98 protein-coding genes and 1 pseudogene (1 of these 99 only partly in view) are annotated in these 115,343 nt (G+C 44.8%); 50 read left to right on the forward strand and 49 right to left on the reverse strand.

Annotation, left to right across the window (positions count from 1 at the left end; translation table 11 throughout):
* Window positions 1-69: 69 nt before the first annotated feature.
* A complete protein-coding gene (locus tag L0659_RS23475) occupies window positions 70-1,788 on the forward strand; it encodes an IlvD/Edd family dehydratase (protein ID WP_235129014.1) in 1,719 nt (572 codons plus the stop codon).
* 42 nt (window positions 1,789-1,830) lie between these two features.
* Window positions 1,831-2,628, forward strand: coding sequence for an SDR family NAD(P)-dependent oxidoreductase (locus L0659_RS23480; RefSeq protein ID WP_235129015.1), 798 nt, complete (start codon window positions 1,831-1,833; stop codon window positions 2,626-2,628).
* Here the strand turns inward: L0659_RS23480 and L0659_RS23485 are convergent.
* The 4 genes from L0659_RS23485 to L0659_RS23500 form a co-directional block, all read right to left on the reverse strand.
* The gene (locus L0659_RS23485) at window positions 2,625-3,341 is read right to left on the reverse strand and encodes a hypothetical protein (protein ID WP_235129016.1); all 717 of its coding nucleotides are present in this window, start codon (window positions 3,339-3,341) and stop codon (window positions 2,625-2,627) included. The two genes, L0659_RS23480 and L0659_RS23485, sit on opposite strands and share 4 nt — an antisense overlap.
* A gap of 72 nt (window positions 3,342-3,413) precedes the next feature.
* Window positions 3,414-3,998 carry a gliding motility lipoprotein GldD gene (gldD, locus tag L0659_RS23490; protein WP_235129017.1) on the reverse strand — a complete coding sequence of 195 codons (585 nt, stop codon included), beginning with the start codon at window positions 3,996-3,998 and terminating at the stop codon, window positions 3,414-3,416.
* Window positions 3,999-4,138: 140 nt separating this feature from the next.
* Window positions 4,139-5,977 carry a glutamine--fructose-6-phosphate transaminase (isomerizing) gene (glmS, locus tag L0659_RS23495; RefSeq protein ID WP_235129018.1) on the reverse strand — a complete coding sequence of 613 codons (1,839 nt, stop codon included), beginning with the start codon at window positions 5,975-5,977 and terminating at the stop codon, window positions 4,139-4,141.
* A gap of 220 nt (window positions 5,978-6,197) precedes the next feature.
* Entirely contained in the window at window positions 6,198-7,004 is an 807-nt protein-coding gene (locus L0659_RS23500) for a glycogen/starch synthase (protein ID WP_026630556.1), read from the reverse strand.
* Window positions 7,005-7,210: 206 nt separating this feature from the next.
* Between L0659_RS23500 and panC the strand changes: the two genes are divergently transcribed.
* Window positions 7,211-8,053, forward strand: a complete 843-nt coding sequence (gene panC / locus L0659_RS23505; protein ID WP_235129019.1) for a pantoate--beta-alanine ligase — start codon at window positions 7,211-7,213, stop codon at window positions 8,051-8,053.
* A 224-nt stretch (window positions 8,054-8,277) separates the two neighbouring features.
* On the opposite strand, the gene L0659_RS23510 is transcribed toward panC, so the two are convergent.
* Window positions 8,278-9,750, reverse strand: a complete 1,473-nt coding sequence (locus L0659_RS23510) for a Gfo/Idh/MocA family protein (RefSeq protein WP_235129020.1) — start codon at window positions 9,748-9,750, stop codon at window positions 8,278-8,280.
* Window positions 9,751-9,938: 188 nt separating this feature from the next.
* Between L0659_RS23510 and panD the strand changes: the two genes are divergently transcribed.
* From panD to L0659_RS23530, 4 genes are all read left to right on the forward strand, one after another.
* Entirely contained in the window at window positions 9,939-10,289 is a 351-nt protein-coding gene (gene panD / locus L0659_RS23515; protein WP_235129021.1) for an aspartate 1-decarboxylase, read from the forward strand.
* A 41-nt stretch (window positions 10,290-10,330) separates the two neighbouring features.
* Window positions 10,331-11,362 (forward strand): lysylphosphatidylglycerol synthase transmembrane domain-containing protein, encoded by a 1,032-nt coding sequence (locus tag L0659_RS23520; RefSeq protein WP_235129022.1) that lies wholly within the window; start codon window positions 10,331-10,333, stop codon window positions 11,360-11,362.
* Between the two features lie 81 nt (window positions 11,363-11,443).
* On the forward strand, window positions 11,444-11,932 hold the full coding sequence (gene rfaE2 / locus L0659_RS23525; protein WP_026630551.1) for a D-glycero-beta-D-manno-heptose 1-phosphate adenylyltransferase: 489 nt from the start codon (window positions 11,444-11,446) through the stop codon (window positions 11,930-11,932).
* 7 nt (window positions 11,933-11,939) lie between these two features.
* Complete coding sequence (locus L0659_RS23530) at window positions 11,940-12,620, forward strand: zinc metallopeptidase (protein WP_235129023.1); 681 nt, start codon at window positions 11,940-11,942, stop codon at window positions 12,618-12,620.
* A gap of 154 nt (window positions 12,621-12,774) precedes the next feature.
* Here the strand turns inward: L0659_RS23530 and L0659_RS23535 are convergent, their stop codons facing one another.
* Window positions 12,775-13,944: an FG-GAP and VCBS repeat-containing protein gene (locus tag L0659_RS23535; protein WP_235129024.1), complete on the reverse strand. Its 1,170-nt coding sequence runs from the start codon at window positions 13,942-13,944 to the stop codon at window positions 12,775-12,777.
* A gap of 159 nt (window positions 13,945-14,103) precedes the next feature.
* On the opposite strand from L0659_RS23535, the gene gcvT reads away from it, so the two are divergent.
* The 9 genes from gcvT (at window position 14,104) to L0659_RS23580 (ending at window position 24,137) form a co-directional block, all read left to right on the forward strand.
* Window positions 14,104-15,186, forward strand: coding sequence for a glycine cleavage system aminomethyltransferase GcvT (gcvT, locus tag L0659_RS23540; RefSeq protein WP_235129025.1), 1,083 nt, complete (start codon window positions 14,104-14,106; stop codon window positions 15,184-15,186).
* Between the two features lie 40 nt (window positions 15,187-15,226).
* A complete protein-coding gene (locus L0659_RS23545; RefSeq protein WP_026630547.1) occupies window positions 15,227-15,937 on the forward strand; it encodes a 2-phosphosulfolactate phosphatase in 711 nt (236 codons plus the stop codon).
* 23 nt (window positions 15,938-15,960) lie between these two features.
* The gene (locus L0659_RS23550; RefSeq protein WP_235129026.1) at window positions 15,961-17,970 is read left to right on the forward strand and encodes a hypothetical protein; all 2,010 of its coding nucleotides are present in this window, start codon (window positions 15,961-15,963) and stop codon (window positions 17,968-17,970) included.
* A 39-nt stretch (window positions 17,971-18,009) separates the two neighbouring features.
* Entirely contained in the window at window positions 18,010-19,827 is a 1,818-nt protein-coding gene (locus L0659_RS23555) for a T9SS type A sorting domain-containing protein (protein ID WP_235129027.1), read from the forward strand.
* Between the two features lie 52 nt (window positions 19,828-19,879).
* Window positions 19,880-20,527 (forward strand): uridine kinase, encoded by a 648-nt coding sequence (locus L0659_RS23560; RefSeq protein WP_235129028.1) that lies wholly within the window; start codon window positions 19,880-19,882, stop codon window positions 20,525-20,527.
* Window positions 20,528-20,650: 123 nt separating this feature from the next.
* Window positions 20,651-21,151 carry a hypothetical protein gene (locus tag L0659_RS23565; protein WP_235129029.1) on the forward strand — a complete coding sequence of 167 codons (501 nt, stop codon included), beginning with the start codon at window positions 20,651-20,653 and terminating at the stop codon, window positions 21,149-21,151.
* 84 nt (window positions 21,152-21,235) lie between these two features.
* The gene (locus L0659_RS23570) at window positions 21,236-21,889 is read left to right on the forward strand and encodes a hypothetical protein (RefSeq protein ID WP_235129030.1); all 654 of its coding nucleotides are present in this window, start codon (window positions 21,236-21,238) and stop codon (window positions 21,887-21,889) included.
* 114 nt (window positions 21,890-22,003) lie between these two features.
* Window positions 22,004-22,159 (forward strand): lasso RiPP family leader peptide-containing protein, encoded by a 156-nt coding sequence (locus L0659_RS23575; protein WP_235129031.1) that lies wholly within the window; start codon window positions 22,004-22,006, stop codon window positions 22,157-22,159.
* A 34-nt stretch (window positions 22,160-22,193) separates the two neighbouring features.
* Window positions 22,194-24,137, forward strand: a complete 1,944-nt coding sequence (locus L0659_RS23580; protein WP_235129032.1) for an asparagine synthase-related protein — start codon at window positions 22,194-22,196, stop codon at window positions 24,135-24,137.
* Window positions 24,138-24,148: 11 nt separating this feature from the next.
* On the opposite strand, the gene L0659_RS23585 is transcribed toward L0659_RS23580, so the two are convergent.
* Entirely contained in the window at window positions 24,149-27,475 is a 3,327-nt protein-coding gene (locus L0659_RS23585) for a C25 family cysteine peptidase (protein ID WP_235129033.1), read from the reverse strand.
* Window positions 27,476-27,533: 58 nt separating this feature from the next.
* The gene (locus tag L0659_RS23590) at window positions 27,534-30,509 is read right to left on the reverse strand and encodes a C25 family cysteine peptidase (protein WP_235129034.1); all 2,976 of its coding nucleotides are present in this window, start codon (window positions 30,507-30,509) and stop codon (window positions 27,534-27,536) included.
* A 477-nt stretch (window positions 30,510-30,986) separates the two neighbouring features.
* On the opposite strand from L0659_RS23590, the gene L0659_RS23595 reads away from it, so the two are divergent.
* Both L0659_RS23595 and L0659_RS23600 read left to right on the forward strand, forming a co-directional pair.
* Window positions 30,987-32,513: a malate:quinone oxidoreductase gene (locus L0659_RS23595; RefSeq protein WP_235129035.1), complete on the forward strand. Its 1,527-nt coding sequence runs from the start codon at window positions 30,987-30,989 to the stop codon at window positions 32,511-32,513.
* Between the two features lie 159 nt (window positions 32,514-32,672).
* The gene (locus tag L0659_RS23600) at window positions 32,673-33,833 is read left to right on the forward strand and encodes a hypothetical protein (protein WP_235129036.1); all 1,161 of its coding nucleotides are present in this window, start codon (window positions 32,673-32,675) and stop codon (window positions 33,831-33,833) included.
* A 193-nt stretch (window positions 33,834-34,026) separates the two neighbouring features.
* Here the strand turns inward: L0659_RS23600 and L0659_RS26570 are convergent, their stop codons facing one another.
* Entirely contained in the window at window positions 34,027-34,296 is a 270-nt protein-coding gene (locus tag L0659_RS26570) for a hypothetical protein (protein ID WP_409019427.1), read from the reverse strand.
* Between L0659_RS26570 and L0659_RS23605 the strand changes: the two genes are divergently transcribed.
* From L0659_RS23605 to L0659_RS23615, 3 genes are all read left to right on the forward strand, one after another.
* Window positions 34,220-34,486, forward strand: a complete 267-nt coding sequence (locus L0659_RS23605; RefSeq protein ID WP_409019399.1) for a malate:quinone oxidoreductase — start codon at window positions 34,220-34,222, stop codon at window positions 34,484-34,486. The two genes, L0659_RS26570 and L0659_RS23605, sit on opposite strands and share 77 nt — an antisense overlap.
* 194 nt (window positions 34,487-34,680) lie before the next feature.
* Complete coding sequence (locus L0659_RS23610) at window positions 34,681-35,775, forward strand: hypothetical protein (protein ID WP_235129037.1); 1,095 nt, start codon at window positions 34,681-34,683, stop codon at window positions 35,773-35,775.
* A gap of 197 nt (window positions 35,776-35,972) precedes the next feature.
* A complete protein-coding gene (locus L0659_RS23615; protein WP_235129038.1) occupies window positions 35,973-36,869 on the forward strand; it encodes a hypothetical protein in 897 nt (298 codons plus the stop codon).
* Window positions 36,870-37,218: 349 nt separating this feature from the next.
* Here the strand turns inward: L0659_RS23615 and L0659_RS23620 are convergent, their stop codons facing one another.
* Both L0659_RS23620 and L0659_RS23625 read right to left on the reverse strand, forming a co-directional pair.
* A complete protein-coding gene (locus L0659_RS23620; RefSeq protein ID WP_235129039.1) occupies window positions 37,219-38,064 on the reverse strand; it encodes a sugar phosphate isomerase/epimerase in 846 nt (281 codons plus the stop codon).
* A 1-nt stretch (window position 38,065) separates the two neighbouring features.
* Entirely contained in the window at window positions 38,066-39,271 is a 1,206-nt protein-coding gene (locus tag L0659_RS23625) for a VCBS repeat-containing protein (protein ID WP_235129040.1), read from the reverse strand.
* Window positions 39,272-39,534: 263 nt separating this feature from the next.
* Here L0659_RS23625 and L0659_RS23630 point away from each other — a divergent pair, with 263 nt between their 5' ends.
* On the forward strand, window positions 39,535-40,626 hold the full coding sequence (locus L0659_RS23630; RefSeq protein ID WP_235129041.1) for a C1q-like domain-containing protein: 1,092 nt from the start codon (window positions 39,535-39,537) through the stop codon (window positions 40,624-40,626).
* A gap of 380 nt (window positions 40,627-41,006) precedes the next feature.
* Here the strand turns inward: L0659_RS23630 and rhaT are convergent, their stop codons facing one another.
* Window positions 41,007-42,089 carry an L-rhamnose/proton symporter RhaT gene (gene rhaT, locus L0659_RS23635; RefSeq protein WP_235129042.1) on the reverse strand — a complete coding sequence of 361 codons (1,083 nt, stop codon included), beginning with the start codon at window positions 42,087-42,089 and terminating at the stop codon, window positions 41,007-41,009.
* Between the two features lie 47 nt (window positions 42,090-42,136).
* The gene (locus tag L0659_RS23640) at window positions 42,137-44,386 is read right to left on the reverse strand and encodes a T9SS type A sorting domain-containing protein (RefSeq protein ID WP_235129043.1); all 2,250 of its coding nucleotides are present in this window, start codon (window positions 44,384-44,386) and stop codon (window positions 42,137-42,139) included.
* Between the two features lie 125 nt (window positions 44,387-44,511).
* Between L0659_RS23640 and murF the strand changes: the two genes are divergently transcribed.
* The 3 genes from murF to L0659_RS23655 all read left to right on the forward strand — a co-directional run bounded on the left by murF (window position 44,512) and on the right by L0659_RS23655 (window position 47,190).
* On the forward strand, window positions 44,512-45,816 hold the full coding sequence (gene murF, locus L0659_RS23645; protein WP_235129170.1) for a UDP-N-acetylmuramoyl-tripeptide--D-alanyl-D-alanine ligase: 1,305 nt from the start codon (window positions 44,512-44,514) through the stop codon (window positions 45,814-45,816).
* 219 nt (window positions 45,817-46,035) lie between these two features.
* Entirely contained in the window at window positions 46,036-46,587 is a 552-nt protein-coding gene (locus tag L0659_RS23650; RefSeq protein ID WP_235129044.1) for a peroxiredoxin, read from the forward strand.
* A 12-nt stretch (window positions 46,588-46,599) separates the two neighbouring features.
* The gene (locus tag L0659_RS23655) at window positions 46,600-47,190 is read left to right on the forward strand and encodes a carboxymuconolactone decarboxylase family protein (protein ID WP_235129045.1); all 591 of its coding nucleotides are present in this window, start codon (window positions 46,600-46,602) and stop codon (window positions 47,188-47,190) included.
* Between the two features lie 64 nt (window positions 47,191-47,254).
* Here L0659_RS23655 and L0659_RS23660 read toward each other — a convergent pair whose 3' ends face one another.
* From L0659_RS23660 to L0659_RS23685, 6 genes are all read right to left on the reverse strand, one after another.
* A complete protein-coding gene (locus L0659_RS23660) occupies window positions 47,255-48,016 on the reverse strand; it encodes a carboxypeptidase-like regulatory domain-containing protein (protein WP_235129046.1) in 762 nt (253 codons plus the stop codon).
* Entirely contained in the window at window positions 48,013-48,846 is an 834-nt protein-coding gene (locus L0659_RS23665) for a hypothetical protein (protein WP_235129047.1), read from the reverse strand. Before L0659_RS23665 ends, L0659_RS23660 begins: the two co-directional genes overlap by 4 nt.
* A 56-nt stretch (window positions 48,847-48,902) precedes the next feature.
* On the reverse strand, window positions 48,903-49,382 hold the full coding sequence (locus tag L0659_RS23670) for a hypothetical protein (RefSeq protein ID WP_235129048.1): 480 nt from the start codon (window positions 49,380-49,382) through the stop codon (window positions 48,903-48,905).
* 303 nt (window positions 49,383-49,685) lie between these two features.
* The gene (locus tag L0659_RS23675; RefSeq protein ID WP_235129049.1) at window positions 49,686-51,158 is read right to left on the reverse strand and encodes a PKD domain-containing protein; all 1,473 of its coding nucleotides are present in this window, start codon (window positions 51,156-51,158) and stop codon (window positions 49,686-49,688) included.
* Between the two features lie 150 nt (window positions 51,159-51,308).
* Window positions 51,309-52,031, reverse strand: coding sequence for a LytTR family DNA-binding domain-containing protein (locus L0659_RS23680; protein ID WP_235129172.1), 723 nt, complete (start codon window positions 52,029-52,031; stop codon window positions 51,309-51,311).
* A 2-nt stretch (window positions 52,032-52,033) separates the two neighbouring features.
* On the reverse strand, window positions 52,034-53,131 hold the full coding sequence (locus L0659_RS23685) for a sensor histidine kinase (protein WP_235129050.1): 1,098 nt from the start codon (window positions 53,129-53,131) through the stop codon (window positions 52,034-52,036).
* Window positions 53,132-53,430: 299 nt separating this feature from the next.
* On the opposite strand from L0659_RS23685, the gene ahcY reads away from it, so the two are divergent.
* Window positions 53,431-54,747, forward strand: coding sequence for an adenosylhomocysteinase (gene ahcY / locus L0659_RS23690; RefSeq protein WP_235129051.1), 1,317 nt, complete (start codon window positions 53,431-53,433; stop codon window positions 54,745-54,747).
* 155 nt (window positions 54,748-54,902) lie between these two features.
* Here ahcY and L0659_RS23695 read toward each other — a convergent pair whose 3' ends face one another.
* The 3 genes from L0659_RS23695 to L0659_RS23705 form a co-directional block, all read right to left on the reverse strand.
* Window positions 54,903-55,271 carry a T9SS type A sorting domain-containing protein gene (locus tag L0659_RS23695; RefSeq protein WP_235129052.1) on the reverse strand — a complete coding sequence of 123 codons (369 nt, stop codon included), beginning with the start codon at window positions 55,269-55,271 and terminating at the stop codon, window positions 54,903-54,905.
* A 12-nt stretch (window positions 55,272-55,283) separates the two neighbouring features.
* A complete protein-coding gene (locus tag L0659_RS23700; RefSeq protein WP_235129053.1) occupies window positions 55,284-59,789 on the reverse strand; it encodes a M4 family metallopeptidase in 4,506 nt (1,501 codons plus the stop codon).
* Window positions 59,790-60,058: 269 nt separating this feature from the next.
* Window positions 60,059-60,895, reverse strand: coding sequence for an SHOCT domain-containing protein (locus tag L0659_RS23705; protein ID WP_235129054.1), 837 nt, complete (start codon window positions 60,893-60,895; stop codon window positions 60,059-60,061).
* Window positions 60,896-61,097: 202 nt separating this feature from the next.
* On the opposite strand from L0659_RS23705, the gene L0659_RS23710 reads away from it, so the two are divergent.
* Both L0659_RS23710 and L0659_RS23715 read left to right on the forward strand, forming a co-directional pair.
* The gene (locus L0659_RS23710) at window positions 61,098-62,015 is read left to right on the forward strand and encodes a hypothetical protein (RefSeq protein WP_235129055.1); all 918 of its coding nucleotides are present in this window, start codon (window positions 61,098-61,100) and stop codon (window positions 62,013-62,015) included.
* A 168-nt stretch (window positions 62,016-62,183) separates the two neighbouring features.
* Window positions 62,184-63,032 (forward strand): hypothetical protein, encoded by an 849-nt coding sequence (locus L0659_RS23715; RefSeq protein ID WP_235129056.1) that lies wholly within the window; start codon window positions 62,184-62,186, stop codon window positions 63,030-63,032.
* A 91-nt stretch (window positions 63,033-63,123) separates the two neighbouring features.
* Here L0659_RS23715 and L0659_RS23720 read toward each other — a convergent pair whose 3' ends face one another.
* The 4 genes and pseudogenes from L0659_RS23720 to L0659_RS23735 form a co-directional block, all read right to left on the reverse strand.
* Entirely contained in the window at window positions 63,124-64,488 is a 1,365-nt protein-coding gene (locus L0659_RS23720; protein WP_235129057.1) for a TolC family protein, read from the reverse strand.
* Window positions 64,489-64,521: 33 nt separating this feature from the next.
* Window positions 64,522-67,649, reverse strand: a pseudogene (locus L0659_RS23725) (efflux RND transporter permease subunit).
* Between the two features lie 13 nt (window positions 67,650-67,662).
* Window positions 67,663-68,742 (reverse strand): efflux RND transporter periplasmic adaptor subunit, encoded by a 1,080-nt coding sequence (locus L0659_RS23730; protein ID WP_235129058.1) that lies wholly within the window; start codon window positions 68,740-68,742, stop codon window positions 67,663-67,665.
* A 181-nt stretch (window positions 68,743-68,923) separates the two neighbouring features.
* Entirely contained in the window at window positions 68,924-69,199 is a 276-nt protein-coding gene (locus L0659_RS23735) for a helix-turn-helix transcriptional regulator (protein ID WP_082213886.1), read from the reverse strand.
* Window positions 69,200-69,471: 272 nt separating this feature from the next.
* On the opposite strand from L0659_RS23735, the gene L0659_RS23740 reads away from it, so the two are divergent.
* The 3 genes from L0659_RS23740 to L0659_RS23750 all read left to right on the forward strand — a co-directional run bounded on the left by L0659_RS23740 (window position 69,472) and on the right by L0659_RS23750 (window position 75,438).
* Window positions 69,472-69,738: a filamentous hemagglutinin gene (locus L0659_RS23740; protein WP_235129059.1), complete on the forward strand. Its 267-nt coding sequence runs from the start codon at window positions 69,472-69,474 to the stop codon at window positions 69,736-69,738.
* Window positions 69,739-69,831: 93 nt separating this feature from the next.
* Window positions 69,832-71,199, forward strand: a complete 1,368-nt coding sequence (locus L0659_RS23745; RefSeq protein ID WP_235129060.1) for a hypothetical protein — start codon at window positions 69,832-69,834, stop codon at window positions 71,197-71,199.
* A gap of 81 nt (window positions 71,200-71,280) precedes the next feature.
* Complete coding sequence (locus L0659_RS23750) at window positions 71,281-75,438, forward strand: carbohydrate-binding protein (RefSeq protein WP_235129061.1); 4,158 nt, start codon at window positions 71,281-71,283, stop codon at window positions 75,436-75,438.
* Window positions 75,439-75,502: 64 nt separating this feature from the next.
* Here the strand turns inward: L0659_RS23750 and L0659_RS23755 are convergent, their stop codons facing one another.
* On the reverse strand, window positions 75,503-76,516 hold the full coding sequence (locus L0659_RS23755) for a GlxA family transcriptional regulator (protein WP_235129062.1): 1,014 nt from the start codon (window positions 76,514-76,516) through the stop codon (window positions 75,503-75,505).
* A gap of 229 nt (window positions 76,517-76,745) precedes the next feature.
* Here L0659_RS23755 and L0659_RS23760 point away from each other — a divergent pair, with 229 nt between their 5' ends.
* Window positions 76,746-77,243 carry a DUF1579 domain-containing protein gene (locus L0659_RS23760; RefSeq protein ID WP_235129063.1) on the forward strand — a complete coding sequence of 166 codons (498 nt, stop codon included), beginning with the start codon at window positions 76,746-76,748 and terminating at the stop codon, window positions 77,241-77,243.
* 2 nt (window positions 77,244-77,245) lie between these two features.
* Here L0659_RS23760 and L0659_RS23765 read toward each other — a convergent pair whose 3' ends face one another.
* Window positions 77,246-78,394, reverse strand: coding sequence for a YhcG family protein (locus tag L0659_RS23765; RefSeq protein ID WP_235129064.1), 1,149 nt, complete (start codon window positions 78,392-78,394; stop codon window positions 77,246-77,248).
* 128 nt (window positions 78,395-78,522) lie between these two features.
* Here L0659_RS23765 and L0659_RS23770 point away from each other — a divergent pair, with 128 nt between their 5' ends.
* On the forward strand, window positions 78,523-79,692 hold the full coding sequence (locus L0659_RS23770; RefSeq protein ID WP_235129065.1) for a peptidoglycan DD-metalloendopeptidase family protein: 1,170 nt from the start codon (window positions 78,523-78,525) through the stop codon (window positions 79,690-79,692).
* Between the two features lie 12 nt (window positions 79,693-79,704).
* Here the strand turns inward: L0659_RS23770 and L0659_RS23775 are convergent, their stop codons facing one another.
* Window positions 79,705-80,109, reverse strand: a complete 405-nt coding sequence (locus L0659_RS23775) for a hypothetical protein (RefSeq protein ID WP_235129066.1) — start codon at window positions 80,107-80,109, stop codon at window positions 79,705-79,707.
* Window positions 80,110-80,310: 201 nt separating this feature from the next.
* Between L0659_RS23775 and L0659_RS23780 the strand changes: the two genes are divergently transcribed.
* The 5 genes from L0659_RS23780 to L0659_RS23800 all read left to right on the forward strand — a co-directional run bounded on the left by L0659_RS23780 (window position 80,311) and on the right by L0659_RS23800 (window position 84,367).
* Entirely contained in the window at window positions 80,311-82,239 is a 1,929-nt protein-coding gene (locus L0659_RS23780) for a tetratricopeptide repeat protein (protein ID WP_235129067.1), read from the forward strand.
* 42 nt (window positions 82,240-82,281) lie between these two features.
* A complete protein-coding gene (locus tag L0659_RS23785; RefSeq protein WP_235129068.1) occupies window positions 82,282-82,899 on the forward strand; it encodes a response regulator transcription factor in 618 nt (205 codons plus the stop codon).
* A 61-nt stretch (window positions 82,900-82,960) separates the two neighbouring features.
* A complete protein-coding gene (locus tag L0659_RS23790; protein WP_235129069.1) occupies window positions 82,961-83,173 on the forward strand; it encodes a hypothetical protein in 213 nt (70 codons plus the stop codon).
* Entirely contained in the window at window positions 83,163-83,576 is a 414-nt protein-coding gene (locus L0659_RS23795; protein WP_235129070.1) for a putative toxin-antitoxin system toxin component, PIN family, read from the forward strand. The genes L0659_RS23790 and L0659_RS23795 overlap by 11 nt, the downstream gene beginning before the upstream one ends.
* Window positions 83,577-83,659: 83 nt before the next feature.
* Window positions 83,660-84,367 carry a hypothetical protein gene (locus tag L0659_RS23800; RefSeq protein ID WP_235129071.1) on the forward strand — a complete coding sequence of 236 codons (708 nt, stop codon included), beginning with the start codon at window positions 83,660-83,662 and terminating at the stop codon, window positions 84,365-84,367.
* Window positions 84,368-84,369: 2 nt separating this feature from the next.
* On the opposite strand, the gene L0659_RS23805 is transcribed toward L0659_RS23800, so the two are convergent.
* The 3 genes from L0659_RS23805 to L0659_RS23815 are packed head-to-tail and all read right to left on the reverse strand — an operon-like array spanning window position 84,370 to window position 86,345.
* Complete coding sequence (locus L0659_RS23805) at window positions 84,370-84,633, reverse strand: Txe/YoeB family addiction module toxin (RefSeq protein WP_235129072.1); 264 nt, start codon at window positions 84,631-84,633, stop codon at window positions 84,370-84,372.
* Entirely contained in the window at window positions 84,624-84,839 is a 216-nt protein-coding gene (locus L0659_RS23810) for a hypothetical protein (RefSeq protein ID WP_235129073.1), read from the reverse strand. The genes L0659_RS23805 and L0659_RS23810 overlap by 10 nt, the downstream gene beginning before the upstream one ends.
* A gap of 51 nt (window positions 84,840-84,890) precedes the next feature.
* Window positions 84,891-86,345, reverse strand: a complete 1,455-nt coding sequence (locus L0659_RS23815; protein WP_235129074.1) for an arylsulfatase — start codon at window positions 86,343-86,345, stop codon at window positions 84,891-84,893.
* Window positions 86,346-86,690: 345 nt separating this feature from the next.
* Between L0659_RS23815 and L0659_RS23820 the strand changes: the two genes are divergently transcribed.
* From L0659_RS23820 to L0659_RS23860, 9 genes are all read left to right on the forward strand, one after another.
* Window positions 86,691-87,749, forward strand: a complete 1,059-nt coding sequence (locus L0659_RS23820; protein WP_235129075.1) for a substrate-binding domain-containing protein — start codon at window positions 86,691-86,693, stop codon at window positions 87,747-87,749.
* A gap of 161 nt (window positions 87,750-87,910) precedes the next feature.
* Window positions 87,911-88,915 carry a Gfo/Idh/MocA family protein gene (locus tag L0659_RS23825; RefSeq protein ID WP_235129076.1) on the forward strand — a complete coding sequence of 335 codons (1,005 nt, stop codon included), beginning with the start codon at window positions 87,911-87,913 and terminating at the stop codon, window positions 88,913-88,915.
* A gap of 29 nt (window positions 88,916-88,944) precedes the next feature.
* Window positions 88,945-90,333, forward strand: coding sequence for a Gfo/Idh/MocA family protein (locus L0659_RS23830; protein WP_235129077.1), 1,389 nt, complete (start codon window positions 88,945-88,947; stop codon window positions 90,331-90,333).
* 237 nt (window positions 90,334-90,570) lie between these two features.
* The gene (locus tag L0659_RS23835; protein ID WP_235129078.1) at window positions 90,571-91,893 is read left to right on the forward strand and encodes a sugar MFS transporter; all 1,323 of its coding nucleotides are present in this window, start codon (window positions 90,571-90,573) and stop codon (window positions 91,891-91,893) included.
* Window positions 91,894-91,923: 30 nt separating this feature from the next.
* On the forward strand, window positions 91,924-93,105 hold the full coding sequence (gene nagA, locus L0659_RS23840) for an N-acetylglucosamine-6-phosphate deacetylase (protein ID WP_235129079.1): 1,182 nt from the start codon (window positions 91,924-91,926) through the stop codon (window positions 93,103-93,105).
* Window positions 93,106-93,117: 12 nt separating this feature from the next.
* Window positions 93,118-93,894 carry a glucosamine-6-phosphate deaminase gene (locus L0659_RS23845; protein ID WP_235129080.1) on the forward strand — a complete coding sequence of 259 codons (777 nt, stop codon included), beginning with the start codon at window positions 93,118-93,120 and terminating at the stop codon, window positions 93,892-93,894.
* A 45-nt stretch (window positions 93,895-93,939) separates the two neighbouring features.
* Window positions 93,940-95,319 (forward strand): putative oxidoreductase C-terminal domain-containing protein, encoded by a 1,380-nt coding sequence (locus tag L0659_RS23850; RefSeq protein WP_235129081.1) that lies wholly within the window; start codon window positions 93,940-93,942, stop codon window positions 95,317-95,319.
* Window positions 95,320-95,423: 104 nt separating this feature from the next.
* A complete protein-coding gene (locus L0659_RS23855; protein WP_235129082.1) occupies window positions 95,424-95,702 on the forward strand; it encodes a type II toxin-antitoxin system RelE/ParE family toxin in 279 nt (92 codons plus the stop codon).
* 12 nt (window positions 95,703-95,714) lie between these two features.
* Window positions 95,715-96,044 (forward strand): HigA family addiction module antitoxin, encoded by a 330-nt coding sequence (locus tag L0659_RS23860; protein WP_235129083.1) that lies wholly within the window; start codon window positions 95,715-95,717, stop codon window positions 96,042-96,044.
* Window positions 96,045-96,074: 30 nt separating this feature from the next.
* On the opposite strand, the gene L0659_RS23865 is transcribed toward L0659_RS23860, so the two are convergent.
* The 3 genes from L0659_RS23865 to L0659_RS23875 all read right to left on the reverse strand — a co-directional run bounded on the left by L0659_RS23865 (window position 96,075) and on the right by L0659_RS23875 (window position 97,854).
* Entirely contained in the window at window positions 96,075-96,737 is a 663-nt protein-coding gene (locus L0659_RS23865; protein ID WP_235129084.1) for a hypothetical protein, read from the reverse strand.
* 118 nt (window positions 96,738-96,855) lie between these two features.
* Window positions 96,856-97,521: a hypothetical protein gene (locus L0659_RS23870; RefSeq protein ID WP_235129085.1), complete on the reverse strand. Its 666-nt coding sequence runs from the start codon at window positions 97,519-97,521 to the stop codon at window positions 96,856-96,858.
* Between the two features lie 84 nt (window positions 97,522-97,605).
* Window positions 97,606-97,854 carry a hypothetical protein gene (locus L0659_RS23875; RefSeq protein ID WP_235129086.1) on the reverse strand — a complete coding sequence of 83 codons (249 nt, stop codon included), beginning with the start codon at window positions 97,852-97,854 and terminating at the stop codon, window positions 97,606-97,608.
* Window positions 97,855-98,045: 191 nt separating this feature from the next.
* Between L0659_RS23875 and L0659_RS23880 the strand changes: the two genes are divergently transcribed.
* Genes L0659_RS23880 through L0659_RS23890 form a run of 3 tightly spaced genes read left to right on the forward strand, consistent with a single transcriptional unit; the run spans window position 98,046 to window position 99,296 of the window.
* Complete coding sequence (locus tag L0659_RS23880; RefSeq protein ID WP_235129087.1) at window positions 98,046-98,486, forward strand: helix-turn-helix transcriptional regulator; 441 nt, start codon at window positions 98,046-98,048, stop codon at window positions 98,484-98,486.
* Window positions 98,483-98,968 carry a nucleotidyltransferase family protein gene (locus L0659_RS23885; RefSeq protein ID WP_235129088.1) on the forward strand — a complete coding sequence of 162 codons (486 nt, stop codon included), beginning with the start codon at window positions 98,483-98,485 and terminating at the stop codon, window positions 98,966-98,968. Before L0659_RS23880 ends, L0659_RS23885 begins: the two co-directional genes overlap by 4 nt.
* Complete coding sequence (locus tag L0659_RS23890) at window positions 98,958-99,296, forward strand: DUF86 domain-containing protein (RefSeq protein ID WP_235129089.1); 339 nt, start codon at window positions 98,958-98,960, stop codon at window positions 99,294-99,296. Before L0659_RS23885 ends, L0659_RS23890 begins: the two co-directional genes overlap by 11 nt.
* An 81-nt stretch (window positions 99,297-99,377) precedes the next feature.
* Here L0659_RS23890 and L0659_RS23895 read toward each other — a convergent pair whose 3' ends face one another.
* From L0659_RS23895 to L0659_RS23960, 14 genes are all read right to left on the reverse strand, one after another.
* Window positions 99,378-100,013 carry a hypothetical protein gene (locus L0659_RS23895; RefSeq protein WP_235129090.1) on the reverse strand — a complete coding sequence of 212 codons (636 nt, stop codon included), beginning with the start codon at window positions 100,011-100,013 and terminating at the stop codon, window positions 99,378-99,380.
* A 106-nt stretch (window positions 100,014-100,119) separates the two neighbouring features.
* The gene (locus L0659_RS23900) at window positions 100,120-100,767 is read right to left on the reverse strand and encodes a DUF5105 domain-containing protein (RefSeq protein ID WP_235129091.1); all 648 of its coding nucleotides are present in this window, start codon (window positions 100,765-100,767) and stop codon (window positions 100,120-100,122) included.
* Window positions 100,768-100,959: 192 nt separating this feature from the next.
* Window positions 100,960-101,145, reverse strand: a complete 186-nt coding sequence (locus L0659_RS23905) for an FAD-dependent oxidoreductase (RefSeq protein ID WP_235129092.1) — start codon at window positions 101,143-101,145, stop codon at window positions 100,960-100,962.
* 108 nt (window positions 101,146-101,253) lie between these two features.
* Window positions 101,254-101,502 (reverse strand): DUF2442 domain-containing protein, encoded by a 249-nt coding sequence (locus L0659_RS23910; RefSeq protein ID WP_235129093.1) that lies wholly within the window; start codon window positions 101,500-101,502, stop codon window positions 101,254-101,256.
* A 288-nt stretch (window positions 101,503-101,790) separates the two neighbouring features.
* Window positions 101,791-102,672 (reverse strand): anti-sigma factor domain-containing protein, encoded by an 882-nt coding sequence (locus tag L0659_RS23915; RefSeq protein ID WP_235129094.1) that lies wholly within the window; start codon window positions 102,670-102,672, stop codon window positions 101,791-101,793.
* Entirely contained in the window at window positions 102,669-103,175 is a 507-nt protein-coding gene (locus tag L0659_RS23920; protein ID WP_310590715.1) for a sigma-70 family RNA polymerase sigma factor, read from the reverse strand. Before L0659_RS23920 ends, L0659_RS23915 begins: the two co-directional genes overlap by 4 nt.
* A 293-nt stretch (window positions 103,176-103,468) precedes the next feature.
* Window positions 103,469-104,197 carry a gliding motility-associated ABC transporter permease subunit GldF gene (gene gldF, locus L0659_RS23925; RefSeq protein WP_235129096.1) on the reverse strand — a complete coding sequence of 243 codons (729 nt, stop codon included), beginning with the start codon at window positions 104,195-104,197 and terminating at the stop codon, window positions 103,469-103,471.
* Window positions 104,198-104,232: 35 nt separating this feature from the next.
* Window positions 104,233-104,748, reverse strand: coding sequence for a DUF4199 domain-containing protein (locus L0659_RS23930; RefSeq protein ID WP_235129097.1), 516 nt, complete (start codon window positions 104,746-104,748; stop codon window positions 104,233-104,235).
* A 43-nt stretch (window positions 104,749-104,791) separates the two neighbouring features.
* Window positions 104,792-105,352 carry a DUF4199 domain-containing protein gene (locus L0659_RS23935; RefSeq protein WP_235129098.1) on the reverse strand — a complete coding sequence of 187 codons (561 nt, stop codon included), beginning with the start codon at window positions 105,350-105,352 and terminating at the stop codon, window positions 104,792-104,794.
* A complete protein-coding gene (locus L0659_RS23940) occupies window positions 105,349-106,632 on the reverse strand; it encodes a dihydroorotase family protein (protein WP_235129099.1) in 1,284 nt (427 codons plus the stop codon). The genes L0659_RS23935 and L0659_RS23940 overlap by 4 nt, the downstream gene beginning before the upstream one ends.
* Before the next feature lie 54 nt (window positions 106,633-106,686).
* A complete protein-coding gene (gcvH, locus tag L0659_RS23945) occupies window positions 106,687-107,067 on the reverse strand; it encodes a glycine cleavage system protein GcvH (RefSeq protein WP_235129100.1) in 381 nt (126 codons plus the stop codon).
* Window positions 107,068-107,144: 77 nt separating this feature from the next.
* Entirely contained in the window at window positions 107,145-114,224 is a 7,080-nt protein-coding gene (sprA, locus tag L0659_RS23950) for a cell surface protein SprA (RefSeq protein WP_409019412.1), read from the reverse strand.
* A 182-nt stretch (window positions 114,225-114,406) separates the two neighbouring features.
* Complete coding sequence (gene ruvA, locus L0659_RS23955; RefSeq protein ID WP_235129103.1) at window positions 114,407-114,997, reverse strand: Holliday junction branch migration protein RuvA; 591 nt, start codon at window positions 114,995-114,997, stop codon at window positions 114,407-114,409.
* 31 nt (window positions 114,998-115,028) lie between these two features.
* A protein-coding gene (locus L0659_RS23960; RefSeq protein ID WP_235129104.1) for a lytic transglycosylase domain-containing protein crosses the window boundary here: on the reverse strand, window positions 115,029-115,343 show its final stretch. Its footprint extends 1,257 nt past the window's final position; 315 of the gene's 1,572 nt are visible here — the last part of the coding sequence; its start codon lies beyond the right edge, outside the window; it ends in the stop codon at window positions 115,029-115,031.

Raw genomic sequence — 115,343 nt, forward strand, 5'->3', positions numbered from 1 at the left:
AAAGGGCTGGCGGAATTATATTTTACTGATAACGGCCTTTACTTATTTGAATATAAACATGGGCGAATAATGGAAGAAAACAAATTGCGCAGCCGCGGATGGTTCGGGAAGTCTGGTAAGGATGGATTTATATACAGGGCCTGGATGAAAAACCAGGGTTACCCGGCAGATGAATTCGACGGACGACCGGTAATCGGAATTTGCAATACATTTTCGGAATTAACGCCTTGCAATGGCCACTTTCGGGAACTGGCGGAATCCGTAAAACGCGGTGTATGGGAAGCAGGCGGCTTCCCGGTTGAATTTCCGGTTATGTCCCTGGGCGAAACATTGATGAAACCTACGGCCATGCTCTACCGAAACCTGGCGAGTATGGATGTGGAAGAATCGATCCGCGCCAACCCGGTTGACGGCGTTGTGCTGCTTTGTGGCTGTGACAAAACCACGCCTTCGCTTGTTATGGGCGCTGCCAGCGTAGATATTCCCACAATCGTAGTTTCCGGCGGCCCTATGCTGACCGGCCGTTACAGAGGCAAAAGCATTGGCACGAGCGACATCTGGCGGTTCAGCGAAATGTACCGGAAAGGCGACCTTACACAGGAAGAATTCACAACCTCAGAAGCCTGCATGTGTCGCAGCAACGGACATTGTGCCGTGATGGGAACAGCTTCGACCATGGCTTGTATGGTGGAATCGCTTGGCTTAACATTGCCAGAAAATGCTGCTATTCCGGCAGCGGATTCACGCCGAAAAGTGCTTGCCCATCTGTCGGGACGCAGGATTGTGCAGATGGTGCACGAAGATCTGCGCCTGTCCCAAATATTAACTAAAGAAGCTTTCGAGAATGCTATAATGCTCAATGCAGCGATTGGCGGATCAACGAACTTTGTCATACATCTTCTGGCCATTGCAGGTCGGATTGGAGTGGATCTTTCTTTGGATGATTTCAATGCGCTTTGTGCGAAAGTGCCTCTCCTGCTTAATTTGCAGCCTTCCGGTGGCTATTTTATGGAAGATTTCTATTATGCGGGCGGCTTGCCTGTCGTGATCAAGGAAATGCTCTCATTGCTTCATCCGAATGTAATTACGGCCAATGGTAAGACAATGGCCGAAAATTGCAGCACAGCGGAATGTTTCGACCCGGAAGTGATCGGGACGCTTACCGAGCCCGTTAAGGATCTGACGGGACTCGCCGTTGTGCGTGGTAATCTTTGCATAAATGGTGCGGTTATCAAGCCTTCGGCATCATTGAAACCGGAATTAATGCAGCACCGCGGGCGGGCAGTCGTGTTTGAAGACATTGACGACTATAAGGCACGCCTAGACGATCCGGACCTGGATGTGGATGAAAACAGTGTTTTGGTTCTAAAAAACGTAGGACCGAAAGGTTATCCGGGAATGCCGGAAGTAGGAAATATGTCATTGCCTAAAAAACTGCTTGCCCAGGGGGTGATCGACATGGTACGGATTTCTGACGGGCGCATGAGCGGGACCGGATTTGGAACGGTTGTTTTGCACGTTTCCCCGGAAGCAGCTGTCGGTGGGACCCTGGCATTGGTGCAGGACGGTGATTACATTGTACTGGATGTTGAAAACCGAAAACTGCACCTCGAAGTGTCGGATGAAGAGCTGGCAGAACGCGGTAAATCGTGGAAGCCACTGGAGATGGGCTATAAAAGAGGTTATGTGAACCTGCACATTAACCACGTGATGCAAGCGCACGAAGGTGCCGATCTGGACTTCCTTGTAGGAGGCTCAGGAGATAAGGTAACAAGAGATTCGCATTAAGTTAAAGGCTGTTCATAGCCTTTTCAAAATGATAACATTGTAATGAGCAGCCAATTATTTGATAATCAAGTAGCGATTGTAACGGGAGCGGGACAGGGAATCGGATTTGAGATAGCCAAACAGCTCGCGTCCCAGGGCGCGTGCGTGATTTTGAATGACTTTGACGAGGACTTAGCCAAAGAAGCGGCAAGCAAGATCCGGAGTCTGGAAGGAGAATGTGTTGCATTTGCGGGCGATGCTTCGAAAGTTGAAGTGATTGAAGGCATGGTGGAAGAGGCTGTCAAATGTTTTGGAAAACTCTCCATTGTGGTTGCAAATGCAGGTATTACGCTTTTCGGAGACTTTTTTACTTACCCGGAAGAAAATTTGAGAAAGGTCCTGGAAGTAAACCTGATGGGATCTTTCTTACTTACCCAAGCTGCTGCGCGACAAATGCGTGCGCAAAAAGCGGGTGGCAGGATATTGCTGATGTCGTCCGTGGTCGGACATCAGGCGCACCAGTTTCTGGGCGCCTATGCGATGACGAAAGCGGGATTGGAAATGCTGGCTAAAAACCTTGTGCTGGAACTGTCCCCATTCGGGATCACCATTAACACCGTAGCACCCGGCGCAACATTGACTGAAAGAACATTGGCCGAAGATCCGACTTACCCTAAAATGTGGTCTGCAATTACGCCTATGGGCCGGCCGGCAATTTGTGAAGACATTGCCAATGCTGCTTTATTCCTCCTATCCCCGCATTCCGGGCACATTACGGGACAAAGCCTGGTTGTGGACGGTGGATGGACTTCGGTAAGCCCCCTACCCGACCTAAGCAACTTACATGTAAATAAAGATTAGTCCTCCATTCCCTGGGAAAACAGCTGTGCTTCCAGGTCATCAATGTTCCCGTCGGGAGACACGAAAAGCTCGCGCGGCTTGGAAGAGGCGACGGGAATAACCGTCATGAATGTGCGATACTGAGCATCTGTAATGATTTTCAATGTCAACGCTCTTTTCAGCACCATCGGGAATGGGACTTTAAAGAAATTGGCTATATCAGAAGCGAGGAAATCCGGTATTTTAGAAATGTCATTCCTGAAAAAGCTCTCCACTTCTTCAAAAGGCAACAATGCTTCGAATATCAATCTTTCGGAACGTGCAGCTAGTGAAGTTGTATTTGTATATAATGTATGCAAACCGAGTGAAACGGTCAACAAATGAATGTGGTAATTCCGCTCATTTATTTCCGAAGCAGCATTGACGAACACCCATCCTTTTTGCCGATAAATCGCAGAAAAGCCTTTAAAATTAGGATCAACATGATGCAGCTGGGCAATTTTAATTCCCTCAGGATAAGGTAGTTTGTGACCGATCTGGTGCACAATGTCCTGCGCATAAGAAATGTCTGCAACCGCGCCCGCAGGCTCTATCATCCAATCCCCATTCACTAATCCCTCAAAAAGCGAATCAGCCAGCCGCTGACTTTCCACCTGACCAAGATGCAGGACGATCCGGTTACCACGCACCGAAAAATCGAGAAGTAGCTGGTTCTTAGGTTGCTTTTTAGCCATAGTGTTAGGATGTTGAGGTCAGAATTTCAAAGATACAGCCTTGCGCATTCCGCAGCAAAACCTTTTCGCTTTTTATCTCCAGTTCAATGTGTTCAAAAGCTGGATCATGTCCTTCTGCAAATAATCAATGACGGGCGCCAGCGAATCGTTTTTTGTGGCAGTTGGAAAGTAAATAGCGCCACGCATGAAGTGTTTTGTGCTATCCGTCGTATAAAATTGGTAAGGGCTGGGCACATCGCCTTCGATTTTGAATAAAATGGCGGTTTTACCGGTTTTGCTCAAAACGCGCTGCTCCTGAATGGCCGACGCGCGGATCTGATGCTTGCTGGCCAGCTTGTAAGAATCGTCAATGTAGGCTTTTAGTAATGCTGGATTATTATCAATGTCTTTGTAAGTGATTTGAATGTTGGCTTTGAACTGAGGATAATTTATAAAAATCCAATGCTTGCCTGCGGTTCGGAAAGTGTCGGGCAAAGCCTCTGCAAATCTGGAAATTTCGAAGGTGTAAGGGTGCTCCTGCGCTAGTTTTTGATAGGCGTGCGGTGGCAGGTCTACCCGGTTAAACCCTTTGGGCTTAGGCACATAACTGGCTTCTTTTTTACTGCATGATGCGGAGACAATGCATATGACAGCGAAAAGCAGTATTTTTTTAAACATTGAAATGATCCCTTTTGTAAAACTGAACGCGCAAACTTAACGAAAACAACATTACATTATTTCCTGCAATGTTTTGTACAAAATAAAAAGCGAAACTGCCTTTACGACAACTTCGCTTTTTAACGATTACAAATCAAATGCTATTCGACTGTCACTGATTTTGCCAGATTTCGGGGCTGGTCTACATTTCTGCCGCGCATCACCGCAATGTAGTAAGACAGCAATTGCAAGGGAATTACCGAAACCAATGGCGTCAGCAATTCATGTACTTTGGGCACCTCAATCACAAAATCCACCATGCCTGGAATAAGCGTATCACCCTCAGTTACAATGGCAATTACCCGTCCTTTCCTCGCCTTGACTTCCTGGATGTTGGAAACGATTTTTTCATAAGAACCATCTTTCGTCGCCAGAAAAACCACCGGCATATCCTCGTCAATGAGTGCAATAGGCCCGTGCTTCATTTCTGCTGCGGGGTAACCTTCGGCGTGGATGTAGGAAATCTCTTTCAATTTAAGAGCGCCTTCCAGTGCAACCGGGAAATTCAAGCCTCTTCCCAGATAAATAAAGTTGCGTGCATAGGTGAATATAAATGCGATCTCCTTGATCTTATCCGCATTCTCGAACACTTTTTCCACCTTGGCAGGAATAGTTTCCAGCTCGATGAGCAGTTGACGGTAAGTTTCTTCAGATATGGTTCCCTTTCGCTTTGCCGTAGCAATGGCAATCAGAGTAAGCACAGTTACCTGCGCAGTAAATGCTTTCGTACTCGCCACCCCGATTTCCGGTCCTGCGTGCGTATAAGCGCCTGCATGCGTTGCGCGTGCTATGGACGATCCCACAACATTGCAGACACCAAATATGGTCGCACCCTTTGACTTGGCGAGCTCAATGGCAGCCAATGTATCCGCCGTTTCGCCAGATTGGGAAATCGCAATTACAATGTCCTTTTCATTAATAACCGGATTTCGGTAACGGAATTCCGAAGCATATTCAACCTCCACATTAACCCTTGCCAGTTCTTCAAAAAGATATTCTGCGACCAGACCGGCATGCCAGGAAGTGCCGCAGCCTACGATTACGATGCGATCAGCTTCTGCCAATTTATCAAGATAATTTGCCAGTCCGCCCAACTGCAAATGTGCATCATCTGCACGCAGCCGGCCGCGCATACTGTCCGCGATGGAACGCGGCTGTTCAAAAATTTCTTTGATCATGAAATGGTCATAACCACCTTTTTCAATGGTTTCCAGCTCCATTTCGAGCTTTTGGATATAAGGAATCGTTTCTGTGTTATCGAGATTCTGAATGCTTAACCGACCTTCACTGATCACAGCAACTTCATAATCATCCAGATAAACCACATCTTTGGTATACTCAATGATCGGCGTAGCGTCGGATGCAAAGAAAAATTCATCTTCTCCAATCCCAATCACCAACGGACTTCCCTTTCTCGCGGCAATTAGCTGTCCCGGATGATCCACAGACATGACCACGATCGCGTAAGCGCCCACGACTTCTTTCAGTGCGTGTTTTACAGCAGATTCAAGCGAGCCGCCTGTTTCCTGCTGAATGTCTTCTATAAAATGAATAAGGACTTCTGTGTCAGTATCACTCAGAAACTTATGCCCTTTTGTGACCAGATTTTGTTTAATCGAAGCATAGTTTTCGATAATGCCATTATGAATGATGGAAAGCCTGCGGTTGTTGGAGTAATGCGGGTGCGCATTGACGTCATTTGGCTCTCCGTGCGTGGCCCAGCGCGTGTGGCCGATGCCTATTGTGGCGGTTAAATGTTTGGAAGCAAGCTCACTTTCGAGGTCGGATACCTTTCCTTTTTTCTTATAAATATCCAATTTGTCATTTTCCAGCAATGCAATTCCGGAACTGTCATAACCCCGGTATTCTAATCTTTTAAGACCTTTAAGAATTAAGGGATAAGCTTCTCTGCTTCCCACATAAGCTACAATTCCACACATATTTTACGAAATTAATTTGAGTGTATGTTGAATGATACGGTGCAAATAAATAGCAATCAGGAATGCTTAACAAGCTATATTCTAATTAATTACTAAAAATTATCCAATTTAGTAAGAGTGCTCGAACACATCATAAATATCAGGCACATTGACTTTTGCGACTGGCACAAAAAAAATGGCGACCATTGTGGCCGCCATCCGTTCAGTGTTATGTTTCTGATCAGTTCATCAGATCCGTATACAGATTGTAATATGATTCAGAGAACTTCTCGTCCTGCTCGTCAAGCTCAACGCGTTTCGGTGCATTGTTGAAAATCTGGTTCAGACTTTCGCTGCAATGATCGTCCGCTTTCAAAACCGCGTCCGCATATGCACAACCGATTTTTACAAATCCTTCAAAATCATTAGAACGTAAATGAGCCAAAGCTTCATCACTCACATCCATTGCTTTCGCTTTGTTGTGTAAATCTGCGTCAAATTTGTAGTCAAACGCGTTATTATGCACTGTGAACACACTTTTCGTATCCTTAAACATCGGATCGTTACGGTAAGTGGTTTTCAGGTACAATGGAATCAAAGCCGTCATCCAGTCGTTGCAATGCACTACGTCAGGAGCCCAACCCAGTTTTTTTACGGTTTCCAATACACCTTTGCAGAAGAAAATCGCACGTTCGTCATTATCGTCGTAAAAGTTATTCTCCTTATCGAAGAACACCGATTTGCGGTGAAAATAGTCGTCATTATCAATAAAATAAACTTGCAGCTTCGCGTTTGGAATGGAAGCAACTTTAATGATTAATGGCTTTTCTTCATCTCCTACGGTAATATTTATTCCTGACAGTCGAACTACTTCATGAAGCCTGTTTTTGCGTTCATTGATAAGACCAAAACGGGGAACAAGAATTCTGATTTCTGCACCTCGTTCCTGCATTGCCTGAGGAAGTTTCCTAACGTAATCGGCAACATCGGTGGTTTGGAGGAAAGGATTGATTTCACTGGCTACATACAAAATTCGTAGTTTCTCCATAGATGTTTTAGCAGTTTGTGAAAAAAAGTTTTGCAAAATTATACAAAAAAAATGGCAAAATCAAAAAATATTCCAAACTAAATGTCATATTGCGCTCAGTTTGGGAATTCCCATTCCAAATTTTTTTCATCGCCCACGGATGGCTGCTCACATAATAGAAAAGCATTCGCTGCGGTTTGATTACTCCCTCTGATTCCACTTTTTCAATGGAAGTATTTACTTCAATCAAAGGCCTGCGCAGTTTCCTCGATCAACAACTTTTAGAGCAAAAAACTATTGGGCTTATCCCGACAATGGGCGCTCTGCATGAAGGTCACATTTCACTTGTTGACGCATCTATTAAAGAAAATGACATTACGGTCGCCAGTATTTTCGTCAATCCGACGCAATTCAATAACCCGGAAGATCTGCTGAAATATCCGCGGACAATGGATGAAGATTGCGGAATGCTGGAACGAGCAGGCTGCACAGCCGTTTTCGCACCGTCCGTAGAGGAAATGTATCCCGAAAAATCGTCCCTGATTATCAATTTCGGCACGCTGGAAAGCGTCATGGAAGGTGCGTCAAGACCAGGACATTTCAATGGTGTAGGAATCGTCGTTTCCAAGCTCTTTCACATCGTCAGCCCCCACCGCGCTTATTTCGGTCAAAAAGATTTGCAGCAGGTTTCAATTATCAAAAGGCTGGTCGCCGACCTGGCATTTAACCTGGAACTGATCGTCTGCCCCACCATAAGAGAAACAGACGGCCTGGCCATGTCCTCCCGCAACCGCAGGCTCAATGATGCAGAACGCGCAATTGCTCCACATATTTACAGGATTTTGCAAGAAGCAAAAATGGATTTGCAAGCGGGAAAAGCGATACATGAAGTTATGTCAGCAGCAACCGAAGCATTCAACAGCATTCCCGAATTTAAACTTGATTATTTCGAAGTGGCGGATGTGAAAACATTGCAGCCTATCTCAGCGATTGGCGCTGCTGAGACGAATGCTATCTGTGTAGCAGCGTTTCTTGGACCGGTTAGGTTGATTGATAATGTTGTGTTTTAGGAACTTGTTCGCAGCTACCAAGCCCTGTCAGCCTGAGCGGAGTCGAAGGCGCGTTACTCCTTGGTAACGTGCCTTCGACTCCGCTCAGGCTGACAGGGCTTGGTTGGCTCTGGCTGACAGGGTTTGGTTGGCTTAGGCTGACGAGGCTTGGTTAACTTAGTCTGATAAGCTTAGTTAACTCAGGCTGAAAGCGTTAGCTAGGCCTACATAAAGGCCTCTCCCCCCTACGACAACTTCCAATCCCCTCTATACTTCCTCTTCACAAACTGGTTCGCTTCGTCAAAGTTGGTGATTTTCATATTATTTCCATCCCAAAGCAACTTCTTACGGCCTGGATAGTCAAAACCTTTGCCATCTGCTTTTGCTGTGCGCAGGTTGTAGCTGCGGATTCCGAGGTTACCCATGATTACGGTTTCGGTTAATGGTCCGGCGTAATCGAATGATGAGGTTAATGCTTTGTGTTCTTTGCTGTTGAAACCGGCTTTGCAAGCGTCTGTCCAGGAAACGTGGTGACCGAATTCCGGCATGGGGGTGTATTTGTTTCCAAAATCACCCTGCTTGTATTCGAGCTTCGTGCCGTCGTTCAGGTAAACTTTTGGGTTAATACCATATGTCCCGCAAGTCATCACACCTTTTTGACCGATTAACAAAACACCATTGCTGCTGTCTGGTTCGCCAAGCGGATCGTTTGCCGGGATAATTTCCGGGTGGAATGGACGCAAGCCGCCGTCGTGCCAGGTTAATGTTACTTCTGACTTATTGATCTTGTTTGCAGGGAATTTTAATTGAACCCTTGATGATGGCGGGCAGCCTTCGGGAATGTATTCCGGGGTCCAGTCTTTGATGAAAACTTGCCCTACGCTGCATTCCAGTTCGGTTGGATAACCTAATCCTAATGTGCGGAAAGCGGGGTCGATTAGGTGGCAGCCCATGTCACCTAGTGCGCCTGTGCCGAAATTCCACCACCCTCTCCATTTAAATGGGTGCCAGGCCGGATTGTAATCAACCCATTCAGCAGATCCTACCCAAAGTTCCCAGTCAATATCAGCCGGAACAGGGAATTTTTCCGTTGGAACTGGAATTCCTTGGGGCCACACAGGACGGTTGGTCCAAACGTGTGCTTCGTGCACATTGCCTATCAAGCCCTTTGAAAACCATTCTTTCATTTGGGTTTGCGCAGGGTTAGAAGCACCCTGGTTTCCCATTTGGGTTACTACTTTATATTTACGCGCCGCTTCGGTAAGCATTCTCGCTTCATAAATGTCATGCGTCAACGGCTTTTGCACGTATACGTGCTTGCCGCGCTGCATGGCTGCCATCGCGATAATGGCGTGCATATGGTCGGTTGTTGAAACGGTTACGGCGTCAATGTCCTTTTCCATTTCATCAAACATCTTTCTGAAATCCTTGTATTTTTTTGCGGTCGGATGGAGCTCAAAATTCTTTTTGGCTTGGCCCCAATCCACGTCGCATAATGCCACCAGGTTTTCGGCGCCTTTATTCCAGGCATTATTTGTATCTGAAAAACCTTTTCCGCCAACCCCTATTCCTGCAATATTCAATTTGTCACTCGGTGCCAGGAAGCCTTTGCCCAATACATGGCGTGGGACAATAAAGAAACTTCCAATTGTTGCTGCCGTTGCTTTTTGCAAAAAATCCCGGCGCTTCACATCTTTCGGTTTATTTTCTGAACGCATCTGATTTGATAGAAAAGATAAAGTGGATAATAATATTTAAAGCATACTTGTCATGATAATTACTTGCAGCCTCCCGATTTCCGGACGGGAACCGTAACCATAACGCCGATGTTTTGAAGGCTGTATATTATTCCCTTAACTTTGGGGAGAATAAGCATTAATAAATTCCCGACTTACATTACCCGGTAATGCAAATAACACTCATGAAATCGAAGATTCACCGCGTTAAGGTGACTCAGGCGGAGTTGAATTACGTAGGCAGCATTACTATCGACGAAGATCTGATAGACGCCGCCGGATTAGTTGAAAATGAACAAGTTCACATTGTCAATAATAACAACGGGGAGCGCTTTGTAACCTATGTGATTAAAGGTGAAAGAGGCTCAGGAATGATCTGCTTGAATGGTGCGGCTGCTAGAAGGGTTCAGATCGGCGACATTATTATCATCATTGCTTATGGCTCCATGAGCCAGGATGAGGCGAAGACATTCAAGCCCATGGTCGTGTTTCCGGATCATAATAACCATCTTGTGGTCTAAACTTCCTTTCTTTACAGGTTCGCAAAATCTTTCAAATAGCTATGAAAAGCGCTTTACGTTACATCATATCGCTCGCGCTCGCAGGCGGCCTGATCTGGTTTGTCTTTAAAGACATCAACTTTGCAGAAATGCTCGACAGGTTTGCCAAATCAGACTGGCGATGGATTGCGCTATCGTGCGTTTTATTGCTTGGCGCTCACATTACGAGGGCCTGGCGCTGGGGCATGTTAATGGAGCCGCTGGGTCACAAACCCGGCCTTTTCAACAGCTCTATTTCAGTCTTAACCGGTTATTTTGCCAATTATATTGTACCAAGAATGGGCGAGGTAACCCGCTGCGGAACATTATACCGACTGGAACGCATTCCCGTAAACCTGAGCTTTGGAACGGTCGTGGCTGAACGTATATTCGATGTGCTGATTTTATTATTGATGATAGGATTAAATTTTATCCTCGAATTTGACCGTCTGAGCACATTCTTCACTGATTTTTTCCAAAGCAAAGTTCCGGGCGGCCAGGGCGATTCAGCGGCAACATTGCTGGGCATACTCACTGCATTCATGCTTTTTGGCGTGATTGGTGTTTATATCATTTATAAAAATGCAGCATTAAGGGAGAAGATCCTGCGAAATTCATTTGTTCAGAAGATCCTGACATTTGGGAAGGGCATGCTGGACGGGTTTTTAAGTATTCGTAAATTAAAGAGCCCGGGTTTGTTCATTCTTAGTACAATTGCCATCTGGGTTTTCTATTATTTCGTTTCTTACGTCTTATTCTTCTGCATTCCCGAAACGTCCAATCTGGGACCATTGGCTGGATTAACATTGTTGGTTGTTGGCGCTATCGGAATGACCGCCCCCACACAAGGTGGCATTGGCGCTTATCACTTACTGGTTGGTAACGTCATGATTTTGTATGGGTTATCACAAAACGACGGGATAACATTGGCTACATTCATTCATGGCGCGCAAATGATTTTTATGCTGGTTATCGGTGCACTTGCGTTCCTATACGTTTTAGTACAAAACAAAAAATCGGTTTCCGAAGACAGTCGGGTTACAATCGAAAATTAATTGTTGTTTTTATAGTCCGGCTATATTGAAACAAAGTATGATAACGTATTATCATTACCCAAACCCTATTTAACAGACCCCATGAACCTTACCGAAAGCAAGATATTAAGGCTGGAAGAAGCCATCCCAACCATAGAAGACTGGCAGCGCGCCGGACAAAAAGTAGTTTTCACAAACGGCTGCTTCGATATCGTTCATTTAGGACACATTGATTATCTGGAAAAAGCACGCGCATTAGGCGACAGGCTGGTTTTGGGCTTGAACACAGATGCTTCTGTCAGCAGGCTAAAAGGACCATTGCGGCCGGTTGTCAATGAATATGCAAGAGCAAGATTAATGGCAGCGCTTTCATTCATTGATGCTGTCATTTTGTTCGACGAACCGACGCCTAGTCAGTTGATTGAAGCCGTAAAACCTGACATTTTGGTCAAAGGAGACGATTATACCGTTGAAACTATTGCTGGCGCGGATTTTGTTTTGGGTAAAGGGGGTGAGGTAAAAACGATCGCTCTTGTAAAGGGTTATTCGACTACCGCGCTGATTGAGAAAATAAAACAAGGATATAACTAACACAAATATGGCTGGTGCATATGTAATTGGTATTTTGGTGATGCTTATTAGCCTTTATGTGCAATGGCGTCTCAAAAGTAAGTTTGAAGAATACTCGCAAGTAGGGTTGAGCAATGGCATGAGCGGAAAGGAAATCGCTGAAACCATGCTTCGTGAAAGCGGAATATATGATGTAAGGGTTTTATCGGTCGAAGGAAGGCTTACTGACCATTATAATCCTCAGGATAAAACAGTTAACCTAAGCCCGGATGTTTATCACGGAAGAAGCGTATCCGCTGCGGCCGTTGCTTCCCACGAATGCGGGCACGCCGTGCAGCATGCTACTGCTTATAAATGGTTACAGTTCAGGTCACAAATGGTGCCTTTTTTAAGCATTGCTTCATCTTACATGCAATGGATCATTTTAGGAGGAATCGTTTTATTGAACACAACGCCTATTCCATTAGCAATCGGTGTAGCGTTATTCGCCGCAACAACATTATTCAGTTTTATCACATTGCCTGTTGAATACGACGCAAGTAACAGAGCACTCGCCTGGATTAAAAATAACAGGATTGTAAATGAGAGAGAATATGTGATGTCGGCCGATGCGCTGAAATGGGCTGCCAGGACTTACTTGGTTGCTGCAATCGGTTCCCTTGCAACATTGCTTTATTATGTGAGCTTGTTGATGGGGAGAAGGGACTAAGCTTTTTGCCTGTAAGCCTAAGCGGACCGGGCCGCCGGGCGGTCGAAGGCGCGTTACTCCTGGGTGAACGCGCCTTCGACTCCGCTCAGGCTGACAGGCAAAAAGCTTAGGCTTATAATAAAAAGGTTGGGAAACGATGTTTCCCAACCTTTTTTCATTTCTTCTTCTGATTCCAGTACACAACCACATTATGCGTCGATCTTCCTGACGCCAGAATATCCAAATCCCCATCTCCATCCAAGTCCGCTGCGGCAATATCTTCGCAGGCGATTTTGATCTTTTCATCCAGGGCATATTCCTGCCACTTTTTTCCTTCGGGATCTGATCCTACGTAAATTCTGATGCCGGTTTCTCCGTTAACATTAGGATTGCGCCAGCCCATGACCACCTGGTCGCGGCCCTGGCCGAAGAAATCGGCGCATAATAAGGCGTGGCCTTCTTTTATTTTATCAGTTAAAACTGTGCGGTTGTCTTTTGAGTAAACGACCACGCTTGTGCCGTGCATCGGTTCGATCGTGGCTGTGAATAATTGGTTTTTGCCCAGACTTCCCGTCCTGATCTCCCCTACTCCTCTTTCCGGGACCATCCATGTGCCTGATGGCGCCCAACCGTCTGCGCCATTCAGGAAAACCTGAACGCCCTCTTTGCCTGCAACGGCCAGGCCGGCCATTCTGCCGGGGACTTCCATAGGTTGTAAATTATGCGTCATATGCATGCCGGTTTCGACCAGTTCATAGCCCCATATGCCCATTTTTTTCTCAGGAACATCAAATACGATCAGCTTCACACCCGCGCCTTCTCCTCCCGAATTTCCTTCCCCATGTAGCGGAAGCACCGCGAGCTGAAAACCTCCTTCTGCTGTTTTGATCCATTGCATTCTATGGATGGTAACCTCATGGTGCAATCGAACCGGTTCCCAAAGCTGCGTGCGGTCGTTTGGCGCGGAGAGATAATATACGGCGCCGGATTGTTTTATATTTTTTGTTTCCGAAGGGTTCCACTGGGCGCCTACTGCCACTTCCACTTTCCCGTCCCCGTCAATGTCCCTGGCTGCAATGCACACATTATCCTGTTCGGTGAGGTCCCTCGCCATGACGATACGCGTCCACTTTTCACCTTTTTTACCAGGATTTTTATACCAAACAATTTCCTTTTTATCTGCCAGCAAAATATCAGTTTTCCCATCCCCATCCACATCACCAGACGTTACCCCATAACCTATACTGATCTTATCATCAATAACTTCCCCCACAAAAGTCGCCGTCTGGGCAAGCGTTTCGGCTGTGACCCATATAAGGGCAAAAAGTAATAATTTTCTCTTCATAGTCTCGGATTCAGGCCAAAAGACCTGCTAATTATTTAAGCATATTTTTTCACAATATACTTCAAAAAGCGTACAGCAGCATTTGAAAAAAGACTTTTTTGTGTGGCTTTGATCGGCTTTACCTACTTTTGTAAATTATTGTGAACCAATTTACCATTCATGAAAACTGTCCCATTACATCAGGTCCATATCGATTTGGGTGCCAAAATGGTCCCATTTGCAGGTTTTGAAATGCCTGTACGCTATTCCTCGGATCTGGATGAACACCACACTGTAAGAAACAATGTCGGCGTGTTTGACGTCTCTCACATGGGAGAATTCAGCGTTAAGGGCCCGAAAGCTTTGGATCTGATTCAAAAAGTTACTTCTAATGATGTTTCGGCATTGTTTGATGGTAAAGTCCAGTACAGCTATCTGCCCAACGGAAACGGCGGCGTAGTGGATGATTTATTGGTTTACAGAATAAAAGAAGACGAATATTTCCTGGTTGTGAATGCGTCCAATATCGAAAAGGACTGGAATTGGATCCAAAGCCATAATACAGAGGGCGTTTCGATGGAAAATCTTTCCGACGACCTTTGTCTGTTCGCAGTGCAAGGTCCAAATGCGACGCCTACGCTGCAAAAGCTCACTTCGGTTGATCTTGGCGCAATGGACTATTATACATTTAAAATCGGCGAAATGGCCGGGATTTCGGATGTAATCATCTCAGCAACAGGTTACACTGGCGCAGGCGGATTTGAAATATATGTTAAAAACGTTGATGCCGTGAACATGTGGAAAGCCATATTTGAAGCGGGAGCTGAATTTGGCATCAAACCCGTGGGACTGGGCGCCCGCGACACCTTAAGACTTGAAAAAGGGTTTTGCTTGTACGGCAATGACATCGATGACAACACTTCGCCTTTGGAAGCCGGCCTGGGCTGGGTTACCAAATTCACCAAAGACTTCATCGATGCAAACGACCTGAAAGCACAAAAAGAAGCTGGTTTGACGAAAAAGCTGGTTGGCTTCGAAATGATTGACAGAGGCATTCCTCGCGGACATTATGAGCTTTGCGATGAATCCGGCATCAAATTGGGAGAAGTGACTTCGGGCACACAATCGCCCACATTGCAAAAAGGAATCGGCATGGGCTACGTTCCCGCTGCATATGCCAAGCCTGAGACGGAAATTTACGTAAAAGTCCGTGACAGATTATTGAAGGCGAAAGTTGTTAAACTCCCTTTTGTAAAAAACTGATTATCTCCCCCAATTCATTCCATAGTATCGATTGCATTTTATGAAACAACTTGACGTTTGCCTTACACCCGACCTGCTTCATTTACATAAACTGGACAATTCAATTGTAGTCGTAGCGGATGTTTTCAGGGCTACTTCGTGCATGGTTACCGGTCTCGCTTATGGTGTTAAGAGCATTACGCCAGTTGCCAGCATTGAAGAATGTAAATTATTACAAGACAAAGGTTTCATCGCAGCTGCGGAACGCGATGCGCGGAAAGTGGAAGGTTTTGATCTTGACAACTCCCCTTTCAGCTATATGAACGAGCGGCTGATCGGCTCGCAGATCGCAATGACAACCACCAACGGAACGTTATCCATCGCCAAAGCAAAAGCCTCGGCAGTGAAAGTCATGATCGGGTCATTTTTGAACTTAGGCGCACTGACAAATCACTTGCGCTCAGAACCTTATGACATTCTGGTGCTTTGCGCAGGCTGGAAAGGCAGGCCTAACCTGGAAGATACATTGTTTGCAGGAGCGCTTGCGGACGCACTGAAAGACCAGTTTATGCTTTTGGAAGATGGCACATTAATGGCGCAGCGACTATACGACCAGAGCCGTAACAACTTGCTGGCCAGTGTTTCCAATTCATCCCACGTGCGCAGGTTGCAGCGTTTGGGAATCCAGAAAGATATATCTTATTGTTTGCAAAAAGACCTTTATGATGTTGTGCCGGTTTTGCGTGGAAGCACGTTGGTAGCAATGAATTAACTTAAAATACTAAAAACATTTACATGTTCAGATTCGTCTTTATTATCTTTTGCGGGCTGATGATTTTTACAAATCAGGCCAATGCCCAGCGAAAAACCAGCACACCCAAAAGACAAATTTTTACGCCAAAGAAAAAGCCTCCTGTTCCTACCCGGCCAGCCGTAACGCCAAAAGCAGACACGACTGTTACGCCTAAGGCAACGCAGGCGGCACCCGTGACCACTCCGGTTACGGATACAACGGCCGTTCGCGACGCCGTCCGGGACACCATTATCACACCGGACAGCAGCAATGTTGAGCTTTCTTCAGACACGCTAACCGAAAAAGAAGCAGAAGAACGGCTAGCCAAGACTGAACCAGCCGCAGACAGCGTAAAAACCTTCAAGATCGTTATTGACGACATCTCTTATCTGTCCGTATGCCCCGGAACGACCATTAACATTCCGTTTAAAACAGTAGGCCCATATGACGATGGCAACACATTCATCGCGCATTTGATTGATGCAAATGGAAAATCGGTTCCTATCTCGCTGCCGGTGAGTAAAAGTCCAGTTAAAGCGGTGATCCCTTCATATAAAATCGGCGGGGAAGTTTACAGGATACAAATTGTGGCTTCTATTCCGGTGGTTAGAAGCCAGGAAGTGCCCATTCGTTTGTTGCAAAATGCGAGTGCAAGACTCGAAGTGATCGACGGGACGCAATCTGTGCGCATTATGCCCGGGCAGGAAGTGAACCTGAAAGTCAACTTTACGGGTGCGGCGCCGTGGTCATTTTTAATGTCGGATAGCACGGTTGTATATCAAACATTATCTAACCCGCATTATCTTACTGTAAAGCCAACGGACGTGAAGGCTTACAAGCTAATGGGTGTTGCCAATGCTTGCGGAAGCGGAAGCGTTTCAGGAGAAGCCATTGTGAATGTCAATAATAATCCCGAGCCCAAGCTGGAATTAAAAGAAGTTGAAAAAATTGCAAAGCTTTGCAGCGGCATTCCTTTCCAGGTTCCTTTTAATGCGACTGGGAAATTTAAGGATGGAAATAAATTTGTGGTGCAGATTGCAGAACGGTCGGGAGCTTTTAAATCCATTTCAACGCCGGACACAACAGGTTACATTACCACACAGATCCCAACAAATTACAAGCCGGGCGAGTACAAATTGCGCGTTGTTTCCTCTGCCCCTTACCTGGTAAGCCAAACGACCAACATTAGCATTGTTTCACCCACCGTTGCCACTTTGCAAAGAGATTCGCTGCGGTTAGGAGAAAATGAGACGGGCGAATTAACCGTGAAATTCACAGGCGGCGGGCCTTGGTTCGTGCTGCTTTCGGATGGGACTTATGAGAACAACATTCAGGAATCGCCCTACAAAGTGAAGGTTAAGCCTGTTTTCGACACGAATTACCAGATTACTTCTGCGGGAGGTTTGTGTGGTGTAGGTAAATTTTCAGGATCAGCAAAAGTTTCTGTCAAAAGCCCCCCTGCAAGCATTACACTGGAAAAATTGCCGCAGAATATGGTTTGTGCCGGTTCGACCATTGAAATACCTTATAAAACGGAAGGCCGTTACAACCCTAACAATAAGTTTTCTGTTCAAATGACGGATAAATCGGGCCGCTTTGTGAGCTTGCCGACAACCGTAACTCCTACTGCCATGAAGGTTAAGATCAGCAATGCTGCGCAGGGCGACACCATTAGAACACAAAAAATCAGGATCATCTCTTCCTCTCCTGCCGTTTCAAGCGCCATTGAAGAACTGGATGTCATTGCACCGGATAAGGCGATCGGCGAGGTTTCGGGCAAAGGCACCATCACTGCCGGAAGAACCACGCGTATCCTATTGAAATTCAAGAATGGCTTGGCACCCTGGTCATTCACGTTATCGGACGGAACTGCCATCAACGGAACATTCCTGAACCCTTACTTGATTTCAGTTTCACCCGCCACAACTACCGAATACACGATCAGCTCGCTGAAAAGTGGCTGTGGCACGGGAACGGGAAAAGGATCGGCATTGGTTACGGTTTCCAATTAACACGCAAAAGGCAGCTTTTCGCCGTAAAAGGAAGTGATTATGAAGCGGCTGTTTTTGTTTGTGCTTCTTTGCGGCGCCCTATCCCGGATGAGTTGGGGGCAAAATGTGGCATTGGGCCAGTGGGAAACGCATTTCAATTATCTCTCTGCAAAGCACGTTGTCCGCGTCAATGATCACATTTTCTGCGCTTCGCATAATGGCCTTTTCAGCATTCATACTGTTGACAAACAGATCAAAACCTGGTCAAAGTCCGACGGCCTGACGAGCACGGGCATTAGCAGTATGGCATTTAATAAAGCCCAAAATCTGTTGCTTCTGGCTTATAGGGACGGCAATGTTGATCTGGTTTATCTCGAACAATCCGCCCGGGCAGAACAAATTATACATTGGCCTGTATTTTCTCAAAACCCGGATTTACCTGAAAATAAGGATATTAAGCGGATTATTATTCAGGAAAATCTCGCATATCTCTGCACAAGCTTCGGCATTGTTGTGTTGGACATTGAAAATCAGCAAGTTGATGAAACCTACCGATATATAGGAACAAACGGAACGCAGGTTTCAGTGCGTGACATTGCCTTTGCTTCGGACTCGCTTTACGCCGTGACGTCGCAGGGACTTCTGGCCACTTCCATGCTGCCGGCTGTGAACCGCCAGTATTTTGCCAATTGGAAAACCATTGTTACACCGGCAAAAGCAGTGGCCGTTGCGGAGAATGCTTCCCAGTTGTATATAGGCTGCGTGGGTAAGGGTTTGTATTTAAAAGAAAAGGGAAATTGGAAATCCCTGTTTTCGTCGGGTAGTCAAACTTATTTTATGACCGCATCAGAAAGAGACCTTACCGTGACATTGGATGATCAGGTCGTTTTATTAGATCAGAAAAACGCAGCGAAGACATTCACAAGCCCATTATTTGAAATTCCCAAAGCAGCGGTTCATACAGATAATGAAAAATTCTGGGTGGCCGACGCGCAAAATGGTCTGCTCCATAACGAAAGTCAAGCATTTCAATCTTTCACACGATTACAAGCCGACACCACCATTGCTGGCAAAAAAGATTCCGTCATTACAGACTTGAACGGCGTAATTTGGACTCGGCTTCCTGATTATCTGGGCGGAGGAATTTTGGTCAAGAATGCGCAAAACCAGCAACGTGTCCTTTCAACAAATCTTGGAAATGGAAGTTTGCCCTCTGCCATCATTAATAGTCTGGCCATTGATCTGGACGGATACATTTGGTTTGCAAGCGATCGGGGCGTCGGGTATTTTGTTGCCGATGATATTCTGAATGCTGCCAGGGTGGATGCTGTTTTGCCAATATATGGCCAGAGAAAGCTTTTTGCCAATGAAAAGTGCACAGCGATTGCCATCGAGCCCGGCAATCGGAAATGGATCGGAACACGAAATGGTTTGTTTCTTTTTAATGCCGACGGCACCGAACTAATCCAGAAATTCACTGCAGCAGACAGTCCTTTGCCCTCCGATTCGATCAGTGCATTGGAATTTGTATCAGAAACGGGCATTTTGTTTATTGATACACCCAATGGAATGGTGTCGTACCGAAGCACCGCGACAAGTGCAGCCGAGAATTTTTCAAATGTCAAAATTTTTCCAAACCCTGTTCATCCGGGCTATGGCGGGAACATTGGCATAACAGGTCTGATGAATGAATCTATTGTCAAGATCACCGACCTTTCGGGCCGCCTGATCTATGAAACGAAATCACAAGGCGGCACCGCTTCTTGGAATTTGAATGATTACACGGGCCAGCGCGCAAAGGGTGGAATTTACATGGTCCTTGTTGTTACCGCAGACGGCAATGAGAAATTTGCCGGGAAGTTGGCGGTTATTGATTAAATTATAAAAACAGAATTGTGATTTACGATCCCGTAAATCCAGAAACGTAACTATGACAACCCCAGAATTTGCACCCTATATCGTAGGGATTACCGGCGGAAGCGCTTCGGGAAAAACCTATTTCATGAAGAGCCTGATCGATTCGTTTGAAAAAGAAGAGATCACCCGGATCTCGCAGGATAACTATTACCGCCCGATTCACGAGATCCCAAGGGATGAAAACGGAGTTGAAAATTTTGACTTGCCGGAAACGATCGACCATCATTTGTTTGCCGAACACATTGCCGTGCTGCGGGCTGGCCGGGAAGTGCATCAAAAAGAGTATACATTCAACAATCCGTTGATCAAACCGGAGATTTTAGTTTTTGAACCGCGCCCCATCATTATTGTCGAAGGTATTTTTGTATTCTATTTTCCTGAGATTGCCAGGCTGATCGACTTGAAAATTTTTGTTGATGCAAAGGAGCACGTTAAAATAAAACGGAGAATTATTCGTGATAATAACGAACGCGGCTACGATCTGGACGACGTGCTATACCGCTGGGAGCATCACGTGGCGCCAACTTATGACAAATTTATACTCCCACTGCGCTCCGAAGCCGATATGGTCATCAACAACAACACACGCTTCGACACCGGCCTCGAAGTGTTGAAAGGTTTTTTAAAAGTAAAACTGGCAGAGAGGAAAAATAATCTCTAAATTGCAATGCATATACGTCGGACAGCGTTGAAATGCATGATGTGCTGATAGCCGGTCCGCGTTGGTACAATTTTTTACAGACACCTAAGGAATCATTTTTAACTATTCTACTAAGTTCCCAATATGAAAACCACCTTGCTAACACCAAACTTATTTAACCATTTAGGCAAAATGAAAGCTTTACTTTTTGTGTTATTGCTTTCATTCGTGCTTTTAGGATGCAAAGAAGACGATGTTGATCCGGATTTGACGAAAGAATTTGTTGGCACTTGGTCAGGAGTAGTTGTTGTTGAGAACGGTTACGAGACTAAGACAGACTGGGTTATAGTTCGTACTTCCGATAATTCTGTAAAAATAACGTCTACTTATAACTTTATTGCCAAGGATCCTAAGTACACGTCAAGATCAACGGTGACGAATATTGAGAATGTTACCTTGTCGAGAACCATCGCGAACAGTATCAGCTTGAACACTACTGAGGAAATTGCAATTCCCGGTGATACCATCATTGTAAAAGGTGTGGGAATTGTTCAAGGAAAAACGCTGACTTTCTCATCAACTGGCACATCTAAGAAAACAGGACAAGTAACAACTCCCCCGGCAAGCGTATTTAACAAAATGTGATAAACTAAACTGCTATTCAATTTGATGAGACCACTTTCAGAAAAAGTACTTTGTCGCACACTATTATGTTTAAGCATGTCGGCAATGCTGATTTGCTGCAAAAAATCTGATGGTCCTTCAACGAATGGCTACGAATATCTTCCACTGGAAGTTGGCCGGTTTACGACTTATGATGTAAGTCAGGCTACATATTCTGCTGGAAAAACTGTACCTGTTGTTAGTAACTGGCAGGAAAAGGATGAGGTGATCAGCAGTTCGGAAGGCAGCGATGGATCTTTAATTTTCGTTGTTGCCCGCTCATCAAGGAAAGCTGAGTCCGAGTATTGGCAAAAAGTTAAGGAGTATACCATTACAAGATCTCCTGACAAGGTTTTGACATCTATTGATAATGTGTCTGTTTTTTCACTGGCATTTCCAGTTGCCAACAGGATAGAGTGGAATGGAAATAGCTACAATAACCGGGAGAAACAGACATTTCGTTATGAAGATGTCGATAAACCATTTGACCTAAAAGATCAAAGGTTTGGTAATACACTGAATGTGGTTGAGCGGAAAGACTCATCTGTTATTAATAAGTATATAGGGCAGAAACGATACGCTCAGCAGGTAGGATTGATTTTCGAAGAGCAAATCGCGCTGGAATACTGCCAGACTCCTGATTGTCTTGAAAACGACAAACAAATTATTGAATCTGGATTTTCGTTGAAAAAAACGATCAATCAGTATGGCAACAATTAGAATTTACCGCTAAGTAAGGTGCCTAAATTCGAATATAAATTTCTACCAAAATTTGATAGTTAAAAAAATACAAGTATATTTGCTACGGATACATTATAACTTAAAACACTTGACATGAAAACAGTTCAGACGCACTCTACACAGACAAAGAAAATGTATAATCAGCCAGTTTTGGAGAAACTTGGATCAGTTACTAAACTGACCAAAGGAAAACTGGGAAGCGCTTTTGACGGAGTTGGAAATCCTTTTGAATTTGATGGTGAGGGTTGATATTTATTAACATCTTCATTCCTAGGAATTCAAATTGCTGATCGAAGGATTTATAGATTATCAAAATTGTTTTGTAAATAACTTTACATACAATTTTGATAATCTATTTGTTTTTAATGAGGGGTATATTGGGGAACATGGCTTTGTAGATTCCGCTGATCTCTATTATAGTGCTTCGATAGGATATGGCAACGCTGACGGTGCGCCAGCCGGCTATGTAAGTAATAACTATAACGGCGAGCTATCTTTAAGCGCATTTAAATCTCAACTGAATAGCGCTTCATACAACAAGCCTTCCATTGGCGCATGGTATGACCAGGAAAGCCAACAAATATTTCTTTCCAGGGAAATTTTCGGAAAAGTCCCTCTTTTCTACATTCACATCCCCAATCAATTTTTTGCTTTTTCGACAAGCTTAGTCAGCTTGATACAGAAAGAGCATGTCAAACGTCACTTGGCAGTTAATGTGGATAAGATAATCCCATACTGTTCGCGACGGCATCCGAACTTTGCAGTTGATGCGTCATCGACGTTTCTTACAAATATCAAATCAGCTCTTCCAGGTCATCTCCTATCAGCCACTAGCGCGCAAGTTACGAGCACGGTCTACGCCGCTTTTAATTTGGAAAAATGGCGTGATTTAAACACCATTGAGCGAGCTGCCGAAGCAGTTGGTGATTCTTTAAGAGAAGCAGTGTTACATGCAACCGGGCAGAAAACAAAAATCGTTGGTTCTCATTTAAGTGGTGGGTTGGATTCATCATCGGTCAGTTCGGTCTTCAAGCAGCTCTTCCCCGATCGGCCTTTACATACAATTCATATCGGTGCGGTTAGTAATCAATCAGATGAGAGCAATTTCGCTTCGTTCGTCGCTGACAAAATTGGTTCGGTCCATCATATTGTCCCTCAGTCAGAAGATGATCTGAAATATCTTGAACTCAGCACCAGAATCTTTGGTCAGCCGGAATCTTCTTTCCTATCCTCAGCGACAAACTGCAATACAATTCGTCTCGCGCGTGAATTCGGATGCGATATACTATTAAATGGACATGGCGGCGATTCCGTGATCGGTAATGGAATTGAGCAGCTCGGATTGGCTTTTGACAGCAGAGATTGGCCGGTTGTAAGTTATATCTTGCAAAAACGAGTCCGCTATTTTCCACTTGCTTCCCAGTACGCTAATTGGGATAACCTGTCAGAAGCGACAAAGAACAAGCTGGTTGTGCAAAATTTCCTCTATCGCAAGCTGACTTATTTCCGATCCCTCCCCTGGCATGAACAGCTTCAGCTGCATAAGGAGGTTTCAAAAGAACTGGGAATTTCCTATATGTACTTTGTAAGACGTGCAGTCAAAAATATGTATTTAAGGGCCATCAACGAAAACGTCAATACGACTTCCTCACTGGTAAGGAGCGAGATTCTTCATTCAAGTGCGATGGGGAATATCGCCGATCAGGTAAATTTTCCTACATCCCTGAGAGGTGGCTTGCCAGCAGAATTTCAGGAGTTATTTGAAGATGTGTTCCATCCGCATGTCATCCGAACGCAGGAGGGGCATTTTTTCCTGGGCGAACATTTCGGAGTGAGTAAGCGGTCACCATACATGGATCATAAGCTGTTTGAGCAATGTATGGCAATACCAAACATGATTAAGTTTGGGGACGGAATCGGCCGCGCTCATTTAAGAGAAGCGATGAAAGGGATATTAGCGGAGGAAGTTCGTACCCGTTCGACAAAGTCTTCATTAAGCTCACCGGATGGCGATTTGATGACCACGCGCTTATATGAGCAATCTCAGGAGTACTTATACGACACGAAGCAAGTATGGGACTTTATTGATCGCAAAAAATTCGATGAACAGGTGAGCATTTTAAAAAATAAAAAAATACCCTACGCACAAAAAACGAAGACTTACTTCCATATCACAAGAACCATTTCGCTTTCAGTCTGGCTGGAATGGTTTGCGCAACAAAAGTAAGTCTTCTGTCTTTATTTGGTCACCACGACTTTTCCTGTAATAACGGATGACTCACCCGTTGTAGCGGAATTGAGTTTCACTTTATAGATGTAAACGCCTGCGGGACTGTATTCCGATTGCCAATACCATTCCTTAACACCTGTCAACAGGTTCCCAATCTTCTCACTACGCACAAGTATTCCCCTCGAATTGTAGATTTCCCATTGTATGTCTGAAACATTAGTTTCAGCACCTAATGCAGTCTCAAAACGAACAAAATTAGTTGTCGGATTTGGACTTGCAGTGACCGTTAGATTAAGCTTTTCCTTTGGAATTTCGAAACGGATCTGGTAAGCAGATGTTGCAGTGTTGCCCGCTTCGTCAGTCGCATTCACTAGCAATTCGTAAATCCCTGCGTCTTTTATATTTTTAGGCAAATATGAGATTGCTATTGACTTTTGCCCAGCAGCTTCTACTTTCAGCTCACCTGACGAATAATAAACCCGTTTGAAATCGCAACTTTCATCGCCACATTTTTTGATGAAAACTTGAACGTGAGAACTGTCAGATGAAAGACTCCGATCGTCTGCCAATGCTATTGTAATGGAAGGATCTTGGCTCACAATCTCGTCGTTTCTGATATTTCTACCATTAAATTTTACATCCAAGATGGGTGCAATGATATCCTTAGATCCTGTGGTAGGATAGAAATTCTCATTTTTCGCAACTTCCCAATCCACGTCCAGCTCCGAGAAATTATTGGTTTTGCTCAGCTCAGTGATTGTATTCTTCGGATCGATTCTGACTTCTATCTTACGCAGATTCATTTCATTATCAATTTCGGCTACCAGGGTGTCGCCGTATGCAAATGCCGGAACCGTCTTATCGATTGTCTTACTGCTGCCTGCCAGAAAATACGTGATCTGCAAAGGCACAATTTCTTTCCCAATGTATCTGCCCTGATTTTTGAGATACACATTAATGCTAAGCTTCCCGGATGTTCCTATGGTCTTTTGAGGCGACTCAGAGTAAAGTTTAATGCCTTCATCAGAGTCGACGGCGTAGTCTGAGCTGGGAACGGAAACGACTCTTATCGCCGGGTCACCTTGTAAAAGTGATTGATGCACATTCGCAATGGTATAACTATCCTTACTCTCCGAGATCAACTTTTTGGCGAGCAAAACCTGAATCTTGCCGATCGAAAGTCCGGAAGTGGCAGGATCGGTAAAAATGTAGTTATAAAGCTGATTCAGATATTTTGAAGACGGGCTCACAAAGCTTTCAAATGAATTCGCGATGATAGCGATGGCACCTCTATTCGGGCTCAGTATCCAATCCATTGACAAAGTATACCGGTCATTAGCAGTCGGATTCGTATTAAAGCGCGCGCTAAATATATTTCCTACCCCACATCCATTGAAGTACATCATTGGGTACTTTGCATTATTGCTGTAACCCCGGCTAACATCCGTAATGTATCCCATATTCAAATCGGTCACAGTTGTTGAGCCGTGGCCGAAGTAAGTGATAAGCCCTACCCCATTATTCACCTGAGGAGTAATGTTGACCGACTCCACCTCGCTAATCGCCTGCTGTTTTACGAACGGGGTGACTTTTCCGCCAACCAATCCCTTCGTTACCGCCGGTTCAAGGGAAGAAAGCAGGTTTTTGAGCTGAGTAATTTCACTTGCAGTCTTGCCGCCATTCAGGTGTAATATGTTTTTCCGCCAGCCGTAATCTCGCGCTGCATTGTGCTCGTATTCTTTAACTTTGGCCAGATAATCAAGAATGCTTTGGTTTGATATAGCTGGCAACCGTCCAACAGCCATTGCAGGGATGTCTCGCGGAGCGCCCGCAAGTCCTTCAACGAGCAGCACGTCTGACGCGGGAAAACCTATCGTTGGAACTTCGTCAGGCAACTCCCTTACCATTCTCTCATTATATGTAATCGATTTACCTATCAAAAACAGATGCTTATCAAGCGATTTGTCGACAAGCATATAGTCCGCAAATCTTCTGATGGCCAGTGGACTAGGCTCTCCGTAATTGAATTGGTTATAAATGTCTTTAATGTTAACAACCAATGTTTTAAAACCTCCTCCATCTGCTGACGAACGGTAAGTTGCAAACTGATTCGCTCCATCCAGATAATTTTCGCTGGTAATGATAATGTAGTTTGCAGATGTTGGAATTTTTGAAGAAAAATTAATGGCGGAGACCTTACTCTTATCGATAGCAATTGTTTCACTACTTACAAACAGGTTCGCTACTTTGCCTGGCTTTCTTGCGATGCCAAACGTGGCGGAAGTGCCTTGAATGAGTTTTGGTGTGTCAATATCGGAAATGTCCAGTGTTATTGATTTGGCTTGTATTCCTGCAATAACAACTTTGCTTAATGTCTCTGATGCAGCAGGCAGATCAAAATCATGGGATGGCTTTCCCTCCATGGTTAAGGCCTGAGGAAATGTGTGTTTGATGTAAGCGACCGAATAACCATCAACAGGATCGCTACTAACGGATTTTATACTAATCACGCCCTTGCCCGCAGCGTCAACGTCTCCATCTTTCAGATCAAAGGCATATTCCACGCCTGCAAAACCGCTGCTTTTGATAGCATGGACTAGCCTGAGGGTTTCAGCAGTCTTCCCTATAGAAACTTCGATACTTCTATTCCCGCCGCTCCTTCCATGGACAAGCAGCTTTACCGATGGTTTAACGGTTGAGTTGGCTATCAGATTCGTTAGTTGGAACGGATAATTTGTGGCCTTTCCACCCATTGAGACCTTGCCTGTGCGGCTTGCCCCTATTTCAAAATAACTGTTGAAAAATGATGGCCGGAGATATACTGACGTGCTTAATGAATATTCATTTCTGTAAACACTGGTGATAGAAGCATAATGAAACGGAACCGCAGGCACATTAGCTGATTGATTGGTAGTTTCCGCTCTTAATCCCGCTGTCACGCCTATCGTAAGAAAATATGCACTTTGATCTGAATACATGCTCCAATATGGGTTCATCCGCGAACTCATTGGCCGGTAAAGCAATGAGTCACTGGATCCATCATTGGGTACAGCAAAAAATGTTAGTTCATTGTTGGTTGTACTAATTATCGCTACCTGCTTTCCCCGGTGCCACAACTGCATATTTGCCGGCTTGTCCACAGGGAAATCGCTCGGCAATAGGGAAAACGGCAATCTGTGAATCCCCCGCTGGGTAACGCTGACTTTGACATATGGCTTTCCATAAGATATCCAACTGTTGCTGTATGGCGCTCCCCACTGAGCTTTGGAGTCGGGAATTAGAATTATCGTTGTAAGTAAGAGAACTACAACCTTCACAAATCTTCCTAGAAGCATATGTACTACGAATTGAAGTCGCATACCAAGATCTTGATATGCGACTTATTAAAAAAAGCTACTTTTTAACAATCTTCTTCCTGTATACGTCGCCGTTGAAAGTAACGATTTCAACAATATATTCACCCGCTTCCAAACCTGCGAGGGATATCCGGGTGCCACTTTGGCCAGATTTGCGAACCTTCCCCGTTATGTCTATCATGTTATAGCTTTTAACCTTGACAGGTGCATCCAACACAATTTCAGCGAAGTCAGCTGCAGGATTTGGAGAAATCGTCAGGAAGTTATCACTCTCACGAACAACAGAGACAATCGTAGACAAAGTACTTACTCCCGGTATTTCCACACCGTTGACCTTAGTTGCATTGTCAACCTGCTTCAGGCGGTAATAGCTGGTTCCCGACAAAGGCTTCATGTCTGCAAAATCATAATTGCTCTCAGTTTCAGTCGTTCCTTTACCTTCGATACGACCGATTTCTTCGAAATTTTTAGCATTGTAACTTCTCTCCACAATGAAGTATCCGTTGTTCTGCTCAGAAGCCGTTTTCCAGTTTAGCTTAACCCGGTCAAATTCAGCTTTTGCATCGAAAGAAATCAATTTCACAGGCAAAGCTGCGTCCGTGATCAAGATCCGTAAAGCGGGATCTCCCTGAAGAAGGATCTGGTGAACATTCGCTCTATCCACATCGTAATCTCCCATCACTCTGGAATTGTTATCGGCGTTATACTCGTATCCCTCAGCAAGTTTCGTAGCCAGGGCCGCTTGTTTCAGGATTTCTCCAATCGTCCCGCGCTTTGAATCATTCACTGAGAAGATCAATGGATAAAGTCGTGCAAGATATTTATTTGAATTGCTCGCGAAGGCATCCCAGGTATTTCCAAACACTATAATAGCGCCTTTTTTAGGTGCCAGCAGCCAGTCAAGCGACATAGGCCGAACCATATTATTAGGGCTCGTACCAAATAAACCCTGACGACCACTAAAAATATTATTTACGCCGCAACCATTATAGAACAATACAGGGAAATTCTCCGGATTATTATAGTTCTTACCATTATCCATCGCATAACCAGCATTATAGTCGGTCTGGTCAACGCTGCCGTGGCCAAAATACGATACCATACCAACACCCGTACCATTGAGTTCAGTAGCAAACGACATTTGCTGAACACTGCCGGGATTGGCTAGTGGCTTCAATTTCTGAATTGTAGTCCCTGAAAACGGAGCATTGTTGATCTTTGAAGCAATTCCGGATAGATAATTCGCGAAAGCATTGATCTCTGACACCGATTTGCCACCATTCATGTGGATCACATTTTTTCTCCACGACAGGTCTGTCTGCGATTCATATTGAATGATTTTATCCAAATAGCCCATTACCTGATCATTCGAGATAGCAGCAATACGGCCCACCGGAATAGCCGGAACGTCGTTTGGTGTGCCTGCCAATCCGTCAACCAACAGGATATCCGAGCCAGGAAAACCCACAGTCGGAACTTCGTCGGGCATCTCTCTTACTGCGCGTTCAAAATACGTAGTCGATTTGCCGATCAGTAAGAGGAATTTATTCTTGTTACCATCGGAAATCATGTAATCTACATACTTTCTGATCGCTAACGGGCTCGGCTCCCCGTAGTTAAACTGATCGTAAATGTCTTGTATCCTCGTCACTACCGGGCTGAATTTACGCCCCGGCGATGTTTCTGCCCGATATTCTTTATATGCATTCGCAGAAGTAGTGAGTGTATTACTGCATATGATCAGATAGTCATGTGACGACGGCGTTAATTCCGTAAAGACTGGGACACTGATCTTATCCGTTGCTACATTAATAGTCTGGCTTGTTGCAAATAATGTCAGTTTCTGGTCATTTCTGTCAATCGTTAAAGCATTAGCACTTCCGGAGATGATTTGTGGAACATCAGGGTTGCTGATGTTGTACACTTTGGTCAGTGCGGGCGCATTGGTGATCGAAATTTTGGATTGAGAGCCGTTAGTCGTTGCAGGGAACACAAATTCATAGGACGACAGGTTCTGCATATTGATGGCCTGCTCGTATTCAACAGTAAAGTAAGAGATTGAAAATCCGCTTCCTTCTGCTCCTGTGCTTGTAGATTTAAAGCCTAAGGTTCCACCATTCGCATCAAAATCACCGGTCTCTAAGTTGAAAGTATAGTCGTAGTCTTCAAGTTCATTTACATTTAAACTACCCACTTTACGCAGTGTTCCGGCTGTTTTGCCAACATAGATATCTGCGACAGAACTTCCCAGCCTGCTTTTGATGTGAATCGTGACCTTTTTAGGATTTGCTCCGGCTTCATTTTTGATAGCAAATGAAAATGGGACCGGAACGTAGGAGTTTTGATAAATAACAGATTTTGGATTTGAGGTCTGAACCGTCGTGTAAATGTCCCCCATCAACGAAGTTCCTGTTCCCTGCTTCCCTTCCTCAAAATAACTGTTAAATGTAGATGGTCTGTAAAAAGTGGCCGTCGAGTGTGAATACTCGTTCGCATATTTTTTCAGATCGGTCCGGATGTGACTTGTCAGTGTTACTGCTCCCGGGTTAGCAACAACTGCCGGCGTTACCGCCCTAACCCCATTTGTTGATGGATTGATTGTCAGGAAATAGGCGCTTTGATCGGAAAAAGTGCTGTAATACGGGTTTTTGCGTGTCGTAGGTAACCTGTAAAGAAATTCGTCGGAAGCCCCGTCATTTGGAACACCATAAAACAAAATTTCAGATGCATCGGCTTTGATTATGCTAACCTTCTGACCACGGTGCCACATTTCCAGCCTGTCTTTATTCGCATCTTTAAAAGCTTGGGGTAAATTATTAACATCAATTCTGTGGATGCCTTTGGCCGTCACGCCAATTTTAACCCATTCTTGTTGATACTTGCCAGCCAGCCACTCGTTCCCAAAACCACTCCATTGCGCATTAGACTCACTGATAGAAAATAGGAAGAGTAATGAAAAAACTTGAAGAACATTCCATAATCGCAGTGTGTACCAGGTAAAGTTTGTTTTCATAATAAACTATTAGACAGTGTATAAAATGTTAAAATACAAATGGGTTAAACACTCAAAAGATGTTTGTTAAACGATATTTAATGTTGTAGTATGATAAGACAAGCTTATCCAATATATGATATAAATTTACGACAAGTTTTGAGGTTGGCAAATATTACTACTACAACTTGCAATTTTCAAGTAATCGCGTATCAGGGCTTTATCTCAACCTGTTAACCGGAAGTTTCGCTCCTGACACGATTTCAGTTTACCTTATCTTTTACCTTCAATACACCTGAATAACGAATAATTCCTCAGGTTAGACATTGCAATCAATAAAGTTTTAATTGCCTGCATCCAAGAAGTTGTAACCCGTCATAACTTTTATTTTTTTAATTAAACTATTTTCGGGGCAAGATGTGTTGATTACATTGTAGCAGATTATTTATTGTACTATTCCGGGCTTTTGACACCCTGTAACATACCATTTTTTCTCCGATGATTACCAAAAAATCTTCAAAGACGATCGCCCCCGACGTCGTTTTGATAGGGGCCGGTATCATGAGTGCAACTCTTGGAGTTTTACTTAAAAAATTAAATCCGGCGATCTCCATTTCGATCTTTGAAAGGCTGGACAGGGTTACCGCCGAAAGTTCTGACCCATGGAATAACGCAGGAACCGGGCATTCCGCATTCTGCGAGCTGAATTATACACCACAGCTGGAAGACGGCACGGTAGATACGAAAAAAGCGATTAAGATTGCCGAATCCTTCGAAGTCTCCAAGGAATTCTGGGCCTATCTTGTCGAAAATGACATTATTGATTCTCCTGACGCATTTATTCATAACATCCCGCACCTGAGCTTTGTGTGGGGAAATGATAATGTGGAGTATCTCAAAAAGCGTTACGACGGCCTGACCAAACACCATCTTTTCCACGGGATGGAGTATACGGAGGATAAAAGTGAGATCAACTCCTGGATCCCTCTGGTAATGGAAGGAAGAGACCCGGACGAAAAGGTGGCTGCAACGAAAATGGACCTTGGTACGGATGTCAATTTTGGAACGCTTACCAAATTCATGTTTAAATATCTTGAAAAACAGGAGGGCGTTAGTCTTTACTTAAACCACGAGGTTGACGACATTGACAAACGCAAAGATGGTTCATGGCTCATTGAAGTGAAAGACCGTGCGACCAGAAAGACTACACGCGTTCAAACCAAATTTGTGTTCATCGGAGCAGGAGGAGGATCTTTGCCGCTTCTCGAAAAATCAAACATTCCTGAGGGTAAAGGTTTTGGAGGATTTCCCGTGAGCGGCCAATGGCTGGTTTGCAACAACCCCGAGATCATTGAAAAACATCAGGCGAAGGTTTATGGAAAAGCTTCTGTCGGCTCGCCTCCCATGTCGGTTCCGCATTTGGACACCCGGATGATCGATGGCAAAAAAGCACTCCTATTTGGCCCTTATGCCGGTTTTTCAACAAAGTTCCTGAAAAACGGCTCATTCCTGGATCTTCCTTTGTCTATCAAGCTGGACAACATTCGCCCAATGCTCGCCGCAGGGATCCATAACATTCCCTTGACCAAATATCTGATTGATCAGGTAAGACAATCGCCGCAAGACAGGCTGGAAGCACTGAAAGATTACCTGCCTGAGGCAAAATTGGAAGACTGGGACCTTGAAATGGCCGGACAGCGCGTGCAGGTTATCAAAAAAGACAAGAAAGTAGGCGGTGTCCTGGAATTCGGAACCGAAATGGTTACGGCTGCCGATGGTTCACTTGCAGCATTACTGGGAGCTTCCCCGGGCGCCTCAACAGCTGTCTCGATCATGCTGGAACTGATTCAAAAATGCTTCAAAGAAGCCAAATCAGAGGAGTGGCAAGCCGAATTCAAAAAAATCATCCCCTCATTCGGAGAATCCCTATCCAAAAACGCTGAACTGGCAGCAAAAACACGCGCCAGGACGACGGAAATCCTGGAATTAGGCGCTTCACATTATTCTGAGGAGTTTACTGCCTAAAATTTCGGTTCATATTATATTAATGTAAAGTCCCGGCATCGCGTCGGGACTTTTTCATTTCCGTTTAATCACCCTACTTCACCGCCGGCTCATCGCTTTCGCTATTCCTCGCTGTTCCTGACAATATTGGCTTTTAAATTTCACATATCCGCCAGTAACATGAGAACATTCGATTTACAAGTACTCAGCAATCAAAAGCTCAAACTGACTTTCGGCAAGCTTGCATTATCAGCAATGCTACTTTCATGCGGCCCCAGCATCTTCGCACAAAATGTCGGTATCAACACCCAGCAACCCGATCCCAGCTCCGCCCTGGATATTGTTGGCACAGACAAAGGCCTACTGATCCCAAGAGTTTCCCTCCAATCCCTGGCGGACAATGTTACCATTCCAAATCCGGCGACAGCGCTGCTTGTGTATAATACGAATGCGGGATTGGGGAAAATAGGATTTTACTATAATTCCGGAACGGCGGCAGCTCCTGCATGGAGCCGAGTTGGTGGAGACGCAAGTTTGACGCTCCCGTTTTCGCAACTTGGCACAAATAATGGTCCGCTGTTTCTGATTAATAATAACGACGGGAATGGCACGTCAGTTGGTATTAGTGGGCTTGCTGCAAACGCAATCGGAGTAAGAGGAGCTACATTATCAGGAAAAGGTGTGGTCGGCCACGCAGGCTCAACAGGCATAGGAGTTTTCGCATCCGCTACCGACACCGATGGTAAGGCACTGGAAGTGAGCGGTCCGATGAAAATTGGTGGTCCGGGGCAATCACCTGGGAATGGCAAGGTGCTTATGTCTGATGGGAGTGGGAATGCTACTTGGGAGAATATTACGGGGGATGTGGCTTTTCGGGCGAGTGGAATTTTGGGAGGGGGAAATGAGGTGATCGCAGGTAATGGCGTTCCAATAAAGGTTGCTTTTGCTAACCAAAACTATGATCGAGGCGACGATTATAATGACGTGAATGGAAGTCCTCATAGCACCTTTGTTGCACCAGTAAATGGCTTGTATCATTTTGAAACACAATCGTTCTTTGTTGGCTCAACTTACGGTGGTAGTGAATATGAAAACTTTGATCGTACGCTATCTCTTATGCTAACAAGAAATGGTGGGTTGTCAACAATAACAAAATCCGGACAGATGACACGCCTACCCTCATATCTTTCATTATCAGTTGATGTAGAGTTACAGCAAGGTGATCAAGTTCACGTAACTGCAACCTTGGATACACCTAAAATTGATGGACCTAAATCAGATAAGCTCAGCACCTCCTCAGTTGACGCTTCATTCAGCGGCAGATTGCTGTTTAGAAAATGATTGCCAACATCACTGCTTTAAAAGCCAGCCTTCTGAAAACTTGCAACCCATTTAATACAATTGCCGCCATGAAATGCTCTACTTGACGCTAGATGAATGTGGCTTTGCTAATAATTGTACGTCGGCGATGAAGCATTTCGACTACAATTTCGCCCTGGTAGTTGATGTTGTCCAGGGCGGCGAAGATTCGGTCCTAGTTGATTTGGTCGTTGACGGGGTGCCGCGGTCGCTGCCTGATGCGCGGAGAAGTGTAAGTTTTGTTGCCAGCCATAGTGATGATTGCCAGGGCCGCAAGACAGGCTGGAAGCACTGAAAGATTACCTGCCTTAGGCAAAATTGGAAGACTGGGACCTTGAAATGGCGGTGTCCTGGAATTCGGAACCGAAATGGTTACGGCTGCCGATGGTTCACTCGCAGCATTACTGGGAGCTTCCCCGGGCGCCTCAACAGCTGTCTCGATCATGCTGGAACTGATTCAAAAATGCTTCAAAGAAGCCAAATCAGAAGAATGGCAAGCCGAATTCAAAAAAATCATCCCATCATTCGGAGAATCCCTTTCCAAAAACGCTGAACTGGCAGCCAAAACACGCGCCAGGACGACGGAAATCCTGGAATTAGGCGCTTCACATTATTCTGAGGAGTTTACTGCTTAGTCGGACGGCTACATTAATTTAGCTGCTGAGATTATATTTATTTTTTCCCAAAGCGCTGGATTTAGATCCAGCGCTTTGCTTGTTTTTGACCGTACACTCATCCTACTCCACCGCAGGCTCATCGCTTTCATTTTTCTTAGCCTTTCTAGTGAATATTGGACGTTCAAATGTTTCATACTATTCACTCAAAAACGATGAGAAAACTAATTACTCCTCTCGCGATCTCAGCTGCACTCTTTTTCGCCAGCCAAAGCTCATTCGCACAAGGTGTCGGCATTAACACCACCCAACCTGACGCAAGCGCAGCCCTCGACATTACAGGAACAGACAAAGGCTTGCTTATTCCCCGTGTATCGCTGCAATCGCTGACAGACAACACGACAGTTCCTAATCCCGCGACGGCATTGCTTGTTTATAATACAAATGCAGGGTTAGGAAAAGTTGGGTTTTATTACAATTCTGGAACGCCTGCAAATCCTGCTTGGAGTCTAATTAACGGGGGAGGAAGCCTTACACTTCCGTTTTCGCAGCTTGGAACAAATAATGGCCCACTGTTTCTGATCAATAATAATGATGCGAATGGCAATTCAATTGCCATCAGTGGGCTTGCTGTAAACGCAATCGGCGTAAGGGGAGCTACAGTATCAGGCAAAGGTATTGTCGGACACGCAACTTCAACAGGCACAGGAATTTCCGCATCCGCCGCGAATGCCAATGGAAAGGCGCTTGAAGTGAGCGGCCCTATTAAAATCGACGGCCCTGGTCAATCTCCCGGAAATGGTAAAGTTTTAATGTCTGATGCAAATGGCAATGCAACCTGGCAGAATATTTCGGGAGACGTTGCTTTTAGGGCTAATGGTGTCTTGGGTGGTGGAAATCAAAACATAGCACTTGGGGCTACGGCAAAAGTAGTTTTTGAAAATGAAGTCTATGATCTCAATCAAAATTACAACGACGCTAATAGCGCTCCTAACAGCACTTTCATTGCACCAGTTGATGGTCTATATCATTTTGATTTAAACGTTGCCTGGAAAAAGCCACTAAATGTCCCTTCCTTTTACGCGGAGACTCATTTGGTCCGAACACGAGGTGGAGTAAAGGTTGTAATAGCCAGTGACTTTGTGCATAGTGCCGTAGACAATTCATCCAAATTGTCCACCGAGGTTAATCTTTTGGCAGGAGACATGATGCACGTCGAAGTTAAAAATCCCATCACCGAGGGTGGCATTCAACTCTTCACAACAGCAGAGCATAGCTTCTTCAACGGGCGCCTGGTTATCAAACAATAGGTAGTTTTTTATTTATCACCTTTCAGCGCTGCCGATCTATCCCATTTTATTTTTCTTTCAGAGTCCCGGAGCAATTCCGGGACTTTTTCATTTCCGTTTATTCACTCAATCACACCGCCTACTCATCGCTTTTGCTATGCTTGGCTGTTATTGCCAATCTTGGGTTTCCATAAATTTAACATTATCTGCCTATAAACATGAGAGCATTCCATTTACCATTCATGAGCAACCAAAAGCTCAAACTGACTTTCTGCAAGCTTGCATTATCTGCCATTCTACTTTCATCCGCGCCAAGCATTTTCGCCCAGAACGTCGGCATCAACACCACCCAGCCCGATCCCAGCGCTGCTCTTGAAATAGTCGGAACCGACAAAGGTCTGCTAATTCCACGCGTCTCGCTACAATCTCTTACTGATAATACAACGGTTCCCAATCCTGCGCCAGCATTGCTCGTTTACAATACGAACGCAGGACTAGGAAAAACAGGCTTCTATTACAATGCCGGAACGGCGGCAGTCCCTGCATGGAGCCTTGTTGGTGGTGGAGGAAGTTTGACGCTCCCATTTTCGCAATTGGGCACAAATAGTGGCCCGCTGTTTCTAATCAATAATAATGATGGAAATGGCACATCAGTTGGTATTAGTGGGCTCGCTGCGAACGCAATCGGAGTAAGAGGTGCCACATTATCTGGCAAAGGTGTTGTCGGACACACATCCTCAGCAGGCACAGGAGTTTTTGCATCCGCTACCGATACCGATGGTAAGGCGCTAGAAGTGAGCGGCCCAATGAAAATCGCTGGTCCTGGGCAATCACCTGGGAATGGCAAGGTGCTTATGTCTGATGGGAGTGGGAATGCTACTTGGGAGAATGTTGCTGGGAATGTGGCTTTTCGGGCGAGTGGGGTGCAGGGAGGTGGAAGTGAAGTCATGCCAGGCAATGGCCCATCAGTAAAAATTGCCTTCGCTAATGAAAACTATGATTTTGGTGATGACTATAACAATGCTAGTGATACCCCGCACAGTACTTTCATAGCTCCCTTCAACGGCGTATACCACTTTGATGCTCAGTTGACATTTTACAGTACATTCGCATAAGACAATAAGCCATTGCCTTATGACCATTTTATGAGACTGATATTGGTCAGAAATAACGCTTCCTCTGTAATAGCGCAATCCGAAGGATTTATTCATCACAAATTATCGTCCATACTGTCCACGGATATTGAACTTAAATCTGGGGATCAGATTTTTGTGGATGCGTCGGTAGGAACAGACATAGGAGGATCAATTAGAGTAAATCCAGAGCAGTCTTTCTTCAATGGTCGTCTCTTGTTTAGAAAATAATCCAAACTTGGGTAGCACTCTCATTAATCCAGTATAGCTATAACCTCTTCCAGACAACTCGGCAAAACCCAAATTGTAATCGGAGTAGAATTTACTACCGTCAAATCGCTAACCACCGCAAAAACCGCAACCCATCCACCGCTATCGCCTCCTTCGAAGGCTCCACCTGCCTCCATATCGAAGCAGCCTTGGCAATCACTTTCACATCGGGGGTGAAAGATTCAATAACAATGTCGCCCTGGTAGTTGATGTTGTCCAGGGCGGCGAAGATTCGGTCCCAGTTGATTTGGTCGTTGCCGGGGGTTCCGCGGTCGCTGCCGGATGCGTGAAGGAGGGCGAGTTTGTTGCCGGCCAGTTTGATGGCTTGGGCTGGGTCCTTTTCTTCCAGGTTCATGTGGAAGGAATCGAGGTGCACCATTAATGCTTCGCTTCCTACGTCTGCGATTAGTTTAAGGACTTGCTCACAGGTGTTGATGAAATCGGTTTCGTAGCGGTTAAGGGGTTCTAAGGCTAATTTTACATTGCGTTCGGTGGCGTAATTGGCCAGGATTTTAAGGTTCTTTACGGCGGTGCTCCATTGTTTTTGCCTTTTGTCTTCTGGATAAAGGTCAGCACGACCGACAGATGAATAGATGGGACCGGCGACGAGCTGACTCCCCAAGACCGGCGCAATGTCGATTAATGTCTGGACGTATTCCAGCGAAGTAACCTGTTCTTTCCGGTTGCCGCGCAGGTCACGGCCGGGGCAGGTTGCTGCGCATACGGAGCGACATTCCAGATCATTATCGTCAAGTGCTTTCCTGACAAATTCGGCATCAATGTTCGAAGGCTCTTCCACCGCGATTTCTACGAAATCAAAGCCCCATTCCTTGAACTTCGGAAAAAAGGAAACGCTTTCATTGGTAAATGGGGAGGAGAACAGATACGTATTAATGCCGAATTTCATATTAGCGACTTTGAGTAAAGATGCGAACCCCCTTTTTATTTCCGGTAACAATGTCGAGCAGCCCATCATTGTTCAGATCTTCCACTGTGACATGCAGACCTACTCCCGAATCATTGTCAATTTCGTGCCGGGTCCAGCTTGGGACTTTACCAGGCTTGTATTCAAACCAGTAAACAACTGCCGGCTCAAATTCGCCGGGATCATTTCCGTGGTGGGCGAAATAGCGCTTACCGGTTATAAAATCAATGTTCCCGTCACCATTAACGTCCGCCAGAGCCAGTCCGTGCGTTTGCGAGAATGTGTTGTCAATGCTGTGGTGACGCCAGGTTGCATTGCCTTGTTCGTCTTTGCCCTGCTCATGCCACCAAATGCCATAATCGTGTGCTGACGCGCTCAAAACGTCATTCAAACCATCGCCGTTAAGATCCATCACATACATTTGAGAACAATCCTTACCCAGATCCGCAGGATGAAATTTCCAGTCCTCATCTTTTGCAACTTTGGCTGGACCTTCTGCCGGACCTTCCCACCAGCCATTTTTCACCAAAACATCTTTCCTTCCATCCCCATTGATATCGCCATAACCGATGCCATGCGTGTACATATGCGTAGCATTGTTTGGATCGTTACTTATTGTGAATTTCTCCCATTCCGTCTCTCCCTTTTTGGACGGACAACGCAGCCAGATCACTTTTTTAGCCGTCGGATCATTGCCTAACAAATCCAAACGACCGTCTCCATCGATATCCACCAACATAGGCGATTCATTCCCGACCGAAGAATGGATCACGTGCGTGGGCCAGTAACCTGGTTTTCCTTTCGGATTTTCGTGCCAAACAGATGCTTTCCCAGGCCAGTCAATGCGGATAAGATCAATCCAGCCATCCTGGTTTACGTCCATAGCGAAATCCAGAAATGAATCGCTGTACCCGCCATTGACGATAAATGAATCGGGTTTGGCAAGCTCATGCGCTTTCCAACTGGGTGCTTCAAACCAATATGCGCCTGCAAGAATGTCTTTTTTCCCATCCTTGTTTACATCCCCCATGGCTGCGCCTTCGGAAATGAATTTTTTGATTAAAACCTGCTTTTTAAATGAGACAGTCTTGCCCTTCTTTGCTTTGGTCTGTGCTTGCAACGCCTGGACCGAAAGCATTAAAACCGGGATCAGGAAAAGCCATTTTAACTGTTTTGCAATTGTTCTCATTTATCAAGGATTTAGATTTCTTTCTTTAAAAATGAAAATAGTGACGATTTTACTGCCGCCAAATCTTAGTTAAGGTCAAGTATTTTCAATCAAACCTTATTGGGTGGAAATAATCTGTCGTCCTAACTTTCTAGTCGCTGCTTTTCTTGTGTTTTAAACCGTTTAATAAACCGGTTCCACCGAAGGCTTATCGGCTTCTTCGTTATACCTCATTCCCACCCATATTGAACCTTCGAATGTTTCACACTATTCAAACCAAGACGATGAGAAAACTAATTACCCCATTTGCCATCTCGGCCGCACTTTTATTTGCCAGCCAAAATATTTTCGCCCAAAACGTCGGCATTAACACAACTCAACCCGAACCAAGCGCAGCGCTTGACATTGTTGGACCAGACAAAGGTTTGCTTATTCCAAGAGTTTCGCTGCAATCCCTCACAGACAATACAACAGTCCCTAATCCCGCAACTGCATTGCTTGTGTATAATACCAATGCGGGATTGGGAAAAGCAGGGTTTTACTACAATTCCGGAACGGCAGCAAATCCTGCTTGGAGCCTGATCAACGGAGGCGGAAGCTTAACACTTCCGTTTTCACAGCTTGGTACAAACAATGGTCCACTGTTTCTGATCAATAATAATGATGCGAATAGTAATTCGATTGCTATTAGTGGGCTTGCGGTTAATGCTATCGGTTTAAGAGGAGCAACATCATTGGGTAAAGGGGTTGTTGGCCATTCAGCCTCAGCAGGCACAGGGGTTTTTGCTTCCGCTGCAAATGTTAACGGAAAAGCGCTGGAAGTAAGCGGCCCAATTACAATCGCTGGCCCAGGTCAGTCGCCTGGGAATGGTAAAGTGCTTACCTCTGATGCTAGTGGGAATGCAACTTGGCAAGCAGCCTTAGAGAGAGTAGCCTTCAAGGCTGCCGGTATTCCGCCAAATGGAAGCCAAAGCATTCCCTCCGGTGCAAAAGTGAAGGTTGCTTTTGCTAATCAAGAGTACGATCTGAATTCTAACTATAATGATATTAACGGATCTCCGCACAGCACGTTCATAGCACCTATTGATGGTATCTACCAATTTAATTTAAAGTTAGCCTGGAATTCTAATGGTGTAACTGAATCATACAGAACTTACACAAGAATAGTAAGAACAAGAGCAGGAAACCCTATTGATGTGTCGTTCGAATCTCTCGAAAGCACGTTTGATGGATCATCCAAGACCTCGGTAGATTTGCAATTAATTCAGGGAGATATGATACACGTCGAGGTCGAGAATGCTGGTTCGGAGAATTTAGGGATTTTTATAAACAATGAATCAAGCCACTTTAGCGGGCGTCTTGTATTACAACAGTAAGTAATGAGGCTTAAATCTTAGCGCAACTTTGTATACTTCAAATGAAAATCCCTCAATAGCATCGACTACACAAGACTTATATCGCCAACCCCTGTAAAAAACACAGTCAACCCATCGCGATCGCCTCCCAAGTTACCTCTGGGGTCGAGGGTGCGATAACAATGTCGCACCTTTAGTTGATGTTGTCCAGGGCATCGAAAATGCGATCCCAGTCGATTTGGTCGTTGCCGGGGTTCGTTGGTCGCTGCCGTTGCATTGAGAACGGTGAGAAAAGCCATTTTAATCGCTCGCAATTATTCTCATTTATCAAGGATTTAGTTTCATATTATAAAAAAGAAAAGCAAGCCAGTTTAGTGCCATGTACTCAAACGCCGTCACAACTACTCCCTCAAATAATTCCCATATCCAACTATCAAAACAGACAACACAATCACCAGAATACCCGAAATAATCGTCCTAAGCGTTTTCTTGCTGATTCCTTTCCATTCTTTCAGGATCAGTCCCCACGAATTAGCGACTAATATGATGAATGCCATGTGTAGGATCCATGAGCTTGGGCCGTTGCCTAGTTTGCTTTCGCCCATGCCGTAGAAGAAAAATTGCAGGAACCAGGTTGTGCCGGCGAGGGCGGAGAAAATGTAGTTGGATAGCAATGGCGTGCGTGAATCGGTGTAGTTGCCGAATGTTTTGTTGCGTGCGTTTAGGAGCATGCACCAGATAAAGTTGGTGGTAAGCCCGCCCAGGAGAATCACGACATATGTCACATTGTTTTGGAATAAAAATTCTCCCTGGTCCGGGTTCAGCGCTTTCCAGGCTGCATTGGCCTCTTCTGCCATCACTTTTCCTGCATCAATTCCGAAAGCGAAACATGCGCTCAGTACGCCGGAAATGATCGAAACGGTAAGCCCGAGGCCGATTTTGAATTCTGTTTTATCATCAGCAATGTATCCGGATTTTTTAAGATCGCTGTCCTTCATCGAACCGGCTTTTCCACAAATGATAATGCCGATCACGCAGACGAGCAGGCCTAGTAGCACCATTTGTCCCCAGCTGTTTGTGAACAAATCAGAGATCGTGTCTTTTCCCGGTCTGGGTGAAAATTGATAGTAAACCGAAGGAATTAATGCGCCAAAAACGGAGCAAAGGCCGAGAATAATGGAACTTCCGAGCGAGACGCCGAGATAGCGGACGCCTAACCCGTAAGTGAGTCCACCTATGCCCCACAAAACGCCAAAAATGTAAGTGATTAGTAAAATGCCTCCGTCGGTGGCGGCAATGATGTCGGTGAAGCCGGGAATGGTCAGATAGGCTGCCAGCGGTGGAACGATGAGCCAGGAAAACAGTCCGCCGACGATCCAATAGGACTCCCAGGCCCAGCCTTTGACTTGTTTGTATGGAATGTAAAAGCTGCCGGAAGCAAAACCGCCAATAAAATGGAAAATGACGCCGAGAAGAGCTTGCATGAAAATGAATTTTACCTTGTAAGTGCTTTCACGCGGCTATCTACTTGCTAATTGGCCACCATCACTTTCCGGACCACACGGGTGGTTCCTGATTTTATTTCAACTAAATACAACCCCGCAGGCCAATGTTCGGTAACGATTTCCTGCTCGATATTCGCACTCAGCTTTTGATCCCGAACGATTTTCCGGCCGGCTACACTGACAATGTCAAACGTTGCGGGTTTTGAGGATTTAATCTTTAAATAATTTGCTGCCGGATTCGGAAAGACATTGATCAGCAGCTCTACGGCTGGTTCGTTACCGGTAATGGTCACAGGCACAATGTTGGTCAGTAACCGGAGGCCACCGGCATTACTGCCGACGGCAATATCAGGCTTTTTATCACCATTATAATCCCCTACCCCTAACGCCAGATAGTTTCCAAATGAAGGTGCCGCAGGTTTTCCGTTCTGCTCCACAAGCAGCGTTTCACGCTCGGTCCATTTACCCCAGTCGGCGCCGTGAAAAAGACGAATGTTGCCTGTATGATCGGCAGTCAGGATATCGGCACGGCCATCGAGATCGAAATCTGCTATGGCTAACTGCGGTGACCGGCCTTCAAAACTGATGGTAACCCCTGCAAAAGCATCGCTTTCGAGCTTGAATGCGAACTGCTTGTTGGTTCCTGTGTTAGTATAATAATAAAGATTTCCCTGCGTCTTGCCCACGAGCAAATCCAGGTCACCGTCCCCGTCTACATCGTAAAAATGAGGTGAATCGCCCGTTTGGGATTCCGCAGGCATCGCAATGGTTACCGCATCGGAAAGATTTAGCTGGGCTGGTGCGCCTGCCGGTGCTTTGTTGGGGATATAGCGATATTCCAGTTTTAGTGTTGAGGTTGACGTGGCGGCAAAACCCAGGTCTGTGACGCCATCGCCATTAAAATCAGCCCATTGCGGCTTAATGTTGTAAATGCCAAATGCCGATGCCAGGTTCAGATAATTCTCAGATTCCACTTCAAATGTTGGCGTCGTGTTGTTTCCCGTATTTTTCAAAAGCCAGAAACCGCCTTTGAACCCTGTTTGCCTGGGAATCCCGCCTGTCCCGACGAGCATATCCAGGTCGCCGTCACCGTCGATATCAAAAAACGAAGGCGCTGCATTTTCGCCGACATCCAGCATTTGATCTTGTAAAAAGTTCTTTTTGATAAGCTTAAAATCCGGCTTTGCGTCCGTTCCTGCGTTTTGATAAAACCATCCCGAAGATTTGAAATCGGTCATATTACCATCATTGGAAGGCACATTAGGCGCGATAAGCAGGTCTTTTTTTCCATCAAAATCCACATCTTCCATAAATGCGGCAGGGAAAATGTGCAAAAGCACGGGGTTAACAGCCGGATAAGTGTTGGTATAAGCCGTAAAATTGCCAATCAAACCGCTTGCCGAATTGGATAAAAACGAAATGTGCTCATTGCTGACGTGCCCGACTAACAAATCCTTTTTGCCATCCCCATTCAAATCCCGCAACAGAATAGAATTACCCGCATGCATTTCGCGGTTACCCGATTTTATAGTCACCCCGCAGTCTAATCCAAAATCAAAACCCTCGTTCGTGCCTTTATGAAAATTCCCCCAGCAATCACCATTGCGTTGAAAAGCAGGATTCTGCGCATTACCCAAACTGTCTGGCTTGCCAAACTTCTCCATACTCAGGTTCTGGTGCAACTCAATGTAGTTTCCGGAGAAATCAAACAGCAACAGGTCCAGATCACCATCGTCGTCCACATCCACAATGCCTGGAATGTCCGTTCCGGAAACCTGCAAATTGATATTTCCTGAAAAACCTTTGGTATAAAGCACTTCCTGCACTTGCTTAAATGTCCAGGATTGCGACGTTTTATCTTGTCTGTAAACACTGATTCCCAGCGATGTGCTCGTAAAAAGATCCTTTTGCCCATCCCCATCGTAATCTGCAAGGATCATCCAGTTGTCGGCTTTTGGGAAAAGCGACTCGTAATAAGGCGCGTGAATGAATGTCTTTTTGCCTGGATTAAGCGGATCAGCGGCGGCCAGGAATGTGGTAATCTTGCTGTTTGTGCGATCATACACGACCAGGTCCTCGTCCGCATCACTGTTTAAATGCATTTTCAGGAACTGTGAAGCATTCAGCCCGCCCGCCCAGGGATTGTTCAGTTTTGCGCCTTTGGATGTTACACTGGTCAGGGTGTCAAGTTTAAACCATGCCTTTTGCGAAAAAGCATTTGAATGCGTTATAATGTAAAAAAGGAAGAGGAAAAAGGAGGTAAATTTCGTTCGCATCGTTGAGAAATAATCTATTAGTTTTGCGGTTCGCGCCGCGCGCGGACGCTGCCCGAAGGTTTACTGATCTGGCTTTTAAACCTAACGAAATAAGCGGTTATAACTTTATATTGATTCCCGATTTCATGTATACTTCGACCGAAACGCTTTATAACCATTTCCAAAACGGCGCTGCCATTTCTACCGACACGCGCAAAATCAGCGAAGGCTGCCTCTTTTTCGCATTAAAAGGCGATAATTTCGACGGCAACCAATACGCAGCAGAAGCATTGAGCAAAGGTGCCGCATATGCGGTCGTGGACGATTTGGAAGTAGTTTCTAATGAGCGCTTTTTGTTGGTTGAAAATGTACTTGAAGCGTTACAGGACCTGGCGCGGCATCACCGTAAAACCTTTACATTCCCGGTGATCGCGTTAACCGGCTCCAACGGAAAAACTACGACAAAAGAGCTGATTGCAAAGGTGTTATCCATGAAATACAACACTTACGCGACCAAAGGAAACCTGAATAACCACATTGGCGTGCCGCTGACGATCCTGTCCATTGACCCGGCGAAACACGAAATGGCGGTTATTGAAATGGGCGCGAACCATCAGCAGGAAATTGCGTTGCTAAGCACCATTGCTATTCCCACGCACGGCCTGATCACCAACATTGGTAAGGCGCATCTCGAAGGGTTTGGCGGAATCGCGGGCATTATGAAGGGAAAAGGCGAACTTTTTGATTTTCTTTCCAAAAAGAAAGGCACCGTTTTCGTGAACACCAAAGACGATGTGGTCATGGAAATGGCTAGCAAGCGCCGGGCTTTTGGAGAGATTGTCTTTTACTGCTCGGATAATAGTGCTGTTAATCCGGTTTTGGTGCAGGAAAGTCCTTTTGTAATTTATCAAAACAATGGAAAAACAGTATCTACGCAGCTGACCGGCGGATATAACTTCGATAACATGTGTGCTGCGCTAGCCATTGGAAAGCATTTCGGCGTTGAAGATAGTGATGCTAATGAAGCTGTTTCCACTTACAAGCCGGACAATAACCGTTCGCAAATCGTCAAAAAAGGGAGCAATACGGTGATTATGGATGCTTATAATGCGAACCCTTCGTCCATGTCCGCCGCCGTCGCCAACTTTGCCAGCATTGACGCGCCACGGAAAATGCTGATCCTGGGCGATATGTTTGAGCTAGGCGAAGCGGCTCCCGCAGAGCATCTGGCATTGGGTGAACAGATCGCAAAAAACAAATTTGACATTGTGATCCTGGCCGGCTCCCTAATGCAGCACGCATTGCCTGCATTGCCCAAAGCTTACTATTTTCCGGACAAATTTTCGCTGCATAACTGGGTGATGGACAATCCGCAGGAAAATACATACATTCTTATTAAAGGTTCGAGAGGCATGGCGCTGGAAACTGTGCTGAACCTCATGCCGGAATGAATTTTATAATTTAAGTAATTATTAGTTAAATTATATTGGATCAATCTATCCAATCATTGATAAAATTGATAAATATCAGTTTTTCATAAATAAAATCAAATCCATTTGATTCAAACAACTCTTTCCTGATATAGTACCAGGTGAAAAGTTGCCTCATGCGCGTGCCGGTTGTAGATTTGTATCACTAAAAAGTACAAAAATATATAACCAACGCATACCATGTCAAACAGGATTTTATCCGTGGGATCTACCTTCCCTTCATTTAAAAAAACATCCGTTGTTTCTCTTGAAAAAGGAAACGAATTCTACGATATTACCTCAGAGGATCACAAGAACGCTGAAAAGTGGATGGTAATGTTCTGGTGGCCAAAAGATTTCACTTTTGTATGCCCTACTGAAATTGCTGAGTTTGGCAAGCACGTTGAAGACTTCGCTGACCGCGACACAATGTTGATCGGTGCGTCTACTGACAGCGAGTTTGTTCATTTGGCTTGGAGAAAAAACCACGACGATCTTCGCGACCTTCAATTCCCAATGTTAGCTGACACTTCCAAGTCTCTGGCAGAAGAATTGGGGATTCTTGAAGCAAATGAAAAAATTGCTTACCGCGTAACATACATCGTTGATCCACAAGGAATTATTCGTTGGGTGAGCGTTAACGACCTGAATGTTGGCCGTAACGTTAACGAAGTGATCCGCGTTTTGGATGCTTTGCAAACAGACGAACTTTGCCCTTGCAACTGGGTTAAAGGAGAAGCAACATTAGCTTAATCACAACCAAAAATGTATCCATTCGCAACAACAGGAAATACGAAAGATTCCCTGTATAAAGAAATGAACCTGCCAGCCGAATTTGAAAGCGTGCTGATCAACAAGCTGGCGGCACTGGACCACCGTTATCTCAAAGATTTAAAGATCAATGTTGGTAATGTGCTCAAATCGCAGACATTAAACCGTAAAGAAGCGCTTCTGATCGCTCTTTCGGTGGCTGTGAATGAGAAAAACGCAGTATTAATTACTGCGCTTGAAGAACTTGCGGTGAATGAAGGTGCGGACGAAAAGGAAATTGCGGAAGTTACAGCCTGCGTTTCTTTGATGAATGCGAACAACGTTTTTTATCGTTTCAGGCATTTCATGCACAAGGAATTTTACGATAATGCGCCTGCGGGAATCAAAATGAGCATTATGGTGAACCCGGTGCTGGGTAAAGAATTCTTTGAGCTGCTGAGCCTTGTTGTTTCCGCATTAAATGGTTGCGAAATGTGTGTGACTTCACACGAGCAATCGGTGCTGAACCACGGCGGAACGCCAGCGCGTATATTCGACGCGGTAAGGGTTGGCGCCATTTTCAAGAGCTTTTCAGTTTTGGTGTAAATAAAACTTTCCGGCCCTTTAAAGGGCCGGAAAGTCTGCACTACTACTCTTTACTCCGTAACTTTTATTCTGAATAACTGATAATGGCAAGGTTATTCCCCCACATGGTCTCCGGCTCGAAATCAATGACAAGCTCGTTTTCATATGTGTCCTCGGAAAAGTGCTTTCTGAGCGTGATAGGCATTTTACCCGCTTCTCCATTGTAATAAGCGGTCATGATGTATCGGCCGAGAGGAATGTCTACCAATTTGCTATAGTCACTCGTGTGAGGCTTTCCATGCTTCATTTTCAGCGTTTTACCTTTTGAACCATCGATGAGGTTACCAACCGGCACGAGCGTGAATTCAATGTTTTCAGAATCATAAATGGTGCTCATCAGATCTTTATTGATTTCGATCGTCACGCCATAATATCCTTGCGCTTCCACAGGCCGCTGGCCCGTCAGTTTCCACTGGAAATTCCTGACTGCGCCATTGATGCTAAACTCCTCATAAACATCAGGATGCAGGTCCAGTTCATATTCACGGCCATTGTATTTTTTAACAATGTGCGCTGAGGCCATGAATGTGCCCACTTTCGGCAACTGGATCTTATAATTGCCATTCTCATCCGACGAGCCGATTGAGTAAGAGGCATAGAACATCGTATTATCTACCACCACTTTCACACCTGGCATCGGCGAACCGTCCGTGTTTGTGATTTTTCCGGTGGTATATCCTTCTTCCGAGCCCACCTCATCCGGAGACGGACTTCCCGAATCTTTGCAGCTGACCGCAATGAGCACCAAAAACGCCCATTGAAATAAAAATGAAATGCGTTTCATCATTTGGTGATTTTCTGCAATTCTGTGGTGGAAATTTCGTCGTCGGAAGTTTCAATGGTCTTCACGATGCCCACGCCGGGAGCCGTCCAGAGTTCAACGGTGTACACAAATTCCTTTTCTTCAACCGGGATGAAAAGGCTTGATAATTTCATGTACATCTCATATTTGTACTCCCATTTTGTGCAGTTGAATGTTCCCGCCGCGGTTGTGACTGTTTCCTGTTTGGTCGCTTTTCCATCCATATAAGTGATTTTGGTTTCCAAATCTGCTTCTATCGAGTTGTCTTCGTCTATCGGGATTAACAATTGCAAACCGATTTCCATAGGCTGCTTGCTGAAAGTGATGTTGCTTCCCACAGTGCCTTTGTTTTCCATCATCTGCTTCTGCGGAAAACCTTTCATGGTCACATTCTCAATCGTAGCAAATTCCTCAGTATTAGCATATAGCGCATTGATTGCATCTTCATAAAACAACTCGTAAGTGGTCACGCCGTCTTTGCTGAATGCCCGGTTTTTGGTGGTTACAAACACATTTCCCTCCTTGATCTCATTTTCAATGTCATAAACTGAAATGCCCGAGGAATCTTTTACACTCACCACTTTCATTGTGGAGCTGCTTTTTGAGCCGTCGCTTTCGGAGATCCTGTATGTGTAAATCTCGTCCTTATTTGGCAGGAACGCTTTGTCTTCCGTGGCCGGATTGCCGTCGTCCGGCTTAATGTTGTCTTTGTCGTCCTTGCAGGATGCGAACGAGAGCGCGGCGATGGCCAGCGCAAAAAATGCCTGCCGGGTCTGACGGGCGATAGTAAAGGACAATTGATTTTTATTCAACATGGCTTTTGTAAAAATTAAATTATGGAACGGAATATATTATACGTGTTAAGATTCGATTACCTGATTTTGAAAACGAGATGGATCATTAGTAAAAGAAACCCTGCAATGGAGAGATAGCCTCTGATCAGGATGAATTTGAGCCACTCGGCCCTTACCCCTATAAACTCGGCTTCCGTATCCAACATATCGCTGTTAATCAGCGTATTAACGGGTTCGCTGAATTTCAGGATCAGCACCATATCCACCACCAGAAACAAAAAAGCAAGCAAAACTGGCGCGTAGGACAGAAATCCCGCATTTTTATCACTCATCAAGAACCATATGAACATCATGGCTAATGCTGACAGATAAAGCATTTTAAATCTGCCCCGCACAATCGGATCAACGGCTTTGCGAAGCTCCATAAAGTCCTCGGATGGAATGTTATACAATGCTTTTCCAAAACCGAAATGATAAAATGCGCCTTGTGCGGCAATGAAAAAGTAAAGCGTAATACCAATGATCCTGACTAGGGAAATCTGCTCAATTTGTTTCATACAATTTTTGAATAGAGGCTTTTGTTGAATCCCGAGAGAGCTCTGCCGCGAGTTTCCTGTTCAGATATCGCCTAACGAAAAGTCTGTTAATGTCCAGATTCGTGGGCTCGATAGTGGTTGAAACAAGATGGTTGCTGTTTGCATAATACCGCACGATTGTACCGGCTTGTCCCGGCCTGCTTTCTGTAATCCAAAAGCCGGTTTCAGGAAAAGGCTGTCGCACAGATTTCTTTGAAAACTTTGGAGTCAATTGTACGCTTGTGACCGTCAGCAAGGCCGCAAGCATTACATGGATCTTGCTCATTATTTCTCTCTCAGCACTTTTCCTTCCACATTGTCTGCAAATGTGTTGGCGGCTTCAATGTCGTCATTCACATTCGCCTGATAATTGACGTACATGCCATACCCGCCGCTGCCGGAGATTTTGGAGTTTTTGATCTGCATTCTGGCCTGGCTTCCGTAAACGGCAATGTTCACTTTTTTGCCTGAAACCAAGGCTGTACTGCCGCCGCCCGATATCTCAACATATTCGAAAACATTGTTGGCACTTGTTGTGTAGCAGATCAAACCTCTCCAATAAGCTGGCTTGTTTTCCGCGCCTTTGATAATGATTTTAGCTGCTTGTGTTCCAATTGCATTGATATAACCTTCGTCAATGGACATTCTGGCTCCCTCAGACATTTCGATCACTACACCCGGGCTGATTTTCCAATTAGCATCGACCGTAAGGGCTTCCAGGATGCGGTAAGGCGTTTTGTCCTTGAATCCATTCCATACGACTTGCGCAGTCGTGTTTTTTGATAGTTGCGAAGCGAAGATTTCCACCACATTGCGTCCGTTTCCGTCTGTAAAAGATGAATTCACATCGAGTTTCGCAACATTGTCGGCGTCAAGGAGAATCCCGGCCTCAGCGTTTTCTTTGAATGTGTTTTTTGTAAAAGCAGAAAGAATTGCACCTCTTTCAATCCATAAACCATAGCCGTCATTTTTTTCAAAAACACTGTTTTTGATAGATATTTCAGCTTTCGATGAGCCTGTAATTGCCATTCCGGCCTTTGTCCCGCTAAAAAGGGCTTTGCTTCCAGCATGCAAAACCTGCACATATTCCAAGGCATTAGCACTGCTGGACGACCGGAATATTACACCTGCCCAGAATCCCTTCGTTGTCTCTTTTCCGATCAGGCGGATCAGCTTCGTCGAATCGCCTTTTGCGAGCAGGATTCCACCATTATCATTCACTTCCAGCCTGGCATCCCTCGCAAAAGCGATCACAACGCCTGGCTTCAATGTGAGTTCAGCATTCACCGAAACGTTTCCGTTTGCAATGTAATCTGGCACATTAGGATTATCGATACGGTCTTCCAATGTGGTTTTCGCAGCGATATTGGCATCCAGTACAATCGGCTGAATGACGGCCGCTGTGATCAGGACTTTGTCTTTGCTTTCGCCGTTCGCATTGCTGGTCGTCAATTCAAGCTCGTATTCGCCCGGCAAATCCGCTTTGAATGTTGGCTTGCTTACCGTTGCCGAGCTAAGTGCGGCTGTGCTTCCGGTCGGACGTTTGGTAAATGCCCAGTGATAATCGAATGGTTTGTTTTCGCTGTCGCTCGAGGCGCTTCCGTCAAGGGTTACAACGGCGCCTGCATTCACATTCTGATCTGCACCGGCCCGGGCGGTGAGCGTGTTGCCTGGTTTTACGTCTTCATCTTCCTTGCAGCTTGTTACAACAAGGGCAAGCGAAAAGAGGGCAAGCAGAATTCTTTTACTTTTTAACATGGCTATTTTTGATTTACTGTACACTGATTTTCACCATCGGCTCAATGGCGGTGCAATGGTAAGTCGAAATAGCGATGTGAGAAATTACTGTCGATCAACAGCAGGTTTTATCGACAAAAGGCGTCAGCCGACGCTGATTTTGACCGTTTACTAAAAATTCAGCTTAAAGCGCCGCTGACAATCATTCCGGAAATTACGCCCAATGGGAAGTTCTTTCCCGGCAATTTCAATTTTATGCGCGTGGTAACTTTCGACTTTATCCACCGCCACAATGAAAGATCGGTGCACGCGAATAAAGCTGTCTTCGGGAAGTAACTCTTCCAGCAGGCTGATTTTTTGTTTTGTAATCAAAGCCTTGTCCTTCAAAACAACCTTGATATAGTCGCGCAGACTTTCCACCCAGAGAATGTCATTCACATTGACCTTCACCATTTTCCGGTCTACTTTGAGATACAAAAACACATCCTGGTTGCTCACAGTGGGCTTTTGAACAATGGAAACGGGTTGGTTCGTAACATTCAAACCGGTAAAAACTTTATCCATAGCGCGTAAGAAGCGGTCGAATGGGATGGGTTTCAGCAGATAATCCACCGCATTCAGATCAAAACCTTCAACCGCATAATCCTGATAAGCCGTTGTGAAAACGACTTTTGGAGGCGTTTTGAGGCTTCTTAATAACTCAGTTCCTGTCAAACCGGGCATTTTCACATCCAAAAACATCAGATCCACTTTCTGCTGCTGCAAAACCTGAAAAGCCTGGATTGCGTCCTGACATCGCGCAACAATCTCGATTTCATTGAAATTCCGGAGATAGTTGTCCAGCACTTCAATGGCATGCGGCTCGTCGTCCACCAAAATCGCTTTGATCTCCATCATCAGGCTATTTCTATTTTTTTGTCCAGTTCCAATTCAAGAATGACAGCAAAAACCTCGTCTTCTTCCAGGATTTTGAGTTGATGCGCCGACGGATATAGAATTTCTAACCGTTTCCGAACATTGGCTAGTCCAATGCTTGCGTGATGGCTCCTACTATCCTTACTATCAGGCCTTTCGGGCTTGCTGTTTGATATTTTAAATTTAAGAAAATTGTTTTTGACCCGCAGATCCATGTTGATCCAGGCCTGCCCTACCTGCTCACTCGCGCCATGCTTAAATGCGTTTTCAACCAGCGGAAGGATCAGCAGCGGTGCGATTTTATATTCATTAGCAAGACCATTAATGCTGAAATTTATGTCGAGCCTTTCTTCGTAACGGATTTTTTCCAGCTCAATATAACTTTCAACAATTTTGATATCCCGCTCTAAATCAACGACATCCGTATTTGCTTCATAGAGCATATAACGTAATATTTCCGCCAGTCCCATCACCACCGAAGGCGATTGCGGCGATTGGTTTAATGTCAATGCATAAAGATTGTTAAGTGTGTTGAAGAGAAAATGCGGGTGCAACTGTCCCTTCAAAAAATTGAGCTCAGCCTCCATAGCAGCCTGCCTTCTTTCAAACCACATTTTGAAAAATTTAACCGACAGGGCCACCCAAACAAAGATATTGGTCTGTTCGAAGGCGCTGATCAGATACACAGGCTTTGTGAGCTGCAGCCAGAAATTTCCTTCCAGCTTTTTCCAGACGAATGTCGGGTCGGTCCTCCTAACCGCGTTATAAATGATCGGATCGGCAATAAATATCTCCATTAACCTGAAAACCAGCGTCGAAAGCACAACTGCCGCGATAAGCAAAACAAAAAATTCAATTCGTTTTTTCCTGTTGAAAAACTTCGGGATTATAATGTACCCGATCGAATAAAAATAGGCAATGTGTATAGGCAAAAACAAGGAAACAACCCCGATCGCGATCCAGTAGTCAGGCATTCCGGCACCATATATCACCGTCAGGTTAACCAGCACGACGATCCAGAATGCGGCATGCTGCAAAATCCTTAACCGGATGTTGGTAGGGTAAATGTTTGGGCGCATAGGCAAATATAAAAAATTCAATGCCTATTTTCTGCGGTTGGCAACATTGTCGACGAAGGCCATCATAGCATCGACAAACAGCATAACTGCGCTAATTTCAGCTCTATCAAGACAAAATATCTGCCAGGCATGCAGATAAAGCCTATACTCACTTACAAGACCTGCCACACGGAGCATTGGGAAGATAAAACATCCAAATTCGCGAACAAAATCACAATTTGTATCTATTTTTCTTCCCGTCTGTGGTTTTTCTACTTAGTTTTGTATTAAAATAAAGATATAAACTAAACTGTCAAATAATGGCAACGTCAACAGAAACGTACATTCCTTATAAGGTAAAAGACATCAGTTTGGCCGAATGGGGCCGTAAAGAAATTACGCTTGCAGAAGCTGAAATGCCGGGTTTAATGTCAATCCGCGCAGAATACGGTCCATCACAGCCCCTTGCAGGTGCACGTGTTGCCGGTTGCTTGCACATGACAATCCAAACAGCAGTTTTGATCGAAACACTTACTGCATTGGGTGCGGAAGTGACCTGGTCGTCCTGCAACATTTTCTCGACGCAAGATCACGCAGCAGCAGCAATCGCAGCAGCGGGCATTCCGGTTTACGCTTGGAAAGGCATGAACGAAGAGGATTTCAACTGGTGTATCGAGCAAACATTGTTCTTCGGTGAAGACCGCAAGCCATTGAATATGATCCTGGACGACGGCGGTGACCTTACCAACATGGTTTTCGACGAATATCCCGAGCTGATCGAAGGCATCAAAGGACTTTCGGAAGAAACGACAACAGGTGTGCTTCGTCTGTATGACCGTTTGAAAAACGGAACGCTTCATTTGCCTGCAATCAATGTAAATGACTCTGTTACAAAATCTAAATTCGATAATAAATACGGCTGCCGTGAATCACTTGTGGATTCAATTCGTCGCGCAACTGACTTAATGCTTGCTGGTAAAGTGGCAGTTGTTGCAGGTTACGGTGACGTTGGTAAAGGTTCAGCAGAATCGCTTCGTGGCGCAGGATGTCGTGTATTGGTTACTGAAATTGATCCAATTTGCGCGCTTCAAGCTGCTATGGACGGTTTTGAAGTGGTTACAATGGACGAAGCTGCGACGCGTGCAAACATTTTCGTTACAGCAACAGGAAACTACAAGATCATCACAGATCGTCACTTCCTTGCGATGCGTGATAAAGCAGTTGTTTGCAACATCGGCCACTTCGATAACGAAATCGACATGGCTTGGTTGAACTCAACTTACGGCGATTCAAAAGTGCAGATCAAGCCACAGGTTGACATTTATTCGGTTGCCGGCAAAGACATTATCATTCTTGCAGAAGGCCGTTTAGTTAACCTTGGATGCGCAATGGGCCACCCATCATTCGTAATGTCATGCTCGTTCTCTAACCAGACATTAGCACAAATCGAACTTTGGACAAACACTGCGGCATACAACAAAAAAGTATACGTGCTTCCAAAAGCACTAGACGAAAAAGTAGCAGCCTTCCACCTATCCCACGTAGGCGCGAAGTTGGAAACGCTTTCGGACGAGCAAGCGGCCTACATTGGTGTTAGCACTGAAGGGCCGTTCAAGTCGGAGACTTATCGGTATTGATAATGGGTTGACCCGCTGGGTCAGGCATTTTTAAAACTCCCCAGGTCCGAAAACCTGGGGAGTTTTTTTGTGGTTGTAAATTTAAAGGTTCCTCTGTTAATCTTTGGGAAGCGAAGGGATTCTCCTCTTCTCAAAAATTCTCTTTAATGGTTACTTTACTCTTTTTGTACGATTAACTTTTCGGCATAATGCAGTTTCCCTCTAGTAAACCTGACAATGTAAATCCCGTTTTGCAGCTTGGAAACATCAATTGCTTCACCCTTCCAACTTGCTTGTTTTAAACAGTTTAGCCCAGTTTGGTCAAATATTTCCAGATCAAAGCCAATTAACTGCCTGGAAGAACCAACATGGAGCTTTGCATTCGTAGGATTAGGGAATAATGCGATCTCATTCCTTGGGTACTCTGGTAAGTGAAACACTACCCGCTTATCAAAGGCAATCGATCTGCTTTTCTGCGCAACTCCCTCAGAAATAGACAGCATTGCTATAAAGCCCATTAATATTGTTAAATATATCCTTTTCATATTGTTCTAATTTTACTGTGGAGTGTAATCAAAGCTAAATTCGATATATGAACCTACATACCGACCTGTTATGGTTCCGATCGCTTGCTTACCAGCAAACTGATCAGTTGCTTTATCATATTCAAGCAAATTGAAAATGTACGTTGGATCTTCGGCAAAATTATGTTCATCATACACTTCTGTAAGTTCGATACGCACCAAATAAGTGCCCGCCATTTCGCTTAAATCACCATTACCCAATATTTTGGAGCCAGGAACAAATGTGATAGGGTCTACATCATTACCATATGAGAAATGGTCGATTGCACCATCAGGCCTGGTGACAGTGACACTAAAAAACAGGGTACCCAGATAAACCCCTTCATTATCATCCAGGTCAAGAGTAAATCCTAAATCTTTGGTTCCCTGCGTATCGTTACCATCGTTGCCATCATCTTCCGGTTCTGGCTTAGGTTCAGGTACTTCGTTTGGATCATACTCCTTGATTTCCTCATCCCCTTTATTAGTCCCGCTCATGGTATAGAAATGACGGAATGTATAATCCGCAGAATAGTGTGTACCTATCGGGGTAATGTTCATGGCCGGAGCATCCCATGTATAATCTGAATCATATCTGAGATTCGTTAAGGTGATACTCGTGCCATGCACTATCTTCTGGAATAAAAGGGCATTATTCTCATAGATACGAAATAGAAAACCGTCGGGCGCCCATTGATTTTCCCATGTAAACTCCACTTTATCAACCCCTACATCCTGGGCACTTTGGGCTGGAAAATTCAAATGTGACTTGGTAGGACGTAACCAATAGAAGAACGGATCGGAATAGGGTCCGTAAATCCAGTCACCCTTTCCATCCCGTGCTTTTGCCCGGACACGCCACTTAAAGCCGCCATTGATATTGTCCGGCAAATCCCTGGCATGGTCGATTGATTCCCCTGTCAAATAAGTGCTACCATCTGCCCAGGCAAGTACTGCATCGTCAAATGTTCGGGAAACAGTGTAGTCAAATTGCTCCGCGCCAAGCACATCCTCCCACTCAAAGCTATGCGACGATTGTTCCTGGAATTCGAGCACCTCATCGTTAAATGGCGATACAAGCACTGGCGCAGGCACCAGAGAGTAGTCGATCACAAACGTTGAAAAGAATTTCTTGCCGAATTCCTGTTCAATAATAAACGGCAACGTTATTTCTTTACATGGTTCGAACGACCATGTATATACTTTTCCGTCAGAAACATCGGGCAGTATTTCGTTTTCATGGTCATAGAGCATCTTGGCCATATTCCTATCGTCCTTTTTGTCTTGGATACGATAGCGATAATAACTGGCCCCCTGAACTTCCTTAGCTTCCAAAAAAATCTTTTTACCAAAGGGGGCAACATGCTCGCCATTAGCAGGACTGGGAGGAACAAGCAAAGGTGTCTCCGGCAGATCAGTATGAAATGACATTGGTTCAGTCCATGTGCCGAAAATGTCCGTATCAGTTAACCCGGTTTGTACGAATTTCTTCAACCCCTTGTCCCAGGTAACCCCCTCTTCTGATCCAAGCTTGTGTGTGGCAGTAATTTGCCAGCTATAATCACGTTCCTTGGCTAACGCCAGCTCCGTCGCTTCTGCTTCATCACTGGTCGCTTCAACCGGAATATCCTGCGCAGGCACTTTACCTGACAAATCCGTCACCCGCAGAATGTAACCGGCAGCACCTGATGTCGCTTGCCACTCAAACACGCTTTGCCAGGCTGTAAGCTTATCATGTTCCAACGGACTGATCGGTTTGGTAATAATTGGGGCAGCTGTTACTTGCAATATAGGGCTCCAATTATTTACCATCATTTCAAGTGCACGACATTCCAGATTCCCGCCCAATGAGCTCGCACAACCCGGCCCGCCAGATTCGTAATGCCTGCTTCTAACATAATAAGTCCCCTCTTCTAAGAAAAACTGGGCAGTGTTGGTACGCTTACCCGGGTCTTTTTCATCAATGTAAGGAAGCAGCACTTGGGTTGTATGCTGGAAGGCGCGGTAAACCGGTGATACCAAATCATTGAATGCTGCATCTTTGGAAACTTCAAATATCCGATCCTTAATTTTGTCTGGAAAATATTCATCTGAGCGAAACTGTGCATTAAATGGATCTACAACTTTAACTTCATTACCATCCGCATCAACCGCCCATAATTTAGGCTGAGGAATAAATTCTTTGCCAGTTACACACGTCAGCGCATCATTGCATTTCTTCCATGTCCCTGATGTTTCCTTGTAGCCATGAAACAAAATTGAGGATTGAATGGCAGCAACTACATCGTCGAAAGTTGGGTTTGCGGGAAGGAAATACAGGAAAGCAGCAAACATGATCTTTTCCGGAACACCCTCTTCAAGCCCGGTAAAAAAGCGGGTCTGGCTGTTTTCATTAGTAAAACCTGTCAGTGGGGTTCCCTCGGAGATTAGATAATAAAATTGTGTCCAGACTCCGGCCATTTGATCAGGATTTGCAACATCCCAATTTTTTCCCTTGTAAAAATTTAATTGTCCTTTCGATTTTGGGTCGGAAAAACTGCGTAAGTAATTGCCGTCTCCAAACAGATCTGACCCGATAGTCCATAATACTTCGTCACCTTTTGACAATCGATATTCTTTGTTGATTTCAAACCCGAAAATATCAATCAAAGCCTTGCGAATGGCTATCGATTCCTTGGATTCGGGAAGTTGTACAGTCTTTATTGTGTTATAAATCCCCTCGAAATAGCTCCCTGCAATCTGGTCCAAAGTCATTTTCGAGGGATCCGAATCGGACTTAATTTGAGCAAAATATGCTTTGGCGATAAAATCCGGACCGGAAGGGCCTATGATGTGCTGAATATATTTACCCTTTCCCGTAAGCGCCTGGAAATTGAATTTCTTCGCAAAGTGATCCACACTTGATCGCACGCCATGATTTAATGTCACAATCGATTTCGATAAAGGCAGATCATCATCTAAGGTATAATTGCCGTCGTTGTTAATATCGATTGCATAATAGTGCGTCTGAGGACTTTTCGAATTAAATATTTCGGTTTCTATAAACACTTCATTATCAGCACAGTCCGCTATCCAATGCACTTTTTTACCCTGAGGGTCGTTTTCCAGGCTTGCAGTTTGTACATTGATCGGAACCAGGCCATTCCAACCTTGCGCAAGCGTCTTTGGCCCTGAGACACAATTTGGATTATCAAAACCCCAACCGCCACCGATTTTGGCTGCCTTGAAAGCATTTTTAATTTGTTGGGAAACATGCGAGCCATCTCCATATCCCATTTCCGCTGCCACTTCCAGCATTTTGACGCGCACATCAGGGAATGTCGACGACCATGAGAGTTTTTCCGTAAATGTCTTAAAAAAAAGTTTTAATGACAGTGCATAAGTTGCCGCTGGATTGTTGGGAATAAGCGGCAATACAATGAAAGTTCCGTTCGCGGGGTTCTGATCAATATAACCTGCCTCCCCAACGTTCATCCGAAATAAGATTTTGCTGAGAACCATACCATTGCCATGTGGGTCAAAACCAGGTTCATCAGGGTTTTTCCAAAAGAGCCCTTTATAACATTCGGGCAATGACCAAAAGTGCGGTGAAATCGAAAAATCCCTCTTGCTGTCCAGCCCCAACTCTTGTATCAAAAATCCCCAGTCCGGATTCGCGAAGCCTGCTCCTGGTGCGTTTGGAATGGCACAGTAGTTTTTCAATCCACTCCCAATTACATCGGCAATCCCTTCACAAATCGAGCTGCTCTCCTGATTATACTGACCTTGCCCCCAAGCTGACAGCCCTACAAGGTGTGTAAGCTCATGACCTATAACATCTCGCGTTAAATGTGGATTAACTAATCCCTGCCCTACATTATAAACAACTATGGGAGGATCGAAACTGGTAACGGCTGTCTGCTGAGAATTAGTGATGACACTCGTAACTGTTTTCAAGCCACCAATATCTACTCCGCGCCAGCCGAAAAGGTCATATGTCATCCGATTGAACTCCTGAGAATGAGCTAAAACGCTAATCCCATGCACCGTTGGATATGGATGTGTAAAGTTGATTGGAAACGAATTCAGGTATTCCATCGTATTAAACGGTCCATTTTGCCCCTTTGCACTGACTGGTGACGCAAAGGGATAGGCAAGCATATCGACACCGTTATCAGCATCTAAACTTTCCCCGATAACCTCTACATTGGTATACAATCCCTTTGATTCATCCCTAAAAGAGCATAGTGCAACTGAGGTTGATGTTGGATCATTTGGATCTCGCAAATATTTGGTCGCATACAAAGGGACCTTGTCATGATAGTAAGTTTTCCCAGCTGGAATTTTATAGTGCTGGGGTGCATACATTGTTCCAAACGGACCCGGCTGTTCACTTGGAGGATAATAATGCTGCGCGTAGCCAATGGAGTTAAACAAAACGATCACCAGCATTGAAAGAAAGTTTCGCAGCAAGGCATGTTGCTCGCACTTTATGCAAGCAATGTTGTAGAAATAGGGCATAGAAAACCGGCTAAATGATTAATTAAAATGACATACGCTATCCTGCGCATTCCGAAGCAAAGGAGTGGATAAGTCAATTAGAAAAAAGAATCGATTGAGCCAGCGGCAGAGGTGAGCTATCCTGAGGAAATGGTCGATACGATTTTCGCCTATCGTAAGCTCAATCTACGAAGACGGTCCTTCATGTATGATCTTAGGATTTAACACAAACGGCCGAAAGAAATGAATTCCCTCCGGCCGTTTTTCTTAATTCTATGCTATTTAAAAATCTACAACCTCGAAAGCAATTCCTGCTTTTTAGCTTTAAACTCCTCCTCACTGATCTGCCCTTTTTCAAACAGCACATTAACCTTCTCAATCGTCGCAATAATAATGTCTTGCGGGCTGCGGTCAGTTGGGCTGCGCTCCGAAGAGCTAGGATTTACCGTTTCATGATGTAAATCTGCATTGGAAGTCACATCATAAGCAATCTCAGGTGTTGGCTGCTTTTGCTCGCTTGGCTCGGATATAATTTGCAAACTTCCCAGATCCACATTGCCTTCCTGGCTTGTAAACTTATAGGAACTTCCTGCACCCTGCTGCTGCGAAATGCCAGTAATCTGGTGATGCTTGGTATCATAAATACTTTGTTTGCCGTCTTCATCAATCACCAGTCTCCTGACAGGCGCAAAATACGCGTAACGAAAATTATTCTGCGAACCACTTGATGTAGGGTTTCCAAAAATCGCCGGCCACGAACCGCCTGATGACACAGAATACACATTATCCTGGCGTTGAAAAGACGAACTGTGCTGGCCCCCACGATCTGCACCCCGCTCCCCAACCGACTCATCATAAATTACCTCGGTTGAAACCAGCGCTGACAATTCATTGCAAAGCTTATCCACTGTACTTTTCAGCGAATTATTGAACATATCGCCCACCATCGTCATTCCGCCCTTCATCCATTGCCCCGAGCCGCCTAGCTCAGCGATATCGAATTGGGCCATGGTGCCATTTCCTTGCACAACAGCGGTCAAAAGTGATTCAACCGTCTCTGTTTTCAGATTATATTTTGCAGCAATGGCCTGCACCTGCTGCCTGCCGCTAGTTGTAAGTGATTTCATGATTGCTTGTCATTTTTCAATATACGTCACAAAAACAGTGCCATCAAGTCGCATAATGCTCACTGCATATCTGTATGTACAATGTGCACGTCCACACCGAAGGATCATTGAACCCTACCACTTGCCCATTAGATTCCTCTTGTTTGGCGGTCCCGGGATAAGTTTGATGCAGTTAAATTTTGTTAAACAAAACACAAACATTATGAAATTACTTCACAATGCCCCTGCGATTACAAAGGCGATCGTTCTTGCCGCCATGATGAGCGCTTGCCAGAATGAAAAAGATGCGATTGTATCGCCTGAAACATCGGTTGAGCAGGAAACAGATGCAAATGCAAAAACAGCTATTAAGTATCTTATTAAAGACGGCGGAACCAAGCTTACTTATTCCGGAATCAGAAACCAACTGGTAAAAGAATTGGATGGCGCCGGATGGCTTAAAGAGTACGCTTATAGCGGTAACAAAATCACTTGCGCCCTCAAAACGAATGGGATCACGGTATACAAAAACTTCATTACTTATACTTTGAATGCAAAAGGGCAATGTGTTGAAAGTGTACATACCGCCACTGACAAAGTTGTTGGAGGAACTTACATTTATGTATACAACGAAGTGAACCAACTTAGCTTGGTGTATCATAAATCCCTTCCTAAGTTGCGCCAGGTTTTTGAATACGAACAAGATGCGGACAACAGCCTGCAGGGAAAATCTCTAAGCAAGATCACTTTCTATGATCAATATGACAAAAAAGAGAAAGAGATTATTTTCCAACATGCCAATGGTAAGTTTGTGGCGCAGAGCAATAGTAGTGGCAATGTCTACGAAACTTCGCTTGAAGCTAATCCTTTAAACCCAGTAGGACTTGCGGAAGTAAATAGTGCATACCTGCCAATATTTGGCAAATTCAGCAGATATGTCTTAAAACAAACTGTTCATAAAGGATTTGTAGGCCAGATCATTTATCCCTACCCAGTTTTCAATTATAACCTGTCTGCAAAAAACCTGGGAGGAGATGTCACAACATACGATTTTATCACAAAAGATGGCTATGGTAAGATACTATCAAACGTTGAGCGAAAATACTCAACCACACCGCAGGCGGTGATGTTAGGCCAGTAGTACATATTATTTAAAGAAAGTGGCCTGTCAGCAAATGTTAACAGGCCACTTATACTTTCGCCGAAGATTAAATGACGCTAACCACGCAGCCATTTGATTTTATTGCCGCAAAATCCCGCGATAACTTGATCCACTTAAAATCAATTTTCAAACACAATTATGAACACTATGAAATTACTTCAAAATGTACCCACCGTTGCAAAGGCAATTATCATTGCCGGTATGCTGGGAGCTTGCCAGAATGAGAAAGATGCGATTGTAAGTCCAGGTGCTGAACAAGCGCAAAATGCAGATGATAAAAATGCAAAAATATTGGCTGATAGCAAGTTAATTAGTGAAGGGTCGCGGAAACTTTCCTATTCCGGCCCAAGGAGTCTACTTGCAAAGGAAATGCTCGAGAGCCATAATTACTATATAGATTATATTTACAGTGCACAAAGTATTCAAAGCAACAAGTATGAGATAAGCACAAATAAAAAAGTCACTACCATTACTTACACACTGGATGCGAACGGTCTGTGTAAGGAGAGCAGCGTTGGCAATAATTTCAGCGGCACTACGCTATTCAAATATAATGAGAACCAACAACTAGTAATGGCTTTCAATAAGTTTGAGCCGAACGAACGACAGGAATTTAAATACTCTGCCGAACCTGCGGGCCAAGCAAGACTATTGTCGGTTTCATTTTATGATAAACAGAACTACAAAACAAAAGAATTGACTTATAGTTACGCCGGTACCATCCCAGATCTTTATCCTCTAAATCCAGATTTTCTGGCGTCGGGCACTGGTAAGTATCTTCCAATATTCGGAAAGTTCAGCCCATATTTAATTAAAATGGTCACTGAAACTCAACATACTTACCATCCACATAAAGAAATTACCTCAGGCGAAATTTATGATTATACATTTCATCCCGAAGGGAGAGTTAAGACTATTAAGGTCACGAACTTAAAAACCGGCAATTTCCACTTTCTACCGGAGCGAAAATACGCATCTGCAATGTCAGCAAACTAACCCCCGGTTAAACAAAAGAAGAACCCCAAACAACACCCGGGGTTCTTCTTCAATACACAACCAATTGTTCCTAATTAACGCTGAGTAAAATTTATAACTGCTCCTTTATATTTCCCGTAATCCGATCTAATTCAATTTTTGAAGATAAATAATCGTAAACTGCTTCCAGATAGTTTGATTTGGCGGAGGTTAATGCAAATTCGGAATCGATTAGTTCAAGTCTTGATGCTACGCCTTTTTCATATCTGTATTTGGTAATTGCATAGCTGAGTTCTGCTGTTTCGGAAACATTCTGCTGGGTTTTGATCCTTTCAGATGTCTCTACAAGACTTGCCAGGACTTGTTTTACTTCGGTTTTCAGTTGTTCCTGGGCATTATTGTAAATGACGTCGGCTTGCTGTCTTTCGATTTTGCCTAATGCTATTTTGTTTACATTTTGATTTCCGCTGAAAATGGGGATTGAAAACTGGACGCCTGCGAAGAAAACGGGTGGATATGCAGCATTACCAAAGCGAAATTGATTGGTTTGCGTTTGTATTTGATATTGACTGATAAAACTCACCACCGGCAGCCGCGCAGATTTATATAATTCAATCTCCTTGTCATTGATCTCTTTGTTCAATGTTAGAATTTGCAAGTCAGGGCGCTGCTGGATGGATAATTTGTAGGTGCCATCTTCGGCTGGAATTGATTCGCTGGCGTTGAGTTCTAGCGAATCTGATAGCACATAGTCTGTTTCGGAAACGTCACCTAGCAAGTCTCTTAGTTGCTGCTGGCTGATTTGTAAGGCATAGGTAAGCCTTAGTACATCAGGTTCGAGGTTTTTAACAGATGTATATGCACGTAATGTGTCCACCCGCAATGCCCGCCCTTGTGCAAGAAGCGAACGTGAATCATTCAATGCTTTTTGATTTCTGATAATACTTTCCTTTTGCAGTTTCAACCTTTCATTCAAAACCAGCAGCTGAACGTAATTTTGCTTAACCTGCGCCACAACATCTACTTCGCGTTGCCGGAATGAAAGCTGACTTTGTTTTTCCAACAATCGTCTGCGTTGGATCTCATGTTTTGCGCCTGAATTGTAAACGGGCTGAATCAGAGAAACTTGCGCCGCGCCAATGTCTTCGCCACCGAACCTTGCGTAACCAATCCTTTCAGAGTTGCCGGCGTTTCCATTGAGCCCGAAAAAAACCGGCTTTTGAAAATAATGCTGGAACTGGCCGGTCAAACTAATGTTGGGCATCAACAAACCGCGCGTAATGGCGGTCTGTTGCTTGGCTTTGTAAATATTCATCGAATCGATTCGTAAATCTCGGTTCCGGCTTTGCGCAAGTTCGATGGCTTTTTGCAAAGAGAGCGGTTCCGCCTGCCCAAAGGATAGTAACGGACTCATTAGCAATGCAATGCTTAATGCTTTTGCCGACCTGATATATTGATTTAAAAATAACTTTTTCATGATTGAAATGTGGTATTAGTATTCCTTAAAGGATTAATGTGTGTGTTCCAAGGCCTCTTCTACAACTGGCGCGTTTCCATCTTCCTTGCGCTTTTTGTGCGGTCTGGACAGATAGGAATAGATCGAAGGAATCACATAAAGAGTCAAAACTCCCGCGAAGATTAAGCCTCCCACAACCACAATGCCCAATGACTGGCGACTTCCGGACGCTGTTCCGAGCGATAATGCAATGGGTAATGTTCCAAAAATCATGGCAAGCGTCGTCATCAGGATCGGGCGGAACCTGCTTACAGCTGCAATTTTGGCAGCCTCAAATGTTGATGTTCCACTTTCCTTACTCTGGTTGGCAAACTCTACGATCAGAATCCCGTTTTTGGTGATCAGGCCAATGAGCATAATGATCCCGATCTGGCTAAAAATATTTACTGTTTGATCTGTAAACCAAAGGCTTAGCAATGCGCCGGTTAACGCCATCGGAACGGTCAGAAGAATGATAAACGGATCTACCAGACTTTCAAATTGGGCGGCCAAAACCAGATAGATCAGCACAATGGCGAAAATGAATGCGAATATCAGGCTCGAACTGCTTTCAGAATAATCCCGGCTTTGTCCTGCCAATGCGGTGCTGAAACCCTTGGGAAGCTCTTTGGACGTGATTTTATCCAACTCCTGAATAGCTTCTCCCAAACTAACTCCCGCAGCGGGCGTCGCGGAAATAGTCGCGCTGTAAGATTGGTTGTAACGGTAAATGGCAGGAGGACTAATGCCTTCATTTTGCTTGGTGAGGTTATCCAAAGACACCATTTGCCCACTTCCTGACTTCAAATACAGCGATTTCAAATCATAAGGAGCCGATCGGTCTTCCCGGTCGAGCTGGCCGATGACCTCATATTGGCGGTCGTTGTGGATAAAGTAACCATATCTTCTGCTGCTCAGCGCAAGTTGCAATGTTTGGCCGATGGCTTGGGTAGAAATGCCCAGCTGGGCGGCACGTTGACGGTCAATGCTAATGCTGATTTCGGGGCGGTTGATCTTGAAATCCGCGTCTGCAAAAACCAGTTTTTTATTGCCGCTTACCTCTCCCATTAACTTAGGCATAATATCGATAAGCGCTTTTAGATCAGGCGCTTGCACGACATATTGAACAGGCTGCGTATTGCCGTAACCTCCGATAGTCGGCAACTGAATGGGAATGATCAGCACATTTCTGAATTTCTGCGAGGCACCAACGAGCTTCATAAAGATCTGCTGCTGTGTCAATCCGCTCTTCCGATCCTTTGGTTCTTTGAGAAAAATCCATTGAAAACCGCCATTAACCGGCTGCGCCAATGTTCCCCCCGCCGCTGCAACCGCCGTATAGGTGCGTTCCTGGTTGAGATCGGGAATGGAATCACTCACAAAATTGCCAATTTCCTTCATGCTCTGCTCCATACTTTCATACGAGGTGCCTTCGGGAGCCATTACTGCAAGTCCGACCATTGACCTGTCTTCCAGCGGTGCGAGCTCAGAAGGAAGTTTGGGAGCAAGCCAGAATGCAACACCAAATGACACCAAAAGCAGCACGATACCCAGCCAACGCACTTTCATAAATGCAGAGAGCGATCTTGCATAGGCATTGTTCATGGATACAAACCAAGGCTCTGTCTTTTTGTAAAGCCAATTGTGCGAAGTGCCCGATTTGAGCAGATAAGCACTCATCATCGGGGTCAAAGTAAGCGCGACGAATGCTGAAACGGTCACTGAGCCTGCGACGACAATGGCAAATTCTTTGAATAAACGACCGGTCAGACCGCCTAGAAAGAGGATCGGCAGGAACACTGCAACGAGTGTAATGGTAGTAGAAATCACCGCGAAGTATATCTCATTGGAGCCCTCCCGCGCCGCCTCAATAGGCGACATCCCCTCTTCTACTTTGCTATAAATATTTTCCAAAACAATAATCGCATCATCGACGACGAGCCCGATCGCCAGGACTAATCCTAAGAGCGTCAGCACATTGATTGAAAAATCGGCGATGTACATGATAAAGAAAGCCGAAATGATCGAAACCGGAATGGCCAGCAGCGGGATTACTGTGCTTCGCCAGTCTCTAAGAAAGACGAATATAATCAGGGAGACCAATGCGAAGGCGAGCAATAATGTCTCTTCAACTTCTGATAATGAGTTTCTTACGGGAACAGTAAAGTCTTTACCAAGGGCAATTTCGTATTCTTTTGGAGCTGTTTTTTTTTAATTTCTTCAAAACGATTTTTAAACTCATCTACAATGGCCAGCGAGTTGGCGCCACGTTGCGGACTTACGCCCGTCCCGACCCCATATGCAGCCGTTTTGCCATTGTAGACGATCATGGCCGTACGCTCGTTCTGAGACGACATTACGGCTTGTCCCACATCTTTGAACCGCACAATGGCGCCATCACTCTCACGCAGGATCATGTTGTTAAAATCATCTTCCGTAACCAATCTTCCCTGCGTCCGCAATGTTACTTCTGTGTTTTCGCCTTCAATACGACCGCTGGGCAAATCCACGTTTTCACGTTGTAATGCGGCTTGAATGTCCGTTGGCGTAAGCCCATAGGAAGCCAATTTCACAGGATCCATTCTCAGTCGCATGGCGCGTTTTCTGCCTGCGTAGGAGTCAACCAACCTAACGCCCGGGATGGATTGCAGCCTTTCCTTAATGTTGATATTAACAAAATCGGTGACATCTTCCAGCGTTTTTGTCTTACTTTGAACGGTTAGAAAAACCAGGAAATCCGCAGGACCGGCCTTTTCTACAATCGTCGGCTCAATGTCAGTTGGTAATTGCTGACGGGATTTTGAAACCTTGTCCCGTACATCGTTGGCGGCCGCTTCAAGATCTGCATTCAGTTCAAATTCGACGGTGATAATGCTGACCTGCTCGCGGGAAGTGGATGATACTGAACGGATTCCGTTTGCTTCGGCGATGGCCTCTTCCAATGGTTTGGTAACCTGGGAAGCAATAATATCGGCACTCGCACCGGGATAAACCGTGGTTACCATTACAATCGGCGAATCTGTCACGGGATATTCCCGCGTTCCCAAAAATGTGTAACCAACAATCCCGAAAAGTATAAGCAGTACGGACATTACCCCGGCCAAAACCGGCCGGGAAATACTTACTTGTGAAATAGCACTCATGACTAATAGATTTTTATTTAACTGAAACCAACTGAATGGCCGAACCTGGTGTTAATCGCAGCATGTTGCTGGTAATAATGGTGTCGCCGGGAGAAAGTCCCTTGGTAACATGCACAGAATAAGCGCTGCGCTCGCCGACTTCGATGGATTTGAAACCTGCCTTGCCTGCATTGGCGACATACACGCTGTAACCTTTCGATGATGGGATCAGGGCCTGATTGGGGACCATTAATGCATTACCGGTGTTGGCTAAACGCAATGTTAACCGCGCGCTCTGACCTGGCAACAGCTGTCCACCCTTATTATCAGTTACGGCCCGCATGAGTAATGTTTTGGTTTTTTGATCCAATCCGGCTTCATGCGCTACGATCCGGCCTTTGTAATTTTTATCATTGGATTCAACATTGTATTGCACTTCATCACCCGTTTTCAATGTGTTCGCGTGTTTTTCTGGAACCGCAAAGTCTATTTTCAGTCGGCTGTTATCGGTAAGCAGTGCCAGCGGACTTCCGGGCGTTACAAAAGCGCCGGTGTAGACATTCACAATGCCCAGGTAACCGCTAAACGGAGCGCGGATGCTGGTTTTGGCGATCATTACTTTCAATTGGTCGATTTTCGCTTGCAGCACTTTCAGGTTCGTAAATGCCTGATCATAATCTTGCTGAATAGCTGCTTCTCTGTCAATCAGATCTTTAAGTCTTCTTTCGTTAAGTAAAACCAATTTTTCCTGTTGTTTCAACTGTTCCAGTTCAGCAAGCAGATCGGCGTCGTCAAGCTTGAAAAGCAAAGTTCCTGCGTGAATGAATTTCCCTTCCCTGGCATGCACCGCAACGACTTTGCGGTTAAGTTCGCTTGAAATACTAACTTCCTGATAGGCCATGAGCGTTCCTGAAACGGTCATGGCCTCATCAAGTGATTCAGCATGAAGCACCTGACCGTCAACGGGAACGCCGGTTGGCTGGGCGGTGGCGGCTGGTTTTTCGGCGGGCGTAACCTTTTCTGATGTGTATCCTTTGAAGAATACGGATAGCAATATCACGCCTGTAATGATCAGGCCCGATATAATTTTGGCAGATTGTATGGTCTTTTCCATTTATAGATTAATTTAAATATTTCGATGTATTAGTTAATAGTTTTTTATTTTTCCTGGCTGATTCAGATTTCCCAAGTTTTGGAAACGAAGTTGGTTAGACTTGGGAAATCTGGGTAATAGATGTAAACGTGGGTTACTTATTTATATATCGAAATGTTTCGATGTATTCGGGTAAAAAAACTCAGATTTTTAATTTGTTCAAAAACTGAACGTATTCATTGAGAACCTCTTTATTCAATTTGTACTTCACGTTTCTTCCTTCTTTTTCTACAACGATCAGATCTGCATCTGCCAGCTGCTTTACATGATGAGAAATTGAAGGCTGGGTTAAGTCAATGAATTCTGAAATCTCGTGACAATACAAACAGTCTTCTTTTTGGCGCAACTCCTGTAATATAAGAATACGGCTGGGGTCGCTCAACGCTTTCGATATCCGCTCCACTCTCCTGACCTCCATGATTTAAGATATATAGATAAATTTGAATATATTAATAAACTGCACAGTGCGTACATTACAAAGCAAAGGAATAAATAATTCCAAAACAGCCAAAAACTTTCCAAAACAGGCAAAACTTTCCAGCCAACCCTAAACCCGATCCAGGATAAAGTTGCCGTCTATGCTTTGCCGTGCATTTAGTGCCCGGCACGCGGTGCCCGGCACCCGTTGCCCGGCACAGTTATTGTAACTTGCGTGTTTACATTTCTACTACACAACAAACGTTTGAAACCATGGATATTTACCAAATAGCTTCTGAATACTGGGACGGGTCGGGTATTGCGAATGATCCTTCTGATCCGCGGGAGACGCCACCTTTTGATCCGCGTCCCGGAGTGCCTTCGCCGGATGCGCCGGAAGAAACGCCGCCATTTGAGCGAGATCCTGAAACGCCGCCAATTTCTCCGGAGCCTGAACTGCCGCCCGTTGAGCCGGTTATCCCCGAGGTTGAACCGTTGCGCGAGCCAGGCGGAGAACCCGACATTCCCGCTTTTAATTAAGCCGCGGCATCGCCGCAATAAGTCTCATCTACTCCTATTACAGTTCTGTCATTCAATATCAGTCCGGAGTGAAGTGGCTTAATTTTTAGAATCATGGATAACAATCAAATCGTAACGGCGCTTTTTGACGCTGTGCAAAATAATAACCTTGACATTGCGGATGCAGATAAGAAATTTTATACAAAACTTGTCTTGCATGCCGCTGAAATTCGTGACTTATACACACAATTATACAACGACCATCCCGATTTCAGCGCCAATTTTACAAAGCTGATCGAAGTGCTCATTTCCTCACATTTGAGCAGGCCCCAGGATTTAAAGGATCGCGATAATAAAAAGCCGGAAAATTGGTATCTGAGCAATGAATTGGCTGGAATGAGTCTTATGGAAGCTCGTTTCAATGCAGATTTCGATGTCCTAAGGGACAACCTTCCTTTTTTCAATGATTTGGGAATAAATGTGCTGCACTTAGCAAACATTCAGGTTGATCCTGATGATTTGAGGGCCATAATGCACCAACATGGCTTGTATCTGATGCTTGATCTCGTCCAAAATGACACGGAAAAGTCAAAGCCTGCGGCATTGGTAAATTTGTTGAAGGACATTCTTTTCAATGCCAATATCGGTGTTGATATATTGGTGATTAATGCTTCTGATTTCCAGGAAGTTCAGTCACAGTTTCATACTATTCTCCAATTAATCAAACAATGCCTGCAAGTCACAGCACCTGGAATGGCCCTGGGGGTGACAGCATCCGCTTCGCCGGAGGATGCCATGAAGTTTTTTGGTGAGGCCCGATATCTGGCCAAAGAATGTGATTTTGTTTATAATGATACGCAAATGTCCCTGCAATGGGATGCGTTAGCCTCGGGTCAGGTTGCCGAGATGATTGAGGCAGAAACATTTTTATACGAAAAACCCTTTGGCACAACCTGGATCAATTATACAATTTCGAACGCTGATAAGAATGTTACATTAGCATCCCTATCTGGTCTGGATCAAGCGATTAAGGACAAAAGCGAAATGCAGATCAGCACAGCTATTCAACGGATTCTGCTGATGCAAGCGAACAGCTTCTTCCTTGGTGGGCTTCCAATGGTTTCTTTTGCAGATCAACAGGAAAGCATGATTGAAAACAGGATTTTTTCAGGAACAAAAAAATTGCTGGCGATCAGAAAAAGCCTCGATGTAGTCTCAGATACAAAAAATACGCGGTGGCTGCCCAGACACAACATTCACATTGCAGGGTTTGTCCGAAATGGCCGGGAAAAGGCACTTTATTGCATTTTTAATTACAGCAGTGAAAGCGCATACCTGACCTGGCACTCATTCCGGTATAATGGCTTGGCTCCCGAAAAATTGTACGATTACTGGCGTGAAATTTATTTGGAGCCTGGGAACGATGCCGAATTTTTGGTGCTGGAACCTTATGGATTTTATCTGCTGGAAGTTGTGGCTTAAACCACCTAGAAAACTTTCTACGCCCTACATAAACTAATTCAAACAAATTGTATCTTCCGGGGAAAATTATACCCCTCAGGAATGAAAGAACTTTTACTCGCTTATCTCTTATTCACCTCTTTTATCTGTCAGTCACAATCCTATCAATCCCTTCCCGGAAGGATAGAAGCAGAAGACTACACCGCGATGAACTCGGTTGACACTGAGGAAACCGGGGACGCAGATGGCGGCCGAAATGTTGGCTGGATCCAGGATGGTAGCTGGATGGATTACAACGTTAATGCTTCTGTTACAGGCTACTATACATTTCGTTTCAGGATTGCTAATGGATATAGCCCGGAGGCTACCCTTACCCTAAAATCTGCTAATGGTGATAATCTGGGTCAAAGGATTTTGCCGCAGACCGGTGGAATGCAAAACTATGCCACCATCAGCTTTGTAGCATTGCTCCCACAAGGCAATCAAACATTAAGAGTATTTGCAGAAAAAGGCGGCTTCAATTTTAATTGGTTTGAAGCTGCTGCATCGCGCAATGTGTCCACGAGGATCGAAGCGGAGGATTTTGATGCTGTTAGCGACGTCCGGACAGAAACGACCGCTGATACAGACGGGAACCTGAATGTCGGTTACATTGACGATGGCGACTTTTTGGACTACAACATTAAACTGACAGGCGGCACTTACACGGCCAATTTCCGGATTGCCAATAGTTACGGCTCCGGCGTAATTGAAATCAAAAACGCTGGCGGAACATTATTAGGGCAACTGAATGTGCCACAAACAGGCGGCTGGCAAAACTGGGCGACGATCTCCACACAGCTCACCTTACCGGCCGGAAGTCAGGTCATTCACCTCGCAACGCCGCAGGGTTCCTTCAATTTAAACTGGTTTGAGCTTATTCCCCAGGGCGAACCCGCCATTGGCGTAGCATTACCCGCAAGAATTCAGGCCGAAAGTTTTGATGCTTCCAACAACATTGGCACCGAAGCCACCACAGATGAGGGCGGCGGCGAAAATGTAGGCTGGATCCAGGACGACAGCTGGATGGAATATAACGTAAACTCTCCTGAATCAGGCATTTACACATTAAGTTACCGTGTGGCAAATGGTTACACTCCCGAAGCGTCTTTTGCAATCAAAAAGAGCGATGGGACAGAATTAGGCCGCATTACGGTGCCTCAAACAGGCGGTATGCAGGGCTGGCGGACTGTTCATATGCTTGCAGCACTGCCCGCAGGAAATGAAACATTAAAAATCCAGTCGTTACACAGCGGCTGGAACTTCAATTGGTTCGAAGCCAAGGCGTCAAGGCCGCTCACCGGCAGAATGGAGGCCGAAACATTTGACCTGGCAAGCGACGTAAGGACGGAAGAAACTACCGACACCGACGGCGGCTCAACAGTAACGTATATTGACGACAGCGATTGGCTTGATTACAATGTAAAAATCGCTACATCAGGGACTTACACCATTGGTTTTCGGGTTTCGAATAGTTACGGAAATGGCAATATTGAAATAAAAAATGGGGCTGGCGTTGTCCTGGGAAATGTAAATGTTCCGCAAACCGGAGGCTGGAATAATTACAGCACCATCCGCACGACAGTTAACCTTCCGGCGGGCAGCCAAATCTTACGCATTTATGCAAATCGCGGGGCATTTAACCTCAATTGGTTTGAGATTTCAACAGGTTCTGTTCAGGAACAATCGACAATCACATTTAACGAAATTGGCACCAAAGGCTTGGAGGAAGGGACATTTAACCTGACTGCAACCAGCAATAACAACGAATCGCCAATAACATTCTTTTCTTCCAACACCGCAGTAGCAACCGTTTCCAATGCAACTGGCATCTGGAAGGCCACGCTTGTAGGCGCCGGACAAACTACGATAACTGCTTCACAGTCGGCAAGTGAACATTATTTGCTAGCTGAAAACGTAAGCAGAATCTTGACAGTTACGGAGCAATCCACTCCTGCCAACCCCATTGCCGGAGCTAAAATCATACTCGACCCGAAACGCTGGTATCAGCTGACAAACGCGGCCAATGGACTCGAAGGGCTCTTTGACGGCAATACGCAGGCGGATGTCCTCACCGGCTGGGGAAAGGCCATTGATTATTATGACGCCTATTATCCGCTGAAAGATGGAGAGCAAATCACTTTGGAAAGTGTCAGATTCTTCGATTATACAGGTTCTACGGAAAATCAGCCGTTCATTTTATCTGTTATTGATGACCAATGGAACCGCACTCAGGTAGCAACATTTACGGGCTCGGTTTATAATGGCTGGGTAGGACCTTATCCTGACAGGGCCTCAAACACGCAATTCACACTGGATACTCCCGTTTCGAACATTCGCTATCTGGTTTTGACCATTCCAAACCTGCTTCCCACTGAGCTTGAACTATATGGAAGTTACACGCCGGCGCCGCCTCCCAATGCGCCCGGACGCACGAAGAATATCAGGTTAAAGGATATGTTGGGTATTAATGGATATGAATGGAATTTCCAGGATGGAGCGCATACCGAGTCACTTGTTGAAGCAAAAGTGAATGCAGCCAAGAGCTTTTCCGGTTTCAGACATTATATGGATTGGGAAAAACTGGAATCAAGAGAAGGCGTATTTTCTTACAATCCAACATTAAGCGGAAGCTGGAATTATGACCTGATTTATGAAAGATTAAAACAGGAGAATATCGAAGTTTTAGCGTGCTTGAAGACGCTCCCAGGCTGGATGTTAGCCTCTTACCCGGAAGGCGAAAGGGATTCGGAGAACGTGCCGGTCCGTTACGGAAAGGATTTCAAAGATCCGCTTTCCTACATTGAGCAGGCCAGAGTTGCGTTCCAGTATGTGGCGCGCTATGGCAGTAATGTGAATGTTGATCCGTCATTATTGAAAGTAGACACGATTCCAAGATGGCACGGCGACTATGCCAACACAGTAAAAATCGGTCTGGACCTGATCAAATACATTGAATGTGACAATGAGCGTGACAAATGGTGGAAAGGCAGAAAAGGTTACCAGACCGCTCGTGAATATGCAGCCAACATTTCCGCTTTTTATGATGGTCATAAAAATACAATGGGAGCAGGAGTAGGCGTCAAAAACGCTGATCCGAATATGAAAGTCGTGATTGCAGGAATGGTCACGGGCCCTGATTATCTGAAAGGAATGGTCGACTGGTGCAAGGAATTCAGAGGTTACCGGCCCGACGGGAGCTTGAATCTCTGCTGGGATATCGTCAATTTCCACCTTTATACAGATGATGCTTCTTCAAACCAAAGTGGAACATCCGGTCGCGGCGTCGCGCCTGAGGTTGGTGTCGCGCACTTTATGCTCGATAATTTTGTAAAAACATCCAAAGAAATTTCGCAGGATATGCCGGTTTGGATTACAGAAGCAGGTTATGACCTCGCACAGACCAGCCCTTTGAAAGTCATCCCAATTGGTGACAAATCGCCTAAACAGACTCAGGCAGACTGGATTTTGCGCACTTCACTGTTTTCCGCCCGTCATGGAATTGAAAAGGTTTTTTACTTTCAAATGTATGACGATAACCCTGCCTGGGACTGGATGTTCGGGACTTCCGGGTTGTTGAATGATGATCTGTCGCGCAGGCCGGTTTCTGATTTTTTTATCCAAACTAAAAACCTTTTCGGCGATTACGTTTACAAGGAAACCATTCACGCTGACCCGGTTGTGGATCGCTATGAGCTGAATGGGAAGTCGCTGTTTATCCTTGCTATCCCGGATGAAGTAGGCCGCACAGCCGAATACACCCTTGATCTGGGAGAACCTGGTATTGCAAAAATATATACCCCAACCGCAGGAAGCGATTATATGGCAATGCAGGAAAAAGGCATTGTAGATGGGAAAGTAACGGTTACAGTTACGGAAACGCCCATTTTCGTCATCGCTTCCAGCGCGCCCAATGCACGGACAGCAGCGACGGCTGCCGAATTAAACGGAGAATTGCCGTTGCATGAAGATGTTAATGTCTTCCCAAATCCGGCAACAGACTTTGTAAACGTTGAACTGGCAAATGAGAACAGCGCAGATGTTGAAGTAAAGGTTTTTGATGCAAAATCAGGAAAACTATATAAAAATAACCTGGTGCAGAAGCCTGCAAATAAGCTCTCGCACAAACTCAACCTCACGCAGTTGCCGGTTGGTGCTTATATCATCGAGGTGAAACAGGGAAATCAAAGCACATTCCGCAAAGTGGCAAAGGTGCATTGAGCATGCCAACATGACTATGCGCGCCTGGAATTCAACATTAAAGTTAATTCCAGGCGTTTTTTATTTAATTCAAATAATGCGCTGTCCCACGATTTGCCATGCGGCTTCCATCGAGCTTTGCAATGTTGAATTTGTCCCGGTATTCTTTCGGCGTAACGCCTGTGCTTTTTTTGAACAACTGTCGAAACGATTTCAGATCATTGTAACCGGAGTTCAGCATGACTTCCAAAACGCTCTGGTCAGTTTGTGCCAGCAGTTTTTTTGCGGCTTCAATGCGCGTCCTTTGCAAATATTCGATTGGCGTAACACCAACTGCCTGCTTAAAACGCCGCACCACATTTCGCCTGCTGGCCGGAATATCCTGAATCAAAGCTTCAATTGTGCTTCCTTCCTGATACTCCTTTTCAATTTTTTGCTGCGCCATATTCACCAAACCGTCTCCATGGTCCGAAGAAGGTGAGAATGTTCCGAAATACGTTTGCTGCTCCCGGTCCATATCAATGGCAAACATTTTCGCCGTGCGCAGCGTAAGTTCTTTTCCGCAAAATCGCTGGATTAAATAAAGCATTAAATGAAAGCTGCTGGTTGCGCCGCCACTGGTATAGATTCCCTTGTCGTCCGTTACAACCGCATCACTTTTCATGATTACGTCCGGGAAGTTTGAAGCCAATGCCATAGCGGCATCAATGTGCGTTGTGGCTTCTTTTCCATTCAGTAAGCCGGCAGCAGCGAGTAAAAAGGCACCTGTACAAAAGCTTGCGATCTCGGCCCCATTCTGATATTGCTCCCAAAGCCAGGGAATGCAGATTTGATTTTTTGCTATGGAAATTTTCAAGTCTCCCGCACCGAATGCCGGCACCAAAATCAGATTTTGCTGCGGCGCTGCGGTGACCGAACTGATCTCATAAGCCCCATAGAACTGGCTAGGATAAGTTTCAGGAGAAAAAAGATTAATATTGAAAAAAGGAGCGCCGTTCTCCCGCTCGTAAAACATATTTGCCGATTCGAAAACATCCAGGATTGCCGCTACACTTAGCAAACGATGCTTATTTGTAATCAAAAGACCTAACTGTATCATTGTTATAGCGATTTAAAGGCAAAGTGTGCGACAATATAATATTATTTTGTCTCAAATGCCCCTATTTGTTGATTTTAAAAGCCATGCATTTTAAAATGATAATCTTACTTTTGTAATAAACAATAGTATTATAGGAATATGAGCGAGGCCGGATGTAAATGAACTTACAGCTTTCTAATCCAATGCTATTCGTGTAAATCCGTGTATCCGTGGCTAAAAATCAAAAATCATGAGCAAATCAAAATTCGAAACATCCCTGGAATCAGGCGTCCATAACCAACTGCAATCACTAATTGGAACCTGGAAAGGCACCACCAAAACCTGGTTCGAGCCAGGCGTTGTAGCAGATGAATCCCCGATGGAAGGAACGATCCGCTCCATATTAGGCGGCAGGTTTCTCATGCACGAATACAAAGGATCACTAAGCGAAAAGTCCTTCGAAGGCATAGCAATCTACGGCTACGACATCCCAAACAACAATTTCCAATCCGCCTGGATCGACAGTTTCCACATGGGCACCGGCATCATGTTATCCAGCGGCGCCCCTTCAGCATCCGGCTTTTCCGCCTTAGGCAGTTACGGTGGCCCCGAAATCCCCGAACCCTGGGGCTGGCGAACCGTAGTCGGGCTCACAGACAACGAAACCCTCATCATCACAGCCTACAACATTTCCCCGGAAGGCCAGGAAGACAAAGCCACAGAAACCATTTACAAGCGGATTGCATAAACTCACAACTGAGCCAGTTCTCTCTTAATAAATGTTTCCAGTTCCTCTTTGGTCGGCAGCTCTACGATATATTTGCTCACAAACAGCGGCATATCGCTGTCTGCAACCGCATATTCGATCAGCGCTTTATTCTGGTCCGTAACAAGCAACAGTCCGACGGGCGGATTGTCACTCGGCTGCATGACCTCTTTTTTATAATAGTTAATATATGTTTTTAGCTGCCCGATATGCTCGTGCTTGGCCTCTTTTGTTTTCAACTCCACCAACACATGGCATTTCAGAATGCGGTGATAAAAAACCAGATCGATGAAGAAATATTCTCCGCCCATCGTAATGCGTTTTTGTTTCGCTTCAAAGCAAAATCCATGGCCAAGTTCTATTAAAAATTCTTCCAGATTATCAATCAGCGCTTGTTGCAGATCATTCTCATAAACTACTTCCTTGGCTTTCAACCCTAGAAATTCAAATGTAAATGGTGATTTAATGAGATCAGCCAGATTTGCTTTTTCCGAAGTTTCATTCACATGCAAACGGAGCTTCTGTGTGTCAACGCTCAATCCTGAACGCTCAAAATAAAGCGTATTAATCTGCCGCTTCAACTCACTCACGCTCCAATTACCTTTAATGCATTCGGATTCGTAGAAAGCGCGTTTTTCTGCTGAACCAATTGGAAACAACTGAACAAGATGCGTGTAAGATAGATTTCCAATAAGCTTCTCTTGCTCGAATTGAATATCACAACTTGTGTCGCTGTCTTGCGCGACATTGGCTTCCACAATTTCAACTAATTCATTATCAGCACCTGATAATTTGGCAATCGGCAATTGCCAAATTGAAGAGCCCTTTATTCCAAGCTGTTTTAATTGCTGGTCCACGATTCTTGAAATGTCAGGATATAGCAAGTAAAATTGTCTGCAAAGTCGCAGGTTTCGGGCTGAAAAAGCATTCTGTCCCAGAGAATCAGCAAGCCTTTGGAGCAACTTATCTCCATACTTAGCCCGGTCTTCTCCATTCTGTTCAAACTCTACAATATAAAAGCCGACCAGCCAATTTTTAAGCGTAACATGCTTGTTAATCGCTTTGACAGCATTTTGTTGAAGAGTTGTGTGCGTCGTCTGAATGGCATTCACCAATCCATTGTAGTTTTTCATAGTAGTCAGATGATAGTGTAAAAATTTAAACGTTGGTAAAGTATATCTTTCACCTCACTAGCACCCAAACCATTCTCCCAATGGCATGAATTTGTTAACTATCGGTAAAAGGTTAATAATTTGTTCAGATGAAATACTTGGTTCGGCTTTTGATTGTGGTTTTGGTTGTGGGTTTTGCCGTTTCCTGTAAGCCTGTGCCGGTTTCACATTGGTTTCCGGTGACGCCGCGGGAACATTATGAGAAGGAACTCTATAAGGCTAAAATGGAGAAGACCGCCGCGGGCCAAACGTGGTTCAGAGTTGGTGAGGCTGTGTTGAATGATTCGGTATTTTCACTTGCACCTTATCAGGAGCGGTTTTTTCTGGGTGATTCCGTGCCGGCGCAGGCGATCCTGTTGAAGGTTCCTGAAGGGCGAAGACTGGTTATAGCGCCTACCCGTGAAGAGGGCGACACATCTGCCCATTTCTTTATGGAACTCTATAAAATCAAGCGCAACGGAAAGCCGCAGCGACTCGACTACATCAGCGATAAAACACAAACATTAACCTACACAAACGACGACTCCGACACATTACTCCTGCGCCTGCAAACCGGCCTGAATGAACAAACGGCTGTGTCACTCTCCCTCACCACCGAACCGGCATTAGGCTTCCCGGTTTCCGGACATAGCATGTCATCCGTGATTAGTTTCTGGGGTGCGGACCGCGATGGTGGGGTGCGGTCACATGAAGGAATTGATATCCGGGCCAAACGCGGAACACCTGTTATTGCAGCGCAAAATGGCTTTGTGACGCAAACAGGCACCAATAATCTGGGTGGGAAGGTTGTGTTTCTTTCATCCGTGAGCAGCTCCTATTCTCTATACTATGCACATTTGGACAGTCAAATGGTTTCAGTTGGCCAGCGGGTGATCGTTGGAGATACACTTGGATTGGTTGGAAATACGGGTAATGCAATCACAACGGCGCCGCATTTACATTTTGGGATCTATGCACGTGGCTCAGGGGCCGTTAATCCGTTACCATTTATCGATAATCGTAAAGAAAAAATCCCAGGCTTGCCCGAGCGGTCACGCTGGCTGGGCGATACGGTCCACATTCGGCGTAAAGCCAATTTATATGTTTCTCCCCAATTTGAAAAGTCCGGGCAGATCGCTTCGCTGCCCGCTAATACGTTGGTAAGGATATTGGGTGAAATGGCAAAAGGATTCAGGGTAGAAACAGAAAACGGCGCAAAAGGATATATTCCTACCGTGCCGTTCGAGGCTTATTCGAAACAGATTTCTTCAATTGAATAATACAAAAACAAACTATTGCTTGTCAGCGATCATCTCAATGTCCTGGCCTTCAAAAACCACGAAAATGTTCAGCTTATTGGATTTTACACTTCCCACTTTTTCGGTTCCTTCGTAAATGTCGATCCCTGTGCTTCCGGAATTTTTCAGGTTTAATGTTCCCAGATCTTCGTCCGGCTCAGAAACGCCATCCACCTTTGCCTTCATCTTTGCGGTCACAACTTCGGCGGAAAACTTATCCAGGTGAACTGTAATTAATGATCCATTCAAAGGCCTTTTAACCCCGTCGACATTCAACTCTGTAACCTTGTATGTGCCCGCCACCTGCGCGGCCAGTTCAGGCGCAGGATCTTTGTCTTTGTCCTTCTTGCAGGCAAAAAATAATGTACTCAGGAATAGAATCAGAAAAATCTTTTTCATGGCTGTTTTGATTAAATATTCAATAAATAGATATTATAAATTGTCCTTTTTGACTCAACAAAGGTAGATCCGTAGCAGCGCGGCAATCAATCCTCTGAAAGTAGGATTTTCGAAAAATCATGCTTTTACAGGATATTATTGAAAGGTTTTATTTAAGAATTTTACACCCGTAATTTTCAAGTCAAAACTCCTCTGCAATCGATGAAATTAGTTTTTACGACGGCCTTACTCATTTTTATTTATGCACATGCAAATGCCCAAACCGGCGATGCGAATTCAATTTTGAAGAAGATCAGCGAGAGTAAGGAGGATACAAACCGGGCGCTGGCTTACATTGAATATGGCAACCTGCTCGAAAACCAGAACATTGACAGCGCCGGCAAATATTATCTGAAAGCAGAAGCATTAAGCCAGAAGCTCGAGTATAAAATGGGGAAGTTCAAATTCCGCTCAAACTATACGTATATACTGAACCTGCAAGGGAAATTTGAACAGGGGCTTAAACTGAATAAAGAGAGCCTGGAAATTGCCACGGACATGAAACACCAGGTGAACGTTGGTAAGAGCCTGGCCAACATTGCCACCAGCCACGTTTACATGGGCAATTTCACCGAGGCCATCAAATATTACCAACGCTCGGTAGACCAGTTTGAAAAGCTGGGAATGAAAGAATTTTTGCCAAGGCTTTACATCAGCATCGGTTCCGCATTTGAGCATGCCAATCTTTTTAAAAAATCATTGGTATACAAACAAAAAGCCTTGCAGCTCGCCCGCCCTATGAAGGATAGCCTGCAACTGGCCGACATTCTTACCAACATTGGCGGCAATTATTTCAATTTGAAACGATATAAAGAAGGATTGGCGGTTTATACTGAGGGGCTTGCTGTGGCACAAAAAATCAAATCGGACATTTTTATCGTGCAGGCTTACGGTGGGCTTTGCCGGGTAAACCGCGGACTGAAAAAGTTGGACGTTGCCCGGGAATATGGAGAAAAAGGATTGACGCTGGCAAGAAAAACGGGCAATGTGTTTCTGGAAATGGAATGTCTGAGAGCGCTGATGTTCGTCGCGGAAGATTATAACGACACTGCGCTTTCTGCCAAATACACCAGGGAAGCCCTCAAAATTGCGGAAGCGAATCAAATGACGGACCATTTGGTGGAATTATATGAGGATTACGCAACAGATCTGGCCCGCGAGAACAACTACAAAGGCGCCTATGATTATCTGATGAAATACAACATGATGAATGATTCAATCCAGGGGCTCGACATTCAGAAACAATTGCAGGAGCTGGACACCAAATATTTGACGGCCCAAAAAGAAAAGCAGATTGTCACCTTGGAAAAAGAAAAACAAACACGTAACACATTAATTTATAGTCTTATAGCAGGATTTGTCGTATTCATTATTATAGCGGTTTTGGTTTACAGGAACATTGCAATCCGAAAAAGGATCGCCGAACAAGAGGTTTTACAATTACAACAGGAAAAACAGCTTGTGGCCACAAACTCAATTTTGAAGGGCCAGGAAGAGGAACGCACCCGAGTAGCCAGGGACTTGCATGACGGTCTCGGCGGATTATTATCTGGTATCAAATTAACTTTAAATTCCGTGAAAGGAAATGTAATTCTTCCCGAGGAAAGTGCAATGACCTTTACCCGGGCAATCACACAACTGGATAGCGCAATCAGCGAAATGCGCCGCGTAGCACACAGCATGATGCCCGAAACATTGGTCAGGTTTGGCCTGATCGAAGCCCTGAGCGATTTCTGCGAAGGGATCAGCGCATCCGGACAATTGAAGGTGACGATGCAGGACTTTGGCTTCGAACAGCGCCTGGACTCGTCCATTGAAATCGTACTTTACCGCGTCGTCCAGGAGCTTTTAAACAATGTCCTGAAATATGCGGAAGCAACGGAAGCGCAGGTGCAGCTTACCAGGATCGGAAGCAATGTAAGCCTTACGGTGGAAGATAATGGAAAGGGATTTGATGTCAACAGCCTGGAAACCAGCAAAGGTGCAGGATTCAGAAATGTGCAGGCAAGGGTGGATTATCTCAACGGTAAGCTCGACATCCAATCCACACCCGAAGAAGGCACGTCGGTGCTGGTAGAAACTGTCGTATAAAATGCTTTTACTAATAGATGTAACCCAACTTTGTGTGAACTTATGAGCACCAGAATCCTGATTGTAGATGACCACCCGATGGTATTGGAAGGACTAAAATCCCTGTTATCCGACAGTGAGGGCATTTCGGTTGTAGGCACGGCTTCCAACGCTATTGACGCCATTGCATTTCTCAAAACCAACGAAGTCGACATTGCTTTTTTGGATATTAATTTGCCTGATATCAGTGGCATTGAGCTTTGCAAGAAGGTTAAGGACCAATTTCCGGAAGTAAAAACGCTTGCATTGAGCACATTCAGCGAGCGCGCCTACGTTTCGCGCATGATCCAGAATGGCGCTTCGGGATATCTTATCAAGAGTTCAAGCAAAGAAGAAATTCTGGAAGCTATTCAGCAAGTCCAGGCGGGTGGGTATTTTATGAATGTCAATTTCGACCAGGCCGCAGCAACGCCAACGCCTAAAACCATCCCTTTCCTGACCCGCCGCGAGAAAGAAGTCCTGCTCCTCATCGCCGAAGGCCTCACCAACCCGCAGATCGCCGACAAACTCTTCATCAGCGTCACCACCGTAAACAGCCACCGCCAAAATCTCTTAATGAAATTCGAAGTATCCAATACAGCATCGCTCATCAAGCTGGCTGCTGGTTTGGGGTTGATTTAAGTAAAAAGGAAGTGTAATTTATCAATTGTTAGAAGACTCAAAAATTTAATTAAATTTGAGAATGACAACATTAAGAATCAACATACTAAATCCGAAGGCGACCAAATTGCTCAAAGACCTTGCTGATCTTGACCTGATAGCAATTGAAAAACCAGCCGCCTCAGGATTTGCATCTATACTCAAACGACTCCGTTCCAAAAACAAATCAGTTCCCAATTTGGATGAAATAGCCAGGGAAGTAGACTTGGTCCGTAGTAAACGTTATGAGAAATAAGCCCATCAGAATAATCTTAGACACGAATCTTTGGATCAGTTTTCTTATTTCAAAAGACTATTCAAAGCTTGATAAAATCCTTTTCTCAGGAAAGTGCCGTTTAGTTTTCAGCGAAGAACTGGTACGCGAATTTTTACTAGTGGCTGGCCGGCCTAAATTCAAAAAATACTTCTCCACTGACGATCTGGAAGCCATATTGGAATCCATAGAAGAATATGCGGATTTCGTTCATGTAACTACCGTAGCAACCCATTGCAGAGATGCCAAAGACAACTTCTTACTTTCGTTGGCAATCGATGGAAAGGCCGACTATTTGCTTACAGGTGATAGTGATCTCCTGGATCTTGAAACCGTTGAAGACACACAAATAGTGACCATTGCCAACTTCCTTCAAAAGCTATAACTTCCCTTATAAAGAGCGAAGCAACGGATAAACACTCTTGGCAAGGATTTTTTACTCCGAATAGGAATACCTATCCTATCCACATGATTAAAACCATTTACTGCTTCTTATTTGCGTTGACTTTTTCTGCGACAAGCGCTTTTGCGCAGCTTACTATTTTTAATGTTTCTTCATCCGAGATTACGGAAAAGAACAAGCTTAGTTTTCAGCAGCAATTTGAAATTCAAGACGTTATTAACTCTACTACCACAGCGACTTACGGATTGGGAAAATTTTGGGAAGTCGGTGTCAATGTTTTCAATGTGAACTACGAACGTGCTTCGCATCATTTTGTCCATAATGATTCAAGTGCAGCTGAGCCCTATGCGCCACTTGTTCTGATCAATACACAGAAATTATTCAAGATTAATAAAGCCTTAGGGATTGGTTTGGGCGGTTTGGCCGGGACGAATCTTGCCCATAAGAAGCATCTGGTTTACTTCACCTATGCAAATTTGGCTGCGTCGCTGGCCAATGATCATTATAAATTAGCTGTCGGAGGTTATTTTGCAAACAACGGTTATTTGGGCGAAGGACCTATTAATGGCGTTCAGCTCGGACTTGATGCTGGAATCTGGTACGAAAAAATCCATTTATTGGCGGACTGGCTTTCAGGCTCGCATTCCAAAGGCCAGCTTTCAACAGGCGTCGGAATCTATTTCCTAAAACATTTACCCGTATCCGCAGGCTGGCAACGCTCCAACGCCGACGGCTCCCAGGGCTGGGTGCTGCAAGTTACCTATGTGCCGTAATATTATTTGGTGTAGTGAAAGCGGCATTGGATGATGATAACCTTGTCGCGTTGTATTTCGTAAACGAGCCTATGTTCGTCTGTTATCCTTCTCGACCAATACCCTGAAAGTTCGTGTTTTAGAGGTTCCGGTTTCCCGATTCCATTGAAGGGAGTTTCCAGGATAGAGGTTACAAGATTTTTGATTTTTTTCAAAATCGCCACATTCCCCGACATTCTCCAATATTCTAATTGTGATTCCGCTTTCTGTGTAAACTCTATTTCCATATATCATCAAGGCCAATTTTACGGGTTTTTCCGTCCTTGGCTTCTTGAATAGAGTCTAAGAGTTCAGTCTTATTGGTTGAGTTGCTTAACAGATAATCGGTTGTGTCCTGGTCCTGGCAGGTTTTGTAGCTTATGCCGACAGTTTCAAGAAAAGCTTTGAGTGTGCTGATCTGTTCATTGTCTCCCTGAATAATTAAGGTTTCCATAATGCTAATTTTGGTATGATAAAGATACCAATTTATTTCAAAATGCAACTTCTACTCGTTCGTCACCAAACTCCCGAACGGGAACAGCGCTGAGGAGATGTGTGCTTTGTTCATGATCTGGCCTAGTTCTTTGGCTTTTTCGGGGAATTGGGGGGTGAGATTTGTAGTTTCGCCGGGATCTTTGGAGAGGTCGTAAAGTTCGACCAATGCATCCGGGTTCCCGGCAGCTTTTAACCTGATGGCTTTCCAGTTTCCCTGCCTAACCGCCTGCCTTCCACCTTGTTCATGGAATTCCCAATACAAATAATCGTGCTTCTTTTGGGTCGGTTTGCCCTTTAATGCGTCAGTGAAAGATATTCCGTCGATGTTATGAGGGGCTTGGGCATTGGCGAGTTCAGTAAAAGTTGGGAGAATGTCCCAGAATGCGCCAATGTAGTCACTTTTGGAGCCTGGCTTGATCGTGCCCGGCCAGCGTGCCGCGAATGGCTCCCTAACCCCACCCTCATACAAATCGCGCTTTACGCCACGAAATGCGCCGCTGCTTCTGAAAAATTTTGGATCTGCGCCGCCTTCCACATGCGGGCCGTTGTCGCTGGTGAAGATGACGAGCGTATTTTTGTCCAGTCCTTTTTCTTTTAATTTATCCAAAACCTGCCCAACGTACATATCCAGACGTGTAACCATGGCAGCGAATGTAGCGCGGGGAAATTCCTGAGAAGTATAGCCGCCACTTTTTGCATTGGAACCATAATCTGCTCCGCGGTGAAATTTCTCTTCAAACTTACCTTTGTAAGATTGAAAAATGCTGTCATCGGGTACAATCAGCTCTGCATGAGGCAGAATGTATGGCAAAAACAGGAAAAACGGCTGCTTTCCATCCCGGCTGTCCATAAAGCTTAATGCCTTCTTTTGAATAAGGTCAGGCGCGTATTCTTTATTATAAAGCAGGTTTTTATTTGCTTCAAGCACAATTTGTTTATCATTATCCCAAAGATGGTTCGGGTAATAACGGTGCGCCAGACTTTGACAATTGTAACCATAAAATTGACTGAAACCCTGTTTGTTAGGATCTCCTTCTGAGCCAACCGGGCCAAGTCCCCATTTACCAAAAGCACCGGTGACGTAACCGGCTTTTTGCAAAATTTCAGCAACAGTCAATACAGAATCTGCGATAGGCTGCTGTCCTTCCGGTAAAACCGATTTGTTTCCCCTTATATATGTATGTCCGGTGTGCTGGCCGGTCAGTAACGAAGACCTGGAAGGTGCGCAAACGGATGTTCCTGCATAAAATTGATTAAAAATCATCCCTTCTCGGGCCAGCCGGTCAATGTTAGGTGTCCTGATGAGCTTTTGTCCGTTGAATCCGACATCGCCGTAACCGAGGTCATCGGCAAGGATGAAAATGATGTTTGGACGAACTGTTTTTGTAGCTGGCGTCTGGGCGTGTAAATGTGCTCCCGTGAGGTGAATGAGCAAGCAGCAAAACAGTGCAATAACTTTTTTCATTATTTACTCCTATATTTGATATACTCCAAAAGACATTAAAACCGCTGGAATACTTGAAAATCGGCGGCTATCTTTGCCCTGATACCCTACGACAGCCCAGACGACTGGCATGAATTGACAACCACCGAAAATTCCGGCAAGTCGGACCTGAGCTGTCTAATAGGGTATCAGGGTTCAATAACATCTATCCTGAATGCGATCTAAAAGCATAATCTACTTACTTGATAGACAAAATAAAGATATTAAAATCAAACAAACAATAGGCGCTGGCAATAAAGCTTATCCGACAGGTAGATTTTTTGAAATACAACTTCTTTGGACATCTATTATTACTAATTTTCCGGGATGGAGAAAGACAATACTTATTTTGGCGTAAAAGAAATTGCGCGGAGGGCGAATGTTTCGATTGCAACGGTAGACAGGGTGATCCACAACCGCACCGGCGTTTCTGAAAAAACCAAAAAGAAGATCAACGAGATCATTAAAGAACTTGATTATCAGCCAAATATATTAGCAAGTCGGTTGGCTTCACGGAAGATTATTTCCCTGACTGTGTTGATTCCAAAGGTTTCTGAGGAAACTGATTTTTGGGAAGCGCCGCTCAAAGGAATCGTCCGCGCTCAAAATGAGATCAAGAAATATGGTGTTCAGGTAAGCACATTTCTTTTTGATTTAAATGATCATAATTCTTTTACGGAACAAACGAAATTAATCCTGGCCGGCACTTTTGATGGCGTGTTGGTTGCGCCTTCGTTTGTTGAGGAAGCACGTGCGTTCGCCGCAGACTGTAATAAGTTAAAAATCCCATTCACATTCATTGATTCCGACATTCCGGATCAGGCAAATCTGGCCTATATAGGCCCACATTTGTTTCAAAGCGGCTATGTAGGCGCCAAATTGCTGACTTACCGCTTAAAAGAAAAGCATAAAGTGCTGGTTGTCAACATTTCAAAAGACACAGACACTTATAATTATCTGCAAATCGAAGAAGGTTTCAGGACTTATTTCAAAGATCATAACCTGCCGGGCGAAATCATTAAGGCCGACATTAAGGACACGGATAATTTATCGGTGACGCGTGACCTTAAACGCATCTTGCATTCGCATGAGAATATCGAGGCTATTTTTGTAACCAATTCGCGCGTTTCGGCGGTCGCATCTTTTCTTGAAAAAGAGAACCGAAACGACATTTCCCTGATCGGCTACGACTTTCTGAAAGAAAACATCCGGTATTTGAATGAAGGGCTAATTGATTTTCTGATTTGCCACAAACCCGAAGAGCAGGGTTACCGTGGATTAATGGCTTTATACCAGACATTGGTGCTAGGCACGCCGGTTGAAAAGGTCCATTTTATGCCCATTGACATTATTACAAAAGAGAACCAGGCATTTTACCAGAATTGATGCATTTTGAGTCAACACCCATATAATGACCTTTGTTTTTGATTTATTTCAAAATAATTTATAATCAAATTAGACAGTAGGCTATAAACAAATTAATGTTCCTATATTTACGGGTACGTACCCGGGTTTTCGAACGCTCCTGAACACTTTCCTATTGACCTATGCATTTGAATAGAAGAAACTTCATCCTGAAAACTGTTGCAACTGGCGCGGGCTTGGGATTATTAAAATATTTGCCTGCTGATGCCAAGCCTGCCGACGGAAAAAGAGTGGGCATTATTGGCCTGGACACTTCTCACAGCATTGCATTTACAAAAGCGCTAAATGCTGCCCAACCGGATCCTGTTTATGACGGATACAAGGTCACAGCAGCCTATCCGCAGGGAAGCAAGGACATTGAATCCAGCACAAAACGCATTCCCGGTTACATTGAAGAAGTGAAAAAATTGGGCGTAAAAATCACGGGTTCGATCCAGGAACTGCTGGCCGAAACGGACGTGATCCTTTTGGAAACCAATGACGGCAGGCTGCATCTGGAGCAGGCACTGGAAGTGTTCAAAGCGGGCAAAAGAATGTTTATCGACAAACCCGTAGCAGGCTCGTTATCAGACACAATCGCGATTTACAATGCTGCCGAAAAATACAAAATCCCCGTTTTCTCGGCTTCATCACTACGTTATATCAAAGGAGTTGAAAATATAGATAAAACCAAAGTTTTAGGCGCAGACACATATAGCCCGGCGGTGTTGGAAAAAACCCATCCTGACTTTTTCTGGTATGGCGTTCACGGCGTGGAGACGCTTTACACCGTCATGGGAACAGGCTGCAAAAGTGTCACGCGGGTAAGCACGCCTGATACAGACATTGTCGTCGGAATTTGGGGCGATGGCCGGACGGGAACATTCCGTGGAACGCGAACCGGCAAACACGATTACGGCGGGACGGTTTTTACCGAGGAAGGCAACAAAGTTTTGGGCCCTTATGCTGGTTATGAGCCGCTTTTGATGGATATTATTAAATATTTCAAAACCGGCGAAATGCCTGTGACGCCTCAGGAAACAATAGAAATATTTACATTCATGGAGGCCGCCGACGAAAGCAAACGGCAAGGCGGAAAAAGCGTAATGCTGGAAAGTGTGCTTAATAAAGCCAAAAAAGGCCGATGAAACCGAGATTATTCCAAAACCTTATTCCTATGAAAAATAATCCTGAAAAAAACATTGAAATCGCCCCGGATAAGACCAGTGAGCAGAGAAGGGATTTCATAAAAAAGACGCTGGCGGGAAGTGCGTTGCTTACATTTGGTGGCATTCTCCCGGGTTTCAGTCCAAAAAGTTATGCGAAAATTATTGGTGCAAATGAAAAAGTCCGCGTCGGCGTAATGGGCGTGAACAGCCGTGGCCTGGCGCTGGCATCCAACTATGCTTTACAACCCAATTGTGAAGTCGTTTCGATCTCTGATGTTGACTCGAGAGCAGCAGAAAAATGCATTAATACAGTCAACGACATTCAAAAATCCAAGCCGGCCAACACGCCTGATTTTCGTAAAGCACTGGAAAATAAGGATATGGACGCATTGGTAATCGCTGCTCCCGACCACTGGCACGCGCCGGCGGCTATCTTGGCTTCCAAAGCTGGTAAGCATGTTTACCTCGAAAAACCTTGCAGCCACAACCCGAACGAAGGCGAAATGCTGATCGCGGCCGCTAAAAAATATAAGAATGTGATCCAAATGGGCAACCAGCGCCGTTCCTGGCCGAATGTTGCAGCGGGTATTAAGGAGGTTCATAATGGTGCGATTGGGCGTGCTTATTTTGTAAAAGGTTGGTATACCAATAACAGGGTGTCGATTGGCGTGGGAAAGGAGACTGCCGTTCCTGCTTGGCTGGATTATGAATTATGGCAAGGGCCTGCGCCACGCCGCGCCTATAAGGATAATCTGATCCATTACAACTGGCACTGGCTCTGGAACTGGGGAACGGGTGAAGCGCTTAACAATGGCACGCACATGCTGGACTTAATGCGCTGGGGATTGCAGGTTGAGTATCCCAATCGCGTTACTTCCTCAGGTGGGCGTTACCGTTACAAGGATGACTGGGAAACACCTGATACGCAGATCATTAATCTTCAATTTGATAATAACACGGCTATGTCCTGGGAAGGCAGAAGCTGTAACGGCCGGACTAATGAAGGCAGCAGCGTAGGGGTGATTTTCTATGGGGAAACAGGCTCATTGCAAATCGGCGAAGGCAACACTTACACCATTTACGGGCTTGATAACAAGGTGATTAAGGAAGTAAAAAATGACTTTGTGATTGATCCTAGGAATAAGATGAACCCGTCGCAGGGTCTGGATGCATTGCACATTCAAAACTTCTTTGATGCCATTAAAAAAGGAACGCCGCTGGCTTCTGAAATCGTTGGCGGACACCAAAGCACGTTGCTCGCGCAGCTCGGCAACATCGCCTACCGAACTGAGGGAACATTGCATATAGACTCCTCAAACGGCCACATCAAAAATAACAAAGAAGCCCAAAAACTCTGGAAAAGAGAATATCAAAAGGGCTGGGAACCGACTGTTTAGCTCAGTTTGGAAAAGTTTAGTTTAGTTTAATCTAGCTCAGTTTCAAATTAGACAAGCCTAGTTCAAGATTAGCTCAGTCTGAATCCAAGGCTTATTCCAAAACCCTGGATTGAAATCCAGGGCAATGAGATTGTCATCCCCTGACGGGGATTTAACACTAGCCAGTAACATTATCCCCGTCAGGGGATTTAGATATTTTACCCCGGGACTTCAGTCCGAGGCTTGACGCCCAAACACATGAACAACGCCTCTGTAGCAATCAAAGTTGAAGATCTTTCGAAGCGGGAAACGATGATCTCGATCTTTCTGATCGGGTTGATGTTTTTTATATTCGGCTTTGTTTCCTGGGTGAATTCGATTCTCATTCCGTACTTCAAAATCGCTTGTGAGCTTACCAGTTTTCAAGCTTATTTGGTTGCATTTGCATTTTACATTGCGTATTTCGTGATGTCTGTGCCCGCCTCTTACTTGCTGAGAACAGTAGGTTTCAAGAAAGGGATGATGTTTGGATTTTGGGCGATGGCTTTGGGGGCATTCATTTTTGTGCCCGCTGCGATGTCGCGGACTTATGAGATTTTCTTGCTTGGACTCTTTACGATTGGGATTGGTTTGGCTATTTTACAGACTGCCGCTAATCCCTACATTACCATTCTCGGCGCCAAGGAACGTGCCGCCCAGCGCATTAGCATGATGGGGATTTGCAATAAGGCAGCAGGCATTTTGTCGCCCATTGTTTTTGCAGCCGTCATCCTCCGTCCTACTGACACGGCCATGTTCCAACAGCTGGGCTCGATGACGGACATTGAACGCAGCGCAGCCCTCGACGAGCTGGTACGAAGAGTGATTAACCCTTACATTGGGCTGGGAAGCTTTCTGTTCATCCTTGGTTTTTTAGTTTACAAATCACCTTTGCCCGAGATTGATACGGAGCATGAAAGTGAGCATCTGGCAACCGCTAATGCGGGCAAAACGAGCATTTTCCAATTTCCGCATCTTATTCTGGGCGCATTAGCGATCTTTTTGCACGTTGGAACACAGGTAATTGCCATTGACACCATCATTGGTTATGCGAATTCGATGGGCATTGATCTGCTGGAAGCGAAGGTTTTTCCTTCTTACACACTTTTCTGCACCATTTGCGGGTATTTGATTGGGATTACCGTCATTCCGAAATACATCAGTCAGGTTACGGCGCTCAGGATATGTACATTGCTGGGGACGATTTTTACATTGCTGATCATTCTTGCAAAAGGCGAAATTCACTTCCTGGGACATGCGGCAGACGTTTCAATCTGGTTTGTAGTGTTGCTTGGACTGGCTAATTCGCTGGTTTGGGCGGGCATATGGCCATTGGCGCTGGATGATCTGGGCCGGTTTACCAAGCTTGGCGCTTCGATCATGATCATGGGACTTTGCGGAAATGCTATTATGCCCCTTTTCTACGGCTATTTCGCGGATGCGCTGGATGTGCGGCAAGCTTACTGGGTGCTGATGCCTTGCTATCTATATCTCGTTTTTTATGCAGTGAAAGGGCATAAGTTGAGAAAATGGGGATTCTAAAATCTGCCCACAGGAATTAACACATTGCTTATGAAATTGAAAATAACCAACGGTCACATCATCACCCCGTTCCGCTACATTAGAAACGGAACATTGCTGATTGAAAATGGCGTGATCCTGGGCATACACGAAGGAAACGTCGATTTTCCGGATGCGGAGATCATTGATGCGGGCGGAAATTACATTGCGCCGGGCTTCATTGACTTGCACATTCACGGAGGAGGTGGCTACGATTTTATGGACGGGACGGTACATGCCTTTTTACGCATTGCCGAAACGCACGCCAAATACGGAACCACAGCTATGGTTCCCACGACGTTGACCAGCGAAAAAGAGGATCTGCTGCAAACGCTGGACAATTACGAAGAGGCCAATGCTACAAACTTAAAAGGCGCCCAGTTCCTGGGAATGCACTTGGAAGGGCCATATTTCGCATTAAGTCAGCGAGGTGCGCAGGACCCGCGTTATATCCGCAATCCTGACCCAAAGGAATATGAAGAAGTGCTGGCTTACTCCTCTTCGATCGCCCGTTGGAGCGCAGCGCCTGAGCTTCCGGGAGCCATTGATTTTGGTAAAAGATTAAAACAAAAAGGAATTCTGGCGGCCGTGGCGCATACAGATGCCATTTATGAAGAAGTGCTCGAAGCCTATGAGAATGGTTACACACTCGCAACGCACTTATACTCAGCCATGTCCGGTGTGACGCGCAAGAATGCATTTCGCTACGCCGGGACCATTGAAAGTGCCTTTTTGCTCGATATGGACGTGGAGATCATCGCCGACGGTGTGCATTTGCCAGCCCCGCTTTTGAAATTGATATACAAAATAAAAGGTCCCGACCGCATTGCACTGATCACCGATGCCATGCGCGCAGCCGGAATGCCGGAAGGCGAAAGCACATTAGGTTCGCTGAAAAACGGCCTGAAAGTCATCGTAGAAGACGGCGTCGCCAAGTTACCGGACCGCACTTCCTTCGCCGGAAGCGTTTCTACGACCGACCGATTGGTCAGAAATATGGTTCAAATGGCGGACGTTTCCCTGCTCGATTCCGTGCGGATGATGACGGCTACACCTGCGCGTATCATGGGCGTCGATCATAAAAAAGGAACATTAGTCGCGGGCAAAGACGCGGATATTGTGATTTTCGACAACGACATCAACATTCAAAAGACCATAGTAAGAGGCAGGGTTATTTACGACAAGCAATTTTAAAAGACACAAATTATGAAGGTTGACGATTTGGAAATAAAAATTTTCGACACCAGACAAGAAATGGGACTTAATGCAGCCAAAATGGTTGCTGATAAAATCCGTGAGTTACAACAGATAAAAGATTCGGTTAATATCATTTTCGCTTCTGCACCGTCTCAAAATGAGTTTTTGGCAGCATTAAAAGAGGAAAAAGGAATTCAATGGGAGAAAATCAATGCATTTCATATGGACGAATATGTAGGTCTCCCCGATGACGCACCACAGAATTTCGGCAATTTTCTTAAAGTCAAATTATTCGATTTTGTGCCGTTTAAATCGGTTTCGTATCTGAATGGAAATGCGGAACATATTGATGCGGAATGCGATCGTTATGCAAAGCTATTGGAGGAAAATCCGATTGATATTGTTTGTTTAGGCATAGGAGAAAATGGGCATTTAGCTTTTAATGATCCCCACGTGGCGTTTTTTGATGATCCTTTAATTGTAAAGCAAGTTGATCTGGACCATGCTTGCCGTCAGCAACAAGTGAATGATGCTTGTTTTGATACATTTGACGAAGTGCCGCAAACTGCATTAACACTCACAATCCCGACATTAATGAAGGCAAAATATGCTTTTGCGATGGTTCCGGGCGAGAAAAAAGCGCAGGCTATTTACCACACTGTTGCTGAGGAAATCCAGGAAGAATATCCGTCGACGATCCTCCGCAAACATCCCAGTGCGATTTTATTTATTGATAAAGCCAGTTCAGGGAAGCTGAAAGAAATTTCGTCTTACAGTCAGGCGTAACATCATTTTTGGGCCTATTTTGCATTATTACCTCAATCCACCAACATGAGAAATACACTTTTGACAATCGCTTTCATGAGCGCTATGGCATTAAATCAGGGATGTGATACGAAGAAAGAAGAAGCCAAAGACGAAGCAACAAAAAAACCTTTAAGCCTGATCGTGGTCGAGCCAGGGCACTTTCATGCGGCACTTGTTCAGAAATCCATGTATCCGGACGTTGATTCGGTGGTGCATGTATATGCATCCGAAGGCCCGGATGTAAAGGCATATCTGGATAAAGTAGAGAAATACAATGCAAGTCCCAAAGACCCCACTCGCTGGAAAGAGGAAGTTTACACAGGTTCTGATTTTCTTGAAAAAATGCTTTCAGAAAAGAAGGGAAATGTGGTCATACTGGCTGGAAATAATCAAAAAAAGACCGATTATATCAAGCAATCCGTTGACGCGGGACTGAATGTGCTTGCAGACAAACCAATGGCTATTGATGCTGCTGGTTTTGAAAAACTGAAAGAAGCATTCGCAAGCGCCGAAAAAAACAAAGTGCTCCTTTACGACATCATGACCGAGCGTTATGAGATCACCAATGCATTACAACGCGAACTGGCTAATATGCCCGACATTTTCGGTGAACTGCAAAAAGGAACAGCAGAAAATCCAGCAGTCGCCAAAGAAAGTGTTCACCATTTTTTCAAATACATTTCCGGCGAACCGTTAGTGCGCCCGACTTGGTTTTTCGATGTAAAACAACAAGGTGAAGGCATGGTGGACGTCACCACGCACTTGGTGGATCTCGTACAATGGAGCTGTTTCCCAAACACCGAATTGGACTACGAAAAAGACATTAAACTCCTTTCCGCAAAACGCACCGCTACGAAGGTTACCAAATCACAATTCAAGCTCGTAACCAAAAGCGATAACTTCCCCGACTTCCTGAGCAAGGACGTAAAAGATACAACATTAAGCGTTTATGCCAATGGAGCAATGAATTACACCGTCAAAGGCGTCCACGCCAAAGTATCAGTACTCTGGAATTTCCAAGCTCCCGAGGGCACCGGCGACACGCATTACTCCATCATGAAAGGCTCCAAAGCCAACCTCATCGTACGCCAGGGCGAAGAGCAGAAATATAAACCTGTGCTTTACATTGAAACCGTTGACAAAGGCAAAGCCTACGAAGATGCCGTGGCTAACAGCTTCAAAATGGTTCAGGGAAAATATCCTGGCATTGAGTTGAAAAAGAACGCAGCGGGCTGGGAAGTAACTATTCCTGCCAAATATGATAATGGGCACGAAGCCCATTTCGCGCAGGTTGCTAATAAATATATGGAGTATTTGAAGGCTGGGCAATTGCCTAGGTGGGAGGTGCCGAATATGATTGCGAAGTATTATTTGACGACGTTGGCTTTGAAGGAGGCTAAGTGATTTTGAGATAATATCTGTTAATGCTAAGCGAGCGGGTGAAAACCCGCTCGCTTTTTTTACCTAAACAATTTGCAAATGTAACATACCCTGTTACATTTGTGTTAATGATCAAGAGTTTCCAACACAAAGGCTTGCGGCTGTTTTTTGAAGATGATGATGCCGCGAAATTGCCTGCCACACACACTAATAGGATTCGTAATATTCTGACGCGGTTGGAATTTGCGAAATCATTGGATGACATTGGTACGCCCGGATCGAGATTGCATCCACTTTCTGGTAGACTGAAGGGATTCTATGCCGTAAATGTGTCTGGAAACTGGCGAATCATTTTCAGGTTTGAAGAAGGCGACGTTTACAATGTTGACTACCTGGACTATCACTAACTACGAGAATCTATGAAACGAGGAATGAGACCAGCCCATCCCGGGGCGCTAATAAAAGAAACGATTGACGGTTTGAAAGAAGAAACCGGGCACAACTACACCCAGGCTGAAATTGCCAAAGGCCTAGGTATAACGCGCAAAACACTTTCCAATATTCTGAATGAGCATCAGGGAATCAGTTCGGAAATGTGTGTTCGCTTGTCCGAAGCATTTGGGACGAGCGCAGAGTTTTGGCTCGACATCCAGCGCAGCTATGATCTTTGGCATGCGGAAAAAGCTGTGGAGCGCGATACGATTCAGCATTTTCGGCCTTTGCAAAGTGAGGCGTTGCAATCGGCTTGACTTTGCCGACTGCAAATCAAGTAATAAGTCTTACTTTCCGGCCCTGAACAAAGCAAAAGCCACCTTTCCAACAACGCCCCTACCCATTATCCCCGTCCCGGTCCTTGCTCGTTTCGCGGCAGCTAAGTCCTGCCGATATTCGGCGGAAACACTCATCCTTTGCCATTTCGCTCCTATTGTTCCGGTTGCAAAAGGAGTGATTCGATCGTAACCGAAAGCGTCGTGGTTTACAATGTCGTCAAGCTTTGCTTCCCGCTGCACAGCCGCGATGAACATATTCGCTCCCACTTTTCCATCAATAAAAAGCCTTATTTTTGATTTTGGATTAACATACCACCGGATCCCAGCATCTAATGCTCCACGATGATGAATTTCTTTGGTGATCCAGCTCCCATGCGTTCTGCTCGCTTCATCAAACATATCGACGTGCATTTTCTTCTGTTGATAGCTGATTTGCCCCAGAGCAGAAAGTCTCGGATTAATAACACGCTCTGCATAAATGCCGGCACCGCTTGAATAATAAGTCGGAAAGTTTTCAATGTAGCCGCTAGGAAGTTCTCCCCAGTTGTAATATTCTCGATCATACCAATCTCTTCCGTGCTCTAATTGAACACCTAATTCCCAACGAGCTTGTGCCCAAGCGTGTAGTGAAGTGCAAATGGTTAAAAGGAAAAGAAAGGTTATCGATTTCATAACATTCGAGGGATTGGATTGAAGAGGATCGAACAACTTATGCTATGTAATCCTATTTCCCAAATAAAGGCATCCAGACTTTCCTTCCGGCCGAACTGAATGAATGAACGGTTTATCACTACATCCCACCCCTAAACAACGCAAACCCAACCTTCCCAAAAATACCCTTACCCGAAATTTCACTCATCCCACCAATCCGTTTCGACACCGTCAAATCGTCCCGATATTCTGCGGAGACGGTTAGCCGTGACCATTTGATTCCTAATGAAGCTGATGCGACGGGAGCGACGCGTTGGAAGCCGAAGACATTGCCGCGAACCCTTCTGCCGTAGGTGCTTTCATGCTGGACAACAGACATGAAAACATTTGCACCCAACTTTCCATCCACAAATAAGCGGATCTTGGACGGAGGATTGAGATACAGTCGTAAACCAGCGTCAACAGCACTCCTATGATGCACTTCGCGTAACAAATGTTGCGATGCAGTTTGATTATACATATGGAAAAGCTGCGGATGCACTTTCTTTTGCGCATAACCCACTTGGCCCAGCACAGACCATCGCGGATTCAAAGACCTTTCAAAATAGAACCCCGCTCCCCAAGAGCGATTCGACGAAAAATCAATGATAGCACCCTCATAAGAGCCCATAGGTGCGGCTTCTTTATGATAATAATCCCGACCGTATTCAGCTTGAATGCCAAATTCCCAGCGTGGAGCCCGTTGCTGCGCGATAGCCGAAAAACTAAAAACAATAGATCCAAAAAGTAGAATTATTATTCTCATAACATGTGTAGTTAATGAATTGCGACATTATTACTCGCTATTAACCAACAAGTTACTTAAAATTTTTGGCTTACAAATAAAAGATCATTTCCCCTTCCGAATCCTCTCCACCCGCTCAAAAAACTCCAACAACTCCTTAAACGAAAAGTAAGTGTTACTCAAATTCTCCGAGCGGCCCATTTCGTTTTGGGCGAGCATGAAGCCGCTGAACATGGTCCAGAGTTCGCGGTTCCAGCTTTCGGCGGTGCTGCTACTGAGGAGGTCGTTGACGGCTTTTCCATAGGCAATCCATTTGGCGTCGGGAGATACGCCAGTGTGTGTTATTGTTTCCATCTTTTTGGTTTTAATGTGTGATAAGAGCCGTGTTTTTGCGGCTTCCGGTTTGTATGATGACAAATCACGGAATTCCTGCAAACATAACGCACTGCATCCGGCCCGTATCGTACGCCAAAATGCGTGTAAAATACTCGGAAACTTCCCGATAGATTTATATAAATTGCCTTTTTAACCAACCACCTTCCCGCATGACACATACTACACCAAACCCCAAAATCCACGAAGGCCGCAACCTGAAACGCTTCCGCGAAATGCTCGGAATGAAACAAGACGTTCTTGCCATGGAGCTCGGCAGCGATTGGAACCAGCAAAAGGTTTCTTTACTAGAACAAAAAGAAAGGATTGATTCCGACGTTTTGGAGCAGGTTTCAGCAATATTAAAAATGCCCGTCGAGGCGATAAAGAATTATGATGAGGAACAGGCTGTGAATATTATTGCGAATACATTTAATGACAGCTCAATGTTGAATGCTGTGAATAACAATCCAACGTTTCACCCACTTGACAAGCTCATTCAGCTTCATGAGGAGAAGATTGCTTTGTATGAGCGGATGTTGAAGGAGAAGGATGAGATGATGGGGCGGTTGGAGCGGTTGATTGGAGGGAAATTAAATTCAGAATCGCTATGACGGAAGAGGAAAAGTTTCAGGATTTAGAGCAGAAGATACGTCTGGGAATGAAAAAGACATTTGAAAGTGTTCTTGAATTTAAAAGACAGAAGAATTCTCCCTTAGTCGTAATGAGAGGCGACAAAATTGTGAAGATTATGCCGGAGGATTTTCATACATTGAAAAGAAATGACAATGAAATGAACATGCTGGAAAGATATAAACAAGCTATCATAAAACTTTGTAAAGCACACAAGGTGAAAAGCTTATACGCATTCGGTTCTGTTCTTACTGATCACTTCGACAAAGACAGCGACATTGATCTGATTGTAGACTTCACTCCTATGGAAGTCGAAGATTACGCCGACAATTACTTCGATTTCAAATTTTCCTTACAAGACATTTTCCAACGTCAAGTCGATCTGCTCGAAGAAAAGGCGATCAAAAATCCCTATTTCTTGCAAAATGTAAATCAAAAGAAGCAGCTTGTGTATGGACATTGAGATCAAATCCTGGCTCTACGACATCCTTAATGCAATCGCAGAAATCGAAAGCTTCTTCGCTGATCGATCAATGCTATTTGCAAACTATCAAGCTGACTTACGCACAAAACGCGCAGTCGAAAGGAACATTGAAATTATCGGCGAAGCAATGAGCCGTATCATTAAGAAAGATGCCACCATTCAAATAACCAATTCTCGTAAACTCGTCGACACCCGTAATCGGATCATTCACGGTTATGATTCGGTTTCAGATGATGTTATTTGGGGGATTGTGGTGAGGCACTTGCCGGTTTTGCGGGTGGAGATTGAATGGTTGCTTGAACAATAGCAGGCCATCCTCTACTCGATCAAATATCTTGTTTATTTCAAAAAAAAAATGCTACTCAATTTCATAATAGTAAAAGAAACACTACTCACCTTCGTTAAAAACACCAATTTTACTATTGAATATTGACAGCTGCTTTGCAATCTCATCTAGTTTTCCAGGGAGCTTCATAATGCTATACTCAGCTTTGGTTGATTCTTTGTTGTGATCCAACGTAATTCTAAATTCTTCCATTGACAGAGGAATATCAATGTTGTATTCATTGCCTCCAATCATTTGATCAGTGAAGGATACTCTCCCGATATAATTAGTCGGGGCTTCATTTTTTTCGTAGAACTGGTAATAGCCATCCACCGTGATGAAATGAGATTCTCCTTTATGTAATGAAATTAATCTATTGAATTCTTGATCTTGATGAATGGCAACAAAACCGCCGTAAATACATTTTGGCTTAGGAAAAATTTTCTCACTGGATCCGTATTTTTCCATCCATGATAATCGAACATTATAAGCTGTACTTCCACCAATGTTTTGTAAAACCAGTTGGATAAGTTGATATCGACTTTCACAGTCAAATTTAGCAATAAGCTGTGGCAATTGATTAAGGCTTGCCTGATGAACAACTTCAAAAGCGAAAATTGCAGATACGATAGCCGCGCTGACAGCTAATGACGATACTGCTTCTGACCACTTTCCAAGATACAATGCGTATAAAGTCATACATATGGAAAGAATTCCTATCCATATCATTATACCAATTATACCTTTTCTCCTGTCAATTACATGCTTAGGAATCATTGCTAACCGCTTTATATCAATACTTTAACTAGTAAGTTGGAATACGTAGCCAATTGTCCGGAGGTGACACAAATTCAATATTTGTGATATACTCAGGATCTAAATTGTGCTTAATTACTAAGCAGCAATCAGGCCATCCTTTATTTTTATATTCAAATATCCCTTCTATCCAGCGCGACTCGACATTTCTGACGGGAATAGAAACATGAATGATCGCTGGTTTGCCAAATTTTAACATTCTATCTCTAAATGATAGATTGAATTCTTCACGTAATTTGTCTGCCAATTCAATTAGACCCTCGGGACCAAGAAGTAGATATTGATAGCCATCGCACCAAAGCTGTTTATCCAAATAAAAATTAACTTCTCCCAGATCTATGTGTTGAGTTTGCCTAAAATAATCATCGATAAAGTTCTTGATTCGAGTTTTCAAATGAACTGAATCATCGGGTTGGATAAAACGTTTGACGGCTTTCTCGTTAAGTAGTGCGACATTACTAGTATTAAGACCTTTCAACTTGATCGCTTCAAGCTCTTCATCATTTATTTTAGTAGAGTGATATCCAACGATTGATGTAAATTCCTGTTTGAAAGACGCGAGAAATTTATCAATTCGATTAAAATTTGAAACAAAACTTAAACAAGTTTTATCTTGGAGGTCAAATATACTGGTCATTGTTATTTGACATATCTATAGTTTCATAGTTGGAGCTTTATATCTTCGAATGTACGGAATTAATTACAATAAGAATTCAAAGCTGTATCTGTTCAAAAGTGTATCTTTTATCTACCTATTATATATGTATGCAGTCTAACAATCATTAAGTTGTCTATTAGTAGAAAGATCTACGTTCATCACCACTCCAACTCAACCCCCTCCCCAACCAAAAACCCCTGAAACCCACTCAACAACTCCTCCCGCTCCCGCACAACCCGCGGCGCAACCTTTTTCTCCCCAGCAACCAATGCTCCATTCAACCGGATACAAACGATAACAACCATTAGTAATGTGCGTAGTGCCGATGTTCTTATTAGACGGAAGTAGGTTTTCCATGCGTATGGGGATGGGCGCCTAGGAAAATTTGGGATGGTAATGAGGCGAAATCAATGTAGTTGTCGCCTCTGTTACTGTGAATCGGGTCAATGTGGCAATAGCCTACGCCTACAATGTCGTGGAACTGGTTGGTGCCTGCTGCTTAGAAAAACAAAAGAACCCTTCAAAACTCAAATCTTCATCAAGCTCCTCCCAACGAATTCCGAAAGGAGATAATTCGTAGCGTTCCCTTTCTTCGCTAGATGCATTTAATAATCTTGGGAACCACTTTATCGGATGGCTACGCTCTTCACCCGTTATGGTTTGGATAAATATATTATCATCCCTGAACCAAACTTTTCTTATTTCAATTTCCATGATACTCTTTCCATTTAGCCATGATGAATGCCTTGTTTTCTTCGATTAGGGATTCTATGCTCCAATGAGAACGTCAACTTAGCTAAAAATGCAGACCGTGAACATATCATCCAGAACGCCTACCGCTACACGCGGCGTTTGGGAGAGACGCTCAAAAAAAAGATTCTTTGCAATGTCTTCCGACTGCTGCAAAGAATCCTGATCTTGGTTCTAATATTATATCCCTTATTCGAATCAAACTGCCTCACAAGGCGATGCTTCCGAGGAAGTTTCTACGCTTCATGCTATTTAAACAACTTTCCCCATCACATACATTTCCTCCATCGTCGGGGTGGGGTTACCGCCTTCTTTTTCCAAGGTAATGGCGAAAGCGACTGCTCCTGGTTTTGTATTTTTCATTTTAAGAACTCTTCCTGAGAATTCCTGATCGATCATTCCATTATCTACAGGCTTCCCATCCACGATGCTCCAAAGCTGATATTGCTTTCCGGATGGCGGTTTTGGCAAGTTTTGTACATCCAGCAAAACCTGGTTGGTTGAAGTGTGCCAGAATGCGGAAACCGAACTCTGAGGCGACTTCTCCAATCCGGCCAGATGCACCGTTTTGTACTCCGGATTGCGGTAAAGGCTGGCAAGTGACTGCGCGTAGCTGAATGCCTGCTCCATTGTTCCCATTTTGGAAGCTATCTCCTCGTTTTCTTTCTTCACTTTGGACATTTGAGTCGCAGACCAGCCAGCGAATATTGCAAGCAAAATAGATGCCGCAACAGCCAATTTAGCCCATACGGGTGTTACCACCTTCGTTTCCACGCTATTGAAAGCATTCTCAATCACCTTCGGCTCATCCTGCGGCACGGGGCGCATTGTGCTGATCACGGTTGCTGGTTCAATGTCTGTATTTTCAGGCTGTTGGTCGGTATTGTTATCTTCTATTTCCTGTGCGGAATCAAAATTCATTTTGGCAAAAAGCGACTCTTTCAATGAAGCAGGAGGCGGCGTCTGATGTTTCAGTGCATATTCTTCCAATGCGCTTTCAGTCCGTAGCAGCTCTTCCTTGATCTCAGGGTAAATATGAGACATGCACTCCACTTCCTGTTTTTCCTGCGGAGAAACAGTGCCCAATACATATTCCTCTAATATACCGGACTCTATGTAGGCTTGGATATTCATACTGCAAAGTATTGTTTTAACTCTTGTAATGCTGTTCGGATCCTTGATTTGACAGTTCCCAACGGGATACTCAGCTCCTCGGATATTTCTTCATGCGTGTATCCCTGAAAATAGGCCATGTCGATGAGGATCTTCCTTTCGGGCCTCAGCATGTTCACAATTGCTTTCATCTCCGAACTTGATGTCAGTGAATCTTCATACACGTCCCTTTCGTTCAGGACTGCCTTGTTTTCGATATCATCCATCGCTGGTTTTCTTCCCTCCACCCGGGCGGCATCTATCGCACCATTGCGTGCAATATTCATGATCCATGTAAACAGTCTGCCTTTCTCCGGATTGTAGGAAGCAATATTTTTCCAGATTTTTAAGAAAGACTCTTGTAATACATCCGCGGCCCGCTCCTCGTCCCTCAATGTCTTTGAAATGATATTAAACAAAGCGCCTGAGTAATGGTCGTATAGAAATTCAAAAGCTGTTCGCTCGTTTCGCTTCAGAGCTAACACCAATTCCTCTTCCGAGTATTTTAACTTACTAGTCGCCAAGAGTTGCTTAACATTTAATTGTATGTTATGAATTGGCAATCTAACGAAATTTCTGAAGAACCGGTCACCGTTATTATAAATTATTGTGAGCGGGTTTAAGCCATCAAAAACGCTGATTACCTGCGATAAAGGAGGCCTTTCGACGTGGACATATAGTGCGTTCATTCTTAGTGTGTTTTTTTCTTCATATACGAACAACACAAGAGAAAAGATCAATAGGGGGCTAACTCTTGGCGAAACCTTTCAAAAAACCCCTATTTCCTTATTTTTTCAATCCTTAAATAGGCGAGAAACAGGAACAAAGCCATGAGGCTGAGGAGATAAATGATGTTTCGGGAATCGACAAGCCCTTTTCCCAACGCGAGATATTGCTGATCAAGTGCTGCCCAATTAAGCAATTCAGAGGCCATTCCTACTCCTGCAAGTTGTGCCAAAGCACTAAAACCTACATAAAAAACGAACGCAATAAAGACGGATACAATGAATGCGATGATCTGATTATCAGTCAGAGAAGAAGTCCAGATGCCCATGGAAACAAGCACGCCGCAAAATAGCAGAAGGCCTATATAGGAACCGAAAACAGCCGCAGAGTCCACATTGCCTTCCGGGCTTCCCAGTTTGTAAACGCTGTAATAATAAATGAGTGTAGGCAAAAGGGTGATCGCGACGAGGATCCAGTTGGCAAAAAACTTGCCTAAGACGAGCTCGCTGTTTCGCAATGGTTTTGTCAAAAGCAATTCCAATGTCCCGTTCCGTGCTTCTTCCGAGATGGAACGCATGGTAATGGCGGGAATCAAAAAAAGCAGCACATAAGGGGCCAGCTGGAAGAACGAGCCCAGGTCTGCATAACCATAATCGAGAATATTGGAGTCAGGAAAAACCCACACGATCAGGCCCACCGCGGTCAGGAAAGCGGCCATGACAATGTAGGCGATCAGGGAATTAAAAAAGCTCCCTATTTCCTTTTGAAAAATTGCAAACACTTTGAAAGAATTTAAACCGGTAATGCTTCCGGGATTTACTCAAAAACCGGCTTTTCGCGACGGATAATGGCTGCTACGATGAGTGAAATGATCAAACCGGTGAGGACATAGCCAAATACGCCTATCGCAAACACAATTCCGGGCGACATGAACTTCTGAGAAAGCTCCATGGCCTGGTCTATCTGTGAATCGTCCATGCCTTTCCGCTCCATATCCTCGCGCACTTTATCCATTCCCTGGGTTAGTAACGTATTGTCGATGAACTGCATATAAAACATAGTGAATGCAGAACTCAACAAACCCATCACCGCAGAAACCAATGTGCCCAGCCCCAGCCCTTCGCCATAGGACATGTAACCATGATTTTTCTCACGAAAATCCTTCATAGCCAAAACAATGGCCACGATCATGAAAACAAACGCCAATGAGGATAATATCTTGTTCTGCGACAATCCGGCAATGTTGATGATCGTGGTGTAGATCATGATCACCACCGACGCCAGCACGCCGTATTTCAGGGCCACACGAGCGGTAGAGGCTTGTTCTTCCATTTTTTAAAATTGTTTAGGTAAGGCAAATACTTGGTGATCAAATTTAAGCTTTATTATGAAACACACCGTAATCCTGCTTTCTGAAAATAAGCGAAATAACGAGGATAGGAATGATCGCCATCACGGTTTTCTTGCTCACCTCGTCCATAATGATCTCCGACCGCTGCATGCTTCCCACACCATTGTACATTTTGTTAAACTCAGCTTCACCAATGTTCTTAACCAGCTCAGCTTTGCCTTCGAGCATTAATGTCTTCATTTCGGCCAGATAATTGGTAAAAACGGATGGGTCCACATAGGTCACGAAAAAATAAATCAGCCAGCCCGCTATCAATGCGCCCAGCGTGTTCACTACATAACCGATCGTCAATGCTTCCCACAAATGCAGAAAACCGTTGCCGACATATTTCCGGTAATACCAGCAAGCGCCAGCAATGAGTATAATGTGTATTCCAAAATCAAGGATCTTATTATTCCCGAATGGCACAATGTCCATGAAGTAAAGTCCCAGAAAGAAAAGAAAGACAAGCACGCCCGTAATCAACCCAAAGATCAGCGAGACTTTTAAAAGGGGTTTGTTAAAATATTCGATGATCGTTTTCATAGATACCATTCCTGTTTTCCGTTATTGACAACGCCTCTCACTTTTCCACGCAGCTCTTGTCCCAGAAATGGTGTGTTTTTTGATTTCGAAAAGCTTTTACTAAATGTCCAGTTTGTGTCCTTTTCAAAGAAAGTAAGGTTGGCTAATGCGCCTTCTTCCAAAGCAGGATTTTGTAATCTTAAAACATGCCGCGGTCCTGAGGTGAACTTCTCAATAATGTCCTCCAATCCCAATCCGCTGTGCATTAACGCAATGGAGAATGCCGTTTCCAGGCCGGTTATGCCAAAGTCAGCATGATCAAATTCCAGGTTTTTACTCTCCTCATCATGCGGGTTATGGTCCGAAACAATGGCGTCGATCGTTCCGTCGGCAAGCGCTTCCTTAATGGCCTTCACATCGTCAGCAGAGCGGAATGGCGGGTTTACTTTTAAGTTTGTATCAAAGTCGATGAGATCGCTGTCTGTAAATGCAACCTGATGCGCAGCAATGTCGCAGGAAACGGGCAAACCATTCTTTTTCGCTTCCCGGATCAGTTCTACGGCTCTTTTTGTTGAAATCAGGGAAACGTGCAATGCAGGGGAATCCGTTTTGTACATGCTCTTTTCGAGCGCGTATTCCAGCAATTTCAAATCCCTGTTCAGCATCATTTCTTCTGCCAAAGAAGGAATTCCTTTCATGCCGATTAATGTGCTGGTTAAGCCTTCGTGCATTTGCCCGTAAAGCGTCAGTTGCCTGTCTTCGGGACGGTTCATCAGCAGCGCATTCAGCGGTTGCAGATATAATATGGTTTTCAAAAACAAATCTGCATTCTGCACCGGATGCTCGCCGTCAGTAAACGCTATGGCGCCCGCTTCGTGCAGATCGATCATTTCGGTAAAATCCACGCCTTCGGCTTTTCGTGTCACCGAAGCGGCCACATGCAATTTCACCAGCCCGCCCGAGCCCGATTGGCGGATGTAATTCAATGTGTCTTTGCTATGAACGACGGGCTCTGTATTGGGCAGCAAAACGATTTCCGTAAAACCGCCATGCGCCGCTGCAGCGCGAACGGATACAAGATCTTCTTTATGCTCAAACCCGGGATCACGTGAAGCCACACGCATATCCACCCAGCCTGCAGACATGCACAATCCATTGCCTTCTATCACCTCCGCACCATCTGCGTCCAGGTTATCCCCTATCGATTTAATGTGTTTGCCTTCAATCAGAACGTCCTTAATCTGGCCGTTGAACGGAGATTTTTTATCAATGATCTGAACTGAACGGATTAATAATTTCATATATGAGTATTCAAAACAAAAAAAAAGCTCCAAAACGGAGCTTCAACCTTAATATCAGGCACCTATAAACTTTTCGTATTCTTCGGCGGACATTAAACCATCCTGATCATCGGGATTGGTCAAACTGATTTTCACCATCCAGCCACGACCGTAAGGATCTGTATTCACAAGTTCGGGCTCGCCGTCCAATTCTTCATTTACTTCCAGCACTGTTCCGGCAACGGGGATAAACAAGTCAGAAACCGTCTTAACCGCTTCTACCGACCCAAAAACCTCGCCTTTTCCCACTGCATCTCCCACCGTGTTGATATCGACGTACACAATGTCACCCAATTCATTCTGCGCATGGTCCGTAATGCCAATGGTCGCTGTATCGCCATCGAAACGAATCCATTCGTGATCCTCTGTATACTTAAGTTCTGACGGGAAATTCATGGTTTAATCAGGTAAGTTGTAAACATCTTTAGTAACGCAAATTACAGGATGTCGGTCGTATTTTCCAAATCAAAAAGTTATTCAGCCAAATTGAATTTCAACTGCACACCGCCGGACGTGCTTGCACGGTAAAAGGAATTGGAAACCAAAGGATCATTAAATGTCCTGTCGAAATAAAACTGCACGCTCAAACGGTTGTTAACCATGTAATTAACAGTCGGTCTAAGCTGGAAGTTGATGTTACCCGCAATCGGAATGTTCTCTCCGTCAAACTTCCGCTGGATCGATCTCGTATCGCGGAAAGTAAGGCCCAGCTGCATGGTCATGTCATTTTTCAGCTTCTTCTTCACCCCATTAATTTTGAACGGAATGGCCACATTGTTTTTGGTAAAACCAATGTTCACCGTCACATCCTGGTTGAAGAGTTCCGCCATCTGCGAGTTGGACAGGTTCAATGCAATGGTGCGGTCGCGGTTGTATTCAATCCGCGCGGTAACCCTGCTCTGCGTCCGGAATTCAACCCCAACCAGCGGCTGGAATTTCTCCGACAATGTGATCGTGCTCATCGAAAACACCGGAATGTATTGTCCCAGCTCGTTCAACCTGGATGACAACGGATATCCGGTTACCGACAGATTCACGTAAAGTGCCTCATAATCCAGTGAAGAAGTAAAGTTACCAACACTGTATTGCGACATGTACTTATGGCGCAATGTAAATGAGCTGAAAAGCCGCTTAAAGCCAGCCAGCTGTGAAAGACCATTGTAGCTAAAATCCCAGTTGGGCATAGGGAATTTCAGGAACGGGTTCGTGCGCACGGTCTGCGGGTCTTTGCCCGTATACGCCGCAAAGAACGACGAGATCAGAACGTCCTGAGACGTCTCATTATATTCCCCGCCGGTTTGGTTCTCCGCATTCAAACGATCCCTCAAAATGGCCCGATATGCCCGAAATTTATCAAAAACTGGTGACGAATTATCGCGCTGCGCTTTTGCAAAAGCCGTGCGGAAAGATAAGAACGACATACTGAACTGCCCGTTACGCAACGGACTCTGCGATACAAACTCGCCGGATGCATCGGGCCGGTAAAATTCCTGGTAAGCATCCTGCCGTGTGAGCCGCGCTTCAATGATCAGCCTGAAATCCTTAAACGGTTCCAGTGTGGTGTTGGCAGAAAAATTCTTCGCGATAGTTTGCTGGAAAGGCATATTCTGCTGCTCACTTTTTGTGATCCAGCCTTTTTCAGCCGCCTTAATCTGGAAATTCCGGTCTTGTTGCCCAAGGACAAATGGCAATCCGGGCGCATTGGTATTATCAATTCCAAAATAGCTTGGTGCGCGCAGGTAACCCGGAAGCGCCGTTGTTTCCTGGATCGAATAACTCACATTAATCCCCCGAACGGTCATTAAGGCACGCGTCACGCTTTTCAGAATGTCCGTCGTCCGCATATCAATTTCCTCAATATCACCCGGGCTTCTTGCAAAATTCTTGCGTCCTGCCGAAGGTGTATTGGCAAATTTTAAATATCTCAGCTTGTTGTAAAGCAGCACAAAATCCACCTTACCCGTAACTCCGCGCTCCTTGCTGTTACGGATAATGTCTCCGAACGGCAAGCCTAATGTGTCTTTTAGCCCAAATGCGTTGGCCTGATATTGATAGGCGACAGAATGTTTGTAATCGGCTGTCATCCAGTCTACAAGTGGAATTTTATCCAATGGCAAGCGGTAAGTAAGATCAATCTTCTGGTCATAATTCTTCATCCTGCCCAGCTTCTTGAAATTGGTCCAGAGTGAGTCTTTTTTCTCCGCAGAGTTAATGTCGCCCATAGGCTCATCAATGATCGAGTTCGCCGTTGCGTTGTAGCTCAATGTCATATTCCGGGTCAGGTTCCAGCTCAGGTCGTAATAGCGGTTGAACCAGAAGTATTTTTCATACAGAGGCTGAATTCCGTCTGTGGTCAGGTCGGCATTTCGCAGCTGCGTTTTCAGGAACCGGCGGTCTACATCCGTGCGGACGGAAACCATGTTCGGCAGCAATGTCACGTTTACGTCTTTGATAATGTCGGCCCACCTGCTCGTTGCTTTCCAGTTTTTGAATGGCTCAAAGGGCTTCGGCTGACTGCTATACACGTAAGAAATGCCGCCCCGGTAGTTGCGCTGTGCATATTCCTGCGTAAGAATGTTCCTCCGCTTGTCGTCACTGAATGCATATGTAAAGGAGAAGTTTTCAAAATCATAGAAATGATTTCTCGCTCCCGGCTTGGTTTTGATCTTCCTGACATTGGAAAAATTAATCCCTCGCTTGACGGCATTTTCCTCCACCATACGCCGGTAACCATCCCGTTCCTCATCCGATTGCAGATTTCCCAGCGAAGTTTCCAGCGGCGTATCCGGATCTAGCGGATTGAAATGCGGCTTTACATTACGCCGGTCATAGCTCAGGAAAAGCGGAATGCTGAAACCCCAGCTTGCGGGCAACAGTTTGTCCAAAGCAACATTTGTAGACACGCCATATTCCGTCGTAAAATTACGGGAACGCTCTCCTATGCGTTGTTGCACACTTCCAAAACCGAATGTTTCCAGTCTTCCGGAAGCAGTTAATGTTGCAAAATCTGCCAGTTTCGCATTCAGCTGTGCAATGGCCGCCACGCCCCCCGTATCGTCAAAACCTTCCACGTGCATTTCGTCCACCCAGATACAAAAGCTTTTTGCGCGTTCATCCTGGGATTTCGGGTTACGCATCCCGATCATCATGACGCGTACCGAGCTTAGGTCCGGGTTACCGACAACAGTCAGTTTGTATCTGCCATCCGCTGTTGTGATCGTGTAAGGCACGCTCAGGTTTTTATCCAGCTGGCGGTTGCGCTGTGCTTTGGCTTCGATCAGATCTGCTAAAGCAATATTCAGTTCATTCTCTTCCGGCCAAACTTCACGATCAACAGCCTGACCTGGCAATGTTGCTTTCAGACTGGAAAGGTCAATTTCGTAATAATTTTGCGTAAGGTCAGTTCCAATCCGCATGAACGCCCCCACCATGCGATCTTCGCTCTGCTCATTCTGCATATGAACATACATACGCAGTCTTTTGCGGAACAATAAGTCCAGGTTAACATTCTTGAAAACCGCTCGTGAATCACCATCCCGCAGGTCTGTTACACATAAGCTCATCGACTGCTCATTCAACAAAAGCGGCGGACGCTGTGTGTTATCCTGATCGCGCTTCCAGTCGGGAGGGATCGCGTAAACGTATTTATTTGTCGTGTTTGTTTGTTCCTGCCCATTTTCCTCAATGCTCACCGTTCCGACAGTGAACTTTGCATCATAAGGCTCAGGAACTTCCTGTAAACCGGGCGCATCCAGGTTGGATGTATATTTTCTGTATTGCTGACCAACCATTTGCAACTGTGCAAAACGAAGCACAACAGGTTGTTGGAAATCAGTCAGATACATACGCATAAAACGGATCGACTTAAAGCCGTTCATATTGCCCACAACACCGGAGAATTCCTTGATCGGAACCCGGAAAAGATACCAGCTCTGGCCATCTGCCGTGTTAACCGTTTTATCCACAATATAACCATTACCAACCGCCAGCTGATTCGGTTTCAGGTCCAGTTCATATTCATAATACGACTCATTATCATTAATCGTATTATCCACGTTCATATCCTCGCCGTCAGGAATATTGGTCGAAGCGGGCGTCACATCGGCATTCCGGCCCAGGCTTTCAGGAGAGTTGTTCTCCATGCCTATGTAATTTTTATAACGTTGCAGCACTTTCTGGCCCGCACTGTCCAGGCTGGCTCCCAGGAAAAACTGGAAATCGTCACCAGACGGGTCATTCAGGATCTGCTCCCGTGCTTGCGCCGTCAGGTTAGCTGGCAGGCGATCAATGTATCTTTTGAAAAAAGTACGCTCTTCATCATTATTTAACCCATCCAAACCCACATCCTGCCGCTCACGCGCACCGGATTCATTGCTGAATGCATTGATCAGATATTGCGACTTCGTTACATAGCCCCAAGCCGTGGAATCAACATTTACACCAACCTGCTTCGGCACAATAGGAAGCCCGTTTTCGAAGTTGTAACGCTCGTCAGGAATAACGTCCTCTGAAATATCACCTAAATTGAAAACGAGTTTTCCACCAGTTGTGTTGGGTTTTTCATCTCCGCTCCCATCGCGAACTTTCCCCAGTTCATTGTTAATAAAAGGATCCAGCATCCAGAATTCGATGCTTTCAATGTTGGCATTATCAAAGTCATTATCCGAAGTAATTGCCCTGCTGATCGCTCCGAAATTTTGTCTCGGGTTTTTCAAACGGCCATTAGGCAGCAGGTCAACATTGTAGTTGTACATGCCGCGCTCGCTAGGGTAATAAGCAATGTCAAGGACATTTTGCGGGTAGGAAACGAGTCCGGCAATTGCACGTCGCGGGAAGATCTCGTTTGGCAAATAAAGTCTTTCATAATAGTAATTACGGTCCTCATCATCAAGATTACCCGGAGGGTCGTATCCGCCGCCCAGCCCTTGCGCTCCTCCGAAAATGTTATCGACTGTATAAGCAGAGATTTTCGCACGCTTGTAAGCGTAATCCAATGTTTTGCCATCCGTTCCCTGTCTGAATTTCGGCGGAACGCCTGCTAACCGCCACTTCTGCGGTTGCCTTGAAAGGTCGTAAATAGTTCTGGTCGCTTCAAAATCATCAACCAATGAACGGTTATTCACATCTTTTGAAACGCCGGGAAGAATTTTTGCAAATTCTCCTTTAAACTGAATGCTCGACATTTCTTTCGTCTGAATCAAAGGCAATGCATCCAGCCATTTGGTCAGGAACGGCACGTCTTTTCTGAAATTGATATCAAAGCCAAGCATGGTGTTGTTAACGGGCTCATTCCCAATGGAAACCCTAGTTAAGAAACCAGCAGGACGCTCCCTGTATTTCATAATCGTGGCACCAATGCTCATATCACGGCTCACCACATAATCGAGGCGCGTTCCCAGCAAGGACCGGATCTGATTTTGGAACATATCAGGCCGTTCGTATTCAATAACGATCTCCCTGCCGGAGTTCATTACGCTGCTATTGAGTATGCGGACCCGGCCTATTTGTGCTTCAACAATGTAATCGGAACCTGGTGAAAGCGGCACACCACCCGAAGTAACGGTAACTGATGTTTCCAAAACACCGAATGGAAGCTGAACTTCCGCTCCGCCACTCGATTGATATGAACCCTTAATGAAGAATTTATTGCGCTCCGAAATTTGCTGCGCATCGATCATGGTCGTCGAATACAGCTCTCCGAACACATATTTATTTCGGAATTGCTCTTCGCCCGCACCAAATTTCCTGGAAAGATTGCTACCAAACGGCTCTAAAACCGGGAAAATAATGCGCCCCGATTTACTATCCACCGTAATCCCATCCACAAAATCGAAGTTACCGTCAGGTTGCAGGTCATTAACCGGGTTCAGCCTGTCAAGGCCCATTAAGCGGATCAACGGAATGTTGGCAATGCTGCTTTCCTGCAAATTGGGGTTGTCGATTCCGGTTTGGTCATCTTTGTAAATGATCCGGAGTTGGAAACCTTGCTTATCCATCTGGCTGGTTCCCAGTGAATAAATGTTTTTCATCATCAGGTTCCACATCGGAAGCTTTGTATTGTTCCGGATGGTCGATGATTTCAGAAGTTTTAATGCGATAACTTCATTATCCCTTCGAGCCTGATAATCTTCGGTAAGCTCACCCACTTTGAATGCCCTTCCGTTCAATGTGTATTCGTAGGAAACGGCCAGCACTTCATCGTTTCGTAAGGTGTTGGTCAAAGAAATGTATCCGAGCTGTGGGTGAAATGTATAGTCGCGATCAGCGATCAGCCTTTTTGCTCCTCTGAGTAATTCATAGTCCACTGCTTTTTCCAGTCCCAGGCTGGTGATCGCGCTGTTTGTATTATCAACCTGACGAAAAGATTCATTGGTTGTCAATGTCTTGTATAGACCATTCGCCGCATTATCAGCTGGCGAGGTGGCGCGGATCGGTTGCAAGCTCGGGTTAGCTGCCTTATAAGGAGCAGGTTCGCCCAAATCGGCGAAACCAACCACGTTTCTGAGCGATTCCGTTGTGGTTGTGCGATTGGTGACATACACTTCCATACGCGTAACGGTTACGCCCGATGTAATGGTCGGTGTGTTTTTTAACGAGCTTTCGTAAATGTTCCTGAAATATTGGGACAGGAAGAAATTTCGATTTTCATCATAAGTATCGGCACGCAACTCAAAATCCCGGCTTTGTGCCCCGCCTCTCAAAACAATTCTTTCCTTACTCGATTTCTGCTGCGAAGCCACAACCGTGGCGCTTAACCTGCCAAATTGAAGATCTGTTTTTAAACCAAAAAGATTTTGAACACCGGGGATCAACTGACTATTAATCGCCCAGTTAATGTTACCAGCTTCAATCTTGCGGATAAAGCTCTCTTCCGGATTCTTATAATTCAGTTTGATCGCATTCTCGAAGTTGAAATTAGCTTTAGTATCAAAGTTGGTTTGGAAACCAAGCTGATCACCCAGCCTTGCATCAAAGTTGATGCTAATCTGCTCATTGAAAATGAATTGCGTATTTCTTCTTTGCCTGATCGGAATGGCAGGGTTATCCAGGAACTGGTGCATTAAGCCCAGATCTAGCGAGACAAAACCGGTGGGTTTAAAATTGATAAAATCATCCCCCAGTAGCTTGGATAGACCCGGCGGAATGTCCAGTTTAGGCAAAAGTCCTCTCGAACCCATGGCGCTTTTTCCATCCTGCCTGCCAGCATATTCGCGCAGTAAACTTTTGAATGCGCGATCCTCCTGAATTTTGTCGTATGTGGAAAGATCCATTCTTTCCGGGGCCCGATAATTAAAGTTACCGGTCGGGGTTTGAATGCTTTCGGAAACGGCAACCTTACCCGCGCTGTCCAGCTGAATGGAGACATTGGCCGGATCGCGGAGATAGAATGGAGAACGCGGTCTTGGTTCAGCGACGCGATTGGAATAAAAATCTTTCCAACGCATAATTAGCTGACTGCCAGACCTGTCTATTTTCTTTTTGGAAGTATCTTCTCTTACAGTATCGGCAATAATTGCCCAGTCCTGCGCCTGCTCGGAATAAGGTTCATTCATATCAACGGATACGCTGGCTAACAGAACAGCGCCTGTTGATATGGTTATCGCCTTAAAAAGAAAGGAGTAAATCGTTGATGACAAGGTATTATACTTATTTAGAGAAGGTTGCAGCTACAATCAAATCCATCAAAACGACTTTACTATCGTAAATTTTTTTACCAAATATCATTACAGTTCGGTTATCGAAGTGCCAGTTTTATAAGATTCTCAACGGTGATCGCCTGACCTTCACGCTTGATGATGGCGTCAAGGCTTTTTTCTGCGGTGGCTTTGGGAATTCCCAATGTAACCAGTGCAGCAAGTGCCTCACTTTTCACAGTGCCGGAAGGATTGTCTATGGTCCTTGGACCGGTAGACACCATATCTTCCTTGCGAATTTTATCCCTTAGTTCAAGTATTACGCGTTGAGCAGTTTTGGACCCGATGCCTTTAATCGACTGGATCAATCGCAGGTCTTCATCTATTATTCCTTGTCGTATTTCCGATGAAGAAAGCGACGATAACATAACCAGGGCCGTTGATGGCCCCACCCCTGAAATGCCTATCAGGTCCAGGAAAAGCTTTTTTTCATCATTTCCCCAAAACCCATATAGTATGTGGGCATCCTCCCGTATATTCAGGTACGTTACAAGCTTGCAACGCTCGCCCAGTTCAGGCAGTGAAGTATAGGTTTGTAATGAAATCCGAACTTCATAGCCAATTCCGTTTACATCAATAATGGCATAAGCCGGATCTTTGTAGACTACAGTTCCGTTAACGTAGGCAATCATATAAATAGTATGTGTAAATGACGCTTGTTCACTAGCTGGAAATGATCAGTTTTTGACCTGGTTTAATCGCATTTCCTCTGATCCTGTTTTTCTTTTTCAATTGTCCTATTTCCAAGCCGTAACGTTGAGAAATGATCCAAAGCGTATCTCCCTTTTGAACTGTGTGATAGCGCTTTTTAGTATGCCTGTCATTGCGAACGATTTCTTTTTTAACAGCCGGAGCTGAGCTGGCTGCAACTCTCGCAGCACGAACAGGTTCCTTAACTTCTTTCAGAATCACCAATCGCTGACCCCTAGCAATGTTGTTGCGGCGCAAATGATTCCACCTTTTCATTTCAGAAACCGA

Origin of the sequence: Dyadobacter sp. CY347 (assembly GCF_021502655.1) — a bacterium.
In the GTDB taxonomy this organism is placed as follows: Bacteria; Bacteroidota; Bacteroidia; order Cytophagales; family Spirosomataceae; genus Dyadobacter.

Coding starts and splice junctions, on each gene's coding strand:
- L0659_RS23895 (WP_235129090.1), bottom strand. CDS start 100,013: ATGACTTTATACGCATTGTATCTTGGAAAGTGGTCAGAAGCAGTATCG.
- L0659_RS23765 (WP_235129064.1), bottom strand. CDS start 78,394: ATGAAAAACTACAATGGATTGGTGAATGCCATTCAGACGACGCACACA.
- L0659_RS23695 (WP_235129052.1), bottom strand. CDS start 55,271: ATGAAAAGGATATATTTAACAATATTAATGGGCTTTATAGCAATGCTG.
- L0659_RS23530 (WP_235129023.1), top strand. CDS start 11,940: ATGGCTGGTGCATATGTAATTGGTATTTTGGTGATGCTTATTAGCCTT.
- nagA (WP_235129079.1), top strand. CDS start 91,924: ATGAAATTGAAAATAACCAACGGTCACATCATCACCCCGTTCCGCTAC.
- L0659_RS23685 (WP_235129050.1), bottom strand. CDS start 53,131: ATGCGCCCAAACATTTACCCTACCAACATCCGGTTAAGGATTTTGCAG.
- L0659_RS23875 (WP_235129086.1), bottom strand. CDS start 97,854: ATGGAAACAATAACACACACTGGCGTATCTCCCGACGCCAAATGGATT.
- L0659_RS23800 (WP_235129071.1), top strand. CDS start 83,660: ATGATTAAAACCATTTACTGCTTCTTATTTGCGTTGACTTTTTCTGCG.
- L0659_RS23890 (WP_235129089.1), top strand. CDS start 98,958: ATGGACATTGAGATCAAATCCTGGCTCTACGACATCCTTAATGCAATC.
- L0659_RS23620 (WP_235129039.1), bottom strand. CDS start 38,064: ATGAAATTCGGCATTAATACGTATCTGTTCTCCTCCCCATTTACCAAT.
- L0659_RS23935 (WP_235129098.1), bottom strand. CDS start 105,352: ATGAAAACGATCATCGAATATTTTAACAAACCCCTTTTAAAAGTCTCG.
- L0659_RS23745 (WP_235129060.1), top strand. CDS start 69,832: ATGGATAACAATCAAATCGTAACGGCGCTTTTTGACGCTGTGCAAAAT.
- L0659_RS23615 (WP_235129038.1), top strand. CDS start 35,973: ATGAGAGCATTCCATTTACCATTCATGAGCAACCAAAAGCTCAAACTG.
- L0659_RS23780 (WP_235129067.1), top strand. CDS start 80,311: ATGAAATTAGTTTTTACGACGGCCTTACTCATTTTTATTTATGCACAT.
- L0659_RS23700 (WP_235129053.1), bottom strand. CDS start 59,789: ATGCCCTATTTCTACAACATTGCTTGCATAAAGTGCGAGCAACATGCC.
- L0659_RS23670 (WP_235129048.1), bottom strand. CDS start 49,382: ATGAAACAAATTGAGCAGATTTCCCTAGTCAGGATCATTGGTATTACG.
- L0659_RS23865 (WP_235129084.1), bottom strand. CDS start 96,737: ATGAAATCGATAACCTTTCTTTTCCTTTTAACCATTTGCACTTCACTA.
- L0659_RS23480 (WP_235129015.1), top strand. CDS start 1,831: ATGAGCAGCCAATTATTTGATAATCAAGTAGCGATTGTAACGGGAGCG.
- L0659_RS23585 (WP_235129033.1), bottom strand. CDS start 27,475: ATGCTTCTAGGAAGATTTGTGAAGGTTGTAGTTCTCTTACTTACAACG.
- gcvH (WP_235129100.1), bottom strand. CDS start 107,067: ATGAATTTCCCGTCAGAACTTAAGTATACAGAGGATCACGAATGGATT.
- L0659_RS23760 (WP_235129063.1), top strand. CDS start 76,746: ATGAGCAAATCAAAATTCGAAACATCCCTGGAATCAGGCGTCCATAAC.
- L0659_RS23880 (WP_235129087.1), top strand. CDS start 98,046: ATGACACATACTACACCAAACCCCAAAATCCACGAAGGCCGCAACCTG.
- L0659_RS23600 (WP_235129036.1), top strand. CDS start 32,673: ATGAGAACATTCGATTTACAAGTACTCAGCAATCAAAAGCTCAAACTG.
- L0659_RS23850 (WP_235129081.1), top strand. CDS start 93,940: ATGAGAAATACACTTTTGACAATCGCTTTCATGAGCGCTATGGCATTA.
- L0659_RS23755 (WP_235129062.1), bottom strand. CDS start 76,516: ATGATACAGTTAGGTCTTTTGATTACAAATAAGCATCGTTTGCTAAGT.
- L0659_RS23810 (WP_235129073.1), bottom strand. CDS start 84,839: ATGGAAACCTTAATTATTCAGGGAGACAATGAACAGATCAGCACACTC.
- L0659_RS23730 (WP_235129058.1), bottom strand. CDS start 68,742: ATGGAAAAGACCATACAATCTGCCAAAATTATATCGGGCCTGATCATT.
- L0659_RS23565 (WP_235129029.1), top strand. CDS start 20,651: ATGAAAACCACCTTGCTAACACCAAACTTATTTAACCATTTAGGCAAA.
- L0659_RS23535 (WP_235129024.1), bottom strand. CDS start 13,944: ATGAAGAGAAAATTATTACTTTTTGCCCTTATATGGGTCACAGCCGAA.
- L0659_RS23475 (WP_235129014.1), top strand. CDS start 70: ATGGAAGAAAACAAATTGCGCAGCCGCGGATGGTTCGGGAAGTCTGGT.
- L0659_RS23900 (WP_235129091.1), bottom strand. CDS start 100,767: ATGACCAGTATATTTGACCTCCAAGATAAAACTTGTTTAAGTTTTGTT.
- L0659_RS23640 (WP_235129043.1), bottom strand. CDS start 44,386: ATGCGAACGAAATTTACCTCCTTTTTCCTCTTCCTTTTTTACATTATA.
- ruvA (WP_235129103.1), bottom strand. CDS start 114,997: ATGATTGCCTACGTTAACGGAACTGTAGTCTACAAAGATCCGGCTTAT.
- L0659_RS23510 (WP_235129020.1), bottom strand. CDS start 9,750: ATGCGTTCAGAAAATAAACCGAAAGATGTGAAGCGCCGGGATTTTTTG.
- gcvT (WP_235129025.1), top strand. CDS start 14,104: ATGAAAACTGTCCCATTACATCAGGTCCATATCGATTTGGGTGCCAAA.
- L0659_RS23560 (WP_235129028.1), top strand. CDS start 19,880: ATGACAACCCCAGAATTTGCACCCTATATCGTAGGGATTACCGGCGGA.
- L0659_RS23500 (WP_026630556.1), bottom strand. CDS start 7,004: ATGGAGAAACTACGAATTTTGTATGTAGCCAGTGAAATCAATCCTTTC.
- L0659_RS23860 (WP_235129083.1), top strand. CDS start 95,715: ATGAAACGAGGAATGAGACCAGCCCATCCCGGGGCGCTAATAAAAGAA.
- rfaE2 (WP_026630551.1), top strand. CDS start 11,444: ATGAACCTTACCGAAAGCAAGATATTAAGGCTGGAAGAAGCCATCCCA.
- L0659_RS23655 (WP_235129045.1), top strand. CDS start 46,600: ATGTATCCATTCGCAACAACAGGAAATACGAAAGATTCCCTGTATAAA.
- L0659_RS23650 (WP_235129044.1), top strand. CDS start 46,036: ATGTCAAACAGGATTTTATCCGTGGGATCTACCTTCCCTTCATTTAAA.
- gldD (WP_235129017.1), bottom strand. CDS start 3,998: ATGTTTAAAAAAATACTGCTTTTCGCTGTCATATGCATTGTCTCCGCA.
- L0659_RS23610 (WP_235129037.1), top strand. CDS start 34,681: ATGAGAAAACTAATTACTCCTCTCGCGATCTCAGCTGCACTCTTTTTC.
- L0659_RS23845 (WP_235129080.1), top strand. CDS start 93,118: ATGAAGGTTGACGATTTGGAAATAAAAATTTTCGACACCAGACAAGAA.
- L0659_RS23855 (WP_235129082.1), top strand. CDS start 95,424: ATGATCAAGAGTTTCCAACACAAAGGCTTGCGGCTGTTTTTTGAAGAT.
- L0659_RS23625 (WP_235129040.1), bottom strand. CDS start 39,271: ATGAGAACAATTGCAAAACAGTTAAAATGGCTTTTCCTGATCCCGGTT.
- L0659_RS23940 (WP_235129099.1), bottom strand. CDS start 106,632: ATGAAATTATTAATCCGTTCAGTTCAGATCATTGATAAAAAATCTCCG.
- ahcY (WP_235129051.1), top strand. CDS start 53,431: ATGGCAACGTCAACAGAAACGTACATTCCTTATAAGGTAAAAGACATC.
- panD (WP_235129021.1), top strand. CDS start 9,939: ATGCAAATAACACTCATGAAATCGAAGATTCACCGCGTTAAGGTGACT.
- L0659_RS23825 (WP_235129076.1), top strand. CDS start 87,911: ATGCATTTGAATAGAAGAAACTTCATCCTGAAAACTGTTGCAACTGGC.
- sprA (WP_409019412.1), bottom strand. CDS start 114,224: ATGAATGAACCTTATTCCGAGCAGGCGCAGGACTGGGCAATTATTGCC.
- L0659_RS23705 (WP_235129054.1), bottom strand. CDS start 60,895: ATGAAATCACTTACAACTAGCGGCAGGCAGCAGGTGCAGGCCATTGCT.
- L0659_RS23485 (WP_235129016.1), bottom strand. CDS start 3,341: ATGGCTAAAAAGCAACCTAAGAACCAGCTACTTCTCGATTTTTCGGTG.
- L0659_RS23885 (WP_235129088.1), top strand. CDS start 98,483: ATGACGGAAGAGGAAAAGTTTCAGGATTTAGAGCAGAAGATACGTCTG.
- L0659_RS23820 (WP_235129075.1), top strand. CDS start 86,691: ATGGAGAAAGACAATACTTATTTTGGCGTAAAAGAAATTGCGCGGAGG.
- L0659_RS23870 (WP_235129085.1), bottom strand. CDS start 97,521: ATGAGAATAATAATTCTACTTTTTGGATCTATTGTTTTTAGTTTTTCG.
- L0659_RS23795 (WP_235129070.1), top strand. CDS start 83,163: ATGAGAAATAAGCCCATCAGAATAATCTTAGACACGAATCTTTGGATC.
- glmS (WP_235129018.1), bottom strand. CDS start 5,977: ATGTGTGGAATTGTAGCTTATGTGGGAAGCAGAGAAGCTTATCCCTTA.
- rhaT (WP_235129042.1), bottom strand. CDS start 42,089: ATGCAAGCTCTTCTCGGCGTCATTTTCCATTTTATTGGCGGTTTTGCT.
- L0659_RS23575 (WP_235129031.1), top strand. CDS start 22,004: ATGAAAACAGTTCAGACGCACTCTACACAGACAAAGAAAATGTATAAT.
- L0659_RS23775 (WP_235129066.1), bottom strand. CDS start 80,109: ATGAAAAAGATTTTTCTGATTCTATTCCTGAGTACATTATTTTTTGCC.
- L0659_RS23605 (WP_409019399.1), top strand. CDS start 34,220: ATGGTTACGGCTGCCGATGGTTCACTCGCAGCATTACTGGGAGCTTCC.
- L0659_RS23930 (WP_235129097.1), bottom strand. CDS start 104,748: ATGGAAGAACAAGCCTCTACCGCTCGTGTGGCCCTGAAATACGGCGTG.
- L0659_RS23785 (WP_235129068.1), top strand. CDS start 82,282: ATGAGCACCAGAATCCTGATTGTAGATGACCACCCGATGGTATTGGAA.
- L0659_RS23835 (WP_235129078.1), top strand. CDS start 90,571: ATGAACAACGCCTCTGTAGCAATCAAAGTTGAAGATCTTTCGAAGCGG.
- L0659_RS23910 (WP_235129093.1), bottom strand. CDS start 101,502: ATGGAAATTGAAATAAGAAAAGTTTGGTTCAGGGATGATAATATATTT.
- L0659_RS23715 (WP_235129056.1), top strand. CDS start 62,184: ATGAAATTACTTCAAAATGTACCCACCGTTGCAAAGGCAATTATCATT.
- L0659_RS23595 (WP_235129035.1), top strand. CDS start 30,987: ATGATTACCAAAAAATCTTCAAAGACGATCGCCCCCGACGTCGTTTTG.
- L0659_RS23770 (WP_235129065.1), top strand. CDS start 78,523: ATGAAATACTTGGTTCGGCTTTTGATTGTGGTTTTGGTTGTGGGTTTT.
- L0659_RS23660 (WP_235129046.1), bottom strand. CDS start 48,016: ATGATGAAACGCATTTCATTTTTATTTCAATGGGCGTTTTTGGTGCTC.
- L0659_RS23750 (WP_235129061.1), top strand. CDS start 71,281: ATGAAAGAACTTTTACTCGCTTATCTCTTATTCACCTCTTTTATCTGT.
- L0659_RS23735 (WP_082213886.1), bottom strand. CDS start 69,199: ATGGAGGTCAGGAGAGTGGAGCGGATATCGAAAGCGTTGAGCGACCCC.
- L0659_RS23590 (WP_235129034.1), bottom strand. CDS start 30,509: ATGAAAACAAACTTTACCTGGTACACACTGCGATTATGGAATGTTCTT.
- L0659_RS23915 (WP_235129094.1), bottom strand. CDS start 102,672: ATGAATATCCAAGCCTACATAGAGTCCGGTATATTAGAGGAATATGTA.
- L0659_RS23675 (WP_235129049.1), bottom strand. CDS start 51,158: ATGTTAAAAAGTAAAAGAATTCTGCTTGCCCTCTTTTCGCTTGCCCTT.
- L0659_RS23680 (WP_235129172.1), bottom strand. CDS start 52,031: ATGGAGATCAAAGCGATTTTGGTGGACGACGAGCCGCATGCCATTGAA.
- L0659_RS23520 (WP_235129022.1), top strand. CDS start 10,331: ATGAAAAGCGCTTTACGTTACATCATATCGCTCGCGCTCGCAGGCGGC.
- L0659_RS23815 (WP_235129074.1), bottom strand. CDS start 86,345: ATGAAAAAAGTTATTGCACTGTTTTGCTGCTTGCTCATTCACCTCACG.
- L0659_RS23720 (WP_235129057.1), bottom strand. CDS start 64,488: ATGAAAAAGTTATTTTTAAATCAATATATCAGGTCGGCAAAAGCATTA.
- L0659_RS23550 (WP_235129026.1), top strand. CDS start 15,961: ATGTTCAGATTCGTCTTTATTATCTTTTGCGGGCTGATGATTTTTACA.
- L0659_RS23570 (WP_235129030.1), top strand. CDS start 21,236: ATGCTGATTTGCTGCAAAAAATCTGATGGTCCTTCAACGAATGGCTAC.
- L0659_RS23710 (WP_235129055.1), top strand. CDS start 61,098: ATGAAATTACTTCACAATGCCCCTGCGATTACAAAGGCGATCGTTCTT.
- L0659_RS26570 (WP_409019427.1), bottom strand. CDS start 34,296: ATGATCGAGACAGCTGTTGAGGCGCCCGGGGAAGCTCCCAGTAATGCT.
- L0659_RS23905 (WP_235129092.1), bottom strand. CDS start 101,145: ATGGAAAACCTACTTCCGTCTAATAAGAACATCGGCACTACGCACATT.
- L0659_RS23555 (WP_235129027.1), top strand. CDS start 18,010: ATGAAGCGGCTGTTTTTGTTTGTGCTTCTTTGCGGCGCCCTATCCCGG.
- L0659_RS23790 (WP_235129069.1), top strand. CDS start 82,961: ATGACAACATTAAGAATCAACATACTAAATCCGAAGGCGACCAAATTG.
- panC (WP_235129019.1), top strand. CDS start 7,211: ATGGAAGTATTTACTTCAATCAAAGGCCTGCGCAGTTTCCTCGATCAA.
- L0659_RS23545 (WP_026630547.1), top strand. CDS start 15,227: ATGAAACAACTTGACGTTTGCCTTACACCCGACCTGCTTCATTTACAT.
- L0659_RS23830 (WP_235129077.1), top strand. CDS start 88,945: ATGAAAAATAATCCTGAAAAAAACATTGAAATCGCCCCGGATAAGACC.
- L0659_RS23630 (WP_235129041.1), top strand. CDS start 39,535: ATGAGAAAACTAATTACCCCATTTGCCATCTCGGCCGCACTTTTATTT.
- L0659_RS23665 (WP_235129047.1), bottom strand. CDS start 48,846: ATGTTGAATAAAAATCAATTGTCCTTTACTATCGCCCGTCAGACCCGG.
- L0659_RS23805 (WP_235129072.1), bottom strand. CDS start 84,633: ATGGAAATAGAGTTTACACAGAAAGCGGAATCACAATTAGAATATTGG.
- L0659_RS23740 (WP_235129059.1), top strand. CDS start 69,472: ATGGATATTTACCAAATAGCTTCTGAATACTGGGACGGGTCGGGTATT.
- murF (WP_235129170.1), top strand. CDS start 44,512: ATGTATACTTCGACCGAAACGCTTTATAACCATTTCCAAAACGGCGCT.